Consider the following 111,396-nt stretch of genomic DNA (forward strand, 5'->3'; position numbering starts at 1 on the left):
CATGTTCGCCGGCACGGGCCGCCTCGACCGCTGCGTTCAGCGCCAGCAGGTCGGTCTGCCGGGCGATTTCCTGTACGATGCCGATCTTCTCGGCGATGGTGCGCATCGCGCCCACTGCACGGTCGACGGCGACACCGCTGGCTTCGGCATCCTTCGACGACTGGCGCGCGATCTTCTCGGTCTGGGCGGCGTTGTCGGCATTTTGTTTGATGTTGGCGGCCATCTGCTCCATCGAAGCGGATGCTTCCTCGGCGGCGGCGGCCTGTTCGGTCGCACCCTGGCTCACCTGTTCCGACGACGCGGAAAGCTGCTGGCTGCCGGCGGCGACATTGTCGGCGGCACTCGACGCATCGCCCACAACGTTGCGGAGGCGTTCGACCATCGACACCAGCGCATGGCCCAGCTTGTCCTTGTCCGACAGCGGGGTGTGGTCAACGGTCAGGTCGCCCTGCGCGATCTGGTCCGCCAGCGTCGCCGACTTGCGCAGCGCGCCGGTCATGCGGTTGACGGTATCGACCAGGTCCTTGATCTCGTCATTGGTCGTTACGGTGACTTCCTGATCGAGGTCGCCGATCGCCACGGCGTCCAGCGCGACGCTGACCCGCTTCAGGCCACGCGATACGGTCATCGAGATCCAGATGGCCCCCAGCACGGCTATGACGAAGGCGATGACACCGGCAGCGATCATCGTCGTGCGGCTGGTGGCATAGAGCGCGTCGGTTTCGTCGTTCGCTTCCGTCATGCGCTGACGCTGAAAGTCGCCGAGCTTCTTGATGCTGGTCGTGAGGCGCTCCATCATCGGTGCCTGCACCTCGTTCGACATCTTGATCGCGGCATCGGTCTGGTTGGCGTTGCCCAGGTCACGGACGCGATCGAATACCGGCTTCAGGTCGGTCCAGCTCTTGCCGACTTCCTCCCAATAGGGCTTGCCCTTTTCCGATGCCCGGCTCTTTCCGTCGGCGACCAGCTTGTCGATTTCGTTCTCGCCATCGACGACGCTCTTGTAGAAGCCGCGCATCGCTTCAGGATCGGTGTTGAGGATCAGCGACTGCTGATCGGCCAGCGCCTGGCTCTGCCGCGTATCGATTTCCTGCGCGATCGACAGGCGGCGGGCCGGACCGTCGATGAGGTCGGTGATGGCGGTGTTGAGCGTGCTCATCTTCGTCACGCCGACGCCGATGACGACGGCCAGCAGGATGACGAGCACGGCAAAGGTAGCGGCCAGTTTGGCCTTGATCGTTGCACGCATGGTCGATGCCCCCCCTTGGGGTGATTAGTTGATGGATGCCGCCGCGATGTCGCGGTGCGCGATGCCCTGGAAAATGGCGGTGAGGTCCGGCAGCACGATGATGTCGCCTTCGTGCCGGACGAGCGTTCGGACATAGTCCCGCCGCCAGCGCAGCCCGACGACGGGCGCCCCCTCGCTGGTTGCGGCGTCCAGGGTGGCGACCTCATGCACCTTGTCGGTGCGCAGGCCGATCATCATTGCCTCGCCGTCCAGATCGATCTCGATCACGACGATGCGGCTGTCGGGCGTGGTTTCCGCGACCGGCATCCCGAAGGCGAGGTGCAGGTTGGCGAGCGGAATGATCCGCCCCCGGAAGTTCACGACATGGCTGACCAGCGGCGGCGCACCGGGCACCCGCGTTTCGGCCATCATGTCGAGGATTTCGCGGACCAGCACCGCTTCGAGCGCGAAGCTCTGCCCGCCGAGGTCGAACACCAGCACTTCGAGCTGGTCGTCCTGGTTCCACGGAACGGTGGTCGATTGCACGTTATCCGGCTGCACGCAGCGTCTCCTCATGCGGTTGGCCCAGCGCGATCAGCTGGGCGATGTCGAGGATCAGCGCGACCTCGCCATCGCCGAGGATCGTTGCGCCGGCAAAGGTGGCGGCGTCGCGGTGCAGCGCCGACATCGGCTTGATGACCGTCTGGTGGTTGCCGATGATCTGATCGACCACCAGCCCGACGCGCCCCTGCGGGGTCGATACGACGACGATCTTCTGGAACGGATCGGGGCGGGTGTCGGTCGCGAACAGTTCGCGCAGGCGCAGGAACGGCACCAGCTTTTCGCGCAGCGTGATGAGGCTGCGTCCGCGATGGCGCAAATCCTCTTCCAGCGACAGCTCGATGCATTCCTCGACCGCGGTCAGCGGAATGACATAGCGGCCGGTGCCGACCCGCACGAGCAGACCATCGATGATCGCCAGCGTCAGCGGAATGCGCAGCGCGATCAGCGATCCTTCGCCTTCGGTCGACTGGACGTCGATCGAACCGCGCAGGCCCTCGATCGTCCGCTTCACCACGTCCATGCCGACGCCGCGGCCCGACAGGTTGGTGACGGCGGCGGCGGTCGAGAAACCGGGCGCGAAGATCATCTGCAGCAGTTCGTGGTCGCTCAGCGGCTGGTCCGGCTGGATCAGGCCGTTCGCCTCCGCCTTGGCACGGACGCGGGCGCGGTTGATGCCCCGGCCGTCGTCGCGGATCGTGATGACGACCTCGCCCCCGGCCTGATGCGCGGCGAGACGGACGGTGCCGGCGGCGGGCTTGCCGGCGGCAGCCCGGTCCTCGGGCGTTTCGAGGCCGTGGTCGCAGCTGTTGCGGATCAGGTGGACCATCGGGTCGAACAGGCGCTCGATCACGGTCTTGTCGACCTCGGTCGCCTCGCCTTCGGTTTCGAACTCGATCGTCTTGCCGGTGTCGCGGGACAGGTCGTGGATCAGGCGGCGGAAGCGCGAGAACAGCGATCCGACCGGGACCATGCGCAAGACCATCATGGTTTCGCGCAGTTCGCCGGCGAGCCGTTCGATCTCTTCCGATACCGAACGCAGCACCAGGTCCTGACCGCGATCGGCCAGCTGCGACAGGCGGCTTTGCGCGATCACCAGTTCGCCGACCCGGTCCATCAGCGCGTCCAGCCGGCCGGCGGGCACGCGGACGCTTTCCTCGGTCTTGGCGGTCGAGCGGGCGGCGGGATTGTCACCCGCAGCCGCGGCGGCAGCGGGTGTTGCTGCGACGACCGGCTCGTCCATGACGACGGGCGCCTCGACGGTGGCTTCCGCTTCCGCGTCGGCCTCGACCTCCAGCGGTTCGATGGCGAGTTCCATGTCGTCCATCACGAAGATGAACACGTCCTCGATATCGTCGCGCTTGATGTCGCCGATCAGCGTCACGTCCCAACCGACATGGCATTCGGTCGGTACCAGCTGCGACAGTGGCGGGATGGCGTCGGTCCGCGCGACGACGGTGGCGTCACCCAGCTCGCGCAGCTCGTCGAGCAGCATCAGCGGGTTGGTGCCGTTGGCCATGGCGTCGACCGGCAGCTTGAACGCGACCTGCCATCCCTTGCGAACGGCGGCGGCGGGCGTGGCCGGGGCGGTGCCGGACGCTTCGTCGATCGCGGCCTGCAAGCGCGTGAGGATCGCGTCGCCTTCTGCCTTCGGCGCATCGCCGTCGACCAGCGCGCGCATATGGTCCTGCGCCGACAGGATGACCGCAACCAGCCCGGCGGTGGCCGGAACCTGACCCTTGCGGACCCGGTCGAACGCGGTTTCGCAGTGGTGGGTGAAGCCGGCGAGCGCATCGAAGCCGAACATCGCGCCCGACCCCTTCAGCGTGTGCAGGCCGCGAAACACCGCGTTGACCAGATCGGCATTGCCGAGGTCGTGGCCGAGGTCGAGCAGGCCCTGTTCGACCTGGTCGAGCACCTCGCCCGCCTCCACGCGGAAGGCGGCGATGGGATCGTCGGCGCTCACCGGCCCAGCACCTTGCGCGCGACCTTCACCAGCTGATCCGGCACGAACGGCTTCACCAGCCAGCCGGTGGCACCGGCGGCCTTGGCCTGGTTCTTCATTTCCGGGTCGGATTCGGTCGTCAGGAAGATGATCGGCACACCGGCCTGTGCGGGCTGCTTGCGCAGTTCGCGGATCATCGACAGCCCGTCCATATTCGGCATGTTCAGGTCGGTGACGATCATGTCGAACTTGGTCGACGTGGCCTTGGACAGGCCCTCGACTCCGTCGCCGGCCTCGGTGACGGTATAGCCGGCACCGGTCAGCGCGATACGGATCGCCATGCGCAGGCTGGCGGAATCATCAACGGCGAGAATGGAAGCGGTCATTGCAGCGGGACTCCGTGGAACCAGAAGGCGTTGTCTTCGGGGGTCATCGCGTCGATAAAGCCGGCGCGGTGAAGAAGGGCGGTCAGCGCTTCGCCGGCCGGCGCGGACAGGCGGACATTGCCGCCCTGCATTGCGGCTTCGGTACGAAGGCTGTGGATGAGTTGCACGACGCTGAGATCGGGCGCGGCGACGGCCGTGGCGTCGAGGACGAAATCGCCGTCGAGCGGCAGCGCACGCAGGTCGTCTGCCGCGGCGGCAACCGTCGTCATGCTCAGCGTATCGGGAATGGAGAAGGTAGACGTCATACGATTTCAACCCCAAGGAACTTGGGCCTTCGTCGCAGACTTCGCTTAATATCGATTTAAGCGAACTGTTCGCAGGTGAACAAAGGGTTCCCGGCGGGCGTCCGCAGGTTATGCAAAATAGCGAGCATTAACCATGCGTTGCGCGACGCCTCACCGGGGGAAGGGGCGCGGCAGAGGCAATTCCGCCTGGAACTGCACAAATTTTTATCGTGGAAAATTGCGCATTTCGCGGGCGTGCCGGGCAGGTCGCCGCGTGCGCGCATGGCCGAGTCGGCGCGCTATCGCGGGCGTGTCCATCAGCGGCGCGGCAGGCGGCGTGCGATGAGGACCAGCAGCAGCCCGAGGGCGCCGACCACCGATCCGGTGACGACCCACAGATATTGGTCGATCATGAACGAACTGGCGGGCCAGCGGATGACACCCATCCCCTGACCCAGCCAGAACAGCCCGACGAATGCGAGGATCGCGCCTACGATCATCAACGTGCGTCGGACGATACGCATCTCAGCGCTGACCCACCGGCACGTAATCGCGCTGTGCGGGACCGGTATAGAGCTGACGCGGACGGCCGATCTTCTGCTCGGGGTCCGAAATCATCTCGTTCCACTGCGCGACCCAGCCGACGGTGCGGGCCAGGGCGAACAGCGCGGTGAACATCGTCGTCGGGAAACCGATCGCCGACAGGATGACGCCCGAATAGAAATCGACGTTCGGGAACAGCTTCTTTTCGCGGAAATAATCGTCGTTGAGCGCGATTTCCTCCAGCTGCAGCGCGGTTTCGAACACGGGGTCGTTGACGCCCAGCGAATCGAACACTTCCCGCACGGTCTTCTGCATCACCGTCGCGCGCGGATCGTAGTTCTTGTAGACGCGGTGACCGAAGCCCATCAGGCGGAACGGATCGTCCTTGTTCTTGGCACGGGCGATATATTCCGGGATGCGGTCGGGCGTGCCGATCTCGCGCAGCATGTTGAGCGCGGCCTCGTTCGCGCCGCCATGCGCTGGACCCCACAGGCATGCGATGCCCGCCGCCATGCACGCAAACGGATTGGCGCCCGACGAACCGGCAAGGCGGACGGTCGAGGTCGACGCATTCTGTTCGTGATCGGCGTGGAGGATGAAGATGCGATCCAGCGCCTTTTCGACGACCGGGTTCACTTCATACTTCTCGGCCGGCACGCCGAAGGTCATCTTCAGGAAGTTGCCGGTGTAGCTGAGCGAGTTGTCGGGATACTGGAACGGCTGCCCGACGCTGTACTTGTACGCCATCGCCGCGATCGTCGGCATCTTGGCGATCAGGCGATGCGACGCGATGGTGCGCTGCGTCGGATCGGTGATGTCGGTCGAATCGTGATAGAATGCCGACAGCGCGCCGACGACGCCGCACATGATCGCCATGGGGTGCGCGTCGCGACGGAAGCCGCGATAGAAGGTCGCGAGCTGTTCGTGCAGCATCGTGTGGCGGCTGATCGTGTTGGTGAAGCCGTTCAGCTCTTCGCCCGAGGGCAGTTCGCCGTTCAGCAGGAGATAGGCGACCTCCATGAAGCTCGACTCTTCGGCCAGCTGCCCGATCGGATAGCCGCGGTGCAGCAGCACGCCTTCGTCACCGTCGATATAGGTCAGCGCCGAATCGCAGCTGGCGGTCGAGGTGAAGCCCGGATCGTAGGTGAAGGTGCCGGTCTGTGCGTACAGCTTGCGGATGTCGATCACGTCGGGACCGATGGTGCCCGACCGTACCGGAAATTGGACGTCCTTGCCCGCAACTTGCAGCTTAGCGTCTTCGGCCATTCGGCGTCTCCTGTTACGTTATGCGGCCGGTTTGGCCATCTGGTCTTCGATGCGACCCAGGCTTTCGGCGCGGCCCAGCAGGGCCAGCACGTCAAAAATCCCGGGCGAGGTGCGCGAACCCGTCAGCGCGGCGCGAAGCGGTTGCGCGGCGGCCCCCAGCTTCAACCCCGCCGCCTCCGCTACTTCGCGTACCGCAGCTTCGATCGTCTCCGTATCCCATGCTGCGAGTGCGTCAAGCTTGGCGTGCAGCTGCGTGAGGATCGCGCGGGCTTCGGGCGTCAGCAGCGCCGTTGCGCCGTCGTCCATCGCGAGCGGGCGGGAGCGGAAGAAGAAGGCGGCATTGGCCGCCAGTTCGTTGATGTCGGCGGCGCGGACCTTCAGCACCGGCATGGCGCGTTGCAGCAGATCGCGGTCGATACCCTCCGGCAAACGCTGGGCGACCAGATCGGTCAGGCGCGCATCGTCGGCCTCGCGGATGTAATGGCCGTTGAGGTTCAGCAGCTTCTTCGTATCGAAACGGGACGGGGAACGCCCGACGCCCGACAGGTCGAACACCTCGGTCGCGCGCTCACGGCTGATGATCTCTTCATCGCCATGGCCCCAGCCGAGGCGCAGCAGATAGTTGTTCAGCGCTTCGGGCAGGACGCCCAGTTCGTCGCGATACGCCTCGACGCCCAACGCGCCGTGCCGCTTCGACAGCTTCGCGCCATCGGCACCATGGATCAGCGGGACATGGGCATAGACCGGATCGGGCCAGCCGCCCTCGACCGCATCCATCGCGCGGATCAGCGCGAGCTGGCGGAAGGCGTTGTTGAGGTGATCGTCGCCGCGAATGACGTGCGTCACGCCCATGTCGTGATCGTCGACGACGACCGCGAGCATATAGGTCGGCGTCCCGTCCGAACGCAGCAGCACGAAATCGTCCAGCTCGGCATTGGCGACGGTGACGTCGCCCTGCACCTGATCCGAAATCGTGACGGCGCCTTCCTTCGGCGCCTTCAACCGGACGACAAAGGGTGCGCCTTCCGGCGCATCCTCGGGCGAACGGTCGCGCCAGCGGCCGTCATAGCGGATCGGCTTGCCGGCAGCGCGCTGTTCGTCGCGCAGGGCGGTCAGTTCCTCGGGCGTGGCATAGCAACGATAGGCATGACCGGCCTCCAGCAACTGGTGGGCGACTGCGGCGTGGCGGTCGGCACGGGCGAACTGGAACACGGCGTCGCCGTCCCAGTCGAGACCGAGCCAGCGCATCCCCTCAAGAATGGCGTCGATCGCCGGCTGGGTCGACCGCGCGCGATCGGTATCCTCGATGCGCAGCAGGAAACGGCCGCCGTGGCGGCGGGCGTAGAGCCAGTTGAACAGCGCGGTGCGCGCGCCGCCGATATGCAGAAAGCCCGTCGGGGACGGTGCGAAACGGGTGACGACAGGCGTCGCGGAATTGGTTGCGCCCAAGCGCGGATACCCCCAGACATCGGGTGAAACATATGGCCCATTCAGCCGCGACCGCCCCTAGCATGACGCCCGGCACGCTTCAAACCATGCGCCCGACGCATCGGTTCCTTGGGGCGATGGAGGCGTTGGCTGAGGCGGAACGGGGGCAATTGCCGCTATGGATGCCGGTCGCATTGGGGTCGGGAATCGCCGCCTGGTTCCTGTTGCCGGGGCGGGGGGCGTGGGTCGCGTTCCTGTTGCTGGCGCTGTCGATCGCGCTGGCGGGGATGGTGCTGCCCTGGGGCACGCGCATCGCGCGGGCGATCACGGGGGCCGGAATGCTGGCGATGCTGGGTTGTGCGCTGGTGTGGTGGCGCGCCGAGCGGGTGGCCGCGCCGGTGCTTGCCCGGCCGGTGGTGGTGGCGTTCGAAGGGTTGGTCGAGCGGGTCGAGCCGCTACCCGCGCGGGAGGCGGTTCGACTGACTCTGCGGCCCGACGCGGCCAGCGACCTGCCGCCGCGTATCCGCGTCAACCTGTCCGAAAAGGATGTGCCGCCGGGCTTGGCGTCCGGCGCACGGATCGCGTTGCGCGCGCGGTTGCTGCCGCCACCGACCGCTGCAGTGCCGGGAGCCTATGACTTTGCGCGAGCGGCATGGTTTCAGGGGCTGGGCGCGACCGGGCGCGGCTTTGCGCCGGTGACGGTCGTAACCGCGGGCGATCCGGGCAATGCGGCGCTACGCGACCGGCTGACCAGCCATATCCTGTCGCGGGTGGAGGGCAGTACCGGCGGGATCGCCGCCGCCTTCGTCACCGGCGACCGGGGCGCGATCGTCGAGGCGGATGCCGAGGCGATGCGACGGTCAGGCCTTGCGCATCTTTTGTCGATCAGCGGGCTGCACGTCACGGCGGTCGTCGTGGCGACGATGACGCTGGTGCTGAAGCTGCTCGCCCTGTTCCCGCCCTTGGCGCTGCGCCTGCGGCTGCCGGTCGTCGCGGCGGGGGCGGGGGCGTGCGCCGCGCTGTTCTATACCTGGCTGTCGGGCGCGGACGTGCCGACGGTGCGGTCGTGCATTGCGGCGCTGCTGGTGCTGGCGGCACTGTCGCTGGGGCGCGAGGCGATTACGCTACGAATGATCGCGACGGGCGCGTTGCTGGTGCTGCTGGTTCTGCCGGAGTCGCTTGCCGGGCCAAGTTTTCAGCTGAGCTTTGCCGCCGTCACCGCCATCGTCGCGCTGCACGAGCATCCCCGTATCCGAGGCTGGTTTCTGGCGCGGGACGAAGCGGTCGGGTGGAAGCTGGCGCGCAGTCTCGGCTCGCTGCTGCTGACCGGGGTAGCGGTCGAGGCGGCGTTGATGCCGATCGGGCTGTATCATTTCCACACCGCCGGGATGTACGGCGCGCTGGCGAATATCGTCGCGATCCCGCTGACGACCTTCGTGACCATGCCGCTGGAGGCGGTGGCGCTTCTGCTCGACATGGTCGGGCTGGGCGCGCCGGCATGGTGGGCGGTCGAGCGGTCGCTGGCCTTGCTGCTGTGGATCGCGCACCGCGTGGCATCCGCACCGGGATCGGTCGCGGCTTTGCCGGCAATGCCCGATGGCGCTTTCGCCCTGATGGTGATGGGAGGCCTGTGGATCGCACTGTGGCGGACCGCGTGGCGGCGCTGGGGCGTGGTGCCGCTGCTCGCCGGTGCGATCTGGGCACTGGCGACCCCTGCGCCAGACCTGCTGGTGACGGGCGACGGGCGGCATCTGGCACTGGCGACCGACAATGGCGGCATGGCGATCCTGCGCGACCGGGCGGGGGACTATGTGCGCTCGACACTGGGCGAAGGGGGCGGGGTGATCGGCGATCTGCCGCCGCTGTCCGAACAGCCGGGCGCGCGGTGCAACCCCGACTTGTGCATTGCCCGGCGATCGGCGGGGGGACGCATATGGACGATCCTCGCCACCCGCAGCGGCTATGCGGTGCCGTGGGCGGAACTCATCGCCGCCTGCGCGCGTGCCGACATCGTGGTCAGCGAACGGCGGCTGCCCGACAAATGTGCTCCCCGCTGGCTGAAGCTCGACCGTAGGATGTTGGCGCGCACCGGCGGGGTGGCCGTGACGTTATCGACCGGGCGGGTAACCATGGTGCGGAGCGGGGGACGGCATCCGTGGGAGGTTCCGCAGACGATCGCGCCGCCGCGTCCGCCCTATCGTGATCGGCGGAACGGGCGGAACGGCGGGGCCTCCGACGCCTTGCGGTGATCGTTGATCGCGATACGGGCGCAGACGAATGCGAACCAACCGATCAGCAGGCCCCCGATCACGAATGCCCAGGGTAGCGGCAGCTTCGGCGCGAACAGCGCGCGTATGGGCAGCAACGCCGCCGACCGCACGAAGACGCTGCGCCCGGTCCAGTTCGCCCCGATCATCGTCAGAGCCTTGGCAGCGTCACGCCGCGCTGGCCCATATATTTGCCCGCACGGTCGGCATAGCTGGTGCCGCAGGGCTGGTCGCCCTTCAGGAACAGGAACTGGCACGCGCCTTCGTTCGCATAGATTTTGGCGGGCAGCGGCGTGGTGTTCGAAAATTCCAGCGTAACGTGACCTTCCCATTCCGGCTCCAGCGGGGTCACGTTCACGATGATCCCGCACCGGGCATAGGTCGACTTGCCGAGGCAGATGACCAGCACGTCGCGTGGCACACGGAAATATTCGACCGTACGGGCCAGTGCGAAGCTGTTCGGCGGGATGATGCACACATCGGTCTTGCGATCGACAAAGCTGTTCTGGGCAAAGTCCTTGGGGTCCACCACCGCCGAATCGACGTTGGTGAAGATCTTGAACTCGTCCGACACCCGCGCGTCATAGCCATAGGACGACAGGCCATAGCTGATGCAGCCTTCGCGCCGCTGCGATTCGACGAATGGTTCGATCATCCCCGTCGCCAGCGCCTGTTCGCGAATCCAATGGTCCGACAGGATGCTCATGCTTTTCCCCCAATGCCCAGATCGCCCGGCCCGAAGGCGTGCGGCAACAGATCGGAGAGACGATGCGTCTCGATCTCACCGCCGCCAAGGCCGGAACAGTAAACCGCCAGATCGCGCCCGCCCATCTGCGCCGCTTCGTTCAGCACCTGCCGGCAGCGGCCGCAGGGACGGATCGGATCGGTATCGCCTTCGCCCATCCGGCCGCCGACGATGCCGACCGCGACGATCTGGTCGAGCTTGCCGGCACCGCTGGCCGTTGCGGTCGCGACCGTTTCGGCGCAGAGCGACAGGCCGTAGCTGGCATTCTCGAAGTTCGTGCCGGTGACGATCGAGCCGTCGACCAGCAACAGCGCGGCCCCGACGGCGAAGCGCGAATAGGGCGCGTGCGCATGGGCGGCGGCGGCGCGTGCCGCCTCGATCAACTGGGCAGGTTCGGTCATTGGGCGGCTACACTCCACGCGACAGGGTTGGCGACGCCGTCGATGGTGCGCGCCGGGTTCGCCTGCCACATCCGCCACGGCCGCGCCAGATAGTCGGGTTCGAAGAAGCGCCGCGTCGCCCAGAGCGGGCGGACGATCGCCTCGCTCACCCGATATTCGTCCTCGAACGCTGGCGAGATACGCAGCATCATCGGCCGCCCGTCATGATATTCGGCGGGGCCAAGGAACCCGCGAATGGCGGTCAGCACCTGTGGCCGGGTCGGCCGCGCATCGCAATCGGGGGTGAAATCGAGCGCGAGGGCGGCGGGCAGCGCGTCGGCGGCGCGCGGGACGGTGGTCAGATAGGCGGTGACCTGATCGGCGGTCGGCTCGCACAGCGACAAGACATGGAGCGCGCCGTGGCGCAGGCCGGCCGCGTGCGCCCCGTTCCAGTTCGCCTCGAACGCCGGATCGCGGGTCGTGCCGGTCGATGCGGTGATAAAGGCGAAGTCCGCGCCCCGCGCCCGCACCATGCCCCAATCGACCGCGCCGTTGCTTGCGGAGACGGTCAGGCCCTGCACCGCAAAGCGCTTCTCGTCGGGATGCCAGCCGGCGGACCAGCGCCACGCGACCAGCGCCGCGATCGCCAGCAGTGCCAGCGCGCCCAGAATTAGCCGATTACGCATCATCCCTTGATATGCAGCACGCAGATCAGGGTGAACAGGCGGCGCGCGGTGTCGAAATCAATCGCCACCTTGCCGTCCAGCCGTTCGCGCAGCGCCTCCGCCGCCTCGTTGTGAATGCCGCGACGGGCCATGTCGATCGTCTCGATCTCGTGCGGGGTCGCCTGGCGGATGGCTTTGTAATAGCTGTCGCAGATCGCGAAATAGTCGCGGATCGGGCGACGCAGCCGCGCCATGCCCAGCACCAGCGTTTCGACCAGAGTCCCGTCCTCGCGCGCAATGTCGATCGCCAGTCGTCCTTCGGGCACCGACAGCGCGATCCGATACGGTCCGGCATAATTGTCCGGCGTCGCGCGCTGCGGGGCGAAGTGATTCGCCTCTAGCAGGTCGAAGATGGCGATGCGGCGTTCCTGCTCGATATCGGCGCTGCGCCACAGGATCGTGCGCTCGTCCAGGGTGACATCGATGATCCGGGGGTCGGCCATCCGCCGCACTTAGCGAGTTGTCCGGCGTTTCCCCAGCCCCTTTCGCTTGCCGTCGAACGTCGGGAGTGGGAGAGGGGGGCATGGCTACTGTTCACAGCATCGGCGGGGGTACTCCCCCGCAACCGCCGCGCGTGCCCCACAATGTCGACGCGGAGGCCGCGCTGCTCGGCGCGATGCTCATCGACAATGGTCTTGCCGACGATATGGTCGAGCGGCTGGATCTCGAACATTTCTACGACCCCGCCCATGCGCGCATCTTCGAACGCATCCGCGACGTGCGCCGCACCGGCATGATCGCCAGCCCCGTGACGCTCCGACCGATGTTCGACGGGGACGAATTGCTCGCGGCGCGCGGCGGCACGCAGTACCTGATCGAGATCACCGGCAGCAACGCGAGCCTCATCGGCGCTCGGCAGTTCGCGCAGCAAATCTACGATCTGGCGCAGCTGCGCGCATTGATTACCGTCGGGCGTACGCTGGTCGAAAACGCCACCGACACCTCGACCGAGGTCGATCCGAAGAAGCAGATCGAGGCGGCGGAAGAAGCGCTGTTCAAGGTCGCGGCGGAGGGCACCACCGCCAATGCGGTCAAGTCGTTCGCGCAGGCGACGACCATGGCGGTGCGCATGGCCGAACGCGCGATGAATTCGGGTGGCGGCCTGTCCGGCGTCACCACCGGGCTCGATTCGGTCAACGGCCGGATCGGCGGTATGCACCACAGCGATCTCATCATCCTTGCCGGCCGTCCCGGCATGGGGAAGACGTCGCTCGCCACCAACATCGCATTCAACGCGGCGCAGCGCTACATGGACGACCAGCGCGCGGGCATGGAAAAGGGCAAGTCGGTCGGCGCGAAGGTCGCGTTCTTTTCGCTGGAAATGTCCGCCGATCAGCTGGCCACGCGTATCATGGCGGAGCAGGCGGCGATCAGCTCCGAAGCATTGCGCATGGGCAAGATTCGCAAGGAGGATTTCACCCGCCTCGCCAACGCCGCCGCCGATCTGGAGCAGTTGCCGCTCTATATCGACGATACCGCCGGCCTCTCCATCTCCGGTCTGCATACCCGGGTCCGCCGCTTGCAGCGCAAGCTGGACGGCGAATTGGGGTTGGTGGTCGTCGACTATCTCCAGCTGCTCCAGGGATCGGGCAAGGGCAGCGACAACCGCGTGCAGGAAATCTCGGAGATTTCGCGCGGGCTAAAGACGCTGGCGAAGGATATCGGCGTACCGGTGATGGCGCTGTCGCAGCTGTCGCGTGCCGTCGAGCAGCGCGAGGACAAGCGTCCGCAGCTGTCCGATCTTCGCGAATCCGGCTCGATCGAGCAGGACGCCGACATGGTCTGGTTCGTCTACCGCGAGGACTATTACGTCGCGGCAAAGGAGCCGAAGCGTCCGCGCGACGGCGACGATGCCAAGGTGTTCGAGGACCATGCGAAATGGGCGATGGACATGGAGCGGGTCTACGGCCTCGCCGAACTCATCATCGCCAAGCAGCGTCACGGTGCGACGGGCAAGGTCACGCTGAAGTTCGAACCGCAGATCACCAAGTTCAGCGACTATGCCGGTGGCGGGTTCAGCGGGCTGGACGAATAGAAGCGCACCTGCACGGGGCGTGGGATTGGCGAAAATTTCAGCGGTCGCTGGAACCATGTTCCCGGCTCGCACAAAAGAATTGGGGAGGCGCCATCAGGCACCTCCCCAGTTGTTCCGTTCCGGGGTTTATATGCGGAACAACGCGCCGATGACGATCCGACGATCGTTCAGGAAGCTGAACCGGTCGTACTTCTGGCCACCGGAGTCGATGATGCCGTAAGCCTTGCTCTTGGTATCCAGAATGTTGGCGATCGACCCGCGCAGCTGAAGGTTGCCGATGTTGAACTTCAGCGATGCGTCGAGGAACCCGGCGGTGTCGGCGTAGATCGGGTTGCCCGTCACATAGTCGCGATAGGTCAGCAGGTAGGACGAGCGCCAGTTATAGGCGAGGCGCGCCTCGACCACCTTGTCCTGATAGATGGCAACCGCATTGGCGATATGCTTCGACTGGCCGGTCAGGTCGCTGACACCCCAGCGGAACACCTGCGTCACGTCGTCCGGCACGCCGTCGCCATCGGCATCGGCACCGTTGCCCGGCGGCGTCGTCTTCGCATCGATGAAGGTGTAGTTGCCCTGGAAGCCGAGATGCTTCAGCGGTCCGGGCAGGAAGTCGAAGAACTGCTGATAGCCGATCTCGACACCCTTTACCGTCGCCTTCGCCTGATTGACCGGGCCGTTGTAGACGATGTTCAGCGTCTTCCCGTCCAGCGTCGTGGTGCCCAGCGACAAGTCGCCGTTGGTAATGATGTTCTGCAGCTTCTTGTAAAAGCCCGCGACCGACAGGTAGCCACCCTTGAAATACCATTCGTAGGACAGGTCGAAATTGTCGGCGGTCGTGGGCTTCAGGAACGGGTTGCCGCGACTGACGCGGATTTCGCTGGCCGAGATGTCCTGGGCACCACGATCGACCCCGAACAACGGGTCGTTGCGATCGGTAATCTGCGGATACCGGGTGGTCGTCGTGGTGATGACATATTCCTGCGACGCGCGCAGGTCCTGTACGTTCGGCCGGCTCAGCCCCTTGCTGTAGCCGAAGCGGAACAGCATCTCGCGGTTCAGGTTGAACTTCATGTTGAACGACGGGAGCCACCGTTCGTCGACCAGGTTGAGCGTGGTCGGAATCGCGGCCTGTTCCGCATAGGCAACCGCTTGCGGCGCGAAGTCGCGAATGTCGTCGCGGCTTTCGGCGTTGTCGGTGCGCAGGCGCTGACCCGTGGTCGGATCGAACGTATATTGGCAGTTCTGCTGACCAGCGCCGCCTGCCGGATTACAGGACGGCAGATCGGGGTTGAACGGCCGGAACGCCTGAAAGCCCGACGATTGCAGTTCGGTGCGCGAATACCGCACGCCGACATTGCCGTCGGTCGACATGTCGCCGTCGAAGTCATGCTTGAAGTCGACGCGAATATAGGCGTTCTTCGTCCGTTCGGTGATGTCGGACGTATCTTCGGGGCGATAGACGCCCCGGCCGAACCGCGTACCATCGTCGATCCCGCGCGGTACCCAGTTGCCCAGCGTGGTGAGCTGCGGTTCGCTGGCGATATATTTGCGGAATGCCGAATAGTCGTTGAGGATGTTGTGGTTCACGAACACGAAGTCCGTGTTGTTGCCCTGAACGACGCCGTCCCCACGGAAAAAGTCCTTGTAGCTGACTGCTTCAAAGCCCTTGCTCGGGTCCTGGAACGTGCCGGCGATGCCATAGCCCCCGGCCCATGCCGGCGCGATCGCGCCCCAGTTGAGCGCCATTTCGGAATTGACCTGGCTGCGTTCGGCGAAGCGCGCACCGAACTTGATGCTGTCGAACCAGCCGGCAAGGCCATCGCCGCCCGACACGTCATAGGCGGCGTCGCCGCGCAGCGCATACAGGTCGCCCTTGCCATTCTGGAACTGATCCGCCGCGAACTGGAAGTTCGCGCCGTTGAAGTCGGCCGAACTGGTCGGCGACGGGATGTAGACGCCGGGCGTGGTGACGACGCCGTTGGTGGTGATCGGATCGCGATCGCCGGTGAAGCGGGTGTTGCCCGGATTGAACCGGTGCGCGGGATCGATGAAGAATTCCACGCGCGGATGGTCGAGGTCCGGCTTTACGTAGAAGTTGAAGTAGCTGTTCATGCCACCCCAAATCTGACGCTGCCGCGCATCGGCCTTCGTATATTGCCCGTCGAGCGTCACATAGAAGCGGTCGGTCGCATTCCATTTGACGTTGAGGCTGAAGTCCTCCGTCGTGGCCTCTTCCTGCTTGCCGACGCCGAGCATGCCGATGTCGCGACCGCGCGCGCCGGTCCACGAATCGTTGTTGCTGGTGACCAGACCCGATTCCATAAGGCCGCCGCGCACCGGATACAGGGTTTCGCAATCGCCGGGCTGGACCGGCCGGCCGCCGGGGCCGCTGCATAGCGGCAGGCCGCCCGATCCCCAATTCTTGTCGAGCTGCAGGTTCTGCACGCCGACCTGAACGCCGCCATTATGGTCCGGGAACCATTCCAGCGTCTGTTCGACGCTGTTGATCTTCGATTCGACGCGAATGTATTTGAACGTCGCCTGCAGGCTGTCAGTCCGCCACTGCAATGCGCCATAGTAGCTGATCCGGTCGCGATCGAACTGGGTGTTGCGCAGCTGGAAGCCGGGGGTGATGCCGACGATGCGCGACGGATCGGCACCAATGAACTCGTTCGCCCGCGTATCGTCGTTGAAGGCGGTGGTTTCGGGAACGTTGCCGTTGGCATCGAGGACGCGCGGGATCGGCGGGCTTTGCTGCCAGCCGTTGATGCGCGAATCGAGGCGCGAACGCGAATAGGAGCCAAGGATGCCGAATTCGCCGATCCCGGTCTGGAACCGCTTGCCCGCCGTGATGCTGCCCTGTGGCGACCATTTCTTGCGCAGGTCGGAATAGGTGCCGTCGACCGCGATGACGAACAGATCCTTCTTGCTGTCGAACGGTTCCAGCGTGCGCAGGTTGATCGACCCGCCGATGCCGCCTTCGATCAGGTCGGCGCTCTGGTTCTTGTAGACGTCGACGCCGCCGACCAGTTCGGGCGGAATGCTGGAAAAATCGAGCGCGCGGCCGCCATTCGCCGAGAAGGCGTCGCGACCGTTGAATTCCGAGCGCACGAAGCCGAGGCCGCGGACGAGGTTGCCGCGCCCTTCGGGTGACGGAAAGTCGGGGCTGGCCCCGCCGGTGGGGAAGCGCGAGATGGTGACGCCTGGAATGCGACCGATCGCTTCGGCGACCGACAGGTCGGGCAGGGTCGCGATGTCCGACGCGGTGATCGAATCGACGAAGGTCGACGATTTCCGCTTGATCTCCTTGGCCGATTCCAGCGCGGCGCGGATGCCGGTGACGACGATTTCGGTATCCGACGTCGTGGCCTGCGGCCCCTGCGACGTGACGGCTGGTTCACCTTCGGGGTCGGTCGCGGCGCTCTGTGCCGATGCGAGCGACGGCGTCATCGCGAGGGTCAGCGCCGATGTCGCCATCAACAGGCACTTGGCCGAGCTGGACCGCAGGCGGAATCCCGGTGTTCTCATCACAATATCCCCTCCCTGAAGCGGCCGTTATCTCGGCCGTCCTGGTTTCCCCGTTTCACCGATCCGTCGTGTCGCGGGTCGTTTCTCTGGCCGACCCGGACCGATCAGTATCGGCTACGACCGACCGCATATCTGATCCAATATAGTCGGACAAGATAGCGGTAACATTTTTCGTGATCGCGTTGACAATTTGTCACGGAATCGTGCTTTTCATAAAGCGATAGAATAATTTCAGCTGTTACCATTGCTGCGGTGCGGCGAAGTCTGGCAAAGGACTTTAAAAGTGATCCGTATTGCTATGTTGATCCGCGAAGGACTGTTGATGCCAGGGTGCAGTTTTATCGGGGTTGACCCGGCGTGAGGGATGGCGCGATCGCATCAGTGTGTATCGTCGGCGGCGGTACCGCCGGATGGATGGCCGCCGCTGCACTAGCGAACAGACTGGCGGGTTTGAACGTGGCGGTCCGGCTGATCGAGTCGGAGGAGATCGGTACGGTCGGGGTCGGCGAGGCGACGTTGCCGCATATCCGCGCCTTCAACACCACGCTCGGGATTGCCGAACCCGAACTGATGCGGGCGACCGAGGCGACCTACAAGCTGGGCATCGAATTCTGTGACTGGGGCCGAGTCGGCGACCGGTACATCCATCCCTTCGGCAACTACGGGCCGAGCGACGACGCGATCCCATTCTACCATCAATGGCTGCGACTGCGGACGATGGGGGGCGCGGGTCGGCTGGATGACTATTCCTATCCGATCGTCGCCGCCGAGCAGAACCGCTTCCGCCATCCCGCCAGTGAACCGGGACGGGTCGAATCGAGCTTCGGCTATGCCTATCAATTCGACGCGTCGCTCTATGCGCGCTTCCTGCGTCGCTATGCCGAAGCACGCGGTATCGAACGGATCGAGGGCAAGGTCGTCGATGTCGCGCTGGACGGCACCGCTGGGTTCGTCCGCCATGTCACCATGGCGGACGGCCGGGTGGTTGGGGGCGACCTGTTCATCGACTGTTCGGGGTTTCGCGGGCTGTTGATCGAAGGCGCGCTGCGGTCGGGCTATGACGACTGGAGCCGGTGGTTGCCGTGCAACCGCGCGGTGGCGGTGCCGACCGACAGCCACGGGCCGCTCGGCCCCTATACCCGGGCGACGGCGCGGACGGCGGGGTGGCAGTGGCGCATTCCGCTGCAGCACCGGGTCGGCAACGGCCATGTCTATTGCAGCGACTTCATCTCCGACGACGATGCGCAGCAGCAGCTGGTCGACAATCTGGACGCGCCGATGCAGGCGGAGCCGCGCCGGCTGCGCTTCACGACCGGGCGGCGGCGCGACTTCTGGAAACGCAACGTCGTGGCGATCGGGCTGGCGAGCGGGTTTCTCGAACCGCTCGAATCGACGTCGATCCACCTGATCCAGGACGGGATAACCGAATTGCTGGCGCTGTTCCCCGATCAGGGCTTCGCGGCGGAGGATATCGACGAATATAACCGGCGCATGGCGCTGCATTTCGAACGGGTGCGCGACTTCCTGCTGCTGCACTACGTCGCGACGGAGCGGGACGACAGTCCGATGTGGCGGCATTTCCGTGCGCTGACCCTGCCCGACAGCATGCGGCACAAGATCGATACGTGGCTGACGCGCGGCTATGTCGTACCCTATCAGTTCGGGTTATTCCTGCCGCCCAGCTGGGTGGCGGTGATGCTGGGGCAGGGGCTGGTGCCGAAGGGGTATGACCCGCGGGTCGCGGGGATCGAGCCCGGCGCGCTGGCGAAGCGGGCGGCGGCGCTTCGGGCGGAGGTTGCCGCGGCGGTGCGAGCGACCCCGGACCATGCCGATTATATCCGGCAGTCGCCTGCCGCCGCCGGACTGGCTGCGTGATGGTCGGCGTCGAAGCGGGTGCGCCAGCCGGGCGCATCCTCGTCTGTGGCGATGGGCTGGCGGCGCGGATGACGCTGGCGGCGCTGGCGCGGCAATTGCCGCCGGCGATGGCGATCCTATGGGCGCGGGGCGGGCGGCAGGACGATAGCGACCTGTTCTATGGCAATGTCACCGGCCCTTCCGCTTATGCCTTCAACCTGTCGGCGGGGGTGGATGAGCGGCAGGTGATGCTCGACAGCGCCACCGCCTTCTCCTGGGGCACGCGCTATGCGCGCTGGGGGGGCGGCCGGGGATGGATGCAGTCGTTCGCGCTGCCCTTTCCGGTGATGGATGGGGTGCAGTTCCACCAGTATCTGTCGATGGGTGGCGCGGACGGGATCGATCCGTTCGTTGCCGGATTGCAGGCGGCGCGGCGGGGCGTCTTCGTCCATCCGCCACGCGCCACCGGCAAAGGCGCGGTGCATCCGCTGTCGCGCGCCGAATATGGCTATCAGTTCGATCCTGCCGACTATGCGCGGCTGTTCGACGTGTCTGATCGGGTCGAGCGGGTGGCCGGAACGATCGCCTCGGTCATGGTGGCGGAGGGCGGTATCGCGGGCGTGGCGATGGACGATGGCCGTGTCGTGACCGCCGACCTCTATGTTGATGTATCGGGGCCGGCGGCGCGGTTGCTTTCCGCCCTGTCAGAGGATGCGGCTGCGGGTCGCCGCATCGCCATCGCGGTCAGCAATCTGCCCGACGACGATCAGGCACCCTTGCGCACGATCCGGGCGACGCCCGACGGATGGGAAAGCGATACGCCGCTCAAGGGGCGCACGCGGCGGACCGTCGTTGGCGCGCCAGATAGCGTGGAAGGCGCGCAGGCGACCTTGGGCCGAAGGTCGCGCGCGTGGGTCGGCAACTGCGTCGCGATCGGGCAGGCGGCGGGCGTGGTCGAGCCGCTGACGCCCGCGCCGATGCTGCTGCTGGAGCGCGATATCGAACGGCTGCTGGCGCTGATCCCGGTATCGGCCGATCGCACGGTGGAGGCGGCGGAATATAATCGCCGGTGCGCCGAGGATTACGACCATGCCGCATTGTTCCAGCAGGCGTTCTTCGCCGCCGATGGGCTGCCGGACGGCCCCTATTGGCAGGCGGCACGGGCGGAAGCGGTGCCGGAGAAGCTGGCGCGCAAGCTGACCATGTTCGAACGGCGCGGCGTACTGGTCGCCTACGACCTCGAGCCCTTTCACCCGGAGGACTGGCTGATCCTGCATTTCGGATTGGGGCATCGCCCGGCGCGGCACGATCCGCTGGCCGCCCGCGCGGACAGGGGACAGGTCGCCATGTTCCTTTCCAACATGGCGCGCGAGATCGAACAGGGCGTGGCGACCCTGCCGCCGGCCCGCGTCTATCGTACGCAACTGGAGCAATATCTGCGGAAGGCCGCGTCGTGAGCGCGCCGCTGCTCCGCCGGATCGTGATCGTCGGCGGCGGATCGGCCGGCTGGATGACCGCTGCAGCGCTGTCCAGCCTGCTGGACCCGAAGGACGTCGCGATCACATTGGTCGAATCCGATGCGATCGGCACGGTGGGGGTGGGCGAGGCGACGATCCCGGACATCCTCGCCTTCAACCGGCTGCTGGGCGTGAACGAAGCCGAGTTCATGGCCGCGACGCAGGCGACGTTCAAGCTGGGGATCGAGTTCGTCGACTGGGGCGCGAAAGGGGATCGCTACATCCATCCCTTCGGCCAGCATGGCGTCGACATGCAGGGGATCGATTTCCACCAATATTGGCTGCGCGCCCGCGAGGACGGCGCGACCGACGGGATCGAGGCGTACAGCCTGTGCGCGGTCGCGGCGCAGGCCGGGCGGTTCGTGCTGCCCGATCCCAATCCGCGGTCGGTGCTGTCGCAGATTCGCTATGCCTATCATTTCGATGCGACGCTCTATGCCCGGTTCCTAAGGCGCTATGCCGAGGAACGCGGCGTGGTGCGGGTCGAAGGGATGGTGGGAGAGGTCCGGCAGGATGCGCAGGGCGATATTGCCGCGCTGATCCTGGCGGACGGGCGCGAGGTCGCGGGCGACTTCTTTTTCGACTGCACCGGGTTCCGCGCATTGCTGAGCGGCGATACGCTCGGCACCACTTTCGTCGACTGGAGCCATTGGCTGCCCTGCGATACCGCACTCGCGGTGCCGAGCGGCCATGCCGGGCCGCCGATGCCCTATACCCGATCCACTGCGCGCGACGCCGGCTGGCAATGGCGCATCCCGACCCAGCACCGGGTCGGCAACGGCCATATCTTTTCGAGCGCGTTCCAGTCGGAAGAAGCGGCGCGCGACGTGCTGCTCGCGAACCTCGACGCGCCGGCGCTGGCCGATCCGCGCAGGATCAGTTTCCGGGCGGGATGCCGCGACACGTTCTGGCGGGGCAACTGCATCGCGATCGGGTTGGCGGCCGGGTTCCTCGAACCGTTGGAATCGACCTCGATCTATCTGATCCAGGAAGGGATCAGCCGCTTCATCTCGCTGTTTCCCAGGGGCAACATTCCCGACATCCTGCGCACCGAATATAACCGCCACATGCGGACCGAGTTCGAGCAGGTGCGCGACTTCATCATCCTGCACTATGCGGCGACGACACGCGACGACACGCCGTTCTGGAACTACTGCCGAACCATGAGTCTGCCCGACACGTTGCTGCACAAGATCGAACTGTTCCGGGAGACGGGACGCGTATTCCGCTACAATGACGAATTGTTCTCGCGGCCGAGCTGGGTCGCGGTCATGCTGGGGCAAGGTATCGTGCCGAGGACGAGCGACCCGATCGTGGCGACGCTGCCGACCGGCGAAGTGGCGCACAGCCTGGCGTCGATGCGGGGCGCGATGGCGGCGGCGGTGCAACGGATGCCGACCCATGCCGAGTTCCTGTCGCGCTATTGCCCGGCGGTGGCGGCATGAAGGACGGCAATATCCGCAGCATCACCGTTGTCGGCGGCGGCACTGCCGGATGGATGGCCGCCGCCGCCTTTTCCCGCATCCTGTCGGGCAGCGATATCGCGATCCGCGTGGTCGAATCCGAAGCGATCGGCACGGTCGGCGTGGGTGAGGCGACGATACCGCACATTCAGTATTTCAATCGCCTGCTGGGCATCGACGAGGACGAATTCGTCCGGCGGACCTGCGCAACGTTCAAGCTAGGCATCGAATTCGTCGACTGGGGCAGGATCGGCGAGCGATATATCCACCCCTTCGGCACCTATGGTCAGGAGATGGAGGGGCTGCACTTTCATCATTTCTGGTACCGGCAGGCGCAGATGGGCGGGGCATTGCCGCTCGACCGTTACAGCATCGGCGTCGGCGCGGCGAAGGCGGGCAAGTTCCAGCGTCCCGACCATAGCCGGCCGGGATCGCCGCTCGGCGGTATCGCCTATGCGTTCCAGTTCGATGCCGCGCTCTACGCGCGATATTTGCGCGAACGGGCCGAAGCGGCGGGCGTCCTGCGGGTCGAGGGCCGGATCGTCGATGTCGCGCTGAACGGTGCGAACGGTCATGTCGACCATGTGGTGCTGGATGATGGCCGCAGCGTGGGCGGCGACCTGTTCATCGATTGCTCCGGCTTTCGCGGCCTGCTGATCGAAGGGGCGTTGCGCGCCGGCTATGACGACTGGAGCCAATGGCTGCCGTGTGATCGTGCCGTCGCGCGACCGTGCGCGCGGGTCGGCGATCCGACGCCCTATACCCGCGCCACCGCGACCAGTGTCGGATGGCGCTGGCGCATCCCGCTGCAATCGCGGACCGGCAACGGCCATGTCTATTGTTCGGACCATGTCGATGACGACACCGCGCTGGCGATGCTCGATGCGGCTCTGGACGGGCAGACACTGGCCGAGCCCAATTTCCTGCGGTTCACGGCGGGCGTCCGGCGCAAGGCGTGGGACCGCAACGTCGTCGCGCTGGGACTGGCATCGGGCTTTCTCGAACCGCTGGAATCGACGTCGATCCATTTGATCCAGACGGGGATCGCACGGCTGCTGACCAACTTTCCCGACCGCTCGTTCAACCAGTCCGACATCGATTATTACAACCGGCGGACCCGCGCGGAATATGAACAGATTCGCGACTTTCTGATCCTGCATTACAAGGCGACGGCGCGTGACGACAGCCCGCTCTGGCGCCGGTGTCGCGACATGGCGATCCCCGATTCGCTGGCCGAGCGGATGGCGATCTTCCGCGAGAACGCACGGCTCTATCGCCACGACAACGAACTGTTCAGCGAGACGAGCTGGCTGGCGGTACTGCACGGCCAGAATGTCGTGCCGAAGCGCTATCACCCGATCGCCGACCTGCTGAGCGATGCCGAACTGGACAACCGGATGACCCGAATCGCCGCGGCAATGGATGCGGGCGTGCGGGCGATGCCGGACCATATGGCGTTCATCGATCACCATTGCCGCAGCCCGTCGTGAGAGTGGCTGGATATCAGGACGCTACGGTAGGGCGGCCATTTCCAAGCGCGATATCTGGCAACCAAATTTTCGAAATGCGGTGAAACCGGTTACATTGCACTTTACACCGGTGCCGGACCAACCTAGCCTCGCGAGCAAATAAGCAGACAAAACCGCGGAGGGGATGGCGCATGGCCATTGCGGAGGGTGTTGGACGTCACAGTCGCGCGTCGGTCGAGGGCGGAATGACCGTCCGGCTGAGCGCATTGATGTTCATGCAGTTTTTCATCTGGGGCGCGTGGCAGGTCACGCTGGGCCTCGTGATGCAGACGGTCGGCATCGGCAATTTGATCGGCAACGCTTTTTCGATGGGGCCGATCGCGTCGATCGTCGGGTCGCTGCTGCTCGGCATGGTTGCGACACGCTATGTCGCGCCCAAGATGCTGATGGTGATCCTGCATCTGGTGGGCGGCGTTCTACTGTTCCTGATGCCGTCGCTCATCACGCCGGAGCGGGGCGGGACGTTCGTCTGGCTGCTGCTGGGCTACATGATCCTTTACATGCCAACCGTCGGCCTCGCGAACACCATCGCGCTCAAGAGCTTCGGCGAGCGGACCGACAATTTCCCGTTCGTCCGTGCGTTCGGCACGATCGGCTGGATAGCGTCGGGCCTCCTCATCGGCTGGGCCGGGCTGTCGGCCAGCCCGCAGATCTTCACCGTCGCGGCGGTCGTGTCGGTGGCGTTGGGTCTCTACAGCATCACCCTGCCGACCGTGGAGGCCGACAAGCCGCAGGGCGGCAGCGTGCTGGCGCAGGTATTCTGCGTCGAGGCGTTCGGCCTGATGCGGCAGAAATCCTTCCTGATCTTCATCCTGTGTGCGACGCTGATCTCGGTCCCGCTGGCGATGTATTACGCCTATGCCTCGCCCTATGTCGGTGCGGCGGGAATCGAGAATGTGGGTGGCACGCTCGCCATCGGGCAGATGTCCGAACTGGTCTTCATGTTCTCGATGCCATGGCTCTATCGCCGCTTCGGAGTGAAGCCGCTGCTGCTGGTCGGGATGGCCGCATGGGCATTGCGTTATGCGCTGTTCGCGATCGGTGACGGCGGATCGGGCATCTGGGCGATCTATCTGGGCGTTGCGCTGCACGGCGTCTGCTACGACTTCTTCTTTGTCGCGGGGGCCATCTACACCGGCATCATCGCCGCGCCGAAGGGCGTGAACGCGCAGGCGCAGGGAATGCTGACGCTGTTCACCTATGGCGTGGGCATGCTGCTCGGGTCGCAGATCGGCGCACTGCTCTATGCGCAGCTGCCCGCCGCCCCGACCATCGCCGACTGGCAGGGCATGTGGGTCTATCCGGCGGTCGCCGCCGCCGCGATCGCGCTGCTGTTCCAACTTACCTTCCGCGATGACCGCAAGGAGACGCTGGCATGACGGGAATGAAGGGACCGGGCATCTTTCTCGCCCAGTTCATGGGTGCGGAAGCGCCGTTCGATACGCTGGAGAACATGGCGGAATGGGCCGCCGGCCTTGGCTATGTCGGGGTGCAAATCCCGTGCGACAGCCGGCTGATCGACCTGAAGACCGCATCGGAAAGCCAGGATTATTGCGACGAACTGACCGGCAAGCTGGCGGCGCACGGCATCGAGGTGACCGAGCTGTCGACCCATTTGCAGGGGCAACTGGTCGCGGTCCACCCCGCCTATGACACGCTGTTCGACGGCTTTGCGCCCAAGGAAGTCCATGGCAAGCCTGCCGAGCGGCAGGTCTGGGCAGTCGATCAGGTCAAGATGGCGGCGAAGGCCAGCGCGAAGCTCGGTCTGAAGGCGCACGCGACCTTTTCCGGCGCGCTGGCATGGCCCTATGTCTATCCGTGGCCGCAGCGTCCCGCCGGGCTGGTCGAGGAGGCGTTCGCCGAACTGGCGCGGCGCTGGACTCCGATCCTCGACGTGTTCGAGGATAATGGCGTGCATTGCGCGTTCGAGGTTCATGCCGGCGAAGACCTGCACGACGGTGCGACCTGGGAGCGCTTCCTAGAGGCGGTGAAGGGCCACAATGCCGCGCGGCTGCTGTTCGATCCGTCGCATTATGTGCTGCAGCAGCTCGACTATCTCGACTTCATCGACCGCTATCACGACCGCATCTCGTGCTTCCACGTCAAGGACGCCGAGTTCAACCCGACGGGGCGCTCGGGCGTCTATGGCGGCTATCAGAACTGGATCGATCGCGCCGGGCGGTTCCGCTCGCTGGGCGACGGGCAGGTCGATTTCTCGGGCGTGTTCAGCCGCATGGCGCAGTACGGCTATGACGGCTGGGCGGTGCTGGAATGGGAATGTGCGCTGAAGAACTCGGCGGACGGCGCGGCCGAGGGTGCGCCGTTCATCGAAGCGCATATGATCCGCCTGACCGACCATCCGTTCGACGATTTCGCCAAGAGCGGTGTGGATCGCGCCGCGATCCGCAAGCTGATGGGACTGTCCCCGGAATGAGCGGCAAGCGACCCCTGAAGCTCGGCATGGCCGGCGGTGGCGAGGGTGCGTTCATCGGCGCGATCCATCGCCATGCCGCGGCGATGGATGGCGACTGGCAGCTGGTCGCCGGTGCATTCAGCAGCGATGCCGGCCGCAACGCGCGCAGCGGCGACGCGCTGCACCTCGATCCCGCGCGCGTCTATGGCAACATCCATGCGCTGATCGCGGGCGAACTGGCCTTGCCGGTGGGGGAGCGGATCGATGCGCTGGCGATCGTCACGCCGAACCATCTGCACGCGCCGATGGCGATCGCGGCGCTGAATGCTGGCATCCATGTCTTTTGCGAAAAGCCGATGGCGATGAATGGCGACGAGGCCCGCGCCATCGCCGCCGCCGCAGAGGCCGGTGGGGCGAAGTTCGCGTTGGCGTTCACCTATAGCGGCTATCCGCTGGTCGAAGAGGCGCGGGCCCGCGTCGCACGCGGCGATCTGGGCAAGGTCCGGGTCGTGCAGGTCGAGTATCTGCAGGGCTGGCTGAGCCTGCCGATCGATGGCGAGGGCAACAAGCAGGCCGAATGGCGCACCGATCCGGCCAAGGCGGGGCTGGGCGGGTGTCTGGGTGATATCGGTACCCATGCATTCCATCTGGCCGAGCATGTCGCGGGGATCCGCGTCGACGCGCTGTCAGCCGATCTGACCACGCATGTGCCGGGACGCCGGCTGGACGATGACGTCAGTGCGCTGCTGCGCTTCGACGGTGGTGCGCGGGGCACGCTGAAGGCCAGTCAGGTCGCGGCGGGCGAGGAAAACGGTTTGAAGCTGCGCGTGTCGGGCGAACGGGGCACGCTCGAATGGGCGCAGATGGAGCCGAACACGCTGACGCTGCGATGGCTCGACCGGCCGACCGAGGTCGTGCGGGCCGGCGGGCCGGGGCTGGGCGCTTCGACGCAGGCGCTGCTGCGTACACCTTCGGGTCATCCCGAAGGCTATATCGAGGCTTTCGCCAATCTGTATCGGGGCTTTGCCGCCCGGATACGGGGCGACGACGAACGGTTCGTGCCGGGCCTGACCGATGGCTTGCGCACCATGGCATTCATCGAGGCGATGATCGCAAACGCCGCGTCGGACGACAAATGGACCCATGTATCGGGAGAGTATCGATGAAATTCTTGATGGGGATCGCCATCGCCGGGACCGGCGCGACCGTCGCGCTGCTCGCCACCGCCACGCCGACTACCGCCCAGACACCGGCACCGGCCGCGTTCAACGCGTGCAAGGCGTGCCATACCGTCAACAAGGGCGGGCGCAACGGCATCGGCCCGAACCTGAACGGTGTGGTCGGACGTCCGGCGGCATCTGTCGCCGGCTTCAACTATTCGCCGGCGCTCAAGGGCTCGAAGCTGCGCTGGGATGCCAAGACGCTGGATGAATATCTGGCGGCCCCGGCCAAGAAGGTGCCGGGCACCCGGATGCCGATCGCGACGCCCGATGCGGCGAAGCGCGCGGCGATCATCGCCTATCTGACGTCGGCCAAATGAGCGGGGTGTCGCGCCGCACGGTGATGGCGGGCGGCGCTGCGGCGACGCTGGCGGTCGGCGTCGGCGCGGCACAGCGCCCGCCGTCCAACGCCGCGCGCTTTTCGCTGAAGTTCGCGCCGCATGAGGGCAGCTTCGCCAGCCGGGGCGGGCGGATCGAACAGATCGCCTATGCCGCCGACCAGGGCTTTACCGCCTGGGAGGACAACGAGGCGGGCTTGCGCAGCGTCGCCGAACAGACGGCGATGGCGAAGGCGCTGCAACAACGTGGCATGACCATGGGCGTGTTCGTCGCCTCCATGCCGAAATGGGCGCAGTCGCGGCCGATCCTGGGCGCGACCGACGGGGCGGAGCGAGAGGCGTTCCTCGCCGACATCCGCGCCTCGATCGACGTCGCCAAGCGCCTGTCGGCGACGCGGATGACGGTGGTCACCGGCTTCATGGACCCGCGCGTCCCGCTGGATATCCAGACCGCAAGGGTGATCGACGTGATGCGTCGCGCGGGCGAGATCGTCGCACCGCACGGCATCGCGATGGTGATGGAGCCGCTGAACACGCGGACCAACCATCCCGGCGTCTATATGCAGACCGTCGCACAGGGCTATGCGGTCGCGCGCGGCGCGAACAGTCCGGGCGTGAAGGTGCTGGCCGACCTGTATCACGAACAGATTCAGTCGGGGAATTTGATCCCGACCCTAAGTGCCTGCTGGGACGAGATCGGCTATATCCAGTTCGGCGACAATCCCGGACGGAACGAGCCGGGCACCGGCGAAATCAACTATGCGACGATCGTCCGCTGGCTGCGCGACAAACGCTATGCCGGCGTGATCGGCATGGAACATGGCAATTCGCTGAAAGGCCGACCGGGGGAGGAGGCGCTGATCGCCGCCTATCGCCGGATCGATCAGGCTTAACGGGGAGGGACGGATGACGCTCCGCACGATGGTCGCGCTCGGCGCGACGTTGATAACGCTCTCAACATCCGGCATCGCGCAGGACAAGCCGGGCTTCAAGGATACACCGATGCTGCCCGGCGGGCAGTGGCGGGTCCACGACGCCGACCGGCCGGCACCGGTGGTGGTGGCGCCGGCCAAGGCACCGGGTGGCGCGCCGTCGGATGCGGTCGTGCTGTTCGACGGGCGCTCGCTCGACGCATGGACGCCGCAGCGCATGGCATGGCCGATCAAGGACGGTGCGATGACCGTGCCGTCGCGCGCCAGCGCCGGGGGCGAGAATGCACTGGTGACCAAGCAGAGCTTCGGCGACATACAGCTCCATCTGGAGTTCCGCAGCCCCAACCCGCCGACCAAGTCGTCGCAGGATCGCGGCAATAGCGGCGTGTGGTTCATGCAGCGCTACGAGGTGCAGATCCTCGACGGGTACCGGAACCCGACCTATGCCGATGGCACGGTGGGCGCGGTCTATGGCTGGAAGCCGCCGCTGGTGAACGCGTCGCGCGCGCCGGGCGAATGGCAGAGCTACGACATCATTTTCGAACGGCCGCGTTTCGGTGCGGATGGGTCGTTGGTCCGCCCCGCCTATGTCACCGCATTCCTGAACGGGGTTCTGGTGCAGAACCATCAGGCGATGCTGGGTACGACCATATGGCGGCAGGTCGCGAAATATACGCCGCACGGCGATGCCGCGCCGATCCAGTTGCAGGACCATGATTCGCCGGTGTCGTTCCGCAACATCTGGGTCCGGCCCCTACCCGAAGCCGCCATTGCGCAGGATTTGAAGGAGACCATGAAATGATCGACCGGAGGACGGCGCTGGCCGGCGTCGCGGCGATGTTCGGCACCGCGCTCTACGCCCCGCTCGCCCGCGCGGCCGGGGCAAGCGGTCCGGTGACGACACCGGTGCCCGCCATCAGCGAGGGGCCGCCCAGCGTGGCGGTGTTCACGCCCGCACAGCGCGCGGCGATGACGGCGCTCAGCGAACGGGTGCTGCCGACGACCGATACGCCGGGTGCGATCGCCGCGGGCGTGCCGCAATATATCGAAAAGCTGCTGGCTGACTGGTCCTATCCGGCCGAGCGCGTGCCGATCATCGCCGGACTCGACGCGATCGAGGCGAAGTCGATGGCCGACTATCGCGTGTCGACTGCAAAGGCGACGCCCGCGCAGCAGGATGCGTTGCTGACCGCAGCGATGAACGACCAGGTCACGGGCGGCAAGACCTTCTTCGAAGCGTTCCGCCAGCTGGTCATCGCCGGCTATTACACGTCGGAAATCGGCATGACGCAGGAGCGCGAATATCTGCCGGTGCCCGGCGAATATGACGGCGCCTTTCCCTATTCCAAGGTCAACAAGGTCTATAGCGCATGATGATCGATCGCAGGAACCTCCTGATCGGGGCAGGCGGCGTCGCCGCGCTCGCCGCCACCCGGACCGCCTCGGCCGCACAGATCGGCAAGGTCGGCATCCAGCTCTACACCGTGCGCGACCTGTTCCAGAAGGACCCGGTGGCGACGCTGACCTCGATTGCCAAGATCGGCTATCGCGAGGTCGAATATGGCGGCGGCGGATACGACGCCATGGACCACAAGATGCTGCGGCGGACGATGGACCGGCTGGGGCTGATGTCGCCATCGGTCCATATCGGCTATGAAGCGCTGCTCGCATCGTTCGACAAGCAGGTCGCGATGGCCAAGACGCTGGGCGCGGACACGGTCATCCTGCCGTATATGACCGACCAGTATCGCACCGAAGCGGGCTGGACGCAGGCGCTGCCCAACATAACCCGCTTCGCCCGCGACCTGCGCAAGGCGGGGTTGGGTTTTGCCTATCACAACCACGATTTCGAATTCACGGTGAAGCCGGGCGGGGTCAGCCTGTACGAACGACTGCTCAAGGAAACCGACCCGTCGTTGGTGAAGGTCGAACTCGACCTCTATTGGGTCGGCCATGCCGGCGAGGATGTCGGTGGCTGGATCGATCGGCTGGGGCCGCGCCTCTATGCCTATCACGTCAAGGACATGCGCGCCGATGGCAGCATGTGCGCGGTGGGTGCGGGCAAGACCGACTTCGCCGCACTGTTCCGCCGGCCGGGAAGCCGGGGGGTCCGCCATTTCTATGTCGAGAACGATCAGGCACCGGCGCCCTATCTGCCCGACATCACGACCAGCTATCGGACGCTGCGCGCGCTTCGCTACTGAACAAGAACGATACCCTGGGAGGGGATTTATGGCTGTCACCAACAGGTTCGACGCGATCGTCATCGGATCGGGCGTCAGCGGCGGATTCGCCGCGAAGGAACTGACCGAAAAGGGCCTGCGCGTCCTGATGCTCGACCGTGGGCGCATGGTCGAGCATATCGAGGGCTATCCCTATGACGGGAAGCCGGCGTACGAGGTGCCGGCGCGCAACATGATGCCCAAGCCGCTGATGGACAGCGACTATTTCATCGCCAAGAACGGCTATGTCGCGCCGAGCAGCCGGCAGTTCTACAATGACGACCGGCTGAACCCCTATGCCTATGACGAGGGCGAGAAATTCTACTGGATCCGCCCCGGCGCGGTCGGTGGCAAGTCTCTGATCTGGGGTCGCTGGTCGTTCCGGTGGAGCGCGGACGACTTCGCGGCGAACAAGCGCGAAGGCATCGATGGCGAATGGCCGATCGGCTATGACGACGTCGCGCCGTGGTACAGCTATGTCGAGAAATATATCGGCGTCTCGGGATCGCGCGAGAACCTGCCCTATCTGCCCGACAGCGAATTCCAGCCGCCGATGCCGATGAACGTCGCGGAGAAATGGCTGAAGACGCGGTTGGAAACGCAGTTTCCGGGACGCAAGCTGATCCACACCCGGTTGTCGAACATGACCGAGGACAAGCCCGACCAGAACCGCAGCAAGTGCCAGTTCCGCAATCAGTGCGGCAATGGCTGTTCGTTCGGTGCCTATTTCTCGACCCAGGCGGTGACGCTGCCCGCCGCGCGGGCGACCGGGCGGCTGACGCTGCAGTCGGACGCGGTGGTCACGAACCTCGAATATGACGCCGCGCGCAAGAAGGTGACCGGGGTCCGCTTCATTGATGCGAAGACCGGACAGGCGCAGACGGTACAGGCCGGCATGGTGTTCCTGTGCGCGTCGGCGATGGCATCGACGCAGATCCTGATGAATTCGCGGATGGGCGGCGGCGGTCGGAGCCATTTCGATACCAGCGGGACGCTGGGCCGCTATGTAATGGACCATATCTTCCGCGTCGGTGCGGAGGGGGAAATTCCCGGCATGACCGACCTTATCGAATTCGGACGGCGGCCGGGCGGGGTGTATGTCCCGCGCTTCCGCAACCTGAATGGCGAGGAAGGCGTCGGTTTCCGCCGCGGCTATGGCTATCAGGGCAGCGCGCGGCGCGATCCGGCGGCACCGGTCGGTTTCGGCAAGGACATGAAGCATGCCATGCGCCAGTACGGCCCGTGGAAGTTCGGCATGGGCGCATTCGGCGAATGCCTGCCCTATGCCGACAATCGCGTGTCGCTCCATGCAAACAAGGTCGACCGGTTCGGCGTGCCGCTGATGAAGTTCGACGTCACCTTCCGCGACAACGAACTGAAGATGATGGCCGATGCCCGGATCGAGGGCGAGAAGATGCTGAAGGCCGCCGGACTAACGAATGTGCGCAGCTACGAAGGAGCGCATGTCCCCGGCGATGCGATCCACGAAATGGGTGGGGCGCGCATGGGTTCCGACCCGCGCAAATCGGTGCTGAACCAGTGGAGCCAGGCGCATGATGCGTCGAACCTGTACGTCACCGACGGCGCGCAGATGGCATCGGTGTCGTGCGTCAATCCGTCGCTGACCTTTATGGCGCTGACCGCACGCGCGGCGGACCATGCGGTGCGGACGAAGGCCTGGGCGTGAGTGGCAGGTAGCGACGTCCAGGACCGGATCGTCACCCCAGCCGCCGCTGGGGTGACGTTCGTGGCTGTCAGGCCGGCGAAGCGTCGCTGGCGATATCTGGTCGAAGGCCAAGCAGGATCAGCAGCATTCCCGCCACCGCTTCCGCATCGTCGGCGGGGGCCGTTCTGCTCTCGCCATCCCGCGCCTCGAACCCGTTGTTCACGCCGAGATTGTCGAACGGCGTGAGCGTGACGATCCGGTCGCGACGTTCCAGATCGACCCGCCTGGCATCGCGCATGAAGGTCTTGAAGTTCTTGACCGCGGCCGCATCCTGGAACGGGATGAACTGTCGCTTCCACTGTTCGGGCGTCGGATCGGCGACATCGATGGCCGATGCCGAGAGCGCATCGACGATCGCCTGCGCGATCACCGCTTTCTTGGCGGACTTTCCGAACCATTTCGGGTCTGTGTCGATGGTATCGCCCGATGCGGTCCGCGACACGGTCGCGACGATGATCCGGCCGTTGGTGAAATAGGCGACTGCCGATTGCTGCATCGCGCCGCTTTGCCCGCGAACGCCAACGGGAGCAAGCGCGGGTCAGAAGCTCGGCAGGTTGGGATCGCCGTCGGGCAGCGGGGTATGGATGCCGCATTCCACCTTGTCCCATCCCGCCCAGCGGCCCGAGCGCGGGTCTTCGCCCGGCTTCACGCGATTGGTGCAGGGGGCGCAGCCGATCGAGGGGAAGCCCTGTTCGACGAGCGGATGTCGCGGCAGGTCGTGCGCGGCGAAATAGGCGTCGATGTCCGCCGGCGTCCAGGTGATCAGCGGATTGACCTTCAACCGACCCACCGCGTCCGACGTATCGAGTTCGAAGCGGGGCAGGGCGGTGCGGGTCGCCGACTGGAACGCCTTGCGCCCGGTGAAGCTGGCGTCGAAGCCGATCAGCCCGCGCGCCAGTGGCTCGACCTTGCGCAGGTCGCAGCAGCCGTCCGGGTCGTAGGACCAGCGCAGGCCTGTCGCGTCCTTCGCTGCGAGCAGGTCGGCGTCCGGCGTCAGGTTGCGGAAATCGGTCAGGCCGAGCCGTTCCACCAGCAGGTCGCGATAGGCGAGCGTTTCGGGAAAGTGCTTGCCCGTTTCGAGGAACAGCACCGGCACCGACCGGTCGACAGAGGCGATCAGGTGCAGCAGCACCGCCGACTCCGCGCCGAACGACGACACGGCGGCAATCCGGCCGAGCAGCCCTTCGCCCAGCGCCGTCGCCAGCATGTCCTGTGTCGATACGCCGTCGAAGCGGGCGTTGAGCGCCTCGGCATCGGCGACGGTGAAGCGCGGCGCGACGGCAATCCGATCGCGGATACGCAGATCGGGGTCGGCCTCAGCCATGACGCAGTTTCCAGACCGGAACGGCCGGATCGGCGGCGGCCTGATAGACATGGTCGTAGCGTTCGAGCGCACGGGCAAGTGCAGCCGGATCGACCGGGGCGGCGGGTGCGAAACTGTCGAAGCCGCAGCGGCGCATCAGCGGTATCTGATCGACCAGCACATCGCCCTCCGCGCGCAATTCGCCGACGTAGCCGGCCTCGCGCAGGATACGTCCGGCGGAATAGCCCCGCCCGTCGCGAAACTTGGGGAAGCTGACCTCAATCAGTGCCAGCCGGCCCAGATGCGGCAGGAGCAGGCGGGCATCGTCACCCGCCTCGATCCGAACGGCGGTCGCGTTCGACTGGCCGAGAAATGCATCGAGCGTCACGGCAGGTTCGTCATGCGCGGCATCGTCGCGCAGGCGCAGCGGTTGGTTCATGCCGTTTCTCCATTGTCGGGCAGGCGCGCGACGACCTTCAGTTCGAAGCGGAAACCGGCGAGCCAGGTCACGCCGGTTGCGGTCAGTGCGGGCAAGGGCGCGTCGCCCCAATATGCCGGGTGGTGCTCGAACAGCAGTGGCAGGACCGCCTCGGGATCGGTCGTGAAGATCTGCACGTCGACGACATCCGCCGGGGTGCAGCCCGCGCCGGCCAGCACCGCCGTCAGGTTGGCGAAGGCGAGCGCGACCTCGTCGGCAAGGTCGGGTTCGGGCGTCCCGTCGCTGCGGGCGCCGACCTGTCCCGATACGAACAGCAGGCCGTTGGCGCGGATCGCAGGCGAATAACCATGTTCGGCGTATAGTGCGTGTGGTGCGGCCGGGAAAACGGCGGAACGCTTACCCATAGATCGCCTCCTTGAACGGTTCCATGCCGACTCGGCGATAGGTATCGACGAAGCGCTCGCCATCGGTCCGTTCGGCAAGATAGCGGTCGGTCACGCGCTCGATCGCATCGACGACGCCGTCTTCCGAAAAGCCGGGGCCGGTGATCTTGCCGAGCGATACGTCCTCCGCTCCCGATCCGCCGAGCAGCAGCTGGAAATTCTCGGTGCCTTTCCGGTCGACGCCGAGGATGCCGATATGCCCGGCATGATGGTGGCCGCAGGCGTTGATGCAACCGCTGATCTTCAGCTTCAGTTCGCCCAGATCACGCTGCCGCGCCGGATCGGCGAAGCGGGTCGCGATCTTCTGCGCGAGCGGGATCGAGCGCGCATTGGCGAGGCTGCAATAATCGAGCCCGGGGCAGGCGATGATGTCGGTGATGAGATCGAGATTGGCCTCGGCCAGCCCGATGGCGACCAGCCGGTCGTAGACCGCGCGGAGGTCGGCCGAGCGGACATGCGGAAGGACGATGTTCTGCGCATGGGTGACCCGCAGTTCGGCGAAGCTGTACGCCTCCGCCAGATCGGCCATCGCGTCGATCTGATCGGCCGACGCGTCGCCGGGGATGCCGCCGGTCGGCTTCAGGCTGATGGTGACGATGGTGTAGCCGGCGCGCTTGTGGGCGTGGGTGTTCTGGTCGAGCCAGGCCGCGAATCCTGCGTCGCTGCGATCTATGGCTGCATCGGCAGATGTATCGGCGAAGGCGGGATCGGCGAAGAAGGCGGCGATGCGGTCGAATTCCGCCTGGGGCGGGTCGATGCCCAGCGTCTTGATATGCTCGAATTCCTCCGCGACCTCCGCACGGTACTTTTCGACGCCGATCTCGTGGATCAGGATCTTGATGCGCGCCTTGTACATGTTGTCGCGCCGGCCATAGCGATTGTAGACGCGCAGGCACGCCTCCAGATAGCTCATCAGGTCGCCGAGCGGCACGAAGTCGTTGACCAACGGCGCGATCATCGGCGTGCGGCCCATGCCGCCGCCGACATAGACCTGCGCGCCCGCCACCCCGTCACGCTGGGTGATGCGCAGGCCGATATCGTGCAGGCGCATCGCCGCGCGGTCCTCATCGGCGGCGATCACCGCGATCTTGAACTTGCGTGGCAGGTAGCTGAATTCGGGGTGGAAGGTCGACCATTGCCGCAGCAGTTCGGCCCAGGGGCGCGGGTCGGTCAGCTCGTCGGCGGCGGCGCCGGCGAACTGGTCCGAACTGATGTTACGGATGCAGTTGCCGCTGGTCTGGATGGCGTGCATCTCGACCTTGGCCAGCTTTTCCAGAATGTCGGGCGTGTCGGCCAGCTTGATCCAGTTGAACTGGAGGTTCTGGCGCGTGGTGAAATGGCCATAGCCGCGATCATAGGTGCGGGCGATATCGGCCAGCACCCGCATCTGCGTCGCGGACAGCGTGCCATAGGGGATGGCGACGCGCAGCATGTACGCGTGCAGCTGGAGATAAAGACCGTTCATCAGCCGCAGCGGCTTGAACTGATCCTCGGTCAGATGGCCCGACAGGCGGCGTTCGACCTGGTCGCGGAACTCCGCGACGCGGGCGTCGACGATCGACTGGTCGTAGGTGTCGTATTGGTACATTGCTTCTTCCTAAATCCTCCCCGCCACGCGGGGAGGGGGACCGGCCGAAGGCTGGTGGAGGGGGAGTGCCGCGCAACGCAACCGTGGTGGAGCCGGGCAGCCCCCTCCACCATGCTGCGCATGGTCCCCCTCCCCGTGCCGGGGAGGATCTATATCACCCATGCCCCTGCATCGGGGTCGGCGGGTTTCAGCGTCAGGTCGGACCGCACCGTGGGGCCGAGCGCGCGGATACGGTCCTTGATATGTGCGGGGCGGGGGCCATCGGGCGTCGCAACCGCGTCGATCACATAGGGCACGTTGACCCGCCGTGCGGCTTCCTCGATCAGCGCGATGCGTTCGCCATCCTCGCCGACATCGGCGGCGTCCTCGACATGGCGCGACCAGTCGCTGCCGGTCCACCAGGTCACGTCGCCGCTGGCGAGGTCGTTTCCGGTCAGCAATTTCATGCCAATGCCTCCGCTGCCTTCGCCCAAGAACCAAGCTTGTCCTCGGCATCGGCCAGTTGCACGACTTCGCCGACGACAATCACCGCGGGGCTTTTCACATCCTCGCGCGCGACCATCGGGCCGAGATCGGCGAGCAGGGTGCGCAGCGCGCGGGCGTCGGCATAGGTGCCGCGCTCCAGCACCGCGACGGGCATGTCGGGCGCGACGCCATCGGCCATCAGCTTGTCGGCAATGGCTTCGGCGGTGGCGACACCCATGTAGATCACCAGCGTACGGCCCTGTCCGGCAAGGCCTGACCAGTCCTGTTCGCTCAACCCCTTGCATTGGCCGGCGACGAAGCTGACCGCCGACGACCAGTCGCGGTGCGTCAGCGGCAGCATCGCGCCCGCGGCACAGCCCAGTGCGGCGGAAACGCCGGGAATGACCTCGACCGGCAGGCCGGCGGCACGCACCGCCTCGACCTCTTCGCCGCCGCGACCGAAGATGAACGGGTCGCCGCCCTTCAGCCGCACGACGATCGCACCGGTCTTCACATGGGCCACGATCAGCGCGTTGATCGATTCCTGCGGCAGGGTGTGGCGCGCCCGCTGCTTGGCGACGGAGATGCGCTGCGCGCCGGCGGGGGCGAGGTCGAGGACGCGCGGATCGATCAGCCCGTCATGGACGACGACATCGGCGCTCTTCAGCGCCTCGACGGCGCGAACGGTCAGCAGCCCCGGATCGCCCGGACCTGCGCCGACAAGGATGACGCGCCCGCGCGCGTTCGGATCGAGTAAGCTAGCCATGCCGGCGTAGATGCGACCGCGCCCCCGTTCAGGCAACCGACGCTTGCTTGGGGGCGGGGTAGGGATTGTTTAGCGGATGCGCGACCTATTCGTTCCGCAGCCCGATGCCGATCGACGCGCGGGCCTGTTCCGCTTCGGCCGACACCACTGGATAGGCGCAGTAATCGGCGGCGTAATAGGCGGACGGGCGGTGGTTGCCCGACAGGCCGATCCCGCCGAACGGCGCGCCGGACGAAGCGCCGTTGGTCGGGCGGTTCCAGTTGACGATGCCGGCCCGGATATTGGCCCAGAACCGGTCGTAGAGCTGGGGATCGTGCGAGATGAGCGATGCCGACAGGCCGTAGCGGGTGTTGTTCGCCTCTGCGATGGCATCGTCGAAACTGTCGACACGGAACACCTGCAACAACGGGCCGAACAGTTCGATATCAGCCCGTTCGCTGGTGTCCGACATGTCGATGATACCGGGGGTCAGGAACGGTCGCCCCTCGACGAGCCGCTGCATGAAACGCAGCGGGCGACCGCCCCGTGCCGACAGCGACAGAAAGCTCTCGGTCAGCTGGTCTGCAGCTTCGTTGTCGATCACCGGGCCCATGAATGGGGCCGGATCGGCATGGGGTTCGCCGATGATGAGCCGTTCGGTCAACCGGTTGATTTCCGCCAGCAGCGGTTCCGCAAGGCGTCGCTCGACGATCAGCCGCCGCGCGGCGGTGCAGCGCTGTCCGGCGGAGGTGAAGGCCGACTGCACCACCAGCACGGCGGCGGCATAAAGGTCGGGCGTGTTCCACACGATGATCGGATTGTTGCCGCCCATCTCCAGCGCGAGAATCTTCTCGGGCGTCTCGGCGAACTGGCGGTTGAGCGCGATGCCGGTGCGCGACGATCCGGTGAACAGCAGGCCGTCGATATCGGGATGCGCGGACAGCGCGCGCCCTTCGTCCGGGCCGCCGATCAGCAGGCGGACGCAATCCTCCGGCACGCCGCTCGCCCGGTAACAGTCGACGAGGAAATCGCCGCTGGCCGGCGTCTTTTCGGACGGCTTGAACACCACTGCGTTCCCGGCGATCAGTGCCGGGACGATATGGCCATTGGGCAGGTGCGCCGGGAAGTTGTACGGCCCGAGCACCGCCAGCACGCCATGCGGCTTGTGCCGAAGCGCGGTTCGCGCGTTCATCGGCGACTCCAGCCGCCGCTGGCTGCTGCGTTCGGCATAGGCGCTGATCGAGATGTCGACCTTGCTGACGACGGTTTCGACTTCGGTCCGCGCTTCCCAGAGCGGCTTGCCAGTCTCACGGGCGATGACGTCGGCAAAGGGTTCGGAACGACTGCGCACGACGTTGGCAAAGCGCCGTAGTGCCTCGACACGATAGGCGAGCGGTCGCGACGCCCATCCCGCCCATCCGGCACGGGCGGCGGCGACTTCGGTATCGACATTGCCGATCGTCCCGCGCCACAGCGTCGCGCCGGTCGCGGGTTCGGTCGAAACGAGTTCGGGCATCTTCTGGTCGTCCGGTTCCTGATTTGCCGCATCCTTGAACCAGAATGCGGCACGACGCCAGTTTGCGGACGATATGGTTGATATCAGGTAAGTGCGTCGCCCATCCGGCGGATCGCGGCAACTTTTGCATCGAACGGCGACCAGTCGTCGGCCTCGGCGATACGGGACCATATCGCCTCCACTTCGTCGATCAGCATCGAACAGGGGGCCGGATCGCTCCAATAGCCATGGGTCCGCCCGGTGCGGGGGCGATAGTCGGACAGGCGGGCGCGGACCTCCTCGAACGCCGACCATTGCTGGCCCTCGGGCAGCCAGCCGCCGAATGCCTGATGATAGAAGCTGTCGAGCGGCATCTGCGACTGCGCCAGTGCCCGCGTAACGGCATCGGCGAGCGCGCGATCCTCCGCGTCGCCGCGCGGGGTCACGCCTAGCCGCCACAGCACCGCCTCCGCCGCCGCCCGTGCGTAGCGTTCGGGATAGGTTTCGAGGATCGCGATCAGCTGTGGCGCATCGACCACGGTGCGCAGCGCGACCGCCAGTTGCATCGCGTTCCAGTGCATCGCATCGGGCTGCCGGCCATAGGCGTAGAGGCCGTGATGGTCGAAATAGGCAGCGGTGAACCCCGCGTCCCAGGTCGGCGCGAACCGCCAGGGGCCGTAGTCGAAGCTTTCGCCGGTCAGGTTGATGTTGTCGGTATTGAGGACGCCGTGGACGAACCCGGCCGCCATGAACCGTGCGGCGAGCGTGGCGATGCGCCCGACCGCTTCGTCGAACAGTTCGATCGCCGGTTCGCTGCCCGGCGTGCGATGGTAGAGGGGGGTCAGGACATAGTCGACCAGCCGGCGCATCGCGTCCGCATCGCGTTCATAGGCGAGCCGCTGGAACGTGCCGATGCGGACATGGCTGTGGTTCAGCCGAACCAGCACCGCCGACCGGGTGGGCGAGGGTTCGTCGCCGCGCGTCAACGCCTCGCCCGTCTCGATCAGTGAGAAACTGCGTGAGGTCGGGACGTTCAGCGCCTCCAGCATCTCGGTAGCCAGCACCTCGCGCACGCCGCCCTTCAACGTCAGGCGCCCGTCGCCGAAACGGCTGTAGGGCGTCTGGCCCGATCCCTTGGTGCCGAGGTCGAGCAGGCGGTCGCGATGATCGGTCGCCTGCGCGAACAAAAACCCGCGCCCGTCGCCGATGTCGGGGTTGTACGCCTGGAACTGGTGGCCGTGATAGCGCAGCGCGAGGGGGGCGGGGAGGCTGCCGGGGAGGGGGGTGAAGCGGCCGAAATGGTCGATCCATTGGGGATCGGACAGGGCCAGCGTATCCTCGCGAGGGCGGGGATCTGGGGTTTCGATCGCTGTATGTGATTCTGCCTGACTCTGGACCCCCGCCTGCGCGGGGGTACGGTCATGGGGCACGATCCCGATCTCCGCTGCCGCCCGGTCGTTCCGGAACCGCAGCACATGCTGGGGAAACGTCGCCGCGGGTACGGCGTCGTAGAAGGCGCCTCCCAAATTGAGAATATCGGTACGGGGGCGATAGCGAGCGGGTTGCGGGTTTTCGGCCATGCGGCGATATGGGGTGCGATGGCGCTTTTGGACAAGCAACGCTTCACCGATGGCTATTGGTGGTCGAACGACGGCCTCCGACTGCATTATCGCGACTATGGCGGACGAGACGACCGTCCGGCGATCCTGTGTCTCCACGGCTTGACCCGCAACGCCCGCGACTGGGAGGATGTCGCCGACCGATTGGCGGGCGAGTGGCGGCTGATCGTGCCGGAAATGCGCGGGCGCGGGGAGAGCGGCTATGCGCGCGATCCGATGACCTATGTGCCCTTGGTCTATCTGCAGGATGTCGAGGCGCTGCTGAACCAGCTGGAGCTGCCCCGTGTCGTCGCGTTCGGGACGTCGCTGGGCGGTATCCTGACCATGTTGCTGGCGGCGACCGACCGCGATCGGATCGCTGCCGCGCTGCTCAACGATGTCGGGCCGGAACTGGACCCGGCAGGGCTGGGGCGGATTCGCGGCTATGTCGGCAAACAGGTCAGCCACCCGACCTGGATGCATGCGGCGCGGGCGCTGGCGGAGGGGAATGGCGATGCCTATCCCGCCTATGCGGTGCAGGACTGGCTGCACATGGCCAAGCGGCTGCACCGGCTGAACTCGGCGGGACGGATCATCCTCGATTACGACATGAAGATCGCCGAGCCGTTCCGGGTGCCGGGCAACGAGGCGGGGCCGGACATGTGGCGGGCATATGAGGCGCTTGCCGGAAAGCCGGTCGCGATCCTGCGCGGCGGCCTGTCCGACATTCTGCCCGCGCAGGTGGCCGAGGCGATGGTCGAGCGGGTCGCGGGAGCGGAACTGACGACGGTCGCCGATGTCGGCCATGCGCCGATCCTGACCGAACCGGCGTCCGCCGCGGCGATCGACCGGCTGCTGGCGCGGGTGGCTGCTGCGTGAGCGCGCCGGTCCGCATCCTGCACCTGCATTCGTCGTTCGCCTATGGCGGCAAGGAAGCGCGCGCGATCCGGCTGATGCACGCTTGGGGCGACCGCGCGGTCCACACCATCGTATCGGGCGTGCCGGAGCGGACCGAGGCGCGCGCCGCCATCGCCGATTACATATGGTACGAGATCGCGCAGAACCCGCCGCCGCTGACCGGCAAGCCGTCGGTCGCACGCTATGAGGCGATCGCGAAATATATGCGCCGGTTCGATCTGGTGCTTACCTATAATTGGGGCGCGATCGACGGGGTGATGGCGAAGCGCGTGTTCGCCAACGGCACGCCGCCGGTGGTCCATCACGAGGACGGCTTCAACGAGGACGAGGCGACCCGGCTGAACCCCGTGCGCAACCTGTATCGCCGCTTCGCACTCGGCGCGGCGGAGGCGCTGGTGGTGCCGTCGCAGCGGTTGATGCAGGTGGCGCGCGGGCCGTGGAAGCAGCCTGAGCATCGCCTGCACCTGATCGGCAACGGCATTCCGGTCGAACGCTATGCCGAACCGGTCGCGGCGGATGCCATACCGGGGCTGAAGCGCAAGCCGGGTGAGATTGTGATCGGCACGGTCGCGGGTCTGCGCGAGGTGAAGGACCTGCCGCTGCTGGTCCGCGCGGTCGGCGGGATTGCCGTCAAGGTGCGGCTGGTCATCGTCGGCGAAGGGCCGGAGCGGCAGGCGATCCTCGACGCGGCCGAGGCGATGGGTATCGACGACCGGGTCGTGCTGCCCGGCTTTCTGCCCGAACCCTATCGCTACATGGGCCTGTTCGACATCTTCGCGCTGTCGTCGCGCAGCGAGCAGCAGCCGATTTCAGTGATGGAGGCGATGGCGACCGGCCTGCCGGTGGTCGCCCCGCCGGTCGGCGACATCATGGCGATGGTGGCGGACGAGAACCGCCCGTACATGGGCATCGACCGGCACGAGGTGCATCTGCGTGACCGCCTGCAGACGCTGGCGGTGGACGCCAACGCCCGGCGGTGGGTCGGCGAGGCGAACCAGGCCAAGGCGCGTGCCGAGTTCGATGAGGCGAAGATGATCGCGGCGTACAAGGCGCTGTACGAGCGCGCGATCGGCCGGCCGGGGGCGTTGGGATAGGAGCGGCTGGAGTAGATGGACGCCGCACGAAACCGCACGCGCTGTTGCTACCCACGCAATTTGCTCGCGTTCGGGCGCGGCTGGCAGTAATGACGGCCGGATGCGGTGGCGCGGTGCGCCTGTCCGGCTGCGAAGTTCCCGTTGGAGGTCATGTTGTTCAAAGGTCTGTCGCCCATCGTCTATAACGGCCGCGAAGTCTGGCCGCTGATCGAAGGGGGCAAGGGCGTTGCCGCAACCAACCACGCCTCGGCCGGAGCCTGGGCGGCGGCGGGCGGCATCGGCACCGTGTCGGCGGTCAATGCCGACAGCTATGATGCCGAAGGCAAGATCATCCCGCAGGTCTACAAGGCGCTGACCCGCCGCGAACGTCACGAAGAACTGATCGACTATGCGATCGAGGGCGCGGTGCAGCAGGTGCGGCGCGCATGGGAGATTGCCGGCGGCAAGGGCGCGATCAACATCAACGTGCTGTGGGAAATGGGCGGTGCCCAGCGCATCCTGCATGGCGTGCTGGAGCGGACCCGTGGTCTGGTGTCGGGCGTCACCTGCGGCGCGGGGATGCCGTACAAGCTGTCGGAGATCACCGCCTCCTACGGCGTCAGCTATCTGCCGATCGTGTCGTCGGGACGCGCCTTCCGCGCGCTGTGGAAGCGTGCCTATTCGAAGGCGGCGGAATGGCTCGCGGCGGTCGTGTACGAGGACCCGTGGCTGGCGGGCGGGCATAACGGGCTGTCCAATGCCGAGGACCCGCTGATCCCGCAGGACCCCTATCCCCGCGTTCGCGACCTGCGCGCGACGATGCGCGAGGGCGGGATTTCGGACGATGTGCCGATCGTGATGGCCGGCGGCGTATGGTATCTGCGCGACTGGAACGACTGGATCGACAATCCAGAGCTCGGCAAGATCGCGTTCCAGTTCGGTACCCGTCCGCTGCTGACCCAGGAAAGCCCGATCCCCGAGGAGTGGAAGGCCAAGCTGATGGAGATCGAGGAGGGCGAGGTGCTGCTGCACCGGTTCAGCCCGACCGGTTTCTATTCATCGGCCGTCCGCAACCCGTTCCTGCGCAATCTGGAAGCGCGGTCGGAACGGCAGATCGCCTTTTCGACACAGGAAGCGGGCGACCATGTCTTCCAGCTGGACGTCGGCGTGAAGGGGAAGAATTTCTGGGTGACGCAGGGCGACCTGCTGCGCGCGCGTGAATGGTTCGGCGCCGGCTTTACCGATGCCCTCAAGACCCCGGACAATACGTTGGTGTTCGTGACGCCTGAGGAAAAGGGCATCATCCGCAAGGATCAGGCGGACTGCATGGGCTGCCTGTCGCAGTGCAGCTTTTCCAGCTGGGCCGATAGCGAGACGAACTCGACCGGGCGGCTGGCCGATCCGCGCAGCTTCTGCATCCAGAAGACGTTGCAGGACATAGCCCATGGCGGGCCGACCGACCAGAATTTGATGTTCGCGGGGCATGCCGCGTACAACTTCAAGCGCGACCCCTTCTATTCGAACGGGTTCGTGCCGAACGTGAAGCAGCTGGTCGATCGCATCCTGACTGGGGATTGATCGGCGATCCCTGCCGGTATGACGCGAAGGTAACGGGCCGGGGTAGCATAGGCGCTGCCCCGGCCTTTCCGTATCAGTCGTCGGCGACGGTGCCGACCACCGCGCCGCCGACGCCGCCCACTGCCGCGCCCTTTTCGACGCTGCCGCCGGTCGCCGCCGCGATACCCGCGCCGCCCGCTGCACCGATGGCACCGCCGCGCAGGGTCGAACAGGCGGCGAGCGAGCTGCTGGCGGCGAGGGCGAGGGCGATGGTTGCGAGCTTCTTCATGGGGTTACTCCTGTTTTACGCTACGGCAGGGGCAATGAATTTCGGTCGCCCGGAGTTCCCAAAGCAGCGCCACTGCAACACAAAGAAACATTGCAGGTGCCATTCAGCTTGTCCGCGATAGACTGTCCGCATGAAGTCCGCGCTGATCGTCCGCCACGTCCCCTATGAAGGCTGCGCCGGGTATCGCGCGCCGGTCGAGGCGGCGGGATATGTCATCGACCGGATCGACGTGACCGACCCGGCCTTCGCCAATGCCGACCTGACCCGGCCCGACCTGTTGATCGTGATGGGCGGGCCGATGGGGGTGTACGACGTCGCCGACCATCCATGGATTCCGGGCGAGATCGCCGCGCTGTCCCGCCGGCTGGACGCGGATCGGCCGACGCTGGGCATCTGTCTGGGCGCGCAGATGGTCGCGGCGGCGCTTGGATCGGCGGTGTATAAGGGCACCGGATGCGAGATCGGGTTCGGACCGGTCGACCTGACGCCGGGTGTCGACTCGCCGCTGGCGCATGTGGCGGGGGTGCCGGTGCTGCACTGGCATGGCGACACATTCGACCTGCCCGAGGGCACCGAACTGCTGGCCACCACATCGCGCTATCGGCAGGGCTTCCGGCGGGGCAGGAACCTGCTGGCGCTGCAATTCCATGCCGAGATGGGCGAGGATGCGCGGTTCGAGGCGTGGCTGGATTATCTCGATTGCCCCCGGCATCGGGATACGTTGACCGAGGAATATCGCACGCTTGGCCCGGCAGCAGTGCGCGCGGGGCAGGCGATGATCGGTGAATGGCTAAGTGGCTTGGATAGCTGAGGTTTTCGGCCAAAGTTCACTAAGTTCACACTCGTGCGCTGTTTGCGTGGCGTTTGGAGCGGTGATGTCAAAGAGCCGGGTCCTGGCGGAAACCGTCGGCGATTCTGGCAGTCATGGACTGTGTAGGAAAGTCCGCAACGACGCGTTTTGATCGATCAGCAGGGCTTGGCCTTTTCCGTACGCGCGAGCGAGTGGATTGCGTAGAAGTCCCGCCTGCCCGTTTGCTGCAACAGGCGGCCTTCAACGTGGCCGAGCTTCAATAACCGTCGATGCCTATTGATCGCTCGTGCGATCTGTCGTGCGCGATTGTCCGGAAGATCATGAGGGATCTGAACGTGATATCGTGCCAATCCAAATCGCAGATACATTGCTGCCTTGGGCTGTACGGCCAAGCCTGCCCGCTTGCAGAAGGTAAGGCGCAACCAGAGGCTATCCTTGCGACCAGTCAGGGCAAGTAGCGGCTTGCTCGATGACACCTTCGCCTACCGCAACCCGTCCAGCACCTGATCCGGTGGCCGATGGCCGTCGGCCCAGACGCGGATGTTGGTGATGACTTTTTCCCCCATCGCGACGCGCCCCTCCAGCGTGGCCGATCCCATATGCGGGGTCATCACGACGTTCGGCAGCGCGAGCAGCCGGGGGTCGATGGCGGGTTCGTGCGCCCAGACGTCGAGGCCGGCACCCGCCAGGCGGCCGCGTTCGAGCGCGTCGACCAATGCTTCTTCGTCGACGATGCCGCCGCGCGACGCGTTGATGAGATAGACGTGGCGGCGCATCCGGTCGATGCGGCGGGCGTCGATCAGGTTTTCGCTGTCGGCGTTGCGGGGCGTGTGAATCGTCAGCAGGTCGATGACGCCCAGCATTTCGTCGAGGTCGTCGTGCCACGTCGCGCCGAGTTCGGCTTCGACCGCTTCGGGCAGTCGGTGGCGGTTGTGATAATGGATCGACAGGCCGAAGGCGCGGGCGCGGCGGGCGACGGCTTGGCCGATGCGCCCCATGCCGACGATTCCCAGCGCCTTGCCGCCGATGCGGTGGCCGAGCATCCCGCTGGGGCTCCACCCCTTCCATTCGCCCGAGCGGACCAGCTTTTCCCCCTCGGCCAGCCGGCGGGGCACGGCGAGGATGAGCGCCATCACCATGTCGGCGGTGTCTTCGGTCAGGACGCCCGGCGTATTGGTGACGATGATGCGGCGGGCGTGCGCGGCCTTCAGGTCGATATGGTTCACCCCCGCGCCGTAATTGGCGATCAGGCGAAGCCGGTCGGGCGCAGCGGTGATCAGGTCGGCATCGATCACGTCGGTGACGGCGGGAACCAACACGTCGCAATCCGCCATCGCGGCGGCCAGTTCGTCGCGGGAAAAGGCATGGTCGTCGGGGCTGAACACCGTGTCGAACAGCGTCGCCATCCGCCCCTCGGTCGCTGCCGGCAACCGCCGCGTCGCCTGAACTCGGGGGGTACGGGGCGGGGGGGATGCTGCGGCCATATCATACGGATTGGCGAACGGGGCAGGCGGCGTCAACGGCTTGCGGCGGGGTGGTGCTTGCCGATACAGGCAAGGGACAGACATTCGGGGACAATATCATGCGCTTGGGGCGATCGATCGCGGTGGCGGCGGTGCTGACGATGGTTGCGGCAGGGGCGGCCGATGCACAGCGCCGCAAGACGCCCTATTATGCGTCGATCGCGGCGGGCGAGGCGCGGATGCGCAGCGGTCCGGGCAAGAATTACCCGACGCAATGGGTCTATCGCCGGGCCGACATGCCGATCAAGGTGCTGGACATCTATCAGGACTGGCGACGGGTCGAGGACCCCGACGGCACGCGCGGCTGGTTGCAGGTCGGGTTGCTGAGCGACCGGCGGACCGGTTTCGTCGGGCGCGAGGTGATCGAACTGCGCGCGTCGCCGCAGGCGGGCGCGGCGGTGGTGTGGCGTGCGGCGCCGGGAGTCGTCGGCCGGCTGTCGCGGTGTAACGGCGCGTGGTGCTTCTTCGACGTGAAGGGGCGTGGCGGCTATGTCGAGCAGTCACGGCTATGGGGCGTCGATCCCGGTGAGACCATGTAGGTCGGTTCGTCATTCCCGCGCAGGCGGGAATCCATAGACGCTGACGTGTCGGCAGGAAGCGCAGCGTCAGCGTCTATAGGCTCCCGCCTGCGCAGGAGCGACGATGACGACCTCAACTCAACCATTTACCTCCGCCGTCCCCCAAGCGATAACAATGGATACTACCGGTGCGAAGTGGCCGGGCGAGGATACGGGGCAATATGGTAAAATGGTTGATGGGTGCGGCGTTGCTGGCAATGGGAACGGCCGGGATGGCGAGTGAACCGGCCCAGCCGGCGGGAGCCGGTACACCGGCAAAGCCCGGCGACCTCACGCTGGAGCGGGTGTTCGCCAGCCCCGACCTGAACGGCAGCCAGCCGCAGAGCCTCAAGCTGTCGCCCGACGGCAAATACGTCACGCTGCTGCGTAATCGCGCCGACGAGCGCGAGCGGTTCGACCTGTGGGCGATGGACACGACCACCCGCGAATGGCGGATGCTGGTCGATTCGAAGAAGGTCGGCACCGGCGCCGCGCTGTCCGAAGCGGAAAAGATGCAGCGCGAGCGCGACCGGTCGCTGACCGGCAAGCGCGGCATTCTCGCCTATGACTGGGCACCCGACGGGAAATCGATCCTCGTGCCGCTGGACGGTGACCTGTATCTCGCCTCGATCGACGGCGACGTGCGTCGCCTGACCAACAGCACCAGCGGCGAGTTGAACCCGGTGGTCAGCCCCGAGGGAACCTATGTCAGCTTCGTGCGCGACCAGAACCTCGTCGCGCTGGACCTGAAGTCCGGCAAGGAGATCGCGCTCACCACCGAGGGGAAGGACACGGTCCATTTCGGCGAGGCGGAGTTCGTCGCGCAGGAAGAGATGAGCCGCCGCACCGGTTACTGGTGGTCGCCGAACGACAGGCTGGTCGCGGTCGAGCGGTTCGACGAGGCGCCGGTCGGCATCGTCACCCGTTCGGCGATCGGTGCCGAGGGGACGAGCATCTATCAGCAGCGTTATCCGAAGGCGGGGACGCCGAACGTGCTGGTCGAGCTGTACGTGATGAAGCCGGACGGGTCGGGCAAGGTGAAGGTCGACCTCGGCCCCGATCCCGACATCTATCTGGCGCGGGTCGACTGGACCCCCGATGGCAAGGCACTGCTGGTGCAGCGGCAGGACCGGGCGCAGACCAGGCTCGACATGCTCAAGGTCGACCCGGCGACGGGCCGGTCGAGCGTGCTGTTCACCGAGGAATCGGGGCCGAAAAGCTGGGTCAATCTGTCCGACGCCTATCACCTGATGAAGGACGGCAGCCTGATCTGGTGGTCGGAGCGTGACGGATACGGCCATCTGTACCGCTGGCAGGCGGGCAAGTGGACGCAGCTGACGAGCGGCAAGTGGATGGTCGCCGATCTGGCGGGCGTCGACGAGGCGAAGGGCCGCGTCTATTTCCTGGCGAACAAGGACGACGCGCTGGAGCGGCAGCTGTACCGTGTCGACCTGAACAAGCCGGGCAATGTCACGCGGATGACCGAGGCGGGCTGGTCGTACGGCGCGTCGATGGATGTCAAGGCGTCGCGGCTGATCGTCACCCGCTCCAACCCCGACCAGCCGGCGCAGACCTATCTGGCGGATACCAGCGCCAAGCGGATCGCGTGGATCAACGAGAATGCGCTGACCGGCGACCACCCCTATGCGCCCTATGTCGCCAGCCATCGTCCGACCCAGTTTGGCGAGATCAAGGCGGCCGATGGATCGGTGCTGCACTGGAACATGATTACGCCGAAGCTGGAGCCGGGGAAGCGCTATCCGGTGTTCTTCTCGCATTATGGCGGGCCGGGCAGCCAGGTCGTGCGCCGGGCATGGGGCGGGGCGCTCCGGCAGTATCTGGTCGACCAAGGATGGATCTGGTTCGAGATCGACAATCGCGGGTCGCCCGAACGCGGCAAGGCGTTCGAGAACCAGATCTATCGCGCGATGGGATCGGTCGAAGTCGAGGACCAGATCGCCGGCGCGAACTATCTGAAGACGCTTCCGTTCGTCGCGCCCGACAAGATCGCGACCTATGGCTGGTCCTATGGCGGCTATATGACGCTGAAGATGCTCGAAAAGGCACCGGGCGTGTTCGCCGCGGGCGTGTCGGGCGCGCCGGTGTCGCGTTGGGAGCTGTACGACACCCATTATACCGAACGGTACATGGGCGATCCGCGCACGGTGCCCGAAGCCTATGCGACGTCGGCGGCGGTCGCGGATGCGGCGAAGATCACCGATCCGTTGCTGCTGATCCACGGCATGGCGGATGATAACGTCGTGCTGGAACACTCCACCGCGATGATGGCGGCGATGCAGAAGTCGGCGACGCCGTTCGAGCTGATGCTCTATCCCGGACAGACCCACCGCGTCGGCGGGCCGGGGGTCAGCGAACATCTGTGGAAGACGATCCTGAACTTCCTCGACCGGCAGGTGAAGGACAAGCAGTGACGTTCCTCCGCCGCCCGGCTCACCTGCCGGGCGGCGGTGCGACTTTACAAAAGCTGCAAAAGGGCTATTCCGCGCGCAAGATTTGATCGCGGAGTAAGCAAGTGGGTTATCGGGTAGTGGTCGCTGGCGCCACCGGCAATGTCGGTCGCGAAATGCTGAACATCCTGGCGGAGCGCGAGTTTCCGATCGACGATCTGGCGGTGCTGGCGTCGTCGCGCTCGGCCGGCGACATGGCCGACTTCGGCGAGACCGGTAAGCAGTACAAGATCCAGAATATCGAGCATTTCGATCCGACCGGCTGGGACATGGCGCTGTTCGCCATCGGCAGCGAGGCGACCAAGGTCTATGCGCCGAAGTTCGCCGCCGCCGGGTGCACGGTGATCGACAATTCGTCGCTATACCGCATGGACCCCGACGTGCCGCTGATCGTGCCGGAAGTGAACCCGGAGGCGATCGACGGGTACAAGGCGCGTAACATCATCGCCAACCCCAATTGCTCCACTGCGCAGATGGTCGTGGCATTGAAGCCGCTGCACGATGCCGCGACGATCAAGCGTGTCGTCGTCGCGACCTACCAGTCGGTGTCCGGCGCGGGCAAGGCGGGGATGGACGAGCTGTTCGAGCAGAGCCGCAACATCTTCGTCGGCGACAGCGCGGACCCCAAGAAGTTCACCAAGCAGATCGCGTTCAACGTGATCCCGCACATCGACAGCTTCCTCGACGACGGGTCGACCAAGGAAGAGTGGAAGATGGTGGTCGAGACGAAGAAGATCCTCGATCCCAAGATCAAGGTGACCGCGACCTGCGTCCGCGTGCCGGTGTTCGTCGGCCATTCCGAAGCGATCAATATCGAGCTGGAAAACGAACTGTCGGCGGAAGATGCCCAGAAGATCCTGCGCGAGGCGCCCGGCATCATGCTGGTCGACAAGCGCGAGGACGGCGGATACGCGACCCCGATCGAATGCGTCGGCGACTTCGCGACCTATGTCAGCCGCGTGCGCGAAGATTCGACCGTCGAGAACGGCCTGGCGCTGTGGTGCGTCAGCGACAATCTGCGCAAGGGCGCGGCGCTGAACGCGGTCCAGATCGCCGAACTGCTCGGCCGCCGGCATCTGAAGAAGGACTGACCGGCGGACGTGCCCGTCACCCTGGGCTGGCTCCGGGGGTGACGGGCAGGCCGTTAGGCGCGCGATCGTCCATTGGGTACGACATCGTACCCTCGATCCGGCGAATTCCCTAAGTCCCTCTTAACTGTCCGTCCCGCAATATGCGCATATGGACATGCAGGGCATCCGGGATGGCGCGCTGTACGGCGGGACGTGGGAAGCGATCTGCCGGTCGCAGGCTGTCGTCGAATTCGCCATCGACGGCACGGTGCTGTGGGCGAACGAGCCGTTCCTCGGCATCATGGGATATGCCCTGACGGAGGTGCGCGGGCATCATCACCGCATCTTCTGCCGACTGCAGGACAGCGTTTCTGCGGAATATGCGCAATTCTGGCGCAAGCTGGGCGGCGGCGCGTTCGACAGCGGGCTGTATCGTCGGATCGACCGGGCGGGCCAAGATGTCTGGTTGCAGGCGAGCTACAACCCGGTCCTCGACGCCGACGGTCGCCCCTCATCGATCGTCAAGATCGCGACCGACATGACTCGACAGGTGCTGCTGGAACGCGAAGTGCAGGCCCGTTTCGACGAGGGGCAGCGGTTTCAGGCACGGCTGGAGGGGCAGGCGGAGGCGCTGCGGTCGGTCATGACGCAGCTGGCGGCGATCGTGACGACGATCGGCGACATTGCCGCACAGACCCGGCTGGTCGCGCTGAACGCCGCGATCGAGGCGGCGCGGGCGGGTGAGGCCGGCAGTGGCTTTGCCGTCGTCGCCCGCGAAGTCCGGTCGCTGGCCGAGGATATCCGCTATGCGACCGAACGCGCATCGGTGATGCTGCGCGACCATGAACAGGTCGCCGCCATCGCCGCCTGAGCGATCAATAGCCGGTATAGCGTCCCGGCCGGTGCCACGCGATCAGGATGCCGCTGATCGCCGCTGCGCTCAGCGCCGACCAGGCGACCTTCGTCGGTGCGACGACCGCGAACGACGCGGCTAGAATGAGGAGGTCGATGGCGATCTGAGTCCGCCCGGCATTCCAGCCCCGCGTGCGTTGCAGCCACAGCGTGACGACGCCGGTACCGCCGACCCCGGCATCGTGCCGCGCCAGTGCCAGAATGCCCATGCCGATCACCGTGCCGCCGGCAATGGCGGCAAAGGCGGGATGCACCTCGACGATGCGGAAGCCATAGCGTGCCACGGTCGAGAACAGCGCGATGCCGGCATTGACCGCGATGGTCCGCCACATGAAACGTGACCCCATCGCCGCCTTCGCAAACAGGAAGAAGGGGATGTTGATGAGCGTGAACAGTACGCCGGTCGGCAGCGGGACCAGATAGGATACCAGCAGCGCGACCCCGGCGATGCCGCCGGTCACCAGCCCGGCCGCGTGGAGCATCGCGAGGCCCAGCGCGATCATCACGCATCCGACGATGATCGCATAGACATCTTCGGATCGGCTGTGCGGCACGCCGCTATGGGGCAGGGCGGGGGTGATGGCGTCGGTCTCCGGTCTGGCCGGCATCCTCCCTGCATGTTCTTTTGTTGCTTCGGATACTAACTTGCTTTCGCGCGCAGGTGAAGCGGCAAAAGGGGACGGACGGGTCGACACAACGGATCGGTCCGCCCATATCCCGCGACGACAACCCGCGTTCAAGGACCCCAGGATCGTGCAGCAGCCCCCCGTCACTACCCACCGCTTCGCCAGCTTCGACGGGGTCGAGATCGCCTGGCACGAAATGGGTGAGGGGCGGCCGGTCGTGCTGATCCATGGCTATTTCAGCGACGCGGCGACCAACTGGATCAAATATGGCCATGCGGAGAAGGTCGCAGCGCTCGGCCGGCGGGTCATCATGCCCGACCTGCGCGCCCATGGCGACAGCGCCCGACCGCACGACGCGGCGGCCTATCCGCCCGATGCGCTGGCACGCGACGGCATGGCGCTGATCGAACATCTGGGGCTGGGCGACTATGATCTGGGTGGTTATTCGCTCGGCGCGAGGACGGCGGTGCGGATGGTGACGATGGGCGCGACACCGGGCAAGGTCGTGCTGAGCGGCATGGGGCTGGAAGGGTTGCTCGACACCGGGCGGCGGGCAGCGCATTTCCGCCGCATCCTGACGAACCTTGGCAGCTTCGAGCGTGGGTCGCCGGAGTGGATGGCGGAGGCGTTCCTGAAGACGACCGGCGGCGATCCGGTGGCGTTGCTCGGCATTCTCGACACGTTCGTCGATACGTCGCGCGAGGAGCTTGGCCGTATCGCGCAGCCGGTGCTGGTGCTGGCCGGCGAGGAGGATGACGATAACGGCAGTCACGTCGCGCTGGCGGAGCTGCTGCCCGATGCGCGGCTGGTCGAGACGCCGGGCAACCATATGAGCGCGGTGGTGAAGCGCGAACTGGGCGACGCGATCGCGGCGTTTCTGGCGTAGGCTCCTCCCCGGCACGGGGGGGCGGCGGCCGAAGGCTGGTGGAGGGGGCTGTCCCCGCAACGCGACCGGAGTGGATGCCGACACCCCCCTCCACCAGCTGCGCTGGTCCCCCTCCCCGCAAAGCGGGGAGAAGCTTAGGCTACCGGCTGCTCATATTGTTCCAGCACCCATTCCTCTTCCTGCGCACTGGCGATCCAGTCCTGCATCCACGGGTGCTGTAACAGCGTGATGATGTACCCCATCGCGAAACGCGGGCACGGCAGCGAATAGGTGACGATGCGCGTCGCGACCGGCGCGAACATGATGTCCGCCGCGCCGAATTCGCCGAACAGATAGTCGCCGCCCTGGCCGAAGCGGGCGCGGGCCTGCGCCCATAGCTCGTAGATGCGGGACAGGTCGGCGGCGACGTCCGCGTCGGGCTGCATCGGGTCATAGACCTGGCGGACGTTCATGCTGTGTTTGCGGCGGAGCGCCGCGAAGCCCGAATGCATTTCCGCCGCCATCGACCGGGCCATCGCCCGCGCCGCCGGATCGGCGGGCCAGAATTTGTCGCCGCCGGACTTCTCGTTCAGATATTCGACGATCGCGAGGCTATCCCACACGACGATATCGTCGCCGTCCCACAGGATCGGCACCTTGCCCGACGACGGCGCGAATTCGTCGCCCTCGCGGCGCTTGTCCCAGTCGGCGTCGTACAGCGGCACGACGACCTCTTCGAACGGCAGGCCCGACAGCTTGGCCGCCAGCCAGCCGCGCAACGACCAGGAGGAATAGGCCTTGTTCCCGATGATGAGCTTCAGCATGGGCGCGGTCGTGCCACGCACCGGCCGCCATGTCGAGCGATTGGAACCGTGGGCGGAACGATCCGTTGGCAGGCGCATGGCGGAAAACGACAAAGGCGGCGATCCGCACAGCGTGGGCGAAGTGCTCGACCGGTTGCACGAATTGGGCGAAAAGGCCGGCGACGACAAGGTGAAGCTGGGCGATACGCTGGAGGCGCTGGGCCAGCGGGCCTATGGGCCGTTCTTCATCATCTTCCCATTGATCGACATCTCCCCCGTCGGCGGGATACCGGGGCTGCCGACGGCGATGGCGGTGGTGATGATCCTGCTGGCGGTGCAACTGGTGCTGGGACGCAAGCATCTGTGGTTGCCGGGGTTCCTCGCCAGTCGCGGGCTGAAGGGCGAAAAGCTGGTCAAGGTGGCCGACAAGACGCGACCGATCGCCAGACGGATGGACAAGTGGTTTCACGGCCGGCTGCCCGCGCTGACCAAGGGGCCGATGGTCAAGGTCGCGGGGGTGGCGGTGATCCTGCTGTGTCTGACCGTCCCGCCGCTCGAACTGCTGCCCTTTGCCAGCACCGCGCCAATGGCGGCGATCATGGCGTTCGGTATCGCGCTGCTGGTGCGCGACGGGGCGTTGATGATCGTGGCGTGCGCGCTGTCGGTCGGGGCGGCGGTGCTGGGGGCGGGGCTGTTTGCGTCGAAGCAGGGCTAGGAGCAGCGCGATCGTCCGGCTGGTTGGACGCGGCGCTCCCTTTCGTCACTCCCGCGAAGGCGGGAGTCCATATACGCCGACGTCGCGTCTCGATCGAAACGCCAGTGGGTATGGATTCCCGCCTTCGCGGGAATGACGAACATATGATGGGAGGCGGCGGGCGTAGGTCGTCATTCCGGCCGTTGCCGGAATGACGGAGGATCAGCCGATCGACTCGATCACCGCCGCGCGCAGTTCGGCGATGCCCATGCCCTTTTCGCTCGACGTCGAGATGACGTCGGGATGCGCGGCGGGGCGCTTGCGGACTTCCTCGCCGACCGCCGCGTAGACGTCTTCCAGCTCCGTCGCCTTGATCTTGTCGGTCTTGGTCAGGACGATGCGATAGCTGGTCGCGGCCTTGTCCAGCATCTCGAACACCTCGCGGTCGACATCCTTGATGCCGTGGCGCGAGTCGATCAGGACGAGCGTGCGCTTCAGCACCTGCCGCCCGCGCAGATAGTCGTTCACCAGATAGCGCCACTTGCGGACCATGTCCTTGGGTGCCTTGGCGAACCCATATCCGGGCATGTCGACGAGACGCAGCCGGAGGGGCGTGCCGATGTCGAAGAAGTTCAGCTCCTGCGTCCGCCCCGGCGTGACCGAGGTGCGCGCGAGCGAGGTGCGGCCGGTCAGGGCGTTGAGCAGCGACGACTTGCCGACGTTCGAGCGTCCGGCGAACGCAATCTCCGGCACGTCCGGGTTCGGCAGGTAATCGAGCGACGGCGCGGATTTCAGGAACTGGATCGGTCCCGCGAAGATCTTGCGCGCCGCTTCGATCTGGTCGGGATCGAAGCGGTCGTCGCCGGGCGGGGGAGGCGGCAGGTCGTTCACTTGGCCGGTGCCTGCTTGAGTGCCGGATGCCGCGAGTAGAGCAGCTGCTGCTGCGCAATGGTCAGCAGGTTCGATGTGATCCAGTAGACCTGCAGGCCGACCGCGAACGGGGCCATGATGAACATCAGCACCCACGGCATCAGCCCGAAGACCTGCTTCTGCATGTCGTCCATCGGTGCCGGGTTCAGCTTGAACTGGAAATACATCGAGATGCCGAGCAGCACCGGCACGATGCCGATCGCAAGGAAATGCGGCGGGGTGAAGTCGAGATAGCCGAACAGGTTCAGGATCGTCGCCGGATCGGGCGCGGACAGATCCTTGATCCAGCCGACGAACGGCTGGTGACGCATCTCGATGGTCAGCAACAGCACCTTGTACAGCGCGTAGAAGATCGGAATCTGGATCAGCGTCGGCAGACAGCCGGCGACCGGGTTGACCTTCTCCGTCTTGTACAGCGCCATCATCTCCTGCTGGAGGCGCGGCTTGTCGTCCTTGTAGCGTTCCTGCAGTACCTTCAGCTTGGGCTGGATCGCACGCATGGCGGCCATCGAGGCGAACTGGCGCTGGGCGATCGGGAACATCAGGCCGCGGATGGTCAGCGTCAGCAGGATGATCGCGACGCCGAAATTGCCGACCATGCGGAACAGCCAGTCGAGATAGACGAAGATCGGTTCCTCGACGACGCGGAACCAGCCCCAGTCGATCGAGCGCGAGAAATAGGGCACGCCCTGTTCCTCATAGGCGTTGAGGACCTTGTTTTCCTTGGCACCAGCGAAGAAGCGGGCGCTCTGCGTCATCGCCTGCCCCGGGTTCAGCGTGGCGAGGGTGGGCGAGCGGTAATCCGCCTGATGCCGCTGGTCCGCGCCCTTCAGCGACAGGCCGTGCTGCGCGTTCTGGTCGGGGATCAGGGCGGTCATCCAGTAATGGTCGGTGAAGCCGAGCCAGCCGCCCTTTGCGCTGAAGGTCGTGGGCGTGGCGTCGATATCCTTGTAGTCGACGTCGAACTTCACGCCGTTGCCGGCTTCGTAGATCGGGCCGACCTGGATGGTCATCGTGTCCTTGTCGACCGGCGCGCCACGGCGGCTGAGCAGGCCATAGGTCGCGACCTGCACCGGCTGCGTGCCGGTGTTCACGATGCTCTGGCGCACGGTGAACATGTAGTTCGCGTCGACCGAAATCTGCATCAGGTAACGCTGGCTGCCCGCCTGCGTCGTGAGCGTGACCGGGGTTGTCGGGGTCAGCTTAGTGCCGCTGGCGGTCCACAGCGCATCGGCGGGCGGCGGCGTGATGCCGGTGCCGCTCCAGCCGAACTGCGCGAAATAGGCATCGACCGTGCCCGACGGCGACAGCAGCCGGACCGGCGGCGAATCCTTGGCGATGGTTTCCTTGTGGCGCAGCAGCACCAGGTCGTCGATCCGCCCGCCGCGCAGGTTGATCGACCCGCGCACCGCCGGCGTCTCGATCGCCACGCGCGGGGTTTCGCGCAGCACGATCGCCCGGTCGCGAATCGCGTCCGCGGTATCGGCGGCCGGGTCGGTCGCCGGATTGGCGACGGGCTTGCTCTTGCCATCCTCCAGCTTCGTCACCGGCGGATTGGCGGCCGGGAAGAAATGGTTGGCGATATACGGCCAGCCGAACAGCACCAGCGCAGCCAGTACCGCGAACAGCAGGAAATTCTTCTGGTCGTTCTTCACGTAGAATCCTTACGGCGCAGACTCAGGGCACCGGATCGTGGCCGTGCCCGCCCCATGGGTGACAGCGCGCGATCCGTTTGGCGGCCAGCCACGCCCCCTTGATCGCGCCATAGCGGGCAAGGGCAGTGATTGCATAGGCCGAACAGGAGGGTTGATAGCGACACGACGGCGGCAGGATCAGCGAGGGACCCAATTGCCATGCACGGGCGACCAGCATCAGCGCACGGGCGGCGATACCCGGACGAACGGGGCCGCCGGTGTCGGTCACCGGCGAACCTTGCGCAATGCCTTGGAAAGGTCGGCTTTCAGCTCGTCGAACGGGCGTTCGATACCGCTCGCCCGGCCGATCAGGACATGATCGGCGCCGGATATACCCTGTTCGGGCAGCAGCTCCGCGGCAAGCGCGCGAAAACGCCGCTTCATCCGGTTGCGGACGACGGCGTTTCCGACCTTCTTCGATACGGTAATGCCGATTCGCATCGCCTGGGGCGGCGTATCGGCCAGTTCGTCCGGCTTGCGGTTTCTCACCAGCAGGACGAAGCCGGGCATGGGGGCCCGGCGTCCGCCATTCGCCGCCAGATAATCCCGGCGGCGAAGCATTTTGATTAGGCCGACAGCTTCTTGCGGCCGCGCGAGCGACGCGCGCGGATCACATTGCGGCCGCCCGGCGTCGCCATGCGCGAGCGGAAGCCGTGACGACGGGCCCGTACCAGGTTGCTCGGCTGAAAAGTCCGCTTCATCACTCATTCCCCGGGTATTCAAAACTGCCAGAACGTAAAAAGCCGCCAGTGACGGCGGCCGCGTGGGGGGTCCATTAGCTGCGACGGGCGCTCAAGTCAACGGCGCGGATCAGGTGCCCGCGCGCATCCGCCGCCGTTTGGCGCTGGCGCGGCGCAACGCCCGGTCGGACAGCGCGCGAAGCCGGGGATGCCGCCGCAGTCGCCGGGCGAAACGGTGCCGCGCCCAGCGGGAATTGCGCAGGATCAGGGCAGTGCCGGCTGCGAAGGTGAAGATGCCGGCGGGACCCGGCAGCACCGCGACCAGCGGCGTCACCAGGATCAGCAAGACACCGAGGAACACCAGCGCGATGTGCATCGACGCCCTCCATGCCAGCCGTGTGTTGCGCTGACAAGACGGTCGCGACGGACCGTTCCCTGCGCGCGGAAAGCCGCTATGGGACGCCATAGGGAAACGGGGACAGGGGCAGCATGGTCGCGATCGTATCGACGGCGGCGTATCTCGGGCTGGAGGCGCGGCGGGTCGAGGTGCAGGTGCAGCTGGCCAGCGGCGTGCCGGCGTTTGTCGTCGTCGGGCTGGCCGACAAGGCGGTGGGCGAGAGTCGCGAGCGGGTGCGCGCCGCGATCGCTGCCATCGGCCTGTCGCTGCCGCCCAAGCGGATCACCGTCAACCTGTCGCCCGCCGACCTGCCCAAGGAAGGGTCGCATTACGACCTGCCGATCGCGCTCGGGCTGCTGGCGGCGATGGGGGTGGTCGATGCGGAGGCGCTGTCCGACTATCTGATCGTCGGCGAACTGAGCCTCGACGGGCGAATCGCCGGGTCGCCGGGCGTGCTGCTGGCGGCGATGCTGGCGAGTGGCGAGGGGCGGGCGCTGATCTGTCCGGCGGTACAGGGCGCGGAAGCCGCCTGGGCCGGAACGCCGGTGGTGGCCGCGCCCGACCTGCTGTCGCTGCTCAACCATCTGAAGGGCGAACAACTGCTGTCGATGCCGCAGCCGGGCGGCGCGGAGGAGGGGTGGAGCGGCACCGACCTGAAGCAGGTGAAGGGTCAGGAAACTGCCAAGCGCGCGCTGGAGATCGCGGCGGCGGGGAACCACAATCTGCTGATGGTCGGGCCGCCCGGCGGGGGCAAGTCGCTGCTCGCGTCTTGCCTGCCCGGCATCTTGCCGCCGCTCGATGCTGCCGAGGCGCTGGAGGTATCGATGGTGCAGTCGGTCGCCGGTACGCTGACCGGCGGGCGGATGACGCGGGTGCGACCGTTCCGCCATCCGCACCATTCGGCGTCGATGGCGGCGCTGACCGGCGGCGGCCTGCGCGTGAAGCCCGGTGAGATCAGCATGGCGCATCTGGGGGTGCTGTTCCTCGACGAACTACCCGAATTCCAGCGCGCGGTCCTCGATTCGCTCCGGCAGCCGCTGGAAACCGGCGAGGTGAGCGTGGCGCGGGCCAATGCGCATGTGACCTTTCCGGCGCGGGTGCAGCTGATCGCGGCGATGAACCCTTGCCGCTGCGGGCATCTCGGCGATCCGGCGCTGGCGTGCGCCCGTGCGCCGCGCTGCGCCGCCGATTATCAGGCGAAGATTTCGGGGCCGCTGCTCGATCGAATCGACCTGTCGGTCGAGATGGCGGCGGTCAGCGCCGCCGACCTCGTCCTTCCGCCACCCGCCGAGGGATCGGCCGAGGTTGCGGCGCGAGTGGCGGCGGCGCGCGATGTGCAGCGGGCGCGCTACGCCGCCGATGGCATCCGCACCAATGCCGAGGCGGACGGCGCGGTGCTGGAACGCGCCGCCGCGCTCGACGCGGCGGCCCGCGCGCTGCTGGCACAGGCGGCCGAGGCGATGCGGTTGTCGGCGCGCGGCTTCCACCGGGTGCTGCGGGTCAGCCGGACGATCGCCGATCTGGCCGGCACCGGGACGATCGGGCGGGCGCAGGTGGCCGAGGCGCTGAGCTATCGCCGCCGCGCGCCGACGAACTGAGGGAGCGAACATGGCGGACTATTGTTGCGATCAGATGCAGGAAGATCTGGAGCGGCGTTGCGCCGTGCATGAAGATCGCTCCGACTGTCCCGATGCGTTCATCGGGCGGGCGAGCGGCGGTTACGGGCTGCTGATCCATGACGGCGGGTCGTCGATGATCGCCATATCCTTTTGCCCATGGTGCGGCACGCGGCTGCCCGAACGGGACTGATCGGGAGGACGCCAATACCGACCATTGGCTGATTGCCTCCGTCGAACGGGCTGGCAGGATGTTGCGCATCGGCAACAAGGAGCGAGTCCGAAGATGGAGTGGATGATCCTACCGCTGCGGCGATATTTCGAGATCGGCGGCCGGTCGCGTCGTCAGGAATATTGGATGTTCACCCTGTTCAGCTTTCTGGTCGGCGTGGTGACGACCGTGGTCGACAGGGGGCTGGGCTTCGACTGGGGAAGCACCGGACCGGTGAACGCCCTGGTCAACCTTGCCCTGTTCGTACCCGGTATCACGGTCGCCATTCGCCGCCTGCACGATACGGATCGGTCGGCCTGGTGGCTGCTGCTCGTCTTCCTGCCCATCATCGGCTGGATTTGGCTGTTCGTCCTGTATGTGACGGAGGGGACGCGCGGCCCGAACCGGTTCGGGCCGGATCCGAAGGACCCGCATGGCACCCTCGATATCGATCGCGTCTTTTCGTAACGGTTGCGGGGGCGCGTCGCTTCGGCTAACGCGCCCGTCGTGCCCCTGTGGTGAAATTGGTAGACGCGTCCGACTCAAAATCGGATTCCGCAAGGAGTGCTGGTTCGAGCCCGGCCAGGGGCACCAATTTCCGCGTCCGAGTCGCGGTTCAACCGCGCGTCACTCACCGATCCGATAGCAATATTGCCATGATCGATTCGTCAGACGGTTCGTTCCCCTCGCGTGCACGCCGGGCAAGCGTATTCCTGACCGCGCGCGTGGAGGCGAGCGACCGCGTCGCCGAATGCCGCGTGCGCAACCTGTCCGAATCCGGCGTCTGCATCGACGATCCGGGTAACCTGACCGCCGGTGGTCGGGTGCTGGTGACGATGGGGACGCTTCACCATCTCGAAGGCTCGGTTCGCTGGGTGCGGGATGGCCGGGCGGGGCTGGTATTCGAAAACGGCCATATCGATGTCGCGGCGGCACGGCGTCCGCGCGGTACGGTCGGACCGGCATCGCAGCATCTCGCCGGATGGCTGAGCCAGATGCACGATCCCTATCGGCGGCACGGCGACTGACACGCTGATACCGGGCCGTCGCGATGTCATGCGTGGGCGTGGCGGCGACGAATCGTCGCCTTCCCCGGCGACTCCGCCAACCGATCGACATTTAGCGCCTATCGCAAATTCTCGTACTTCCCGTGCAGGCGGGAATCCGTAGCCGCTGACGTTTTGGTCGGAGCGTTGACGCTGGCGCTTGTCGACTTCCGCCTGCGCGGCAGAGAAGATGGCGATGGAGCGGTCGTCCATGGAGCCGAAGGCGATCGGCCCCGGCGCAATGTCCTGCGCCGCCGGCTCCGACGGGCCGTGCCGATCCGAGCACGACAACGTCCCGCAAAAGCGGTCGAAAACGCCGTTAACCAGAAATTATACGAACGGGCTTAGGCATGCACGATAGCGAGCATGGGCAGTCCGGGGGGACATCGCTGACGATCGTTTTTGGAGCAGATGAATGACGCCGTGGTTCCGTAAACATGCCCCGATTCGCCGGAAATTCGCGATCATGGGCGTCGCCTATGCCGCGTTGGCGGCGATACCGGTCGCGACGACGGCGGCGGCGCTCTCTGGTGTCGGGTCGGCTGGCGTGCTGCTGGGCCTTGCCGGTGTCGCGCTGCTGCTGACGATCGTGGCCACGTTCGGCTTCCGCTCCGCGGTTTGCGACCCCTATGTCGCTTCGGTCGTGCGGATGGAGGGGATTGCCGCGGGCGACCTGACCACCCCGATCGACTATACCGACTTTCAGGACTGTGTCGGCCGGATGGCCCGCGCGATGGAAGTGTTTCGTGCCAATGCGCAGGTGGTGAAGGACGCGACCAAGGCGCAGGAGCTGCTGGTCGGTCATCTGGGGCAGGGGCTGTCGCGCCTTGCCGCCAGCGATGTCAGCTACCGCATCACCGATGCGTTCCCCGCCGATTACGAACGGCTGCGCGCCGATTTCAACGCGGCCATGGAGGCCGTGTCGGAAGTGCTGTCGGCCGTACGTCAGGCGACCAACGGAATCACCAGCGGCGCGCACGACATTCGCCAGGCATCGGACGACCTGTCGCAGCGTACCGAGCAACAGGCCGCGAGCCTGGAGGAAACCGCCGCGGCGATGGACCAGATCACCGGTACGGTCCGCGAAACCGCCGCCGGGGCCACCCGCGCCCATGCCGTCGTCAGCGAAACCCGTGACGAAGCCGAACAGTCGGGCGACGTCGTGCGCCGCGCGGTGGACGCGATGCACGGCATCGAGCGTGCGTCGGGTGAGATCGGCGACATCATCACCGTCATCGACGGCATCGCTTTCCAGACGAACCTGCTGGCGCTGAACGCCGGCGTGGAGGCGGCACGTGCGGGCGACGCCGGCAAGGGCTTTGCGGTCGTCGCGTCCGAAGTGCGCGCACTGGCACAGCGCTCGGCCGATGCGGCAAAGGACGTCAAGGCCAAGATCAACGCATCGTCCGAACAGGTCGCGACCGGTGTCGAACTGGTCAGCGAAACCGGCAAGGCGCTGCAACGGATCATCGGCCGCATCGGCGAGATCAGTACGTTGGTCGGCACCATCGCCACCTCGGCCGATCAGCAGGCGACCGGGCTGCAGCAGGTCAATACCGCCGTCAACGAGATGGACGGCGTGACGCAGCAAAATGCCGCCATGGTCGAACAGGCCACCGCGGCCGCCCGCAGCCTGGCCGAAGAGGCGCAGGAATTGCAGCGGCAGGTCGACCGCTTCACGCTGTCGGCCGGCGGGTCTGCGCGCACGGCATCGTTCGCCCCGCGCCACGCCCCCACGCAAAGTGCCGTGCACCGGCTGCAGGCGCGGGTCGCGCAGGTCAGCCGCGAAATGGCCCCGCCGCCAGCCCCGCGCCGCAAGGTCGCCGCGACCGCCAGCGCCGCTGCCGCAGCGCCCGTCGTCAGCGATGACGACTGGAGCGAATTCTGAACCGAACCGCCGACCGCGACATCCTCTCTCGGGACATGCCAATGACCATCGCCCTTCCTGCCGTGCTAGATACCCCCGCCGCCGCAGCGCTGCGCCAGACGCTGCGCGACGCGATCGGCAGCGGCCAGCCGATCCAGCTCGATGCATCGGGCGTGGAGCGGATCGGCCAGGCCTGTCTTCAGGTCCTCGCCGCCGCCGAAGCCGCGGCCGAGGAGTCCGGCCAGGAATTCCGCATCGTCGGAGCCAGCCCCGTATTCGCCGACATGGCGACGCTGGCGGCCCTCGACACCCTTATCGCCGCCTGAATCGGGAGCGAAGCCCATGGACCTCGACGCAATCCAGCAGATCTTCTTTCAGGAGTGCGAGGAAGGCCTCGCCGCGATGGAAGGCAATTTCGCGGCGCTGCGCGACGGCGACCGCGATTCGGAAACGATCAACGCCGTGTTCCGCTGCGTGCATTCGATCAAGGGTGGGGCCGGGGCGTTCGGCCATGAGCGGCTGCAGGCCTATACCCATCAATATGAGACGCTGCTCGACCTGATCCGCAACGGCACGCTGGAACTGACGCCCGCACTGCTCGACGTGGTGGTCGGCGCGTTCGACATGCTGGCCGACCATGTGGCGGCGGCGCGCGACAACGATACCCCGCCTGCCGACGCGGCGATGCTGGAGCGGTTGCAGGCAGCGGCCGGCGGCGACACCGCGCCCAAGGCGGCGACCGCCCCGGTGGCCGAAGTAGCACCGGTGGTCGAGATGTCGGACGACCTCGACGACCTGATGTCGCTGCTGGGCGATGTCGCCCAGTCGGAGGACGGTGCCGATGCCGCCAATGGCTGGCGCCTGCGCTATACGCCGGGCGCCAAGGCGTTCGAACATGGTTCCGAACCGCTGCTGTTGCTGCGCGAACTGACGATGCTTGGCGGCAAGGTCACTGCTTGCGACCGCGCCGCGTTGCCGTCGATCGACACGATGGACCCCGAATGCGGCTATCTGGCGTGGGACGTCGCGCTGCCGGCCAGCGTTGCCGAGGACGATATTCGTGCGGTGTTCGAATTCGGCGATCCGACCGCGATCACGCTGGCGCGCGGCGATGCCCAGCCGGCGATGGCCGAGGACAGTGTCGATGCGCTGTTCGACTTGCTCGATTCGTTCGAACCGGCCCCCGTAGCAGCGGTCGAAACGCCGGAGCCTGTCGCCCCGCCGCCTCCGCCTCCGCCTCCGCCGCCCCCTGCACCGGCTCCCGCCCCGGCCCCTGTCGCTGCCGAACCGGCCGCGCCGCGCGCTGCGACGCCGAGCGCGCCTGCGGCACCGGCGGCGCAGACGATCCGCGTCGACCTCGACAAGCTCGACCGGCTGGTCAACCTGGTCGGCGAGCTGGTGATTACCCAGGCGATGCTGGCCCAGCGTCTGGCCGAAAACCAGATGGGCGGCATTTCGGAGCTGAGCGACCTCGAGCATCTGACGCGCGAGTTGCAGGAATCGACGATGGCGATCCGCGCGCAGCCGATGAAGACGGTGTTCAGCCGCGTGCCGCGCATCGTCCGCGAACTGGAGGGCGAAACCGGCAAGCGCGTCCGCCTCGAAGTCGATGGCGAGATGACCGAGGTCGACAAGACCGTGGTCGAACGGATCGGCGAACCGCTGACCCACCTGATCCGCAACGCCGTCGACCATGGGCTGGAAATGCCCGATGCCCGTGTCGCGGCGGGCAAGCCGGCCGAGGGTGTCGTGCGCCTTGCCGCCGCGCACCAGTCGGGCCGGATCGTCATCACCGTGTCGGACGACGGTCAGGGGATCAATCGCGCTCGGGTGAAGGCCAAGGCCATCGAAAAGGGCATCATCCTGCCCGACGCGGTGCTGAGCGACGAAGAGATCGACAATCTGATCTTCGCGCCCGGTTTCTCGACCGCGGCGGCCATCACCAACGTATCCGGGCGCGGCGTCGGTATGGACGTGGTGCGCAAGAATATCCAGGCGCTGGGCGGCCGCATCGGCATCCAGTCGCGCGAAGGCTTCGGATCGAGCTTTTCGCTCAGTCTGCCGCTGACGCTGGCGGTGCTGGACGGCATGATCGTGACCGTCGGCGCACAGACCTTCGTCATCCCGCTCGGCCATATCGTCGAAAGCCTGCGCCCCGATGCGGATACGCTCAGCCGGCTGGGGCCGGACGGCACCGTCCTCGACGTGCGGGGTTCCTATGTGCCCGTGCTGCGCATCGCCGATTATCTGGGCATCGATGGCGCGCAGCGTAATCCGACCGACGCCGTGCTGATCGTGGTCGATGGCGACCATGGCCAGGCCGCGTTACTGGTCGATACGATCCAGGACCAGCGGCAGGTCGTCGTGAAGAGCCTGGAGGCCAATTATCACGCGATCGACGGCGTGGCCGGGGCGACGATCCTGGGTGACGGGCGCGTCGCGCTGATCGCCGATGTCGATGCGCTGACCACGCGTGGTCGCTTCGCCAACCGTCCGACCGCAGCGCTGGCCGCATGACCCGGGCCGCCGCCCTCGACAACAACCGCGCGCGTGAATTCGAATTCCACCCGCGCGACCACCACGCCATCGCGGCGCTGGTGTATGACGAGGTCGGCATCCTGCTGCCCGACGGCAAGGCGCAGCTGGTCTACGGCCGGATCGCGCCGCGCGTGCGGGCGTGCGGGCTGACCAGCTTTGCCGACTATGTCGCGCATATCGGCCGTGATGCCGAGGAACGCGGCCGCGCGATCGACGCGCTGACCACGAACCACACCAGCTTCTTTCGCGAAAACCATCATTTCGAGGATTTCGTCGAGCGGATCTGGCCGGAGCTGGCCGACCGGCTTGCCAAGGGGGGCCGCGTGCGGCTGTGGTCGGCGGCCTGTTCGAGCGGCGAAGAACCCTATTCGTGGCTGATGGCGATGTTCGGGACCGATCGCGCCGCGGCCCAGCGACTTTTGAAGGCCGATCTGCGCCTGCTGGCGACCGACGTGTCGCCCAGCGTGCTGAACACCGCACGCGCGGGCCGGTATTCGAAGGAAACGATGCGGACTGTACCCGCGTCGCTGCGTTCCGTCTGGACCCGGGGGGAGGGCGACCAGTTGGTCGTCGACCCGGTCCTGCGCGACGGAATCGCGTTCAAGCCGCTAAACCTGCTCGGCGAATGGCCGTTCAAGGGACGGTTCGACACGATCTTCTGTCGCAATGTCATGATCTATTTCGACGAGCCCACAAAGGAGCGCCTGCTGGCGCGGTTCGCCGAGCGATTGGAGGTTGGGGGGATGCTCTACATCGGTCATTCGGAGCGGTTGATCGGCGCGGTACAGGACAAGTTCCGCTGCATCGGCCGTACCGCCTATCAGAAGATCGCGGCATGAGCGTCCGCACCCTCATCGTCGACGATTCGATGGCGATGCAGGCGATCATTCGCCGCCGGCTGCTCGCCGATCCGCGAATCGAGGTCGTCGGCACCGCCGCCAGCGCCGACGAGGCGCGCTCGCAGATCAAGGCGCTCGATCCCGACGTGGTGACGCTGGACATCGAGATGCCGGGCATGAGCGGCCTCGATTTCCTCGAACGGCTGATGCGGCTGCGCCCGACGCCGGTGGTGATGCTGTCGACGCTGACCGCGCAAGGGGCGGAGGCCAGCCTGACCGCGCTGGAACGCGGGGCGTTCGACTGTTTCGACAAGACGCGGCTGATGGCGGGCACCGATGCCGCCTGCACGTCGGAGCTGACCGAACTGGTCCGCGCCGCCGCGACCGCGCGTCCTGCTGCCCGGCCGACGGCGGTGCGCGCCGCCCCCGCCCCGGTGGCGGTGCAGGACCGGGCGAGCTATGTCCCGCGTCCCGGTGCGATGATCGCGATCGGCGCGTCGACCGGCGGGGTCGAGGCGCTGATCGAACTGCTCTCGGGCTTTCCCGCCAACTGCCCGCCGACCGTCATCGTGCAGCATATGCCGGCGACCTTCACCCCCAGCTTCGCCGCACGGCTCAACCGGCTGTGCGCGCCGACCGTGGAGGAAGCGCGTCCCGGCGCACCGCTGATGGTGGGCAAGGTCTATCTGGCCCCCGGCGGCGAACGGCATATGGAGATCGGCGGGTCGGGCGACCGGCGGCATTGCCGGCTGGTCGAGGGTGACAAGGTCAACGGCCATCGCCCGTCGGTCGACCGCCTGTTCCATTCGGTCGCGCGACTGGCAGGGCGCGACGCGACCGCCGCGATCCTGACCGGCATGGGCTGCGACGGAGCCGAGGGGATGAAGGCGATGCGCGCCTGCGGATCGCTGACCCTGGGCCAGGACAAGGCGACCAGCGTGGTGTACGGAATGCCGGCCATCGCCCACCAGATCGGCGCGGTCGCCGAACAGCTGCCGCTGCGGCGGATCGCCGCGCGACTATTGGCGGAATGTGCCGCATGAGCGCACTGACCAACCGGGACGGGTTGCGCCGGATCACCGTCGCGCAGGGCGAGACGAAGGTCAGCGACGAACGCGATGTCGTGCTGACCACCGTGTTGGGCAGCTGCGTCGCGGCCTGCTTCTACGATCCGATCGCCCAGATCGGCGGGATCAATCATTATCTGCTGGCGGACGGCAATGCGTCCGACACGGCGTCGATGCAGCGCTACGGCGTCTATGCGATGGAGGTCCTCATCAACGCGATGCTGGCGCGGGGTGCCGTGCGGTCGCGGATGCGGGCGCGCATCTTCGGCGGCGCCACCATGCGCGCCGGGTTCCGCGACATCGGCGGCGCGAACATCGCCTTCGCCCGCGAATTCCTGCGGGACGAACGCATCGCGCTGGTCGGCGAGGATGTGGGCGGCACCCAGGCCCGCCGGGTCGAATTCCGGGCGGCGGTCGGGCTGGCGCGATGCCGGTCGGTCGTCGACGCCGTGGCACCGCCCATCGTCGTGCGGGCACCCCCGCCGCCGCCCGCCGCCGTCGGCGATGTGGAGTTTTTCTGATGACCGAATTTGCACCGAGGGAGCCTCATACCGTGGCCAAGACGATCATGACCGTGGACGATTCGCCCAGTATGCGGATGCTGCTGCGCGTCGCGCTGACCGATCTGGGATATAGCGTCGTGGAGGCCGAGGACGGCGTTCACGCACTGGAGAAGCTGGACGGGTTCCAGCCCGACCTGCTGATCACCGACATCAACATGCCACGTATGGACGGGTTCGGCCTGATCGCCGAAGTCCGCGGGCAGGGCCGCCGCAGCCTGCCAATTCTCGTGCTGACGACCGAGAGTTCGGATGAAAAGAAGCAGCGTGCGCGCGATGCCGGTGCTACCGGCTGGATCGTCAAGCCGTTCCATCCCGAAAAGCTGGCCGCCGCGATCCGGCGTGTGATGCACTGACCCTCTTGCGCGATAAGGAAATCCCCATGTCCCGCCAACTCATCACCTTCCAGTTGGGCGACCAGATACTGGGCGTCGACATCATGGCGATCCGCGAGATTCGCGCCTGGTCGCCGGCCACGCCGCTGCCCAACGTCCCGCCCTATGTCCGCGGGGTCGTGAACCTGCGCGGCGTCGTGCTGCCGGTGTTCGACCTGCGCCACCGGCTGAACTGGGGCGTGACCGACCCGTCGGCCCGCCACGTCATCATCGTCGTGCGGATCGGCGAACAGCTGCAGGGCATCATCGTCGATGCGGTGAACGACATCGTGTCGATCCACCCCGACGCGATGCAGCCGGTGCCCGACATGGGCGATACCGAAGCGTCGCGATTCCTCGAAGGGCTGGCGACGATCGACAATCGCATGATCCTGGTGCTGGCGCTCGACCGACTGGTCGACCAGCCGGTGGCCGAAGCCGCCTGACGTACCGCGTAATCTTTTTGGGACAATCACATCATGGCTGCTAGCACGAAGGTCCTCGTCGTCGACGACTCCCTGACCATGCGGGCGCTCATCTCGGGCGCGCTCGAACGGATTCCGGGTGTGGAGGTCGTCGGCCTGGCCGATGGCGCCGCCGAAGCGCGTTCGATGGTCGCCTCGCTCAAGCCGCATGTCATGACGCTCGACGTCGAGATGCCGGGGATGAGCGGGATCGAATATCTCGCCGAGATCATGGATACGAAGCCGATGCCGGTCATCATGTTCTCGACCCGCACCACGGACGGGGCGGGCGAGACGATCGAGGCGCTGCGCCTGGGGGCGATCGACTGCCTGCCCAAGCCGCGCGTGGCGGCCCCGGCCGAGTTGAATGCCATCATCGCAAAGCTGGGCAAGCGCATCAAATCGGCCCGCAACGCTCCGGTAAAGGTGCAGAAGGTCGCCAGCGCCGCGCGGCCGATCGACTGGAACGGCCGCCTACTCGTGTTCGGCGGCGATGCATCCAGCACGGCCACAATGTTCGGTCTGTTCGGTCAGTTTCCGGCCAACTGCCCGCCGACGATCGTCGTGCAGCATCTGGGCCCGGGCCTAGTCGACGGCATGGTCGAAAAGCTCGGCTCGCAGGTCGCGCCGAAGGTCGTCGTCGCGCAGGACGGCATGGCGATCGAGCAGGGCACGATCTATTTCGCGCCGCAGGGCGACCATCACGTCGTGGTCGATGCCTGGCCGTCGGGCAGGATCCGCCTGCTGGCGCGTGATCCGGTGGCGGGCGAACGCCCGTCGATCTCGCTGTTGTTCGCCGCTGCCGCCAAGGCCGCCGGGTCGAACGCGGCCGGCGTGCTGCTGATCGATGGCAGCGAAGATGGCGGCGGCGGGTTGAAGGCGATGCTGGGTGCGGGCGGCTATATCTTTTCGCCTGCGGAATCCGGCGGCGGCCACACGCTGGCCCGCGGCATGGTGACCCAACCCGTCGCAGCCGATGCGCTGGCCGCCAGCGTGTTGAAACTGTGCTCGAAATGAGCCGGGTCGGCATCCCCGCCGCCGCGCCCGCGCTGGGCGAAGCATTGGCCGGCGAGTTGGAGCGGGCGTCGCGCCTGCTCGGCGAACTCGCCTTCGAACTCGGCAGCGACGAAACGACGCTGCGCCGCCACCTGACCGGGCTGCAGTCGATCGACCATGTGACGCAGATCATGCTGAACATCGCGACGGTGCTGCGCGCGGGCGAAGGGGCGGACCAGCTGGCCGGGGTGACGCTGGAGGATGTTGCCGGAAGGCTGCGTGCGAGCCTGAATTAAGCGGGTGGTTCCGTTCGGGCGTCCGAATTGGGCGCTCGGATCATTGCGAAGTTTTGATCAGGTGCGGCCGGTGATGAACCGGTCGCGGGCTGGCAGCATCCGGTCCGTTTCTCGTAGAAGCAGGAATCGCAATGCCGGCGGCTGACCATCGGAACGATACGGCGCTGCCGTTGCGACGCTTCCTGCGAGCATTGCGCTCCGTCGAGCGCGGCACGTTGGCGGATAGCATCGATCTACCGGACGCCCCTTCATAGGCCGGTGCCGACAATCGCTGCCACACCGCCACCGATACCGGTGATCGACGCCTCGTTCCTCGATCGCCCCGATTTGGCAATCGTCAGACGGTACGGCACCTGTTCCGCCTCGACTATGCGGAGGGGCAGGTGCCGCGCCCGATAGCGAAGCGTTGGCTTGCGCTGGATCGCGCGTATCAGGAACGTAAAGATTTGACCTATCGGCGTCTCGTTCCGGCGGCGGCTGGCTTCGTGGCGTGGTACGCGGCATGCTTCACAGCGAATGCCTTGGAAGGCGGGTCTTGTCGGGCTTCTTCGCCAGCACGGATCGAGCGTCAGAAAACGGTCGCCGTATGAATCCCTGTCGATCCAGTCCGCGCGAAAGCCGCTCTAGCCCCGGCTCTCGGCGCGTGCGGTCAGCATGTCCCACAGTCCGCGATGCTGGGCGAGCAATTGCTGCAGGCCGAACGTCATCGCCCGCTCGATCGGGGATTCGTCGGTGACCGACACGATCAGACGCAGCGTCTGCGCGGGCGAGGGCAGGGTGGCCGGAATCGTCTCCAGCCCCAGTCGAAGCGCTGCAGCATCCAGCGGGCGGCGTATCACCGGCCAGTCGAGCGTGACCGCAATCGCTGCACCCAGCGCACAGCCGGGCCGCGCGGAGCGGGCGAGCAGATCGATCGCGTTACGTTGCGCCGCCAGCGCGGCTTCGGCGGCGGCCTGTCCCGGTGTGCCCGGAGGCGGACCGGCGGCGGCAGACACACGGATCAGATAGGCTCGCTCTTCGGCGAACGCTGCAGCCGCCTGTGCCAGCCACGGCGCGGCGGAAGGGTGCAGGTCGGACGCGGCGACATGGTCGACCACACCGGGATGGCGCCCGTGCAGCGAACATAGCTGGTGCAGGGCGTCGGCAACGTCGCGCACCGCGACATCGCTTCGCGACAGCCGGTCCGGCGCGCGATGGCTCGCGCTACCGTCGGCCGCGACGATCCGCGACAGACGTTCCGCGGTACCGCATCCATCCCTGTTCGCAATCGCCACAATCAACCGTCGGCTCCCTGATTTCGTGGAGCCGGTATGACGACAATAGATAACCCAAGCGCGTAGGAACAGGGTTGCCGGATTCTTAACCGTTGTGACGACCGCGTGGCGCGGGTCGGAACCATCCCGAAACGAACTGCCCCGATGCTTTGGCAAGCATCGGGGCGACGGATTTACTGGTCGAGGAAGGAGCGCATCTTGCGGCTGCGGCTCGGATGCTTGAGCTTGCGCAGGGCCTTGGCCTCGATCTGGCGAATGCGTTCGCGGGTCACGCTGAACTGCTGACCGACTTCCTCCAGCGTGTGGTCGGTGTTCATGCCGATGCCGAAGCGCATCCGCAGCACGCGTTCCTCGCGGGGCGTGAGGCTGGCCAAGACGCGGGTAACCGTTTCCTTCAGGTTCGCCTGGATCGCGGCATCGACCGGAATGATCGCGTTCTTGTCCTCGATGAAGTCGCCCAGATGCGAATCCTCCTCGTCGCCGATCGGCGTTTCGAGGGAGATCGGCTCCTTGGCGATCTTCATCACCTTGCGAACCTTTTCCAGCGGCATGGAAAGGCGCTCGGCCATTTCCTCCGGCGTCGGTTCGCGGCCCTGTTCGTGCAGGAACTGGCGGCTGGTGCGGACCAGCTTGTTGATCGTTTCGATCATGTGGACCGGGATGCGGATCGTCCGCGCCTGATCCGCGATCGAGCGAGTGATCGCCTGACGAATCCACCACGTCGCATAGGTGCTGAACTTGTAGCCGCGGCGATATTCGAACTTATCGACCGCCTTCATCAGTCCGATATTCCCCTCCTGAATCAGGTCGAGGAACTGCAGACCACGGTTGGTGTACTTCTTGGCGATGGAAATAACGAGGCGCAGGTTCGCCTCGACCATTTCCTTCTTGGCGATCCGCGCCTCGCGCTCGCCCTTCTGCACCATGTTGACGATGCGGCGGAATTCGCTCAGCGCCATGCCGGTCTGCTGTGCGATCTCGGCGATTTCCGTGCGGATGCGATCGACGGCGGCGCCTTCGTTCTCCGCGAACGCCTTCCACTTCTTGTCGATCGACGCGACCGAAACCAGCCACTGTTCGTCCAACTCATGGTCGACATAGCTGTCGAGAAAGGCCTTGCGCGGCACCTTGTGACGCTCAGCCAAGCGGAGCATCTGCCCGCCCAGCGCCGTCAGGCGACGGTTATAGGCATAGAGCTGATCGACCAGATATTCGATCTTCGCCTGGTGGAACTGAACGCTCTCGACCTCGGCGGTCAGCTCTTCGCGGAGCTTCTGGTACTTGCGCTCCTCGGCAGTACTCAGGCCATCGCCAGCCGCCATCGCGTCGAGGCGCTGCGACTGCATCTTCGAAAATTTCTTGAAGATCGCGGTGATGTTGGCGAACTTCTCCAAAGCCTGTGGCTTCAGCTGTTCTTCCATCTGCGCGAGGCTGAGCGTGTTGTCCTCGTCGTCATCGTCGCTCGGGCGCGGGGCGCGGCGCTCGCCGTCCTCGTCCTCATCCGCCGATGCTTCCTCCGGCTCTTCCTCTTCCTTGAAGCTGGGGCCGGCGTTCTTGGACGAGATTTCGCCATTATCGTCGGCGTCCTCATCGTCCGACAGCGATTCCGGTGCCGGGTCCTTCGACAGCATCGCGTCGAGATCGAGGATCTCGCGCAGCTGCATCGTGCCCTCGTTGAGCGCGGTCGACCAGCCGATGATGGCGTTGAAGGTGATCGGCGATTCGCACAGGCCGAAGATCATCGTGTCGCGACCGGCCTCGATCCGCTTGGCGATGGCGATTTCGCCCTCGCGGCTCAGCAGTTCGACCGCACCCATTTCGCGCAGGTACATGCGGACCGGATCGTCGGTCCGATCGACGGTTTCCTTCTTCTTGACCGGTTCGAACGCGGCGGACGCATCGTCCTGTTCGGTCGACGCTTCGTCGTCGCCGTCCTCGTCCTGCTTGGCGCGTTCGTCGCCTTCGCCGTCCTCGCCCGCGTCCTCATTCTCGACGACGTTGACGCCCATGTCGTTCAGCGCCGACATGATGTCCTCGATCTGCTCCGAGGTCATCTGATCCTGCGGCAGCATTTCGTTCAGCTGGTCGACGGTGATGTAGCCGCGCTTCTTCGCACGGGCGACCAGCTTCTTGATCGACCCTTCGTTCAGGTCGATCAGCGGCGCGTCGCCGGTATCGATCGTGTCGTCGCCGCCACCATTCGCCTTGGCCATCAATAACCCTCAAGAAATGTCACGCAGCGCGTGGGTCCGCGCGATTTTACCCGTCGTCTTTGTCCGAGCCAGCGCGATTTGCAAGCAATCAGCGTGCAATTCGGCGGTTCCGGCGTCGATTCAGGGCGTTTGTACTGGGCTGATATGGGAGGGCGGGGCGAGGGGATCAAGCCGCCTCGTCCAGTTCCTCCATCCAGTCGCGAATCCGGGCCTGTACTGCCGCATGGTCCGACCGTGCCTGCTGGTAGTCGGCGAAGGTGCGTTCGGTCGTGTCCTGGCGACAGCGTTCGGCAGCGGCATTCTCCGCCCGGCGGCACGCCTGTTCGTCGACTAGGATCTGGATCACGCGCAGCAGGTCGGTCTTGGCCACGGTCGCATCGGTATCGCGTTGCCAGAAGCTGAAGGCGAGGTCGGTTTCTTTGTTCCGCCGCGCAATGTCCACCAGCTGCCGATCGGCGGCGATGGTGTCGGTCAGCAGGCTTTCGCTCAGGTCGTTGCGATAGATGGCAAGGTCAATCAGGTGGTTGCGCCACCGCTGCAACTGCTGGTTCTTGATCGGCAGCTGCGCGATCAGTTCGCAGTGGCGGGTCAGCACATCGACATGCTGCATCAGCCCCATCAGCACGGCGCGCTGGAACGCGAAGACGAGGTCGACGTCCTTGACCTCGGCAGCGGCCGCCATGTCGTTGGCGACGATGCGCAGGCGGCGGTCCTTCGCCCCGAACAGCGCGAAGAACTGGTCCTTGAAGGTGCGGAAATATTCGCGGCGAATACCCTCATGGGCGATCGTGCCGGCGAGGCGCGCCAGTTCATGCTCGAACGCCGCACGCTCGTCCGGGCCTGCACCGGGCGGCAAAGTCGCCAGTTCGAGCCGCCACAGGAAATCGGACAGTGATTCACGGCGGGCAAGCAAATCCTCGAACGCCTGCGGCCCCTCTGCGCGGACCAGATCGTCAGGGTCCATGCCATCGGGGATGGTGACGATCGAAATGCTCTTGCCCGGCTGCAACAAGGGCAGGGCGCGCTCGGCCGCGCGCCGCGCCGCCTTGATCCCGGCAGCGTCACCGTCGAAACACAGGATCGGGCAATCGGCCATCCGCCACAGCCGCTCCAGCTGATGCTCGGTCAGCGCGGTGCCGAGTGGCGCCACGACCTCATCGAAGCCGGCCTGCGCCAGCGCGATGACGTCCATATAGCCCTCGACCGCGATCACCCGCTTCGCCTTGCGCGCGGCGGCCTGTGCCCGGTCGATATTGTAGAGGGTGCGCCCCTTGTCGAACAGCGGCGTTTCGGGCGAGTTAAGATATTTAGGCTCGCCATCCCCCAGGATGCGCCCGCCGAACGCGATCGTCCGGCCGCGCGCATCGCGGATCGGGATCATCAGCCGGCCGCGGAACCGGTCATACGGTTCCTTGCCTTCGACCGAGATCAGCATCCCCGATTCGACCAGCATCGGGTCGCCATAGGATGCCAGCGCTGCCCTCAGCCGGCCGCGCGCGTCGGGCGCGAAGCCCATGCCGAACGCGCGCGCCGTCTCCGGCTTGATCCCGCGCTTCGTCAGCGCCTCGCGGGCGATGCCGCCCTCGTCGCCGAGCCGATCCACAAACCAGCTCTGCGCATCGGCCATCAGCTCATGCAGGCCCTTGGCCCGTTCCGCCTGACGCGCCGATCGCGCATCCTGCGCCGGCATCTCCATGCCCGCCGCCGCGACCAGTTCCTTCACCGCGTCGATGAAGGGCAGGCCGCGCTGGTCGGTCATCCAGCGGATCGCATCGCCATGCGCACCGCAGCCGAAACAATGGTAGAAACCCTTGTCGTCATTGACCCAGAAGCTCGGCGTCTTCTCGGTATGGAACGGGCAGCACGCCTTATACTCGTTACCCGAGCGTTGGAGCTTTACCGACTTGCCGACCAGCGCCGACAGGGTCGTGCGGGTGCGCAACTCGTCCAGGAACTGGGGCGAAAGAGTCATGCGTCCATATGCCCCGAACGGAACGGGTACGGCAACCGCTTAACTCAGCGCCGCCTTCACCGCGGCGCTGGCCTTGCTCATGTCCAGTTCGCTGCCGTGACGCGACTTCAGTTCGGCCATGACGCGGCCCATGTCCTTCATGCCGGTCGCGCCCAGATCGGCCTTGATCGCCTCGATCGCCGCAGCGGTCTGTGCATCGTCCATCTGCGCGGGCAGGAAGCGTTCGATGACGGTCACTTCGCGCGCTTCGCTGGCGGCGAGTTCCGGGCGGTTGCCCTTTTCGTACATCTCGATCGATTCGCGGCGCTGCTTGACCATTTTCTGCAGCACCTCGACCACAAGCGCGTCGTCGCTCTCGGGCGCCTTGCCGGTGCGCGCCTCGATGTCGCGGTTCTTGATCGCCGACTGGATCAGGCGGATGGTAGCGGTCGTTTCCCTGTCCCCGCCCTTCATGGCGGTGACGAGCGCGTCCTTGATGGTGTCGCGAATCATGGCGGTTCCGATGTCGTTCGTTTGGATAAGCGATCAGCCTTAGCCGCATTCGTCATACGATCACAGGATTGACGCGACGCGGGGTTGGGACTAGCCGCCACCGCTTAGCGACATCATCAGCTTTACCCAGGAGTGCCCGCCCATCATGGCCGACGCCAAGCCATTCGCCATGCCTGAAGGAGCCACCGGGGTCCTCGTCCTTGCCAATGGCGACGTGCTTTGGGGCCGTGGCTTCGGGGCAGAGGGCGCCGCGGTCGGGGAGGTGTGCTTCCACACCGCGATGACCGGTTATCAGGAGATCATGACCGATCCGTCCTTCGCCGGGCAGATCATCACCTTCACCTTCCCGCACATCGGCAATGTCGGCGCCAACGTCGACGACGTCGAGGCGAACGACCCGCACGCGCTGGGCATGATCGTCCGCGAGGACGTGACCGCGCCGTCGAACTTCCGCTCGAACGAGCATCTTGATGCCTGGATGGCACGGCACAACCGGATCGGGTTGGCCGGGATCGACACGCGTGCGCTGACCCGCCGCATCCGGCAGGGCGGCGCGCCGAACGGCGTCATCGCCCATTCGGCGAGCGGCGAGTTCGACATTCCGGCGCTGCTGGCACAGGCGCAGGCATGGCCGGGGCTGGAGGGCATGGACCTCGCCAAGACCGTGTCGTGCGCGACCCATTATGGCTGGGCCGGCGGGGCTTGGCATCTGGGCAAGGGCTATGACGACAGCACGCAGCCGGAAGGCGGCGAAGGTGTCGCGCAGAGCACGTCGCGTCCGCACGTCGTGGCGATCGATTATGGCAGCAAGCGCAATATCTTCCGCAACCTTGTTCACGCGGGTGCGGAAGTAACCGTGCTACCGGCCACCGCGACCTACGAAGAGGTGATGGCGGCGAACCCGGACGGCATCTTCCTGTCGAACGGGCCGGGCGATCCTGCCGCGACCGGTGAATATGCCGTGCCGGTGATCCGCCAGCTGCTCGACACCGGCAAGCCGCTGTTCGGCATCTGTCTGGGCCACCAGCTCCTAGGCCTCGCGCTGGGCGCGAAGACGACCAAGATGCACCAGGGCCATCGCGGCGCGAACCATCCGGTCAAGCGCCTGTCCGATGGCGCGGTCGAGATCACCAGCATGAATCACGGTTTCGCGGTCGAACGCGGCAGCCTGCCGGCGGGGGTGCGCGAAACGCATGTGTCGCTGTTCGATGGCTCGAACGCGGGCATCGAAGTTGACGGCGGTCGTGCGTTTTCCGTCCAGTACCACCCCGAGGCATCGCCCGGACCTCAGGACAGCTTCTATCTGTTCGAGCGGTTTGTGGAGATGATGCGGAAATGACCGCAGGGTATATTTACTGCTTCGTCCATGAAAATGCGCCTGATCGGGTGAAGGTAGGATTTTCCGGTCGCGATCCGAATGTTTGCCAAGCGAAGAACCGGGAATGTAGAGCCGCGAAATTGAACTCGGGCCTTCAGGTTTTCGGATTTGCTCCGTTGCAGAATGGCTTCGAGCCGCTTCAACACGAACATGCGAAGGAAATAGACAAGGTTCTTCGTAGGCTTCTGAAGCCTTTTGCCTTGCCAGCTGAGGAGCGTGGTAAATTGACCGAGGTTTATCGACTGCAGCCAAGTGAGGTTTTGAAATATCTCGAGCAGGCGCGGATGAAGGTAGAAGAAGAGAAATAATGCCCAAACGCACCGACATTTCGTCCATCCTCGTCATCGGCGCGGGGCCGATCGTCATCGGCCAGGCTTGCGAGTTCGATTATTCGGGCGTGCAGGCGATCAAGGCGTTGAAGGAGGAAGGCTATCGCATCGTCCTCGTCAACTCCAACCCCGCCACGATCATGACCGACCCGGAGCTGGCCGACGCGACCTATGTCGAGCCGATCACGCCTGCGGTCGTCGCCAAGATCATCGAGAAGGAGCGCCCCGATGCGGTCCTGCCGACGATGGGCGGGCAGACCGCGCTGAACACCGCGCTGGCGCTCGCCAATGACGGTACGCTGGAAAAGTTCGGCGTGCAGATGATCGGCGCCGATGCCGAGGCGATCGACAAGGCCGAGGACCGTCAGAAGTTCAAGGTCGCGATGGAGAAGATCGGCCTCGAATCCGCGCGCAGCCACATCGCCCATACCGAGGCGGAGGCGCTGGCGGGGCTGGAGCATGTCGGACTGCCGGCAATCATCCGCCCGTCCTTCACGCTGGGCGGCACCGGCGGCGGCGTCGCGTACAACAAGGACGAATTCCTGCGCATCGTCCGCGAAGGGCTGGACGCGTCGCCGACCACCGAGGTGCTGATCGAGGAATCGCTGCTCGGGTGGAAGGAATATGAGATGGAGGTGGTCCGCGACCGTGCGGACAATGCCATCATCGTCTGTTCGATCGAGAATATCGACCCGATGGGCGTCCATACCGGGGATTCGATCACCGTCGCCCCGGCGCTGACGCTGACCGACAAGGAATACCAGATCATGCGCAATGCATCGATCGCGGTCCTGCGGGAAATCGGTGTCGAAACAGGGGGTTCTAACGTACAGTTCGCGGTCAATCCCAAGGACGGCCGCCTGATCGTCATCGAGATGAACCCGCGCGTGTCGCGGTCGTCGGCGCTGGCATCGAAAGCGACCGGCTTCCCGATCGCGAAGGTCGCGGCGAAGTTGGCGGTCGGCTATACGCTGGACGAAATCACCAACGACATCACCGGCGCGACGCCGGCATCGTTCGAGCCGACGATCGACTATGTCGTCACCAAGATTCCGCGCTTCGCCTTCGAAAAGTTCAAGGGGTCGCAGGCGGTACTGTCGACCGCGATGAAGTCGGTCGGCGAAGTGATGGCGATCGGCCGCAACATCCATGAATCGATGCAGAAGGCGCTGCGCGGCCTCGAAACCGGGCTGTCGGGCTTCAACACCGTCGAACGCCTCGCCGGTGCGCCGCGCGCGGAGATCGAGGCGGCGCTGGCCGTCGCGACCCCGGACCGGCTGCTGGTCGCGGCGCAGGCGCTGCGCGAAGGCTTCACCGTCGCCGAAGTGCACGCCATCGCCAAGTACGATCCGTGGTTCCTCGAACGCATGGCGGAGATCGTCGCGGCGGAAACCGAAGTTTGCACCAACGGCCTGCCGCAGGATGCGGCGGGGATGCGCCGGCTGAAGGCGATGGGCTTTTCGGACAAGCGGCTGGCATGGCTGGCGCTGCAATCCGCCAATCTGCGCGGCATGGAGCGCGGTATCCAGCGTGGATCGGGGCTGATCCACGAAGTCGTCAAGATGATGACCGGCGGCGTGACCGAGGACGAGGTGCGCCAACATCGGCACAAGCTGGGCGTGCGGCCCGTCTTCAAGCGGATCGACACCTGCGCCGCCGAGTTCGAGGCGAAGACGCCGTACATGTATTCGACCTACGAAGCGCCGACTTTCGGCGAGCCGGAGGACGAGAGCCAGCCGTCGGACCGCAAGAAGATCGTCATTCTGGGCGGTGGTCCCAATCGGATCGGGCAGGGGATCGAGTTCGACTATTGCTGCTGCCATGCCTGCTTCGCGCTGAGCGATGCGGGTTATGAGACCATCATGGTCAACTGCAACCCGGAGACGGTCAGCACCGATTACGACACGTCGGACCGGCTGTATTTCGAACCGCTGACTGCCGAGGACGTGCTGGAAATCCTGCATGTCGAGGCGTCGAAGGGCGAGCTGGTCGGGGTGATCGTGCAGTTCGGCGGGCAGACGCCGCTGAACCTCGCGCGCGCGCTGGAAGCGGCCGGCATCCCGATCCTGGGCACGACGCCGGATTCGATCGACCTGGCCGAGGATCGCGAACGCTTCGCCGATCTGGTCACCTCGCTCGGCCTGCTCCAGCCGGCCAATGGCCTGGCGCGCAGCCGTGACGAGGCGGCGGTGATCGCGGAGCGGATCGGCTATCCGGTGCTGATGCGCCCCAGCTATGTGCTGGGCGGGCGGGCGATGGAGATCGTCGACTCGCTCCAGCAGCTCGACGATTATATCCAGACCGCGGTGCAGGTGTCGGGCGACAGCCCGGTGCTGATCGACCAGTATCTGCGCGATGCGATCGAGGTCGATGTCGATGCGATCGCCGATGGCGACGAGGTGGTCGTGGCCGGTGTCCTGCAGCATATCGAGGAGGCCGGCGTCCATTCGGGCGACAGCGCCTGTTCGATGCCGCCCTATTCGCTGTCGGCCGAGGTGATCGCCGAGATCGAACGGCAGACGGTCGCGCTGGCCAAGGCGTTGAACGTCAAGGGGCTGATGAACATCCAGTTCGCGGTCAAGGACGGCAAGGTCTATCTGATCGAGGTCAATCCGCGCGCCAGCCGCACGGTGCCGTTCGTCGCCAAGGCGATCGGCACGCCGGTTGCCAAGATCGCGGCGCGGGTGATGGCGGGCGAGAAGCTGGCCACGCTGCCCGTGATCGACCGCAACATCGATCATGTCGCGGTAAAGGAAGCGGTATTCCCCTGGGGGCGCTTCCCCGGCGTCGATCCGGTGTTGTCGCCGGAAATGAAGTCGACCGGCGAAGTGATGGGAATCGATAGCGATTTCGCCACCGCCTTCGCCAAGGCGCAGATGGGTGCCAGCATCGTCCTGCCCAAGGGCGGCACGGTGTTCGTGTCGGTCAAGTCGGGGGACAAGCCGGTCATCCTGCCCGGCGTGAAGCTGCTGGTCGAATTGGGGTTCAAGATCGTCGCGACCAGCGGGACCGCGGATTACCTGGCCGAGAACGGCGTGCCGGTCGAACGGGTGAACAAGGTGGCGCAGGGGCGTCCGCATATCGTCGACAAGATTTTCGACGGCGATATCGCGATGATCTTCAACACCACCGAAGGCTGGCAGTCGCTGAAGGATTCGGAATCGATCCGCGCCTCGGCCCAGTCGCAGAAGGTGCCGTATTTCACCACGGCCCCGGCGAGCGTCGCGGTGGCGCAGGCCATCCAGGCGCTGGGCGCCCGGTCCCTTGAAGTGCGCCCGCTCCAGTCCTATTATTCGCAATCGCACAACTGATCCCCATCAGCGAAAAGTTGCGCGCGGACGGTCCTTGACGGGGCCGTCCGTGTGGCGGGGGCAATGATAGAAAAAGGGACGCGCGCGCGATGGCGACGGTCGAAAAGATGCCGATGTTGCAGGAGGGCTATGATCGCCTGACGGCGCACCTCAAGCAGCTGAAGGTGGAACGACCGCAGATCATCGACGCGATCGAGGAAGCCCGCGCGCATGGCGACCTGTCCGAAAACGCCGAATATCATGCGGCGAAGGAGCGGCAGGGCCAGATCGAGGCGTCGATCGCCGATATCGAGGACAAGCTGAGCCGCGCGCAGGTGATCGACCCGAAGGACCTGTCGGGCGACAAGGTGGTGTTCGGTGCGACCGTCACGCTGCTGGACGAGGACGACAAGGAAATCACCTATCAGATCGTCGGCCAGACCGAGGCCGACGCGAAGTCGGGTCGCATCTCGTACAATTCGCCGATGGGCCGCGCGCTGATCGGGCGGAAGGTCGAGGACGATGTCGAGGTGACGGTGCCGTCGGGCGACCGTTACTATCAGATCGCGAAGATCGAGTTCATCTGAACCGATATGGACGACCGGCGGCCGTCACCGGCGATCCTGACGATCGGCGGGCTGATCGCCGCCGTCAGCGCGTGGCTGATCCTCACGGGTGGCGTATGGAGCGCGGCCATCGCGGCGGGCTTCGTACCGCTGCGGATGACCAGCAATATCGCATCGATCGAAGGGTTCGCGCCATTCGTGCCGGTATGGCTGACGCCGGTCACTGCCGCGTTCATCCATGACGGGTGGCTGCATCTCGGCGTCAACCTCATCAGCCTCGCGATCGTCGGTACGCCGATCCAGCGCGCCGTCGGGGTGCGGGGCGTGGTGGTGTTACTGTTAGTCGGTGCTTATGCGTCTATCGCGGCGCAGTGGCTGGCCGGGCCGACCTCTCCTGCGCCGATGATCGGGGCGAGCGGCGCGATCTCCGCGCTGATCGGGGCCTATGGGCTGTTGTTCGGTGGGGCGAGGGCCAAGCCGATCGGTCCGATCCCCGCGCATGTCGTTCATGCGATCTGGCTGGGTGTGTTCTGGACCGCCATGAATCTGTTCATCGGCTGGTCGACGGCCGGCAGCGAGATGCCGATTGCCGGTGCCGCGCATGTCGGCGGGTTTATTGCCGGCATGGTGCTGTTGCGGCCGTTGTTGCGGTGGCGCTGGGGCGGGCGGGCGAACCGGGCGCAGGACTAGGTCCGCGTAGTTTCCGCTCCTTGAACCCAGATCACCCCGTTTGGTTCGAGCGTAGGTTCGAGCCTGTCGAGAAGCGAAGTCGAGAAGGGGTTCCTCAACCAGCGCGTTCTCGACGGACGCTTCTCGACTTCGCTCGAAGCTGCTCGAACTGAACGGGAGGGGTAACGTCGGCGACTTATGCCGCCGGCAGTTCCGGTTCTAGCAGGCGGTGCAGATGCACCACTACATATTTCATCTCGGCATCGTCGACGGTACGCTGGGCGGCGGCGCGCCATGCCTTTTCGGCGCTGGCATAGTCGCCGAAGATGCCGACGACGTCGATTGCGTTGAGGTCGGCGAAGTCGAGCGTGCGCGGATCGGTCACGCGGCCGCCGAAGACGAGGTGGAGTTTGCTCATGGTCGTTCCCGCAGTGCAAAAAAGAATACGCCCCGTCGCATAGCGGACGGAGCGTACCCTTCAACCCATAAGTTGGCAGCGCGCGGGCGGATCAGCCCTTGATCGCGCTTTTCCCGCTGTCGGTCGCGGCCTGTACCACGTTCGAGAAGACCGAACGGAGCTGTTCCTTCGCGCCGTCCTTGCTGGGGAGCGCAGCGGCGAGCTGTTCCTTGCCGACGTCGCGGGCGGTGGCGGCCGCCGCGGTGGCAGCGGCCGACAGCTTCTTGCCGAGCGGCGACAGCGCCTTGGTCTCCTGCGCGGTGCGCGGCAGCAGCGCGCCGACGACGGCACCCAGCGCCAGACCGCCGGCGAGGACGGCGAGCGGGTTGGCCTCGATCGTGTCCGACGCGCGCTTGGCGGCGTCGTGCGCGACTTCCGAAGCACGCTGCGCCGCATCATGCGCGGCGTCGCTGGTCGCGTGGGCGGTGGCGGCGGCCTTATCCTTGATCGTGTCGATCGTGCCGGTGCTGGTCGCGGTCGGGGCGGTCTTGAGTTCGCTCATGATGCTATTCCTTGTTCGGGGCAGTCGGGGGCAGGGGCGGCGGCGGAGGTGGCGGGGACTTGCGGAACAGGCGGGCGATCCGCTTTCGCGCAAGGAACGCGACGATGCCGGTCGCGACGCCGGCGGCGACGCCGGGCCGCTCGCGGATCACGGCAACGCCATCCTCCGCCTTGTCACGCAGGTCGTCGGCGACGCCCGACGCGATCGTGGCAGGGGACAGGCGATGCTTCGCTTCGGCCAGGCTGGCCTTCAGCCGGGCGCGTTTGATGAGGACATCGGCCTGTGCGGCGGCGAGCGAGGGCGGGATCAATGTCGATCTCCCAACGGAGCGGTGACCCGCTTGAAGCCGGTCAGCGCCATCTTGCCAAGCAAGCCGGCAATGGCGAACGCGACGACCACGACCAGCAAGGTGGCCCAGGCAGGCCCCATGATCGGCCGCAGCGACAGGATTGCGCCGACGAGCAGCGCGGTTACCGCCGACAGGGCGATGACCACCGCGCCTACCGCGAGACCGGCGGCGATGCCGGCCTGCGACCCGCGCGTGCTCGCCACCGTCTTCCACAACGTCACTTCCGCCTGGGCATAGGCCTTGGCATCGTCGACGACGCGCGAGACGACCGTTCCCAGTCCCTCATCCCCCATGATCGGGCTCAGCCCTTGGTCGACGGGGTAGTGTCGGTATCGACCCCGGCCTTGACGATGCGCGCCAGCACGAAGCCGAGCGCCGCAGCGGTGCCGATGGCGATCGCCGGGCTCTTGCGCACGAAGTCGCTGGCGTCGGCGAGCAGGTCCTCGACCTCCTTGCCCCGAAGGCCGTCCGAGAAGCCCGAAATCGCCTTCGCCGCCGAACGGGCGTATTGGCCGTACTGTTCGCCGAGCTTTTCATCGACGGTGCCGGCCGCGTCTTCCATCAGCTTCGAGAACTCGTCGAGCGCGCCGGTGGCGCGTGCCTTGCCCTCATCGGCGAGGCCGCGTGCCTTTTCGGTGGCCTTCGCCGACAGCTTCGACGCTTCGTCCTTCAGCGTCTGCTTCGCACCGCCAGCCGTCCCGGCCGTCGGGCTGGTGCCGGTTTCGGGCGGGAAGTCGGTGTCGAGGACGACGTTGCCGCCGGTGGTGGTCGGCGAGGTACCGGTCCGATTGAAGTCGGTCATAACGAATCCTTTCGTCGTTTCGGTAGGAAAACCATGTGGCGGTGCGGCGGTTCCGTGTCGCGTAGAGGATTTGCGGGCGGCGGAACGAATGGATAGAGGGGCCGCGACCAAGCCGTTTCGCGCGACAATAGAAGGAGTCATTACGTGACCGCAATCATCCAGGTGCATGGCCGCCAGATCCTCGACAGCCGCGGCAACCCGACCGTCGAGGTCGATGTGCTGCTGGAGGACGGCAGCTTCGGCCGCGCCGCGGTCCCGTCGGGTGCGTCGACCGGCGCGCACGAAGCCGTCGAAAAGCGCGATGGCGACAAGAGCGTCTATCTGGGCAAGGGCGTGCTGGCCGCAGTCGACGCGGTGAATGGCGACATCGCCGAAGCGGTGCTGGGCATGGATGCCGAGGACCAGAGCGACATCGACGAAGCGATGATCCAGCTGGATGGCACCGACAACAAGGGCCGCCTGGGGGCGAACGCGATCCTCGGCGTCAGCCTGGCGGTGGCGAAGGCGGCGGCGGATGCGCGCGGCCTGCCGCTGTATCGCTATGTCGGCGGTGTGTCGGCGCATCTGTTGCCGGTGCCGATGATGAACATCATCAATGGCGGCGAACATGCCGACAACCCGATCGATTTCCAGGAATTCATGGTGATGCCGGTCGGTGCCGACAGCATCGCCGAAGCGGTCCGTTGCGGTTCGGAAATCTTCCACACGCTGAAGAAGGGTCTGTCGGAGAAGGGCCTGTCGACCTCGGTCGGTGACGAGGGCGGCTTTGCACCAGCGCTCAACAGCACGATCGATGCGCTCGACTTCATCATGCAGAGCATCGAGCGGGCCGGGTACAAGCCGGGCGAGGACGTGATGCTCGCGCTCGATTGCGCGGCGACCGAATTCTTCAAGGGCGGCCGGTACGAAATGGTCGGCGAAGGCAAGTCGCTTAGCCCGCACGAAATGGCCGACTATCTGGCGGACCTCGCGGCGCGCTATCCGATCCTGTCGATCGAGGACGGCATGTCGGAAGATGATTTCGAAGGCTGGAAGGCGCTGACCGACAAGATCGGCGACAAGGTCCAGCTGGTCGGCGACGATCTGTTCGTCACCAACCCGAAGCGTCTGGCGATGGGCCTCGAACAGGGCCTCGCCAACTCGCTGCTGGTCAAGGTCAACCAGATCGGCACGCTGAGCGAGACGCTGGAGGCGGTGAACCTCGCGCATCGCAACCGCTATACCGCCGTCATGTCGCACCGTTCGGGCGAAACCGAGGATTCGACGATCGCCGACCTCGCGGTCGCGACCAACTGCGGCCAGATCAAGACCGGCTCGCTGGCGCGGTCGGACCGGCTTGCCAAGTACAACCAGCTGATCCGTATCGAGGAAGAGCTGGCCGGTGCGGCGCGCTATGCGGGGCGTTCGATCCTGCGCTGATCGGGTCCGTCGATCTGGCGGAAGGGCGGGGGCCGGTTCGAGGGAACCTGTCCCCGCCTTTCGTTCCGGCTCAGTCGGTGTCGCCGGGGTCCCAGAACAGGCCGAGCGTCACCATCGCCGCAAGCGCGGCCCGGCGCTGTGCAGGGTCGCGGGGGACGACCAGCCGGCGGGTGCCGGTACCATTGGTTTCGATCGCGCCGACGACCCGGCCGTCCTGTGCGGTCAGGACATAGCCGATCGGGTCGGCGAGAGCGGCGCGACCGCCGGTCATGCGATGGCGCGACTCCAGCGACAGGGTGGCGTCGCCGAGCGTGACGTCGCCCAGACGCGGTTCGGCTGCGGTCGGCCGCAGCGGGTCGATCGCCGCGAGGTCCATGCCGCCCGCATCGCGCCCGTCGAAGCGATAGGCACAGGCGAGACGCAGCGGGCGTAGCGGCGTGCTGATGCTGAGAACGCCGCTGCGTTGCTGTCCCTCGACCCGGCCATAGCGGCAACGGCCCTCGATCCGGCCGCCGACCTCCGCCCCGGCAAGATCGAAGGCGAGCGTGCCGGTACGCTCGAGCGCCGCTTCGGTGACGACGCCCCACGGGTCGTCGCTCCATTCACGCGTCGCTCCTTTGGCCCGGCGCCGTACATGGCCCTGCGCGCTGCCCAGGCGAAAGCTGCCGTCCTGCCAGCCGGGAATGCCGGTCAGGTCGATTCGTTCGCCCGTCGGCGCGATGGTTTCGAACCCGTCCATCGTCGCCAGCGTGCATCCGCCAAGCAGCAACGTCATGGCGATCATCCTGATTTTCACGGCGGCCTTCCCCTTGTTTCTCAAACGCAATGATCGGTGTGTCGACTTGGCTACAGGCTGAACGACGGATGGTTAACCGGTTCGTAGCGATGGCAGCGATAATCGGGCCGGGTGATGCTTGATCCCGCCAGTCCATTCCGCCCGGCCGTGTCGATGCGTGGATATGGCCGCGCGGCGGCAGAAGCGGCGGCAATCGGGATCGCGGCCGCGCTCGCGGTCTTCGCGCTGTTTTACTGGCTCGCCGCCGCGAGCCTGCACATCGACCGCGCCGCGCTGGCGCGGCCGGTAACAGCCGCCTTCGCCAACGGCGCGCTGGACCCCGCAGCCAGCTGGCAGCACGGCAATACCGAGATCGGGTCGCATCAGTATAATGACTGCCTGATCCTGTTTCAGGCGATGGACGACCGCGCACCCGCCCGGCTCCGCGCGGTCAGCCCGCTGTCGGTGCCGATCGAAACGGACAATAGCTGCGCGGCACTGCAAGCATTCGCGGCCGGACAGGTGGCGCCGCCGACGCGCTTCTATCACCAGTATCTCCACGGCCACACGACTCTGGCGCGCTGGCTGGTGCCACAGCTCGGCGTGGCGGGGCTGCGCGGGCTGTACAAGCTGCTGGCCAGCCTGCTGCTGCTGGCGGGGATCGGCTACGCCCTGCTGGGGCTTGCCCGCGGGCCGCGCGTTGGCGAGGCCGGGGCGTGGCTGGCGATCTTCGTGGTGTTCGCCCGCTGGTACGGGCTGGAGTCGTTCGGGCAATCGCTGGGGCACGGGCCGGCGGACCTGATAATCCTGACCTTCCCGCTGTTTCTGGCACGAGGTTCGGCAAGCCGGCCGCTCGGGGCAGGCGCAGTGATGATCGGAGCCGCGTTGTTCGGCGCACTGACCATGGCGTTCGAATTCCTGACCGGCGGGCTGCCGCTCGGTCTGGCGTTAATATTGGGCGCGGTCCCACTCGCCTTGTCGGGTGGTGGAGGGCAGGGCCGGGCATTGCTGGGCGCCGTGGTGGCGTTCGTCGTCGCGGCCGGGGCAACGATGGCGGCAAAGCTCCTGATGGTAGTCGCCCTGTTTCCCGCAGGCGCGTTGGCGGCGATCGAGCATCAGTTGCTGTTCCGGGTCGGGCTGGAACAGGCGGCGCGGCGGGAGACGGCCGTCGGCGGGCGGGAGTTCGTCACCCATTTATGGGCCGGGCTGGAGGGGCTGGCGTCCGGGATGCACCTGCTGGTGCTCGGGTCGCTGCTGATCGCGCTGGTCGCGGGCGGATGGGGCTATCGCCGGTTGCGGGCGGCGGGGCCGGCTGAACGGTTCCGGGCGAGCGCCCTTGCCGGATCGCTGCTGGTCCCGCCGCTGTGGCTGGTGCTGTTCTGGCAGCATAGCGCCGAACATGCGTGGTTCATGGACCGTATCCTGACCTGGGATATTGCGGGCGGCATGGCACTGTTCGCGCTCGCGCTGCGGCAACCGGCGTCAGAATAGCCGCCCGCCATCGGGCACGCGATGGTCCGGCGCGAACAGCACGACCGCGCCGGCCTCGTCCGGGAAGCCGAGCGTCAGCACCTCGGACACGAACTTGCCGATCTGACGCGGCGGGAAATTGACGACGGCCGCGACCTGTCGCCCGACCAGGGTGGCGATGTCGTAATGCTCGGTGATCTGGGCGCTTGATCGCTTGTGACCGAGGACCGGCCCGAAATCGATCAGCAGCTTGATCGCGGGCTTGCGCGCTTCCGGATAGGGTTCGGCCGACAGGATCGTGCCGACGCGGATGTCGACCTTAAGGAACGTGTCGAAATCGGTCGGGTCGGTCAGCTGCGTCGGATCGTGGAGAAGGTGCATATCGGCTCCGATCGGCGTTACATACGGCTTGCGTGGCAATCGGCTATACACGACATACGCGCGATGCCGCGATCCTCTCCCCTTCGCCAGATGCTCAAGCGTGCCGGCTGGCCGGCGCTGGTGATTCTCGTGATGGGGTTCTTCGCCTATCACGCGGTGCTGGGGCCGAACGGGGTGCTGGCGTACCGCGATTACCAGCGCAAGCTGACCGTGCGAAAGGCGCAATATGCGTGCCTGGAAAAGGTGCGTGCCGACCTGCGTAACCGGGTCGAACTGCTCGACCCGCGCCACGCCGATCCCGACATGGTCGACGAACTGGTCCGGCGAAAGCTGAACGTCGCGCACCCCGACGAATTCATCGTGCCGATCGCGGGCGAGGCGGCGGCGCGCACCCGGTGCGGAATCCGGCTGGACGACTGATTCCGCAGCGGAAGCTGTCCCGGCTCGGTTGCGCGGGCCGGGAAATCACGCCATAGGCGGCGCTCCTAAACCATCCTTTCAGGAACGAGGCATCCGAACCGTGGCAAAAGCACCGGCGCAAGGCCGCACCAGCGAACCCGTCATTCCCAATCGCGAACGGCCGGGGGAGCCAAAGCGGTACGAAGCGTCGAAAGAAGAGCTGCTTTCCTTCTACAAGGAAATGCTGCTGATCCGCCGTTTCGAAGAGAAGGCGGGGCAGTTGTATGGCCTCGGCCTGATCGGTGGCTTCTGCCACCTGTATATCGGCCAGGAAGCGGTCGCGGTCGGCCTGCAGTCGGCGCTCGAATCCGGCAAGGATTCGGTCATCACCGGCTATCGCGACCATGGCCACATGCTGGCCTATGGCATCGATCCCAAGGTCATCATGGCCGAGCTGACCGGACGCGAGGCCGGCATCAGCCGCGGCAAGGGCGGGTCGATGCACATGTTCTCGACCGAGCATAAATTCTATGGCGGCCACGGCATCGTCGGTGCGCAGGTGTCGCTGGGCGCGGGCCTCGCGTTCGGGCACAAGTACAGCAACGATGGCGGCGTCTGCATGGCCTATTTCGGCGATGGCGCCGCGAACCAGGGCCAGGTGTACGAATCGTTCAACATGGCCGAGCTGTGGAAGCTCCCGATCATCTTCGTGATCGAGAACAACCAGTACGCCATGGGCACCAGCGTCAATCGCGCTTCGGCCGAAGACCAGCTGTACAAGCGCGGCGAAAGCTTCCGCATCCCGGGCATCCAGGTCGACGGCATGGACGTGCTGGCGTGCCGTGGGGCGGCCGAGGAAGCGCTGGCATGGGTGCGCGCGGGCAAGGGGCCGATCATCCTCGAGATGAAGACCTATCGCTATCGCGGCCATTCGATGTCCGATCCGGCCAAGTATCGCAGCCGCGACGAAGTGCAGGCGATGCGCGACAATTCGGACCCGATCGAGGGGCTGAAGCGCGAACTGAACGCCGCCGGCGTGCAGGAAGACGAGCTGAAGGCGATCGAGGCCGAAATCCGCAAGGTGGTGAATGCCGCCGCCGACTTCGCCGAGAGCGCGCCGGAACCGGACGCCAAGGAACTGTACACCGACGTACTGGTGGAGACCTACTGAGATGCCGATCGAACTGAAGATGCCGGCGCTGTCGCCCACGATGGAAGAAGGCACGCTGGCCAAGTGGCTCGTCAAGGAAGGCGACACGGTCAAGTCGGGCGACATCATGGCCGAGATCGAGACCGACAAGGCGACGATGGAATTCGAAGCCGTGGACGAGGGCACGATCGCCCAGATCCTGGTCGCCGAGGGTACCGATAACGTGAAGGTCGGCGCGGTCATCGCGATCCTCGCCGCCGAGGGCGAAGACGTCGATGCCGCCAAGTCGGCGCAGCCGACCGAGGCGCGCGCCGGCGATGCCGCCGCCGCGACGCCGAAGGCCGACGCGAAGAACGACGACAAGGCCCCGCCGGCCCCGGAAGGCACGTCGCAGCAGCACGCCGAAACCGGCGCGCGCCAGCTGTTCGATGCCGCCGACCAGGAAGGCGATGCCGATCCGGAAATCCCGGCCGGCACCGAAATGGTCAAGACCACGGTCCGCGACGCACTGCGCGATGCGATGGCCGAGGAAATGCGCGCCGACGACCGCGTGTTCGTGATGGGCGAGGAAGTCGCCGAATATCAGGGCGCGTACAAGGTCACGCAGGGGCTGCTGGCCGAGTTCGGCGACCGCCGCGTCATCGACACGCCGATCACCGAATATGGCTTTGCCGGCATCGGCACCGGGGCCGCGATGGGCGGTCTGCGTCCGGTCATCGAATTCATGACGTTCAACTTCGCCATGCAGGCGATCGACCACATCATCAATTCGGCGGCCAAGACCAACTACATGTCCGGCGGCCAGATGCGCTGCCCGATCGTGTTCCGCGGTCCCAACGGGGCGGCGAGCCGCGTCGGTGCGCAGCATTCGCAGAACTACGGCCCGTGGTATGCCAGCGTTCCCGGCCTGATCGTGATCGCGCCCTATGACGCGGCCGATGCGAAGGGCTTGCTGAAGGCGGCGATCCGCTCGACCGATCCGGTCGTCTTCCTCGAAAACGAACTGATGTACGGTCGCTCGTTCGACGTGCCGAAGCTCGACGATTTCGTCCTGCCGATTGGCAAGGCGCGGATCATGAAGCCGGGCAAGGACGTGACGATCGTCAGCTATTCGATCGGCGTGGGCCTCGCGCTAGAAGCCGCCGAGAAGCTGGCCGAAGAGGGCATCGACGCGGAAGTGATCGACCTGCGCACGCTGCGCCCGCTCGACACCAAGACCGTGCTGAAGTCGCTGAAGAAGACCAACCGCCTGGTCGTGGTCGAGGAAGGTTGGCCGACCTGTTCGATCGCGTCGGAAATTGCCGCGGTGGTGATGGAAGAGGGCTTCGACGATCTCGACGCGCCGGTGTTGCGCGTCACCAACGAAGACGTGCCGCTGCCCTATGCCGCCAATCTCGAAAAGCTGGCGCTCATCACCAGCGACAAGGTGGTCGCAGCGGTGAAGAAGGTGACCTACAAGTAAGCGGGAGCCGCCGCGGACCGGATTGTCCGGTTCGCGGCGGCGCCATTACAGGCTGTAGCGATCGCAGGTCAGCGGCTGGCCCACGCTCGGCGACGGATTGGTGATACCGGTCGCCAATTCCCGATTGTCGCGCACCACGAACGACGCGGTCTGGTGCAGCCGCCGCTCTCCCATGAAATAGCGCGAGATCAGCGGCTGATAGTCGTAGTTGATCTCGACGAAGATCACCGCCGCATTGGGTGGCGCGATGACCTTGGTCCCGCCGATGCCCATGCCGGTGAAGCTGCTGCCGCTCGTTCCACCGTCACCGGCGCGGCCATAGCTTGAATCATAGCCCACGCCTGATTTCATCCCGACGCAACGTTGCCAGTGAATCCACTGGGAACCGTTCTTGGTCTCAAGGCTGGAAATGGTGATGCGGCCGTTGGTGGTAAGCGACAGGTTCTTGGCCTGCTGTCGCAAGCCTTCGATGACCTCACCGATATCGGCTTCGCGCAATTGCTGCGTCGCGATGGTGGTGTCGACGCCGACACGCGAGATATTGTCGGCCAGCGCGAGCGTCGTCTGGCTGAGCCGCAACTGGGTGATGCCGAAGTTGCACAGTTCGACCGCATACAGGCCGATCGGCAGCACGACCGGCAGCGCCAGAGCGAATTCGAGCATCGCCACGCCGCGCCGTTCGCGCAGGAGACGGCCGAGGCGGGACCGGGTCGGAGCGGGGGAGGTCAGTCGCATATCGTCTCCGGCGCATCGACGCCTTGCAGGCCATAGGGCTGGTTCTTGAGCGCGGTGGTTGACGAGATTTCCTGCGTCGGCGGCAGGCCCAGCAGGCCCGATAGCGGAAACAGCCGGGGATAGGTGATCCGCATGGTGTAGACGGTGACGTCGTTCGCGCCGCCCTGTCCGTCATTGCCGGGGTCGGTGTCCCAGCGCTTGTTGCCGTTGATGTCGGAAAAGCATTCGCCGGGATCATAGCGGTTGTTGTGGTTCGCATCGTCGAACGTTTCGGGCGCAATGCTGGCAAATCCGCGATAGAATTTGCGGCTGCTCTCCCACGTCAGGTTATTCGCCACCGGGCGCATCTGGGCAACGACGGTCGCGTCCATCTTGGCCAGGGTATCGGCCTTGCTGTTTCCCTCCAGCGTGCCGCGCCGCGCCGCCTGTTGCACCGCACCGGTCAGGATCGCCTGAACATAGGAGCGGTAGCACAGGTCGAACAGGCCCATCAGCAGCAGCAGCAGGACAGGCGCGATCAGGGCGAATTCGACCAACGTCGCCCCGCGCCGGTCGCCAAGGACGCGCCGGATCATTTCGATACCCGCAGCTTGGCGATCTGTGCTGCGATGTTGCTGAACGCGGTGTTGAGCTGCGCGGTATTGGCCGCCTGGAACGCACGTCCGTTGGCCGCGCATTGTTCGAGCATCGGCGTTAGCGTCGTGCCGAAGGCGATGACCCAGACGGTGATGTTCTTGCGGCGCGCGACATCGCACAATGCAGTTAATCGATTTGCGACGATCGTGTTCTGCTGTGCATCGGTGGGCATTCCGTTGGTGCGACGCTGATCGAGTGCGGACAGGCCGTACGCGTCATAGATTTGGCGCCCGGTATCCGTCTGACCGTCGGTCATGAAGATCAGGTGACGCGAAATCTGGCTGCCGTTCGGCGCAGAGGCATTCTCACTGGCGAAGAGGCCGGTCGGCGACAACAAGCGCAGACCCCAGAGGAAACCGATGTCGTGATACGTACCGCCACCGACCGTCAGCGTGTTCACATAGGTCTCCAGCTGGCTGCGGGTGGGCATCTGCAACTTCTGGGCGGGGCTGGGGCAATAGGCGAGACGGTTACCGTTGACGTTATAGTCGGCAATATTTTGGTAGTTCGACGTCGTCCTGACCGATTGGGTCTGCCAATTGTCGATGTTATAGCGGGCGTACACGACGGCGGGTAGCCACGGCTTCCACTGCGTTGCCGGATCGGACGTCGGGATCATGTCGACATCAAGATCATAGGCTGCGGTGGGAATGGTGGGATAGGTGTCCTGTTTGACGGTCTGGCGTTCCTCTATGCACGCGGATGATGCATTCCACGAAACATTACGAAACGTATGGTTGTTTCCGACCTGTACGCTGATCGTGCCCCCGCTTACCGTCGACCCACTGCCCTTCAGTGCCCGGACGTCATACCTGACTGGCTGATAGCTCCAGAAATAGTTGGTAGTGGTTGTGGTGGTCGTCTTGCCCTTGTTCGGGTTCGGCTTGCGGTAATCGGTTCGCGTCTGAGTCGTGTTGCTGAACCAGTCCTCGGTAATCGTACAAATCCCGTTCGCCAGTGAGGCGTAGAACTTGCTGCCGGTAATCCTCCATCGACTGAACTGTGACTGACGACCGTCCGCCGGTCCGGTCCAGTTGCTATATTCGATCGGCGTCTCTTGATAGGTGTTATTGGGCGCGGCACACGTTTCGGCCGGGGCGCTCGATTTGCGGCGACCGGTGTCTCCACTTTCCTTGGTCCAGCCGGACCAGCCATCCCACACATACGGGTTGTTGTCGGTCGACGTCCAACTGGAAGTGGTAGTCCCGTCCGGAATCCGCGACTGGTACGTCCATTCATCAGCCACCCATTCGGGCTTGAGCAACATGCCGACATTGACGTTGGACGAATAGGGCACGGCGCCATAGCGGACCTCCGTACCCGGCTTCTTCGCGGCTTCCACCGTGTCGTAGAAATTGACGACCGCGTTGCGCAGGCCGGTGATCTTGTTCGCGCTGTCGCCCGGATTGGTGTCGGCCATCGACCCGGTGGTGTCGAGGACGAACATGATGTCGAGGTTCGGGATTTCCAGCTTCGCCTCGCACGTCACCGCGATGTTGACCGGCGCGAAGCCGGCCATCTTCATCAGCGTCATAGGCACGGTCGCGCTCGCGGTGCCCGCGACCTGATTTTCGGGCGTCCGGACCGGCACGAAGGACGGGGATTGCGATCCCATCATCCCGGCCTTGAAGTTGTTTGCGAAGAAGGCCCGTGCCTGTTGCTGCGCATTGGCGTTGAAATCGGTGCCGTTCATGAACTTGCGGCCGGCCAGCACGCCGGCGTCGCATGCCTGTTGCAGGCGGACCTTCACATAATAGACGCGCGCCGTGTCGATCGCCGATCCGGCGATGCCGACCAGCGGCACCAGCGCGATCGCCATCATCGCCAGCGTATTGCCGCGGCGATCGCGTGCCAGCCGGCCGAGGATGCCCCCGGTCCGTACCTTTTCCTGCTCGCCTGCCGATCCGCTCATGCCCCGCCCAGTCCAATCACCAAGGCGCAGGAGTCGCACCCTGCGCATATCACAGGGTTTCATGCCCGATCGGGGTTGACGGAAGTTTAAGACGCGGGCTGAACGCCGCAATGCACCATGATCCCGAACGCGATCTCGCCCTGGCCTATGCCCCCGATGACGGCCGCCGTGCCGCCTTGTCCGCGTTGCTGGCACTCGACGCGGCGCTGGGCGATGTCGTGCGGTCGACGACGCAGCCGGCGCTGGGGCAGATTCGGCTGGCATGGTGGCGCGAACAGCTGGCGAAGCTGGACGATGCGCCACCGCCGGCGATGCCGGTGCTGGAGGCACTTGCCGCGCACGTTCTGCCGCGGGGCGTGGGCGGTGTGGCATTGTCGGGGATCGTCGATGGTTGGGACGTGCTGATCGAGGAAGAGACCTTGAAGGATGGCGCGCTCGACCGTTTTGCGAGCCTGCGGGGCGGGCGGCTGTTCGCACTGGCGGCTGGGGTGCTGGGCGGTGATGTGGCGAAGACGACCCGGCTGGGGCAGGGATGGGCGCTGTTCGACCTTGCCCGACACCAGAGCGACCCGCAGATTGCCGCCCGCGCGGATACGCTGGCGGCGAAGGCGCTGTCCGGCCCGTTGGCCGGGGTGGCGCGGTCCCTGGGAATGTTGGCGCTGTCCGCCCGGCTGGAACTGGCCGGGGTGCCGCAGGGCGGGCCGAAGCGCGCGGCGCGACTGATGTGGTTCGGGCTTGCCGGTCGGTAAGCGCTGCAGTGTAACGGCACCAAGCAAGGGGGGAGCGGGCGATGTGGCGATTCTTGGCAGGAGTGGGTTCGGCACTGGCGCTGGTCGCGGCGGGACTGTTCCTGTTTCGCAGCGATGCGGCAACCGAGAAGCTGCCGCCCGCGCCGCGCATGGCGGCGGCGGGATCTCTCGAATCGGAACCTGCCTTGCCCGACGATCCGCCCGCAGCGACCCCGCGGACGCGCGAGCAGAAGCGCTTTGACCGCTATGACAAGGATCGCGACGGTCGCATCACGCGCGACGAATATCTCGCGTCACGGCGGAAAGCCTATGCGAAGCTCGACGCCAATGGCGACGGACGGCTGAGCTTCGATGAATGGGCGTCCAAGACCACGACCAAGTTCGCGACCGCCGACAAGGGGCGGGATGGCGCATTGGACGCTGCCGAGTTCGCGACGACGGCGGTAAAGCGCAAGGCGGCGCGGCGGGTGAACTGCCCGCCACCGGCAGCCGCTGCCGAAGAAGGTTGACGTTCACGTCAACGTAAATTAGCGTCAGGGCATGGAAGCATCCCATGCCCTGCGTGTCGAGTCGACCGAAGCGGACCGCTTTTCGATCACCGACCTGTGCAACGAATTCGGCGTCACCGCGCGGGCGCTGCGCTTCTATGAGGATGAAGGGCTGATCGCGCCCGAGCGGCGGGGGCTTGCCCGTATCTATTCGCAGCGCGATCGTGCGCGGCTGGCGTGGATCCTGCGCGGCAAGCGCGTCGGGTTCAGCCTCGCCGAAATTCGCGAGATGATCGACCTGTACGATATCGGCGACGGCCGCGTCGTGCAGCGACAGGTGACGGTCCAGAAATGCCGCGACCGGATCGCCCTGCTGGAAAACCAGCGGCGCGATATCGACGCCGCCATCGCCGAACTCAGCGACTTCGTGACCACCATCAAAGCGCTCCCCCTACAGGCCGCCCCGTCAGAGGGCGCATCCCCGGAGAAGGATTGATCCCATGCCCAGCTATGTTCCGCCGGTTCGCGACACCCGCTTCATCCTCGACCATGTCCTGAAGATCGGCGACCATGCCGCGCTGCCCGGTTTCGCCAATGCGACGCCGGACACCGTAGAGGCGGTGCTGGAGGAGGGCGGTCGCTTCGTCGCCGAAGTGCTGTTCCCGCTCAACGCCTCGGGCGATCAGCAGGGCTGCACCCGCCATGCCGATGGCAGCGTGACGACCCCGGACGGGTTCAAGGACGCCTATCGCCAGTTCGTCGAATCGGGCTGGGGCACGCTGTCGGCACCGGAAGCGTTCGGCGGGCAGGCGATGCCGCATGTCGTGGCGACCGCGTTCGAGGAATATCTGATCTCCGCCAACATGGCGTTCGCGATGTATCCGGGGCTGACGCATGGCGCGATCGCCGCGCTGCTGGTCAAGGGCAGTCCGGAACAGCAGGCGATGTATGTGCCCAAGATGGTGTCGGGCGAATGGGGCGGCACCATGAACCTGACCGAACCGCAATGCGGCACCGATCTGGGCCTCATCAAGACGCGCGCCGTGCCGAACGACGACGGGTCGTGGGCGATCACCGGCACGAAGATCTTCATCTCGTCGGGCGAGCATGACCTGACCGACAACATCATCCACCTCGTCCTTGCCAAGACGCCGGGCGCGCCGGAAAGCTCGAAGGGGATTTCGCTGTTCGTGGTGCCCAAGTTCCTGGTGAACGAGGACGGATCGCTGGGCGAACGCAATCCGGTGACCTGCGGATCGATCGAACACAAGATGGGCATTCATGCCAATTCGACCTGCGTCATGAACTATGACGGGGCGAAGGGCTGGCTGGTCGGCGAGGAGATGAAGGGCCTTGCCGCGATGTTCATCATGATGAACGCAGCGCGGCTGGGCGTGGGCCTGCAGGGGCTGGGCGTGGCCGAGACGGCGTACCAGAACGCCGTCATCTATGCCGGCGACCGGCGGCAGGGGCGGGCGCTGACCGGCCCGAACGAGCCGGGCGAAAAGGCCGATACGCTGTTCGTCCATCCCGATGTCCGGCGGATGCTGATGGAGGGCAAGGCGCTGACAGAGGGCCTGCGTGCGCTGTGCCTGTGGGGCGCGTTGCAGGTCGACCTGGCGCATATGAGCGAGGATGCCGCGACGCGCGAACTGGCCGACGACCTCGTGTCGCTGCTGACCCCGGTCATCAAGGGCTATGGCACCGACAAGGGTTATGACGTCGCGACCAATGCGCAGCAGGTTTATGGCGGTCATGGCTACATCGCCGAATGGGGCATGGAGCAATATGTCCGCGATGCCCGGATCGCGATGATCTATGAAGGCACCAACGGCGTGCAGGCGATGGATCTGGTCGGGCGCAAGCTGGCGCAGAATGGTGGCCGCGCGATCCAGCATTTCTTCCGTATCGTCGGCGAGGAGATCGCGGTCGCCAAGGGTGCCGAGGCGACCCGCGACTTCGCCGAGCGGCTGGAGCGGGGGCTGAAGGACCTGCAGGCGGCGACGATGTGGTTCATGGCCAACGGGATGCAGAACCCCAACCATGTCGGCGCGGGTGCGCATTCCTACATGCACATCATGGGCATCGTCGCGACGGGCCTGATGTGGCTGCGGATGCTGACCGCGGCGGAAGCACTGGCGGCGTCGGGCGAGGGCGATCCGGCGTTCATCGAGGGCAAGCGGGTGACCGCGCGCTTCTATGCCGAGCGGATCATTCCGGACGCGAGCGCGCTGCGGCGCAAGATCGAGGGCGGGGCGGATGCCGTGATGGCGCTCGACCCGGCATTGTTCGCGCGGGGGTAATTCACCCCGGGGGCGTTCGAAAACGCGTCACCCCAGCCTGCGCTGGGGTGACGGTTATTACTGAGGTGTCGAGTCTTACTTCTCGCGCTTCTTGCGATGCGTTTCGAGGTCGAGCACCGCCGAATCGGCTCCTTCGGGCAACAGGCCCAGCCGCCGTGCGACCTCCTGATAGGCCTCGACTTCGCCACCCAGGTCGCGACGGAAGCGATCTTTGTCGAGCTTTTCGTTAGTGGTCATGTCCCACAGGCGGCAACCATCCGGGCTGATCTCGTCCGCCAGGATGATCCGGCTGAAATCATTGTCCCAGATGCGGCCGAATTCGAGCTTGAAATCGACCAGGCGGATGTTGATCGCCGCGAACATGCCCGACAGGAAGTCGTTCACGCGGATCGCCATGTCGGCCATCTCGTGCAGTTCGTCCTGCGCGGCCCAGCCGAAGCACAGGATATGTTCGTCCGAGACCATCGGATCGCCGAGCGCGTCGTCCTTGTAATAATATTCGATGATCGTGCGGGGGAGCTGCTGGCCCTCTTCGATGCCCAGCCGCTTGCTGATCGAACCGGCGGCGACGTTGCGTACGACGACCTCGATCGGGACGATCTCGACCTGACGGATCAGCTGCTCGCGCATGTTCAGGCGGCGGATGAAGTGCGTCGGCACGCCGATATTGCCGAGCAGCGTGAAGACATGCTCGGAAATCCGGTTGTTCAGCACGCCCTTGCCGTTGATCGTACCCTTTTTCTGGGCATTGAAGGCGGTGGCGTCGTCCTTGAAATACTGGATCAGCGTACCCGGTTCCGGACCCTCATAGAGGATCTTTGCCTTGCCTTCGTAGATCTGGCGGCGGCGAGCCATGCGATTCCCTTCAACGAAACGGCATGGGCCAGAGCTTTGTGTCCGGCCCCCTGCGGAAAGCCGCCGCATAGCCGATGGGCGTCGCCCGCGCAATCAGCCCGCGTGGGTGGCCTGCATCGGCAGCAGCGGACGAACGCGCCGCCACAGTAACAACGCGAAAAGTGCCAGTGCCAATGGCGGCAGCGCGAGGCCGATCAGCGCAAGCGCGGCGCCGAACGTCCAGCGCGCGACGCCCAACCGTTCGCAGGCGGCGGCGTGTGCTTCCGGCATTGATGCGATCCGCGCGGCGGTTAGGCGGAAGCCGTAGCCATGGCCGAAAGCGACACCCGGTGCGGCAGTGACGTCGCCTTCCGGCGTGGCGGGTTCGGATCAGTCGCCGGGTGCGTTGCCGCAACCGGCACGGATCAGAAGGGCCACGGCCGCCTCCCAAGCCGGTGTCCCGGGGGCAATCAGTTCGACATGGCCGGTGTTGTCCACCTCGTGCAGCGTTACGTCGTCGCCCCGTTCCCGTGCCATTCGCGCGAAGTCCGGGGCCATGCGCGCCGGCACGATCCGATCGTCGCGGCCGTTCAGCAGGTCGATCGGTACGCCGATCGGCAGCAGGTCGGGCACCGACGTATCGGCGAAGCGGTCCGCCCGCTCACCGACCAGCCTGACGATAACATCGGTGCCGCAGCCATTGTCGGGGCTCGATTCGACCGCCGCCAGGTCGGGCAGGCCGCCCAGGCTGATGACATGCGCGATCCGAAGCGGATCGCCACCGGCGAGTATGCTTTCCGGCGGCAGGCGGTGACGCGCCGCAAGCCATAGGGCGAGATGGCCGCCCGCCGAGTGGCCAAGTGCAACGACGTGCGACAGGTCGAGGCCGAAAGCATCGGCGTGGCACCGCAGCAGGTCGGCGGCGGCAGCGGCATCGTCAAACGTGCCGGGATAGCCCCCACCGTCCCGGTCGACGCCGCGATAGTCGATGTTCCACACCGCGTATCCGCGGGTCCGCAGATCGGCTGCCGCCCAGTCCATCAACCGCCGGTCGGCGATGGCGCTCTGCCAGCAGCCGCCATGCACCATCAGGACAGTCGGCCAGCGTCCGGCCGGTTGCCCCTTCGGTAGCCACAGGTCGACGACCTGCAGACTGTCCTCGCCATAGCGGAGGCGATGATCGGGATCGGGACGGGGGCACTCGGTCAGGTCGGGCCACGTCATCGGTACCCAGCGTACATCGGGCATTTTTGGCGACGTCATCGTTCAAAACTGCAACAAATGCCGGACAACGACAATGCAGGTCGTAATATCGTATAATAAATTTGTGCTGGCCGAGGCTGTTGGTTAAGAACGTGTTGGGGAAGGTATTGCTATCCGTGGGATAGCCGCAGGGGGCGTGACGTGGGTAGAATTCGTACGATCGAGCGTGACAAGCTGTTGGACGCCGCCGAGGCAGTAACGATGGACAAGGGGCCGGCCGGCCTGACCATCGCTGCAGTCGCCGAACGGATGGGCATCACCAATGGTGGCGTGCAGTACAGCTTCCGCAGCAAGGAATCGCTTATCGCCGCGATGTTCGAGCGGTGGCAGCAGGAATATGCCGACCATATGATGGAGCTTGGCGCATCGCCGGACGACGGAGCATCGCGCATCCGGGCGCATCTTTCCTACAGCACGAGCTATGAGGAACGGTCGAAGCGCGGCGCGCCGACGCTGCTGGTGTCGCTGCTCAATTCGCCGCAGCACATGGTGCAGGTGCGGCGCTGGTATCGCAATCGGCTGGACGCGATCGATACCTCGATCCCGGAGGGCCGCTGGCTGCGTCTCGCTTTCCTGTCGTTGGAAGGGGCGTTCCTGATGCGGCTGTTCGGGTTGATCGACATGGAGAGCGACGAGTGGCGTTCGATCGTCGACGATGTCTGGGCGCTGTGCGACGGGACGCTGGTGCGGGCGCAGGACGATGCGGGGCGGCAGGCGGCCTGATCCCCATTCGTTCCATTTCGCCCCTCGCGGAGGTCGCATTCCCCTGCTATCGGGGGGACGATGGCAAGTGAACTGACCGACCCCTCGACGCCGATCGGCGTATTCGACGCACCGTTCGACAGCGCGCTGTCCGAACGATATCTCGTCTATGCGCTGTCGACGATCACCGCGCGGTCGCTGCCCGATGTGCGTGACGGGTTGAAGCCGGTGCATCGCCGACTATTGTGGGCGATGCGGCTGCTGAAGCTGGATCCGGCGTCGGGCTACAAGAAATGCGCGCGCGTCGTCGGCGACGTGATCGGCAAATATCATCCGCATGGCGACCAGTCGGTCTATGACGCGATGGTCCGCCTCGCGCAGGACTTCGCGCTGCGCTATCCGCTGGTCGACGGTCAGGGTAATTTCGGCAATATCGACGGCGATAACGCCGCCGCCTATCGCTATACCGAAGCGCGGCTGACCCAGGTCGCGATCGACCTGATGGCGGGCCTCGACGAGGACGCCACCGATTTCCGCCCGACCTATAATGGCGAGGAGCAGGAGCCGGAGCTGTTCCCCGGCATGTTCCCGAACCTGCTGGCCAATGGCGCCAGCGGTATCGCGGTCGGCATGGCGACCAGCGTGCCGCCGCATAACGCCGCCGAATTGTTCGACGCCGCGATCGTGCTGGTCGATCAGCCGGAGGCGGACGATGCGGCGGTGCTGGCGCATGTCCGCGGCCCCGATTTCCCGACCGGCGGCATCGTCGTCGATTCGCCTGCCGCGATCCGCGAATCCTACGCCACCGGGCGGGGTGGTTTCCGCGTGCGCGCCCGGCACGAAATCGAACGCGAAAAGGGCGGCGGCTGGCAGATCGTCGTCACGCAGATTCCGTATGGCGTGCAGAAGGGCAAGCTGATCGAACAGATCGCCGCGCTCATCAACGACAAGAAGCTGCCGATCCTGACCGACGTCCGCGACGAATCGGACGCGGAGATCCGCATCGTCCTCGAACCGCGCAGCCGGACCGTCGATCCGCAGGTCCTGATGGACGGGCTGTTCCGCCTGACGGACCTCGAATCGCGCGTGCCCCTCAACCTCAACGTGCTGGACAAGGATCGCACGCCCCGCGTCATGCCGTTGCGCGAGGCGTTGAAGGCGTGGGTCGACCATCAGTTCGTCGTGTTGCGCCGGCGCAGCGAACACCGATTGGCCAAGATCGCCGACCGGATCGAACTGCTTGACGGCTATCTTGCGGCCTATCTGAACCTCGACCGGGTAATCGCGATCATCCGTACCGAGGACGAACCGAAGCCGGTGCTGATCGCCGAATTTGCGCTGACCGATCGGCAGGCGGAGGCGATCCTTAACATGCGGCTGCGTTCGTTGCGCAAGCTGGAGGAGATGGAAATCCGGGGCGAACGCGCGAAGCTGGAGAAGGAGCAGGCCGAACTCACTCTGCTGCTGTCGAGCGAGGCGCGGCAGCGGACGCGGATGAAGCGCGACCTGACGAAGATGCGCGACCGTTATGGTCACGACACTGCACTGGGCGCGCGGCGCACGACTGTCGAGGAAGCGGCCCCGGCCCGCGAAATCCCGGCCGAGGCGATGATCGAGCGCGAACCGCTGACCGTCATCCTGTCGCAGCGCGGCTGGGTGCGGGCGCTGAAGGGGCATGTCGATCTGGCGTCGGCAGATACCGCGCGGTTCAAGGAAGGGGACGGCCCGGCGTTCGCATTCCATGCGCACACGACCGACAAGTTGCTGCTCACCACCGATGGCGGGCGATTCTATACGCTGGGCGCGGACAAGCTGCCCGGCGGGCGTGGTTTCGGCGAACCGGTCCGGGCCATGATCGACCTCGATGGCGAGGCGCGGATCGTCGGCCTGTCGCGGGCGGCGGCGTCGGATCGGTTGCTGCTGGCCGCGACCGATGGGCGGGGCTTCATGGTGCGCGTGGCGGATGTGCTGGCGGAAACGCGCAAGGGCAAGCAGGTAATGTCGCCGCGCCCCGGCGCCCGGCTGAAAGTCGTCCGGCCGGTTGCGCCGGAGGATGATTATGTCGCGTCGATCGGCGACAATCGCAAGCTGGTGCTGTTTCCCTTGAGCGAACTGGCGGAGATGGCGCGGGGGCAGGGGGTGCAGCTGCAACGCTTCCGCGACGGAGGGCTATCCGATGCGCGCACGCTGCGTTTCGCCGATGGCCTCCACTGGACGATGGGTGGGGAAACCGGGCGGATGCGGACCGAAAGCGACCTGTCGCCGTGGCGCGCGGCACGCGGTGCGGCCGGACGGATGCCGCCCAACGGCTTCCCGCGCGACAACCGTTTCTAGAGCGCAGACGTCATACCTTCGTACCGGTTTCAGAAGCTTTTAACCTCCGGTCGCCATAGTGATCGGGATGGCGTTCGGCAGGCATATATTTTCGGCGTTCAGGTCGCAGGCGTTCCCGCTTCCCGGTCCCGGGGCGGTCGCGATGCCAAGCGATCTCGGGCTACCAGAGCCGTCGGAAAACGATCCGCGGGAACCGATCCTCGACCTGTTGCCGGTGCCCACGGCGATCATCGTGGCGAATGCCGGGGGGGTGGTGTTCGAGGCGGTGAACCTCGCCTTTCGCGCGGCGGGCTTCGCCGATAGCGATGGGCGCGCGGCGTTGCTGCACGAGATCGGCGACCAGCTGCTGTCGTTCCTGATGTCCGGCGACACGCGGCGTCGCATGGCGTTGCGGCTGGGCGATGCGGTCGACAGCCGGCATTATGATGTCACGCTCGCGCGGCGGCCGGAATCGGTCGGCATCCCGCGCTGCATGATGTCGATGGTCGATCAGACGCCGGAACAGCGCACCGAAACCAGTCTGCGTCGCGAAATGAGCACCGATTCGCTGACCGGCCTGCCCAATCGCATCGGGTTCGGCGATCTGGTCGAGGAACGCGTGGTGGATGGCGACCGGGATGGGTTCGCGGTTCTGGCGGTCAACCTCGACCGGTTCAGCCGGGTAAACGCATGCATGGGGTCGCTGTCGGGCGACGAATTGCTGATTTCGGTCGCGCGTCGGCTGAAGGGGGTTTTGCGCAGCAACGACGTGCTGGCGCGAACCGGCGGCGACGAATTTGCCGTGCTGCTCAGCCTGCGCGACGGGACCGAGGACGCGCTGCAGGCCGCGGGGCGGTTGCAACAGGCGTTGGTCCAGCCGTTCCAGCTGACGGATTTCAGCATCCGGGTCGAATGCTCGATCGGCATTGCGCTGGGCGAGGATGCCGATGCGGAGGCGGAGGATATGATCCGCCACGCCCAGTTCGCGGTGAAGCGGTCCAAGCGAACCGGCCAGACCGAAGTCTATCGCCCGCATCTGTTCGATATCGTGCGCAGCCAGTTTTCGATCGAAACCCGGCTGCGGCATGCGCTGGAGGACGGGCAGCTCCATCTCGCGTTTCAGCCGATCTGCGACCTCTCGACCGGCCGGATCAACAGCTTCGAAGCACTGGCGCGGTGGACGACGCCCGAGGGGGAGAATATCTCACCGGTCGATTTCATTCCGGTGGCCGAGGAATCGGGGCTGATCGTACCGCTTGGACGCTGGGCAATGGCGGAAGCGGGGCGGACGCTGGCCGAATGGGATCGGCGTGCCGGTACCGATTGCGGCGCACGCATGGCGGTGAACCTGTCGGCGGTGCAGTTGCAGCGCGACAATGTCGAGGCGATGTTCGCCGCCATACTGGCGCAGTACGGCCTGACCGGGGACCGCTTCACCATCGAGCTGACCGAAAGCGCGTTCATCGTCGATCCCGACCGGACGCTGTGTACGATGCTGGCGCTGAAGGAGATGGGTGCGGCGATCGCGATGGACGATTTCGGCACCGGCTATTCCAACCTGGCCTATCTGCAGAAGCTGCCGATCGACAAGCTGAAGATCGACCGCAGCTTCATCACCGGAATGCTGGCCGACCGTGACAAGGTGGCGATCGTCCGTGCGATCCTGAGCCTCGCCCAGGCGCTGGGACTGCGCACGACCGCGGAGGGGATCGAGACGCAGGAGCTGGAACACACGCTGGTCGCGCTCGGCTGCGCCTTTGGCCAGGGCTATTTCTATTCGCGACCGATCGATGCGGACGCGGCCTATGCGTTGCTGGTCGCGCGCAACGCCTGAGCCACGACCTCGTCCGCAATCGCCGCCGTCCGAGCCGCGTCGGGAAAGCCCTCCGCAATCCAGCGATCCTCGACCTGCCGCAGCGCACGCGCCACATCCGGTCCGCGTGCCAGCCCGCGCTCGACCAGCGCGCCACCCGACAGGGGCAGTGTCGGCCGCGCCCAGCCGGCGACCATCGCCGCGCCATTCGGGTCGTCCGTGCGCAACAGCCGGTCGACCGCACCCTCGATCCCGAGCCGGTAGCCCATTGCCAGCGGATGGTCGTTCGCGTCGCCCAACGCGACGGCGACCCGCTTGCGCTGGACGTTGGACAGTTTCAGCCGCGCGGTGACGCCCTCGGCATTGTCGATGTCGAGCAGGCTGGCGAGCCGCCGGATCGGATCGGGAGCGATGCCCGCCGCCGCCTCTGCCGCGACCAGCGCCGCCAGCCGGTCGACCGCGGCCGCATCGACTTCGGGCAAAACCGGCTGCCAGATGCCGTGATCGACCATCAGCCGCAGCACGCCCACGGCGTCGCGGGCCACCAGCAGCTTGAGAAGTTCGTCGGCGATCCGTTCGCGCGAAAGCGCCATCAGGTCGTTGGCCCGCACCACGCACGCCGCGAGCGCCTCGGCATCCGGCACATCGCCGAACCGCGCGAGGAAGCGGAAGAAGCGCAGGATGCGCAGGTGATCTTCCGCAATCCGGCGCAACGGATCGCCGATGAAGCGGACCCGGCCGGCATGGAGATCGGCGATACCACTGAAATAATCGTGCAGCCGATAATCCGACATATCGGCATAGAGCGCGTTCATCGTGAAATCGCGCCGTGCGGCATCGGCCTGCCAATCATCGGTAAACGCGACCTCGGCATGACGGCCATCGGTCGTCACGTCATGGCGCAGCGTCGTCACCTCGACCACCGTGCCGTCTGAGACCGCAGTGATCGTCCCGTGCGCGATGCCGGTCGGTATCGCCTTGATCCCTGCCGCCTGCAGCCGCCGGACGACTTCCTCCGGCGGATGGATCGTCGCCACGTCGATATCGGCGACCGGCAGGCCCAGCAGCGTGTCGCGCACCGCCCCCCCGACATAGCGCGCCGCGCCTTCGCCCAGTGCCGCCGCCAGTCGGTCCAGCCCGGGCCGCTGCATCCATTCGGCGGGGGGCAGGGTGGTGAAGGTTGTCACGGCCATGTCAGTCTTTGCGCCAAGTTGACGATCATAGCAGCCGTCGCACCCCAGATGCGCCGTTCGCCATGGATCAGTTCGTAATAATGTCGCTCGCGTCCCTCATGCCAGCGGCTGCCGCGCCGAAGGTTGGCGGGGTCGAGGAGGAAGGCGAGCGGGACCTCGAAGATCGCATCGACCTCCCGCGGATGGGGCAGGAGCGGCAGGTCGGCGGGCACGACGGCCAGTACCGGCGTCACCTCAAACCCCGTCACCGTATGATAGCGGTCGAGCGTCGCGACGACCTGCGCCGCGTCCGCCGGCAGCGCGATCTCCTCACCGGCCTCGCGTAGCGCTGCGCCGACCGCATCGGAATCACCCGGATCGATACTGCCGCCGGGAAAGGCGACCTGTCCCGCATGGGTGCGCAGGTCGCCGGTCCGCTGGGTCAGCAACACGCCCGGTTCCGCCCGGTCGGTCACCGCGATCAGCACCGCCGCCGCGCGCCAGCCATTGTCGGGCATCGGTGCGTCGCCGTTCAAATCCCCTGTCAGCAGCGGTCCGGCGGGCGCTGCGAGCCGCGCCCGCAGCTGCTCCGCCAATGTCATGCCGGCTCGAACGGAAAGAATGCGCCTTCGCTCCACAATCCGCGCCGCCCGTCAGGCCCAGCTACCATTTGTTCGACCAGTTCATAGAACACTGACCGGGAGATCAGCGCGTCCATGCCGCCGCGAACGCGCAGATAGGGCCGGGGGGCGTCGTGGGTCCCTTCGATCCGAATCGGATGCTCGGCATCGGCCACCGCGACTTCTTCCGTATTCAGCCGGAACGCGATGCGCCCCTGTTCGCCATCGCCGGACAGCTTTGCCTCCACGGCGACGAACGGGGCATCGTCGACGGCGATCGAAAGCTTCTCGACCGGCGTCACCAGCACATGGGAACCATCGGATTCGCGCCGCAGGATCGTAGCGAACAACCGTACCAGCTCGGCGCGCGTGATCGGGCTGCCTTGATGGAACCAGCTGCCATCGGCCGCGATCCGCATCTCGCTGTCGCCGCAATGCGTCGGATTCCAGCGATCGACGGGCGGCAGCTTGGCCTCGGCGGCGAGGCGCGCAACCTCGGCGAGCGACAGGGAAGCGAAATCGGCGGGGGGCTGCATCGGCATGGATTTCCGTTAGCTCGCTCTACCCGGCCGCGACAAGAGGGTCAGGCCGCCAGTGCGACCCGCGGCGCCAGAATGCCCGACCGCAGTGGTACGTCGCCGCGCGCCAGCAATCGCGCCTGCTCATAGGGGCCGGGCATCCGCCAGCCGCCGGTACGCTCGGCGGTGAAGCCGAACCGTTGATAATAGGGCGCGTCGCCGACCAGCATCAGGGGTGCGCCGTCGCCGGCGGCCGCGATCGCGCGCTGCATCAGCTGATGCCCGATGCCGGTCCCCTGCCGCTCCGGCGTCACCGCCACGGGCCCGACCATCACCAGTGGCAGCGTACCACCGTCGTCGCAGTTCAGCTGCACCGGCCAGCATTGAATGCATCCGACCAGTTGCCGGTCCTCGACCCGGGCAAAGCTCAGGCCGTCGATCGGCGACAGCCCGGCCCGCACGCGATAGGCCGTTCGCCCATGCCGATCGCTACCGAACGCCACGTCGAGCAGCCCTTCGACATCGGCGACGGGAATGGTGGTCAGGGGCTGCAGGTCGGGCAATAGAGGGTCCAGTCGGCAATCGGATCGTGGAGGCGCCTGTACCGTCGCATCGGCGGGGCACAAGTGAAGATTCGGGCAACGGCTTACGTGTCCGCCGCCTTCTGCTATCGCGCGCATATTCCCAGAAGATGACAGGTGCCGCTTGCGCGATTCGCTTCAGCTTGAAGTCCATGATGTCGAAGTGAATGTCCTGACCGGCATTTATTCCGAGGAAACCCACCTGCCACAGCCGTTGCGCATCTCGATGACGGTGGATCTCGACTGTCCCGAACGTTTCACGCCCGATACGCCGCTGTCGGCGTCGAAAAGCTATATGGACCTCAAGGAAGCGGCCACCACGTCGCTGCCGCAGGGGGTACATTTCACCCTGATCGAGGGGGTGGCGGATCATATCGTCGACACGCTGTTCCTGTCCGATCCGCGCGTGCAGCGGGTGAAGATCCGTATCGTCAAGCTCGCCATCGCCGAAGCCGGCGAATCGATCGGCGTCACCATGGTCCGGCATCGGCGGTGACCCGCCCGCTGGCGCTGATTACCGGCAGCTTCCGCCGGCTGGGCGGGCATATCGCCGCGCGGCTGGCGCAGGCCGGCTACGACGTCGCACTTCACGCATCGCATCCCGGCGAGCCGGATGGCGAAGTCGTCGCGGCGATCGCTGCGGCGGGGGCGGCGCATCGCATCTTTGCCGCCGACCTGAGCGATGACGATGCTGCCGCGGGCTTGATCCGTGCGGTGGGGGCGGGCTTCGGCAGGCGGGTCGACCTGCTGGTCAACAACGCCTCCTGCTTTCGCACGGACGATGCGGGCTATCCGACGTCGGAATCGCTGGCGGCGCATTTCGCGGTCAACGCCGCCGCGCCGTTCGTCCTCGCGACGGAACTGGCTGAGCAGGGCGGGCGGTCGGTCATCAACATCCTCGACCAGCGCATCGCCCATCCCCATCGCGACCAGCTGGCCTATACCCTGTCGAAACAGGCGCTGGCCGAGGCGACCCGGACGCTCGCGCTTGCACTCGCGCCACGGGTGCGTGTCAATGGTGTCGCGCCGGGCCTGACGCTTGCGACCGAGGATTACAGCTCCGACCAGGTCGAGCGACTGGCGGCGATGATGCCGCTCGAACGGCTGCCGGATGTCGATCAGGTCGCCGACGCGATATTGTTCCTCGCTCACGCCGAAGCATCGACCGGGCAGGTGGTGTTCGTCGATGGTGGCGCGGGTCTGGTGTCGTTCGACCGCGACTTCGTGCATCTTGCCCGCTGAGGCGGCTTCAGTCGCTTCGCCCGTCATTGCAGCGGCCGAGCGATTCCCGAACGAACGCGAAGTCTTCCCGCGCGATCGCCGCATTGTCGGCGTCCTGCGACTGCAGGCTCGTTTCGGGCAATGCCTCGGGCAGGCCGCAGGCTAGCCGGTACCATGCCAGCGTGTCCGGCTTCGGCGCGCCGCCGGCCTCGTCGATGATATCGCCCAGTGACAATGCCCAGCGCCGCTGTTCCCCCGGACGGCGCAGGATCAGAAGCGACACCGGCGCACCGGTCGTCGTCTGCAGGAAAATCTGCGTCTCGCCTTCGCCGGGCAGGGTTCCTGGGACGTGGAAGGCGTTGCCGATCCCGGTGATCGCCGGCGGAGCGTCGGGCGCGATAACCTCCCGCACGACGTCGCGTACCCGCTGGTCCAATGCGGGCGCCCAAGCGAACTGTGCGTCGGGCGTGACCAGCTGCACCTGATCGGGGCGGCCGGCGACGGCCCGGGCGAAGGCGATGACGCGCTGCCGCTTCAGGTTGGGCGCACGCCCCCGCGGATCGAACGGTACATCGACGAGATAGCCGATCCGCGCGGGCAGGGGGCCGTTCGCACGGATCAATGCGCCGACATCGGCGGTCACGTAGAAACGGACATGACCGGGGGCGAGGCCGGGGGATTCGGCGGGTGCGATGCGCGCGACCGAGCGAATCGTCGCGTCGAGCACGATGTCGCTGTCGAGTGCCAGCCGCGCCAGTCGCGCATAGGCGACCGGTGCCGAATCGCCGATAACGTTAACAGGAACCGGGGTGCCCTGCTGTGCCGAAACGGGCGAACAGGCGGCCAGAAAAGCGAAAAAGGTTGCGGAACCGATCGGATTGCGTTTCATGCAACCGCTCTTACCCGCCGGAAAACCGTGGTTACAGACTTATTTCGGTAATCCGGCGATTGTACGAATGTTTCGTCCGACAAAGCGTTTGCGTCGTTTAAAAGGCCGCGATAGACAATCGCGGTCCGGAATGCCGCGTAGCCCCGGACACGCGGTCGTTGCGTGCCGGTTTCCGCCGGACGGACCGACCCAATGTACCGGGCTAGAGGAGTTTGGTTGCTGAATGGCTTACGCTGACCAAAAAGCAGGTAGTGGCCGGATCGTCGCGCTGATCATCGTGGGTATCCTCCACGTCGTGATCGGGTACGCGTTCATCTCCGGCCTTGCCTATAAATATGTGAAGAAGGTGACAGAGGATACCGAGACGTTCGACGTCGAGGAGCCGCCACCCCCGCCCGAGGAGATTCCTCCTCCCCCGCCGCCGCCTGAACAGCCGCAGCCGCAGTCGCCGCCGCCGGTCGTGACGCCGCCGCCGCTGGTCCGTGTGCCCGCGCCGACGCCGAACGTGATTCAGACGGTGAACACGCCGCCGCCGACCTATGCGCCGATCCCGACGGCCGGTCCGCCCGCGCCGCCGGCTCCGGTCGCGCCGCCGGCGCCGCCCGCTCCCGTGGTCAGCAAGGCTGCCGGTGCGAAGGGCGATCCTGCACAGTGGATCACCAACGACGACTATCCGCCCAGCGCGCTCAACAGCGGCGATGAAGGCGTGACGGCGATCGCGTGGGACATCAACACGCAGGGCCGTGTCGAAAACTGCCGCGTGACGTCTTCGTCCGGCTCGGCCGCGCTCGATCGCGCTGCCTGCTCGGCGATCAGCCGTCGCGGTCGGTACAGCCCGGCGCTCGATCAGTCCGGTAACCCGATCCGTTCGAGTTCGTCGCGTCGCGTCCGCTGGCAGCTGCCGGCCGATCGGTAAGACCGGGAGTCCCGCGACCATCGTGTCGCG

General features: G+C 66.0%; 114 protein-coding genes and 1 tRNA gene. 60 read left to right on the plus strand and 55 right to left on the minus strand.

Annotated elements, in window-relative coordinates; all coding sequences use genetic code 11:
- The 8 genes from MF609_RS17110 to gltX all read right to left on the minus strand — a co-directional run.
- Positions 1-1,249: methyl-accepting chemotaxis protein (locus MF609_RS17110; protein WP_242417360.1), on the minus strand; the 1,249-nt coding region annotated here is incomplete at its 3' end.
- Positions 1,250-1,273: 24 nt separating this feature from the next.
- On the minus strand, positions 1,274-1,789 hold the full coding sequence (locus MF609_RS17115) for a chemotaxis protein CheW (protein ID WP_242417361.1): 516 nt from the start codon (positions 1,787-1,789) through the stop codon (positions 1,274-1,276).
- Positions 1,776-3,755, minus strand: a complete 1,980-nt coding sequence (locus MF609_RS17120) for a chemotaxis protein CheA (RefSeq protein ID WP_242417362.1) — start codon at positions 3,753-3,755, stop codon at positions 1,776-1,778. The genes MF609_RS17115 and MF609_RS17120 overlap by 14 nt, the downstream gene beginning before the upstream one ends.
- Positions 3,752-4,120: a response regulator gene (locus tag MF609_RS17125; RefSeq protein WP_242417363.1), complete on the minus strand. Its 369-nt coding sequence runs from the start codon at positions 4,118-4,120 to the stop codon at positions 3,752-3,754. Before MF609_RS17125 ends, MF609_RS17120 begins: the two co-directional genes overlap by 4 nt.
- A complete protein-coding gene (locus MF609_RS17130; RefSeq protein ID WP_277991322.1) occupies positions 4,117-4,425 on the minus strand; it encodes an STAS domain-containing protein in 309 nt (102 codons plus the stop codon). The genes MF609_RS17125 and MF609_RS17130 overlap by 4 nt, the downstream gene beginning before the upstream one ends.
- A gap of 296 nt (positions 4,426-4,721) precedes the next feature.
- Positions 4,722-4,928 (minus strand): hypothetical protein, encoded by a 207-nt coding sequence (locus MF609_RS17135; protein ID WP_055760532.1) that lies wholly within the window; start codon positions 4,926-4,928, stop codon positions 4,722-4,724.
- 1 nt (position 4,929) lies between these two features.
- Entirely contained in the window at positions 4,930-6,213 is a 1,284-nt protein-coding gene (locus MF609_RS17140) for a citrate synthase (protein WP_242417365.1), read from the minus strand.
- Positions 6,214-6,231: 18 nt separating this feature from the next.
- Positions 6,232-7,662: a glutamate--tRNA ligase gene (gene gltX / locus MF609_RS17145; RefSeq protein ID WP_242417366.1), complete on the minus strand. Its 1,431-nt coding sequence runs from the start codon at positions 7,660-7,662 to the stop codon at positions 6,232-6,234.
- A gap of 86 nt (positions 7,663-7,748) precedes the next feature.
- On the opposite strand from gltX, the gene MF609_RS17150 reads away from it, so the two are divergent.
- Entirely contained in the window at positions 7,749-9,890 is a 2,142-nt protein-coding gene (locus MF609_RS17150) for a ComEC/Rec2 family competence protein (RefSeq protein ID WP_242417367.1), read from the plus strand.
- Here the strand turns inward: MF609_RS17150 and MF609_RS17155 are convergent.
- From MF609_RS17155 to MF609_RS17175, 5 genes are read right to left on the minus strand one after another with little or no spacing between them, the layout of a single operon-like run.
- Entirely contained in the window at positions 9,836-10,057 is a 222-nt protein-coding gene (locus MF609_RS17155) for a hypothetical protein (protein ID WP_242417368.1), read from the minus strand. The two genes, MF609_RS17150 and MF609_RS17155, sit on opposite strands and share 55 nt — an antisense overlap.
- A 2-nt stretch (positions 10,058-10,059) precedes the next feature.
- The gene (dcd, locus tag MF609_RS17160; RefSeq protein ID WP_110149249.1) at positions 10,060-10,614 is read right to left on the minus strand and encodes a dCTP deaminase; all 555 of its coding nucleotides are present in this window, start codon (positions 10,612-10,614) and stop codon (positions 10,060-10,062) included.
- On the minus strand, positions 10,611-11,054 hold the full coding sequence (locus MF609_RS17165; RefSeq protein WP_242417369.1) for a cytidine deaminase: 444 nt from the start codon (positions 11,052-11,054) through the stop codon (positions 10,611-10,613). The genes dcd and MF609_RS17165 overlap by 4 nt, the downstream gene beginning before the upstream one ends.
- Positions 11,051-11,719: a GH25 family lysozyme gene (locus MF609_RS17170; RefSeq protein WP_242417370.1), complete on the minus strand. Its 669-nt coding sequence runs from the start codon at positions 11,717-11,719 to the stop codon at positions 11,051-11,053. Before MF609_RS17170 ends, MF609_RS17165 begins: the two co-directional genes overlap by 4 nt.
- The gene (locus MF609_RS17175) at positions 11,719-12,201 is read right to left on the minus strand and encodes a UPF0262 family protein (RefSeq protein WP_242417371.1); all 483 of its coding nucleotides are present in this window, start codon (positions 12,199-12,201) and stop codon (positions 11,719-11,721) included. Before MF609_RS17175 ends, MF609_RS17170 begins: the two co-directional genes overlap by 1 nt.
- Positions 12,202-12,281: 80 nt before the next feature.
- On the opposite strand from MF609_RS17175, the gene MF609_RS17180 reads away from it, so the two are divergent.
- Complete coding sequence (locus MF609_RS17180) at positions 12,282-13,793, plus strand: replicative DNA helicase (protein WP_242417372.1); 1,512 nt, start codon at positions 12,282-12,284, stop codon at positions 13,791-13,793.
- A 126-nt stretch (positions 13,794-13,919) separates the two neighbouring features.
- Here the strand turns inward: MF609_RS17180 and MF609_RS17185 are convergent, their stop codons facing one another.
- Entirely contained in the window at positions 13,920-17,321 is a 3,402-nt protein-coding gene (locus tag MF609_RS17185) for a TonB-dependent receptor (RefSeq protein WP_242417373.1), read from the minus strand.
- Between the two features lie 357 nt (positions 17,322-17,678).
- Here MF609_RS17185 and MF609_RS17190 point away from each other — a divergent pair, with 357 nt between their 5' ends.
- From MF609_RS17190 to MF609_RS17250, 13 genes are all read left to right on the plus strand, one after another.
- Positions 17,679-19,196, plus strand: coding sequence for a tryptophan halogenase family protein (locus MF609_RS17190; RefSeq protein WP_242417374.1), 1,518 nt, complete (start codon positions 17,679-17,681; stop codon positions 19,194-19,196).
- On the plus strand, positions 19,196-20,632 hold the full coding sequence (locus MF609_RS17195; protein ID WP_242417464.1) for a tryptophan 7-halogenase: 1,437 nt from the start codon (positions 19,196-19,198) through the stop codon (positions 20,630-20,632). The genes MF609_RS17190 and MF609_RS17195 overlap by 1 nt, the downstream gene beginning before the upstream one ends.
- Entirely contained in the window at positions 20,629-22,137 is a 1,509-nt protein-coding gene (locus MF609_RS17200) for a tryptophan halogenase family protein (RefSeq protein ID WP_242417375.1), read from the plus strand. The genes MF609_RS17195 and MF609_RS17200 overlap by 4 nt, the downstream gene beginning before the upstream one ends.
- A complete protein-coding gene (locus tag MF609_RS17205; protein ID WP_242417376.1) occupies positions 22,134-23,645 on the plus strand; it encodes a tryptophan halogenase family protein in 1,512 nt (503 codons plus the stop codon). Before MF609_RS17200 ends, MF609_RS17205 begins: the two co-directional genes overlap by 4 nt.
- A gap of 224 nt (positions 23,646-23,869) precedes the next feature.
- The gene (locus tag MF609_RS17210; RefSeq protein ID WP_242417377.1) at positions 23,870-25,063 is read left to right on the plus strand and encodes an MFS transporter; all 1,194 of its coding nucleotides are present in this window, start codon (positions 23,870-23,872) and stop codon (positions 25,061-25,063) included.
- Positions 25,060-26,118, plus strand: a complete 1,059-nt coding sequence (locus tag MF609_RS17215; protein WP_242417378.1) for a sugar phosphate isomerase/epimerase family protein — start codon at positions 25,060-25,062, stop codon at positions 26,116-26,118. The genes MF609_RS17210 and MF609_RS17215 overlap by 4 nt, the downstream gene beginning before the upstream one ends.
- Positions 26,115-27,263 carry a Gfo/Idh/MocA family protein gene (locus MF609_RS17220; protein ID WP_242417379.1) on the plus strand — a complete coding sequence of 383 codons (1,149 nt, stop codon included), beginning with the start codon at positions 26,115-26,117 and terminating at the stop codon, positions 27,261-27,263. The genes MF609_RS17215 and MF609_RS17220 overlap by 4 nt, the downstream gene beginning before the upstream one ends.
- A complete protein-coding gene (locus MF609_RS17225; protein ID WP_242417380.1) occupies positions 27,260-27,637 on the plus strand; it encodes a c-type cytochrome in 378 nt (125 codons plus the stop codon). Before MF609_RS17220 ends, MF609_RS17225 begins: the two co-directional genes overlap by 4 nt.
- Positions 27,634-28,548 carry a hydroxypyruvate isomerase family protein gene (locus MF609_RS17230; RefSeq protein WP_242417381.1) on the plus strand — a complete coding sequence of 305 codons (915 nt, stop codon included), beginning with the start codon at positions 27,634-27,636 and terminating at the stop codon, positions 28,546-28,548. The genes MF609_RS17225 and MF609_RS17230 overlap by 4 nt, the downstream gene beginning before the upstream one ends.
- A gap of 13 nt (positions 28,549-28,561) precedes the next feature.
- Complete coding sequence (locus MF609_RS17235) at positions 28,562-29,389, plus strand: 3-keto-disaccharide hydrolase (RefSeq protein WP_242417382.1); 828 nt, start codon at positions 28,562-28,564, stop codon at positions 29,387-29,389.
- On the plus strand, positions 29,386-29,961 hold the full coding sequence (locus MF609_RS17240; RefSeq protein WP_242417383.1) for a gluconate 2-dehydrogenase subunit 3 family protein: 576 nt from the start codon (positions 29,386-29,388) through the stop codon (positions 29,959-29,961). Before MF609_RS17235 ends, MF609_RS17240 begins: the two co-directional genes overlap by 4 nt.
- Positions 29,958-30,791, plus strand: coding sequence for a sugar phosphate isomerase/epimerase family protein (locus MF609_RS17245; protein ID WP_242417384.1), 834 nt, complete (start codon positions 29,958-29,960; stop codon positions 30,789-30,791). The genes MF609_RS17240 and MF609_RS17245 overlap by 4 nt, the downstream gene beginning before the upstream one ends.
- Before the next feature lie 28 nt (positions 30,792-30,819).
- Positions 30,820-32,496 (plus strand): GMC family oxidoreductase, encoded by a 1,677-nt coding sequence (locus MF609_RS17250; protein WP_242417385.1) that lies wholly within the window; start codon positions 30,820-30,822, stop codon positions 32,494-32,496.
- A gap of 67 nt (positions 32,497-32,563) precedes the next feature.
- Here MF609_RS17250 and MF609_RS17255 read toward each other — a convergent pair whose 3' ends face one another.
- The 9 genes from MF609_RS17255 to MF609_RS17295 all read right to left on the minus strand — a co-directional run bounded on the left by MF609_RS17255 (position 32,564) and on the right by MF609_RS17295 (position 40,593).
- Positions 32,564-33,031, minus strand: a complete 468-nt coding sequence (locus MF609_RS17255; RefSeq protein WP_242417386.1) for a hypothetical protein — start codon at positions 33,029-33,031, stop codon at positions 32,564-32,566.
- Positions 33,032-33,073: 42 nt separating this feature from the next.
- On the minus strand, positions 33,074-33,859 hold the full coding sequence (locus MF609_RS17260) for a phosphoadenylyl-sulfate reductase (protein WP_242417387.1): 786 nt from the start codon (positions 33,857-33,859) through the stop codon (positions 33,074-33,076).
- Positions 33,852-34,277: a DUF934 domain-containing protein gene (locus tag MF609_RS17265; protein ID WP_242417388.1), complete on the minus strand. Its 426-nt coding sequence runs from the start codon at positions 34,275-34,277 to the stop codon at positions 33,852-33,854. The genes MF609_RS17260 and MF609_RS17265 overlap by 8 nt, the downstream gene beginning before the upstream one ends.
- Positions 34,274-34,681 carry a Rid family hydrolase gene (locus MF609_RS17270; protein ID WP_242417389.1) on the minus strand — a complete coding sequence of 136 codons (408 nt, stop codon included), beginning with the start codon at positions 34,679-34,681 and terminating at the stop codon, positions 34,274-34,276. Before MF609_RS17270 ends, MF609_RS17265 begins: the two co-directional genes overlap by 4 nt.
- Entirely contained in the window at positions 34,674-36,308 is a 1,635-nt protein-coding gene (locus tag MF609_RS17275) for a nitrite/sulfite reductase (RefSeq protein WP_242417390.1), read from the minus strand. The genes MF609_RS17270 and MF609_RS17275 overlap by 8 nt, the downstream gene beginning before the upstream one ends.
- A gap of 149 nt (positions 36,309-36,457) precedes the next feature.
- Positions 36,458-36,754 (minus strand): DUF2849 domain-containing protein, encoded by a 297-nt coding sequence (locus tag MF609_RS17280; RefSeq protein ID WP_242417391.1) that lies wholly within the window; start codon positions 36,752-36,754, stop codon positions 36,458-36,460.
- Entirely contained in the window at positions 36,751-37,539 is a 789-nt protein-coding gene (cobA, locus tag MF609_RS17285) for a uroporphyrinogen-III C-methyltransferase (RefSeq protein WP_242417392.1), read from the minus strand. The genes MF609_RS17280 and cobA overlap by 4 nt, the downstream gene beginning before the upstream one ends.
- A gap of 85 nt (positions 37,540-37,624) precedes the next feature.
- Entirely contained in the window at positions 37,625-39,034 is a 1,410-nt protein-coding gene (gene astD, locus MF609_RS17290; protein WP_242417393.1) for a succinylglutamate-semialdehyde dehydrogenase, read from the minus strand.
- A gap of 83 nt (positions 39,035-39,117) precedes the next feature.
- Complete coding sequence (locus MF609_RS17295; RefSeq protein WP_242417394.1) at positions 39,118-40,593, minus strand: protein adenylyltransferase SelO family protein; 1,476 nt, start codon at positions 40,591-40,593, stop codon at positions 39,118-39,120.
- Positions 40,594-40,611: 18 nt separating this feature from the next.
- Here MF609_RS17295 and MF609_RS17300 point away from each other — a divergent pair, with 18 nt between their 5' ends.
- The 3 genes from MF609_RS17300 to MF609_RS17310 all read left to right on the plus strand — a co-directional run bounded on the left by MF609_RS17300 (position 40,612) and on the right by MF609_RS17310 (position 44,180).
- On the plus strand, positions 40,612-41,490 hold the full coding sequence (locus tag MF609_RS17300; protein ID WP_242417395.1) for an alpha/beta fold hydrolase: 879 nt from the start codon (positions 40,612-40,614) through the stop codon (positions 41,488-41,490).
- Positions 41,487-42,623 carry a glycosyltransferase gene (locus MF609_RS17305; RefSeq protein WP_242417396.1) on the plus strand — a complete coding sequence of 379 codons (1,137 nt, stop codon included), beginning with the start codon at positions 41,487-41,489 and terminating at the stop codon, positions 42,621-42,623. Before MF609_RS17300 ends, MF609_RS17305 begins: the two co-directional genes overlap by 4 nt.
- Before the next feature lie 153 nt (positions 42,624-42,776).
- On the plus strand, positions 42,777-44,180 hold the full coding sequence (locus MF609_RS17310) for an NAD(P)H-dependent flavin oxidoreductase (protein ID WP_242417465.1): 1,404 nt from the start codon (positions 42,777-42,779) through the stop codon (positions 44,178-44,180).
- A 73-nt stretch (positions 44,181-44,253) separates the two neighbouring features.
- On the opposite strand, the gene MF609_RS17315 is transcribed toward MF609_RS17310, so the two are convergent.
- Complete coding sequence (locus tag MF609_RS17315; RefSeq protein ID WP_242417397.1) at positions 44,254-44,448, minus strand: hypothetical protein; 195 nt, start codon at positions 44,446-44,448, stop codon at positions 44,254-44,256.
- Positions 44,449-44,578: 130 nt separating this feature from the next.
- Between MF609_RS17315 and MF609_RS17320 the strand changes: the two genes are divergently transcribed.
- Positions 44,579-45,259 carry a glutamine amidotransferase-related protein gene (locus MF609_RS17320; RefSeq protein ID WP_242417398.1) on the plus strand — a complete coding sequence of 227 codons (681 nt, stop codon included), beginning with the start codon at positions 44,579-44,581 and terminating at the stop codon, positions 45,257-45,259.
- Positions 45,260-45,741: 482 nt separating this feature from the next.
- Here the strand turns inward: MF609_RS17320 and MF609_RS17325 are convergent, their stop codons facing one another.
- Complete coding sequence (locus MF609_RS17325; RefSeq protein ID WP_242417399.1) at positions 45,742-46,743, minus strand: 2-hydroxyacid dehydrogenase; 1,002 nt, start codon at positions 46,741-46,743, stop codon at positions 45,742-45,744.
- A gap of 98 nt (positions 46,744-46,841) precedes the next feature.
- Between MF609_RS17325 and MF609_RS17330 the strand changes: the two genes are divergently transcribed.
- The 4 genes from MF609_RS17330 (at position 46,842) to MF609_RS17345 (ending at position 51,748) form a co-directional block, all read left to right on the plus strand.
- Positions 46,842-47,321: an SH3 domain-containing protein gene (locus tag MF609_RS17330; RefSeq protein WP_242417400.1), complete on the plus strand. Its 480-nt coding sequence runs from the start codon at positions 46,842-46,844 to the stop codon at positions 47,319-47,321.
- A 200-nt stretch (positions 47,322-47,521) separates the two neighbouring features.
- Complete coding sequence (locus tag MF609_RS17335; RefSeq protein WP_419723116.1) at positions 47,522-49,771, plus strand: S9 family peptidase; 2,250 nt, start codon at positions 47,522-47,524, stop codon at positions 49,769-49,771.
- A gap of 101 nt (positions 49,772-49,872) precedes the next feature.
- Entirely contained in the window at positions 49,873-50,898 is a 1,026-nt protein-coding gene (locus MF609_RS17340; protein WP_242417401.1) for an aspartate-semialdehyde dehydrogenase, read from the plus strand.
- Between the two features lie 154 nt (positions 50,899-51,052).
- Entirely contained in the window at positions 51,053-51,748 is a 696-nt protein-coding gene (locus MF609_RS17345) for a methyl-accepting chemotaxis protein (RefSeq protein WP_242417402.1), read from the plus strand.
- A 4-nt stretch (positions 51,749-51,752) separates the two neighbouring features.
- Here MF609_RS17345 and MF609_RS17350 read toward each other — a convergent pair whose 3' ends face one another.
- Positions 51,753-52,397 (minus strand): DUF6198 family protein, encoded by a 645-nt coding sequence (locus tag MF609_RS17350; RefSeq protein ID WP_242417403.1) that lies wholly within the window; start codon positions 52,395-52,397, stop codon positions 51,753-51,755.
- A gap of 145 nt (positions 52,398-52,542) precedes the next feature.
- Here MF609_RS17350 and MF609_RS17355 point away from each other — a divergent pair, with 145 nt between their 5' ends.
- Positions 52,543-53,301, plus strand: a complete 759-nt coding sequence (locus MF609_RS17355) for an alpha/beta fold hydrolase (protein WP_419723117.1) — start codon at positions 52,543-52,545, stop codon at positions 53,299-53,301.
- Positions 53,302-53,435: 134 nt separating this feature from the next.
- Here MF609_RS17355 and MF609_RS17360 read toward each other — a convergent pair whose 3' ends face one another.
- Positions 53,436-54,101, minus strand: coding sequence for a glutathione S-transferase family protein (locus MF609_RS17360; protein ID WP_242417468.1), 666 nt, complete (start codon positions 54,099-54,101; stop codon positions 53,436-53,438).
- 79 nt (positions 54,102-54,180) lie between these two features.
- Here MF609_RS17360 and MF609_RS17365 point away from each other — a divergent pair, with 79 nt between their 5' ends.
- A complete protein-coding gene (locus MF609_RS17365; protein WP_242417404.1) occupies positions 54,181-54,798 on the plus strand; it encodes an exopolysaccharide biosynthesis protein in 618 nt (205 codons plus the stop codon).
- Positions 54,799-54,999: 201 nt separating this feature from the next.
- On the opposite strand, the gene yihA is transcribed toward MF609_RS17365, so the two are convergent.
- From yihA to MF609_RS17395, 6 genes are all read right to left on the minus strand, one after another.
- Complete coding sequence (gene yihA / locus MF609_RS17370; protein ID WP_242417405.1) at positions 55,000-55,668, minus strand: ribosome biogenesis GTP-binding protein YihA/YsxC; 669 nt, start codon at positions 55,666-55,668, stop codon at positions 55,000-55,002.
- Positions 55,665-57,362, minus strand: coding sequence for a membrane protein insertase YidC (gene yidC / locus MF609_RS17375; protein WP_242417406.1), 1,698 nt, complete (start codon positions 57,360-57,362; stop codon positions 55,665-55,667). The genes yihA and yidC overlap by 4 nt, the downstream gene beginning before the upstream one ends.
- Positions 57,363-57,384: 22 nt before the next feature.
- Positions 57,385-57,597 carry a membrane protein insertion efficiency factor YidD gene (gene yidD / locus MF609_RS17380; protein WP_055818097.1) on the minus strand — a complete coding sequence of 71 codons (213 nt, stop codon included), beginning with the start codon at positions 57,595-57,597 and terminating at the stop codon, positions 57,385-57,387.
- Positions 57,598-57,626: 29 nt separating this feature from the next.
- On the minus strand, positions 57,627-57,962 hold the full coding sequence (gene rnpA, locus MF609_RS17385) for a ribonuclease P protein component (RefSeq protein ID WP_277991323.1): 336 nt from the start codon (positions 57,960-57,962) through the stop codon (positions 57,627-57,629).
- A 5-nt stretch (positions 57,963-57,967) separates the two neighbouring features.
- Positions 57,968-58,102 (minus strand): 50S ribosomal protein L34, encoded by a 135-nt coding sequence (gene rpmH / locus MF609_RS17390; protein WP_055760361.1) that lies wholly within the window; start codon positions 58,100-58,102, stop codon positions 57,968-57,970.
- Between the two features lie 109 nt (positions 58,103-58,211).
- Positions 58,212-58,457 (minus strand): hypothetical protein, encoded by a 246-nt coding sequence (locus MF609_RS17395; protein WP_242417408.1) that lies wholly within the window; start codon positions 58,455-58,457, stop codon positions 58,212-58,214.
- A 113-nt stretch (positions 58,458-58,570) separates the two neighbouring features.
- Between MF609_RS17395 and MF609_RS17400 the strand changes: the two genes are divergently transcribed.
- From MF609_RS17400 to MF609_RS17470, 15 genes are all read left to right on the plus strand, one after another.
- On the plus strand, positions 58,571-60,076 hold the full coding sequence (locus MF609_RS17400; RefSeq protein ID WP_242417409.1) for a YifB family Mg chelatase-like AAA ATPase: 1,506 nt from the start codon (positions 58,571-58,573) through the stop codon (positions 60,074-60,076).
- A gap of 10 nt (positions 60,077-60,086) precedes the next feature.
- Positions 60,087-60,287, plus strand: a complete 201-nt coding sequence (locus MF609_RS17405; RefSeq protein WP_242417410.1) for a DUF6980 family protein — start codon at positions 60,087-60,089, stop codon at positions 60,285-60,287.
- 102 nt (positions 60,288-60,389) lie between these two features.
- Positions 60,390-60,773: a DUF805 domain-containing protein gene (locus tag MF609_RS17410; RefSeq protein ID WP_242417411.1), complete on the plus strand. Its 384-nt coding sequence runs from the start codon at positions 60,390-60,392 to the stop codon at positions 60,771-60,773.
- A 41-nt stretch (positions 60,774-60,814) separates the two neighbouring features.
- Positions 60,815-60,899 (plus strand) — tRNA-Leu (locus tag MF609_RS17415).
- Between the two features lie 62 nt (positions 60,900-60,961).
- The gene (locus tag MF609_RS17420) at positions 60,962-61,333 is read left to right on the plus strand and encodes a PilZ domain-containing protein (RefSeq protein ID WP_242417412.1); all 372 of its coding nucleotides are present in this window, start codon (positions 60,962-60,964) and stop codon (positions 61,331-61,333) included.
- A 433-nt stretch (positions 61,334-61,766) separates the two neighbouring features.
- On the plus strand, positions 61,767-63,239 hold the full coding sequence (locus tag MF609_RS17425; RefSeq protein ID WP_242417413.1) for a methyl-accepting chemotaxis protein: 1,473 nt from the start codon (positions 61,767-61,769) through the stop codon (positions 63,237-63,239).
- 41 nt (positions 63,240-63,280) lie between these two features.
- A complete protein-coding gene (locus MF609_RS17430) occupies positions 63,281-63,544 on the plus strand; it encodes an STAS domain-containing protein (protein ID WP_242417414.1) in 264 nt (87 codons plus the stop codon).
- Positions 63,545-63,560: 16 nt separating this feature from the next.
- Complete coding sequence (locus MF609_RS17435) at positions 63,561-65,735, plus strand: chemotaxis protein CheA (RefSeq protein WP_242417415.1); 2,175 nt, start codon at positions 63,561-63,563, stop codon at positions 65,733-65,735.
- On the plus strand, positions 65,732-66,595 hold the full coding sequence (locus MF609_RS17440) for a CheR family methyltransferase (protein WP_242417416.1): 864 nt from the start codon (positions 65,732-65,734) through the stop codon (positions 66,593-66,595). The genes MF609_RS17435 and MF609_RS17440 overlap by 4 nt, the downstream gene beginning before the upstream one ends.
- Positions 66,592-67,638 carry a protein-glutamate methylesterase/protein-glutamine glutaminase gene (locus MF609_RS17445; RefSeq protein ID WP_242417417.1) on the plus strand — a complete coding sequence of 349 codons (1,047 nt, stop codon included), beginning with the start codon at positions 66,592-66,594 and terminating at the stop codon, positions 67,636-67,638. The genes MF609_RS17440 and MF609_RS17445 overlap by 4 nt, the downstream gene beginning before the upstream one ends.
- Positions 67,626-68,183: a chemotaxis protein CheD gene (locus MF609_RS17450; protein ID WP_419723118.1), complete on the plus strand. Its 558-nt coding sequence runs from the start codon at positions 67,626-67,628 to the stop codon at positions 68,181-68,183. The genes MF609_RS17445 and MF609_RS17450 overlap by 13 nt, the downstream gene beginning before the upstream one ends.
- Before the next feature lie 32 nt (positions 68,184-68,215).
- Positions 68,216-68,578, plus strand: coding sequence for a response regulator (locus MF609_RS17455; protein ID WP_066694146.1), 363 nt, complete (start codon positions 68,216-68,218; stop codon positions 68,576-68,578).
- 26 nt (positions 68,579-68,604) lie between these two features.
- Positions 68,605-69,042: a chemotaxis protein CheW gene (locus tag MF609_RS17460; RefSeq protein ID WP_066694144.1), complete on the plus strand. Its 438-nt coding sequence runs from the start codon at positions 68,605-68,607 to the stop codon at positions 69,040-69,042.
- A 33-nt stretch (positions 69,043-69,075) separates the two neighbouring features.
- Complete coding sequence (locus MF609_RS17465; protein WP_242417419.1) at positions 69,076-70,077, plus strand: chemotaxis protein CheB; 1,002 nt, start codon at positions 69,076-69,078, stop codon at positions 70,075-70,077.
- Positions 70,074-70,352 (plus strand): hypothetical protein, encoded by a 279-nt coding sequence (locus tag MF609_RS17470; protein WP_242417420.1) that lies wholly within the window; start codon positions 70,074-70,076, stop codon positions 70,350-70,352. The genes MF609_RS17465 and MF609_RS17470 overlap by 4 nt, the downstream gene beginning before the upstream one ends.
- Before the next feature lie 623 nt (positions 70,353-70,975).
- Here the strand turns inward: MF609_RS17470 and MF609_RS17475 are convergent.
- The 4 genes from MF609_RS17475 to MF609_RS17490 form a co-directional block, all read right to left on the minus strand.
- Entirely contained in the window at positions 70,976-71,626 is a 651-nt protein-coding gene (locus MF609_RS17475; RefSeq protein ID WP_336945075.1) for a DUF6975 family protein, read from the minus strand.
- A 173-nt stretch (positions 71,627-71,799) separates the two neighbouring features.
- On the minus strand, positions 71,800-73,839 hold the full coding sequence (gene rpoD / locus MF609_RS17480; RefSeq protein ID WP_242417422.1) for an RNA polymerase sigma factor RpoD: 2,040 nt from the start codon (positions 73,837-73,839) through the stop codon (positions 71,800-71,802).
- Between the two features lie 166 nt (positions 73,840-74,005).
- A complete protein-coding gene (gene dnaG / locus MF609_RS17485; RefSeq protein ID WP_242417423.1) occupies positions 74,006-75,811 on the minus strand; it encodes a DNA primase in 1,806 nt (601 codons plus the stop codon).
- Positions 75,812-75,850: 39 nt separating this feature from the next.
- Positions 75,851-76,303 carry a GatB/YqeY domain-containing protein gene (locus MF609_RS17490; protein WP_242417424.1) on the minus strand — a complete coding sequence of 151 codons (453 nt, stop codon included), beginning with the start codon at positions 76,301-76,303 and terminating at the stop codon, positions 75,851-75,853.
- A gap of 145 nt (positions 76,304-76,448) precedes the next feature.
- Between MF609_RS17490 and carA the strand changes: the two genes are divergently transcribed.
- The 5 genes from carA to MF609_RS17515 all read left to right on the plus strand — a co-directional run bounded on the left by carA (position 76,449) and on the right by MF609_RS17515 (position 82,556).
- Positions 76,449-77,642 (plus strand): glutamine-hydrolyzing carbamoyl-phosphate synthase small subunit, encoded by a 1,194-nt coding sequence (gene carA, locus MF609_RS17495; RefSeq protein WP_242417425.1) that lies wholly within the window; start codon positions 76,449-76,451, stop codon positions 77,640-77,642.
- Positions 77,639-77,989, plus strand: a complete 351-nt coding sequence (locus tag MF609_RS17500) for a hypothetical protein (RefSeq protein WP_242417426.1) — start codon at positions 77,639-77,641, stop codon at positions 77,987-77,989. The genes carA and MF609_RS17500 overlap by 4 nt, the downstream gene beginning before the upstream one ends.
- Entirely contained in the window at positions 77,989-81,321 is a 3,333-nt protein-coding gene (carB, locus tag MF609_RS17505) for a carbamoyl-phosphate synthase large subunit (protein WP_242417427.1), read from the plus strand. Before MF609_RS17500 ends, carB begins: the two co-directional genes overlap by 1 nt.
- Positions 81,322-81,410: 89 nt before the next feature.
- Positions 81,411-81,887, plus strand: coding sequence for a transcription elongation factor GreA (gene greA, locus MF609_RS17510; RefSeq protein WP_242417428.1), 477 nt, complete (start codon positions 81,411-81,413; stop codon positions 81,885-81,887).
- 6 nt (positions 81,888-81,893) lie between these two features.
- Positions 81,894-82,556, plus strand: coding sequence for a rhomboid family intramembrane serine protease (locus MF609_RS17515; RefSeq protein WP_242417429.1), 663 nt, complete (start codon positions 81,894-81,896; stop codon positions 82,554-82,556).
- A gap of 175 nt (positions 82,557-82,731) precedes the next feature.
- Here MF609_RS17515 and MF609_RS17520 read toward each other — a convergent pair whose 3' ends face one another.
- The 5 genes from MF609_RS17520 to MF609_RS17540 all read right to left on the minus strand — a co-directional run bounded on the left by MF609_RS17520 (position 82,732) and on the right by MF609_RS17540 (position 84,645).
- Positions 82,732-82,953, minus strand: a complete 222-nt coding sequence (locus tag MF609_RS17520) for a DUF4170 domain-containing protein (RefSeq protein WP_242417430.1) — start codon at positions 82,951-82,953, stop codon at positions 82,732-82,734.
- Between the two features lie 91 nt (positions 82,954-83,044).
- Positions 83,045-83,494 (minus strand): hypothetical protein, encoded by a 450-nt coding sequence (locus tag MF609_RS17525; RefSeq protein WP_242417431.1) that lies wholly within the window; start codon positions 83,492-83,494, stop codon positions 83,045-83,047.
- Between the two features lie 4 nt (positions 83,495-83,498).
- Positions 83,499-83,804, minus strand: a complete 306-nt coding sequence (locus MF609_RS17530; protein ID WP_242417432.1) for a hypothetical protein — start codon at positions 83,802-83,804, stop codon at positions 83,499-83,501.
- Entirely contained in the window at positions 83,801-84,136 is a 336-nt protein-coding gene (locus MF609_RS17535) for a phage holin family protein (protein ID WP_242417433.1), read from the minus strand. The genes MF609_RS17530 and MF609_RS17535 overlap by 4 nt, the downstream gene beginning before the upstream one ends.
- A gap of 8 nt (positions 84,137-84,144) precedes the next feature.
- The gene (locus MF609_RS17540) at positions 84,145-84,645 is read right to left on the minus strand and encodes a hypothetical protein (RefSeq protein ID WP_242417434.1); all 501 of its coding nucleotides are present in this window, start codon (positions 84,643-84,645) and stop codon (positions 84,145-84,147) included.
- Between the two features lie 144 nt (positions 84,646-84,789).
- Between MF609_RS17540 and eno the strand changes: the two genes are divergently transcribed.
- Positions 84,790-86,064, plus strand: coding sequence for a phosphopyruvate hydratase (eno, locus tag MF609_RS17545; protein ID WP_242417435.1), 1,275 nt, complete (start codon positions 84,790-84,792; stop codon positions 86,062-86,064).
- A gap of 70 nt (positions 86,065-86,134) precedes the next feature.
- Here eno and MF609_RS17550 read toward each other — a convergent pair whose 3' ends face one another.
- Positions 86,135-86,839 carry a hypothetical protein gene (locus MF609_RS17550; RefSeq protein WP_242417436.1) on the minus strand — a complete coding sequence of 235 codons (705 nt, stop codon included), beginning with the start codon at positions 86,837-86,839 and terminating at the stop codon, positions 86,135-86,137.
- A 174-nt stretch (positions 86,840-87,013) separates the two neighbouring features.
- Here MF609_RS17550 and MF609_RS17555 point away from each other — a divergent pair, with 174 nt between their 5' ends.
- Positions 87,014-88,330 carry a hypothetical protein gene (locus MF609_RS17555; RefSeq protein WP_242417437.1) on the plus strand — a complete coding sequence of 439 codons (1,317 nt, stop codon included), beginning with the start codon at positions 87,014-87,016 and terminating at the stop codon, positions 88,328-88,330.
- Here MF609_RS17555 and MF609_RS17560 read toward each other — a convergent pair.
- A complete protein-coding gene (locus tag MF609_RS17560; protein ID WP_242417438.1) occupies positions 88,322-88,690 on the minus strand; it encodes a tRNA-binding protein in 369 nt (122 codons plus the stop codon). The two genes, MF609_RS17555 and MF609_RS17560, sit on opposite strands and share 9 nt — an antisense overlap.
- Before the next feature lie 90 nt (positions 88,691-88,780).
- Between MF609_RS17560 and MF609_RS17565 the strand changes: the two genes are divergently transcribed.
- The 3 genes from MF609_RS17565 to MF609_RS17575 all read left to right on the plus strand — a co-directional run bounded on the left by MF609_RS17565 (position 88,781) and on the right by MF609_RS17575 (position 91,701).
- Positions 88,781-89,110 (plus strand): FtsB family cell division protein, encoded by a 330-nt coding sequence (locus MF609_RS17565; protein WP_336945056.1) that lies wholly within the window; start codon positions 88,781-88,783, stop codon positions 89,108-89,110.
- A 100-nt stretch (positions 89,111-89,210) separates the two neighbouring features.
- A complete protein-coding gene (gene pdhA, locus MF609_RS17570; RefSeq protein WP_419723119.1) occupies positions 89,211-90,260 on the plus strand; it encodes a pyruvate dehydrogenase (acetyl-transferring) E1 component subunit alpha in 1,050 nt (349 codons plus the stop codon).
- Between the two features lies 1 nt (position 90,261).
- Positions 90,262-91,701 (plus strand): pyruvate dehydrogenase complex E1 component subunit beta, encoded by a 1,440-nt coding sequence (locus tag MF609_RS17575; protein WP_242417440.1) that lies wholly within the window; start codon positions 90,262-90,264, stop codon positions 91,699-91,701.
- Positions 91,702-91,746: 45 nt separating this feature from the next.
- Here the strand turns inward: MF609_RS17575 and MF609_RS17580 are convergent, their stop codons facing one another.
- The 3 genes from MF609_RS17580 to MF609_RS17590 are packed head-to-tail and all read right to left on the minus strand — an operon-like array spanning position 91,747 to position 94,984.
- Positions 91,747-92,436, minus strand: coding sequence for a TadE/TadG family type IV pilus assembly protein (locus MF609_RS17580; protein WP_242417441.1), 690 nt, complete (start codon positions 92,434-92,436; stop codon positions 91,747-91,749).
- Positions 92,427-93,011 carry a TadE/TadG family type IV pilus assembly protein gene (locus MF609_RS17585; RefSeq protein WP_242417442.1) on the minus strand — a complete coding sequence of 195 codons (585 nt, stop codon included), beginning with the start codon at positions 93,009-93,011 and terminating at the stop codon, positions 92,427-92,429. The genes MF609_RS17580 and MF609_RS17585 overlap by 10 nt, the downstream gene beginning before the upstream one ends.
- Complete coding sequence (locus MF609_RS17590) at positions 93,008-94,984, minus strand: pilus assembly protein (RefSeq protein ID WP_242417443.1); 1,977 nt, start codon at positions 94,982-94,984, stop codon at positions 93,008-93,010. The genes MF609_RS17585 and MF609_RS17590 overlap by 4 nt, the downstream gene beginning before the upstream one ends.
- A 110-nt stretch (positions 94,985-95,094) precedes the next feature.
- On the opposite strand from MF609_RS17590, the gene MF609_RS17595 reads away from it, so the two are divergent.
- The 4 genes from MF609_RS17595 to MF609_RS17610 are packed head-to-tail and all read left to right on the plus strand — an operon-like array spanning position 95,095 to position 98,524.
- Positions 95,095-95,733 (plus strand): squalene/phytoene synthase family protein, encoded by a 639-nt coding sequence (locus MF609_RS17595; RefSeq protein ID WP_242417444.1) that lies wholly within the window; start codon positions 95,095-95,097, stop codon positions 95,731-95,733.
- A 41-nt stretch (positions 95,734-95,774) separates the two neighbouring features.
- Positions 95,775-96,242 carry an EF-hand domain-containing protein gene (locus MF609_RS17600; protein ID WP_242417445.1) on the plus strand — a complete coding sequence of 156 codons (468 nt, stop codon included), beginning with the start codon at positions 95,775-95,777 and terminating at the stop codon, positions 96,240-96,242.
- A gap of 31 nt (positions 96,243-96,273) precedes the next feature.
- On the plus strand, positions 96,274-96,717 hold the full coding sequence (locus MF609_RS17605; protein WP_242417446.1) for a MerR family transcriptional regulator: 444 nt from the start codon (positions 96,274-96,276) through the stop codon (positions 96,715-96,717).
- A 4-nt stretch (positions 96,718-96,721) separates the two neighbouring features.
- Positions 96,722-98,524 (plus strand): acyl-CoA dehydrogenase C-terminal domain-containing protein, encoded by a 1,803-nt coding sequence (locus MF609_RS17610; protein WP_242417447.1) that lies wholly within the window; start codon positions 96,722-96,724, stop codon positions 98,522-98,524.
- Between the two features lie 75 nt (positions 98,525-98,599).
- Here MF609_RS17610 and purC read toward each other — a convergent pair whose 3' ends face one another.
- The 3 genes from purC to MF609_RS17625 form a co-directional block, all read right to left on the minus strand.
- Entirely contained in the window at positions 98,600-99,379 is a 780-nt protein-coding gene (gene purC / locus MF609_RS17615) for a phosphoribosylaminoimidazolesuccinocarboxamide synthase (protein ID WP_055755990.1), read from the minus strand.
- A gap of 93 nt (positions 99,380-99,472) precedes the next feature.
- Positions 99,473-99,649: a hypothetical protein gene (locus MF609_RS17620; RefSeq protein ID WP_242417448.1), complete on the minus strand. Its 177-nt coding sequence runs from the start codon at positions 99,647-99,649 to the stop codon at positions 99,473-99,475.
- 99 nt (positions 99,650-99,748) lie between these two features.
- The gene (locus MF609_RS17625) at positions 99,749-100,621 is read right to left on the minus strand and encodes an alpha/beta hydrolase (protein WP_242417449.1); all 873 of its coding nucleotides are present in this window, start codon (positions 100,619-100,621) and stop codon (positions 99,749-99,751) included.
- Between the two features lie 141 nt (positions 100,622-100,762).
- On the opposite strand from MF609_RS17625, the gene MF609_RS17630 reads away from it, so the two are divergent.
- From MF609_RS17630 to MF609_RS17640, 3 genes are all read left to right on the plus strand, one after another.
- Positions 100,763-101,344, plus strand: coding sequence for a TetR/AcrR family transcriptional regulator (locus tag MF609_RS17630; RefSeq protein WP_242417450.1), 582 nt, complete (start codon positions 100,763-100,765; stop codon positions 101,342-101,344).
- A gap of 60 nt (positions 101,345-101,404) precedes the next feature.
- The gene (gene parC / locus MF609_RS17635; RefSeq protein ID WP_242417451.1) at positions 101,405-103,657 is read left to right on the plus strand and encodes a DNA topoisomerase IV subunit A; all 2,253 of its coding nucleotides are present in this window, start codon (positions 101,405-101,407) and stop codon (positions 103,655-103,657) included.
- A 142-nt stretch (positions 103,658-103,799) separates the two neighbouring features.
- The gene (locus MF609_RS17640) at positions 103,800-105,470 is read left to right on the plus strand and encodes a putative bifunctional diguanylate cyclase/phosphodiesterase (RefSeq protein ID WP_242417452.1); all 1,671 of its coding nucleotides are present in this window, start codon (positions 103,800-103,802) and stop codon (positions 105,468-105,470) included.
- On the opposite strand, the gene MF609_RS17645 is transcribed toward MF609_RS17640, so the two are convergent.
- From MF609_RS17645 to MF609_RS17660, 4 genes are read right to left on the minus strand one after another with little or no spacing between them, the layout of a single operon-like run.
- Positions 105,440-106,642, minus strand: a complete 1,203-nt coding sequence (locus MF609_RS17645; RefSeq protein WP_242417453.1) for a CCA tRNA nucleotidyltransferase — start codon at positions 106,640-106,642, stop codon at positions 105,440-105,442. The two genes, MF609_RS17640 and MF609_RS17645, sit on opposite strands and share 31 nt — an antisense overlap.
- A complete protein-coding gene (locus MF609_RS17650; protein WP_242417454.1) occupies positions 106,633-107,223 on the minus strand; it encodes a CoA pyrophosphatase in 591 nt (196 codons plus the stop codon). The genes MF609_RS17645 and MF609_RS17650 overlap by 10 nt, the downstream gene beginning before the upstream one ends.
- A complete protein-coding gene (locus tag MF609_RS17655) occupies positions 107,220-107,783 on the minus strand; it encodes a DUF1285 domain-containing protein (protein ID WP_242417455.1) in 564 nt (187 codons plus the stop codon). Before MF609_RS17655 ends, MF609_RS17650 begins: the two co-directional genes overlap by 4 nt.
- A 41-nt stretch (positions 107,784-107,824) precedes the next feature.
- Positions 107,825-108,322 (minus strand): GNAT family N-acetyltransferase, encoded by a 498-nt coding sequence (locus MF609_RS17660; RefSeq protein ID WP_242417456.1) that lies wholly within the window; start codon positions 108,320-108,322, stop codon positions 107,825-107,827.
- Between the two features lie 142 nt (positions 108,323-108,464).
- Here MF609_RS17660 and MF609_RS17665 point away from each other — a divergent pair, with 142 nt between their 5' ends.
- Entirely contained in the window at positions 108,465-108,836 is a 372-nt protein-coding gene (locus MF609_RS17665) for a dihydroneopterin aldolase (protein WP_055784047.1), read from the plus strand.
- Positions 108,833-109,582, plus strand: a complete 750-nt coding sequence (locus tag MF609_RS17670) for an SDR family oxidoreductase (RefSeq protein WP_242417457.1) — start codon at positions 108,833-108,835, stop codon at positions 109,580-109,582. Before MF609_RS17665 ends, MF609_RS17670 begins: the two co-directional genes overlap by 4 nt.
- Positions 109,583-109,589: 7 nt before the next feature.
- Here the strand turns inward: MF609_RS17670 and MF609_RS17675 are convergent, their stop codons facing one another.
- Complete coding sequence (locus MF609_RS17675; RefSeq protein WP_242417458.1) at positions 109,590-110,450, minus strand: hypothetical protein; 861 nt, start codon at positions 110,448-110,450, stop codon at positions 109,590-109,592.
- A gap of 223 nt (positions 110,451-110,673) precedes the next feature.
- Here MF609_RS17675 and MF609_RS17680 point away from each other — a divergent pair, with 223 nt between their 5' ends.
- Complete coding sequence (locus MF609_RS17680) at positions 110,674-111,366, plus strand: energy transducer TonB (protein ID WP_242417459.1); 693 nt, start codon at positions 110,674-110,676, stop codon at positions 111,364-111,366.
- Positions 111,367-111,396: the final 30 nt, after the last annotated feature.

The sequence above is a fragment of the Sphingomonas panni genome, assembly GCF_022664435.1.
Lineage (GTDB): Bacteria > Pseudomonadota > Alphaproteobacteria > Sphingomonadales > Sphingomonadaceae > Sphingomonas > Sphingomonas panni.

What these genes read in the sequence shown, in the direction of transcription:
- MF609_RS17125 (WP_242417363.1), bottom strand. Translation starts at nt 4,120, where the DNA reads ATGACCGCTTCCATTCTCGCCGTTGATGATTCCGCCAGCCTGCGCATG.
- MF609_RS17130 (WP_277991322.1), bottom strand. Translation starts at nt 4,425, where the DNA reads ATGACGTCTACCTTCTCCATTCCCGATACGCTGAGCATGACGACGGTT.
- MF609_RS17135 (WP_055760532.1), bottom strand. Translation starts at nt 4,928, where the DNA reads ATGCGTATCGTCCGACGCACGTTGATGATCGTAGGCGCGATCCTCGCA.
- MF609_RS17140 (WP_242417365.1), bottom strand. Translation starts at nt 6,213, where the DNA reads ATGGCCGAAGACGCTAAGCTGCAAGTTGCGGGCAAGGACGTCCAATTT.
- MF609_RS17150 (WP_242417367.1), top strand. Translation starts at nt 7,749, where the DNA reads ATGCGCCCGACGCATCGGTTCCTTGGGGCGATGGAGGCGTTGGCTGAG.
- MF609_RS17155 (WP_242417368.1), bottom strand. Translation starts at nt 10,057, where the DNA reads ATGATCGGGGCGAACTGGACCGGGCGCAGCGTCTTCGTGCGGTCGGCG.
- dcd (WP_110149249.1), bottom strand. Translation starts at nt 10,614, where the DNA reads ATGAGCATCCTGTCGGACCATTGGATTCGCGAACAGGCGCTGGCGACG.
- MF609_RS17165 (WP_242417369.1), bottom strand. Translation starts at nt 11,054, where the DNA reads ATGACCGAACCTGCCCAGTTGATCGAGGCGGCACGCGCCGCCGCCGCC.
- MF609_RS17170 (WP_242417370.1), bottom strand. Translation starts at nt 11,719, where the DNA reads ATGCGTAATCGGCTAATTCTGGGCGCGCTGGCACTGCTGGCGATCGCG.
- MF609_RS17175 (WP_242417371.1), bottom strand. Translation starts at nt 12,201, where the DNA reads ATGGCCGACCCCCGGATCATCGATGTCACCCTGGACGAGCGCACGATC.
- MF609_RS17180 (WP_242417372.1), top strand. Translation starts at nt 12,282, where the DNA reads ATGGCTACTGTTCACAGCATCGGCGGGGGTACTCCCCCGCAACCGCCG.
- MF609_RS17185 (WP_242417373.1), bottom strand. Translation starts at nt 17,321, where the DNA reads ATGAGAACACCGGGATTCCGCCTGCGGTCCAGCTCGGCCAAGTGCCTG.
- MF609_RS17195 (WP_242417464.1), top strand. Translation starts at nt 19,196, where the DNA reads ATGGTCGGCGTCGAAGCGGGTGCGCCAGCCGGGCGCATCCTCGTCTGT.
- MF609_RS17205 (WP_242417376.1), top strand. Translation starts at nt 22,134, where the DNA reads ATGAAGGACGGCAATATCCGCAGCATCACCGTTGTCGGCGGCGGCACT.
- MF609_RS17210 (WP_242417377.1), top strand. Translation starts at nt 23,870, where the DNA reads ATGACCGTCCGGCTGAGCGCATTGATGTTCATGCAGTTTTTCATCTGG.
- MF609_RS17215 (WP_242417378.1), top strand. Translation starts at nt 25,060, where the DNA reads ATGACGGGAATGAAGGGACCGGGCATCTTTCTCGCCCAGTTCATGGGT.
- MF609_RS17220 (WP_242417379.1), top strand. Translation starts at nt 26,115, where the DNA reads ATGAGCGGCAAGCGACCCCTGAAGCTCGGCATGGCCGGCGGTGGCGAG.
- MF609_RS17225 (WP_242417380.1), top strand. Translation starts at nt 27,260, where the DNA reads ATGAAATTCTTGATGGGGATCGCCATCGCCGGGACCGGCGCGACCGTC.
- MF609_RS17230 (WP_242417381.1), top strand. Translation starts at nt 27,634, where the DNA reads ATGAGCGGGGTGTCGCGCCGCACGGTGATGGCGGGCGGCGCTGCGGCG.
- MF609_RS17235 (WP_242417382.1), top strand. Translation starts at nt 28,562, where the DNA reads ATGACGCTCCGCACGATGGTCGCGCTCGGCGCGACGTTGATAACGCTC.
- MF609_RS17240 (WP_242417383.1), top strand. Translation starts at nt 29,386, where the DNA reads ATGATCGACCGGAGGACGGCGCTGGCCGGCGTCGCGGCGATGTTCGGC.
- MF609_RS17245 (WP_242417384.1), top strand. Translation starts at nt 29,958, where the DNA reads ATGATGATCGATCGCAGGAACCTCCTGATCGGGGCAGGCGGCGTCGCC.
- MF609_RS17250 (WP_242417385.1), top strand. Translation starts at nt 30,820, where the DNA reads ATGGCTGTCACCAACAGGTTCGACGCGATCGTCATCGGATCGGGCGTC.
- MF609_RS17255 (WP_242417386.1), bottom strand. Translation starts at nt 33,031, where the DNA reads ATGCAGCAATCGGCAGTCGCCTATTTCACCAACGGCCGGATCATCGTC.
- MF609_RS17260 (WP_242417387.1), bottom strand. Translation starts at nt 33,859, where the DNA reads ATGGCTGAGGCCGACCCCGATCTGCGTATCCGCGATCGGATTGCCGTC.
- MF609_RS17265 (WP_242417388.1), bottom strand. Translation starts at nt 34,277, where the DNA reads ATGAACCAACCGCTGCGCCTGCGCGACGATGCCGCGCATGACGAACCT.
- MF609_RS17270 (WP_242417389.1), bottom strand. Translation starts at nt 34,681, where the DNA reads ATGGGTAAGCGTTCCGCCGTTTTCCCGGCCGCACCACACGCACTATAC.
- MF609_RS17275 (WP_242417390.1), bottom strand. Translation starts at nt 36,308, where the DNA reads ATGTACCAATACGACACCTACGACCAGTCGATCGTCGACGCCCGCGTC.
- MF609_RS17280 (WP_242417391.1), bottom strand. Translation starts at nt 36,754, where the DNA reads ATGAAATTGCTGACCGGAAACGACCTCGCCAGCGGCGACGTGACCTGG.
- cobA (WP_242417392.1), bottom strand. Translation starts at nt 37,539, where the DNA reads ATGGCTAGCTTACTCGATCCGAACGCGCGCGGGCGCGTCATCCTTGTC.
- astD (WP_242417393.1), bottom strand. Translation starts at nt 39,034, where the DNA reads ATGCCCGAACTCGTTTCGACCGAACCCGCGACCGGCGCGACGCTGTGG.
- MF609_RS17295 (WP_242417394.1), bottom strand. Translation starts at nt 40,593, where the DNA reads ATGGCCGAAAACCCGCAACCCGCTCGCTATCGCCCCCGTACCGATATT.
- MF609_RS17300 (WP_242417395.1), top strand. Translation starts at nt 40,612, where the DNA reads ATGGCGCTTTTGGACAAGCAACGCTTCACCGATGGCTATTGGTGGTCG.
- MF609_RS17315 (WP_242417397.1), bottom strand. Translation starts at nt 44,448, where the DNA reads ATGAAGAAGCTCGCAACCATCGCCCTCGCCCTCGCCGCCAGCAGCTCG.
- MF609_RS17320 (WP_242417398.1), top strand. Translation starts at nt 44,579, where the DNA reads ATGAAGTCCGCGCTGATCGTCCGCCACGTCCCCTATGAAGGCTGCGCC.
- MF609_RS17325 (WP_242417399.1), bottom strand. Translation starts at nt 46,743, where the DNA reads ATGGCCGCAGCATCCCCCCCGCCCCGTACCCCCCGAGTTCAGGCGACG.
- MF609_RS17330 (WP_242417400.1), top strand. Translation starts at nt 46,842, where the DNA reads ATGCGCTTGGGGCGATCGATCGCGGTGGCGGCGGTGCTGACGATGGTT.
- MF609_RS17335 (WP_419723116.1), top strand. Translation starts at nt 47,522, where the DNA reads ATGGTAAAATGGTTGATGGGTGCGGCGTTGCTGGCAATGGGAACGGCC.
- MF609_RS17345 (WP_242417402.1), top strand. Translation starts at nt 51,053, where the DNA reads ATGCAGGGCATCCGGGATGGCGCGCTGTACGGCGGGACGTGGGAAGCG.
- MF609_RS17350 (WP_242417403.1), bottom strand. Translation starts at nt 52,397, where the DNA reads ATGCCGGCCAGACCGGAGACCGACGCCATCACCCCCGCCCTGCCCCAT.
- MF609_RS17365 (WP_242417404.1), top strand. Translation starts at nt 54,181, where the DNA reads ATGGCGGAAAACGACAAAGGCGGCGATCCGCACAGCGTGGGCGAAGTG.
- rnpA (WP_277991323.1), bottom strand. Translation starts at nt 57,962, where the DNA reads ATGCTTCGCCGCCGGGATTATCTGGCGGCGAATGGCGGACGCCGGGCC.
- rpmH (WP_055760361.1), bottom strand. Translation starts at nt 58,102, where the DNA reads ATGAAGCGGACTTTTCAGCCGAGCAACCTGGTACGGGCCCGTCGTCAC.
- MF609_RS17395 (WP_242417408.1), bottom strand. Translation starts at nt 58,457, where the DNA reads ATGCACATCGCGCTGGTGTTCCTCGGTGTCTTGCTGATCCTGGTGACG.
- MF609_RS17400 (WP_242417409.1), top strand. Translation starts at nt 58,571, where the DNA reads ATGGTCGCGATCGTATCGACGGCGGCGTATCTCGGGCTGGAGGCGCGG.
- MF609_RS17405 (WP_242417410.1), top strand. Translation starts at nt 60,087, where the DNA reads ATGGCGGACTATTGTTGCGATCAGATGCAGGAAGATCTGGAGCGGCGT.
- MF609_RS17410 (WP_242417411.1), top strand. Translation starts at nt 60,390, where the DNA reads ATGATCCTACCGCTGCGGCGATATTTCGAGATCGGCGGCCGGTCGCGT.
- MF609_RS17420 (WP_242417412.1), top strand. Translation starts at nt 60,962, where the DNA reads ATGATCGATTCGTCAGACGGTTCGTTCCCCTCGCGTGCACGCCGGGCA.
- MF609_RS17425 (WP_242417413.1), top strand. Translation starts at nt 61,767, where the DNA reads ATGACGCCGTGGTTCCGTAAACATGCCCCGATTCGCCGGAAATTCGCG.
- MF609_RS17430 (WP_242417414.1), top strand. Translation starts at nt 63,281, where the DNA reads ATGACCATCGCCCTTCCTGCCGTGCTAGATACCCCCGCCGCCGCAGCG.
- MF609_RS17435 (WP_242417415.1), top strand. Translation starts at nt 63,561, where the DNA reads ATGGACCTCGACGCAATCCAGCAGATCTTCTTTCAGGAGTGCGAGGAA.
- MF609_RS17440 (WP_242417416.1), top strand. Translation starts at nt 65,732, where the DNA reads ATGACCCGGGCCGCCGCCCTCGACAACAACCGCGCGCGTGAATTCGAA.
- MF609_RS17445 (WP_242417417.1), top strand. Translation starts at nt 66,592, where the DNA reads ATGAGCGTCCGCACCCTCATCGTCGACGATTCGATGGCGATGCAGGCG.
- MF609_RS17450 (WP_419723118.1), top strand. Translation starts at nt 67,626, where the DNA reads ATGTGCCGCATGAGCGCACTGACCAACCGGGACGGGTTGCGCCGGATC.
- MF609_RS17460 (WP_066694144.1), top strand. Translation starts at nt 68,605, where the DNA reads ATGTCCCGCCAACTCATCACCTTCCAGTTGGGCGACCAGATACTGGGC.
- MF609_RS17465 (WP_242417419.1), top strand. Translation starts at nt 69,076, where the DNA reads ATGGCTGCTAGCACGAAGGTCCTCGTCGTCGACGACTCCCTGACCATG.
- MF609_RS17470 (WP_242417420.1), top strand. Translation starts at nt 70,074, where the DNA reads ATGAGCCGGGTCGGCATCCCCGCCGCCGCGCCCGCGCTGGGCGAAGCA.
- rpoD (WP_242417422.1), bottom strand. Translation starts at nt 73,839, where the DNA reads ATGGCCAAGGCGAATGGTGGCGGCGACGACACGATCGATACCGGCGAC.
- dnaG (WP_242417423.1), bottom strand. Translation starts at nt 75,811, where the DNA reads ATGACTCTTTCGCCCCAGTTCCTGGACGAGTTGCGCACCCGCACGACC.
- MF609_RS17490 (WP_242417424.1), bottom strand. Translation starts at nt 76,303, where the DNA reads ATGATTCGCGACACCATCAAGGACGCGCTCGTCACCGCCATGAAGGGC.
- carA (WP_242417425.1), top strand. Translation starts at nt 76,449, where the DNA reads ATGGCCGACGCCAAGCCATTCGCCATGCCTGAAGGAGCCACCGGGGTC.
- MF609_RS17500 (WP_242417426.1), top strand. Translation starts at nt 77,639, where the DNA reads ATGACCGCAGGGTATATTTACTGCTTCGTCCATGAAAATGCGCCTGAT.
- carB (WP_242417427.1), top strand. Translation starts at nt 77,989, where the DNA reads ATGCCCAAACGCACCGACATTTCGTCCATCCTCGTCATCGGCGCGGGG.
- greA (WP_242417428.1), top strand. Translation starts at nt 81,411, where the DNA reads ATGGCGACGGTCGAAAAGATGCCGATGTTGCAGGAGGGCTATGATCGC.
- MF609_RS17515 (WP_242417429.1), top strand. Translation starts at nt 81,894, where the DNA reads ATGGACGACCGGCGGCCGTCACCGGCGATCCTGACGATCGGCGGGCTG.
- MF609_RS17520 (WP_242417430.1), bottom strand. Translation starts at nt 82,953, where the DNA reads ATGAGCAAACTCCACCTCGTCTTCGGCGGCCGCGTGACCGATCCGCGC.
- MF609_RS17525 (WP_242417431.1), bottom strand. Translation starts at nt 83,494, where the DNA reads ATGAGCGAACTCAAGACCGCCCCGACCGCGACCAGCACCGGCACGATC.
- MF609_RS17535 (WP_242417433.1), bottom strand. Translation starts at nt 84,136, where the DNA reads ATGGGGGATGAGGGACTGGGAACGGTCGTCTCGCGCGTCGTCGACGAT.
- MF609_RS17540 (WP_242417434.1), bottom strand. Translation starts at nt 84,645, where the DNA reads ATGACCGACTTCAATCGGACCGGTACCTCGCCGACCACCACCGGCGGC.
- MF609_RS17550 (WP_242417436.1), bottom strand. Translation starts at nt 86,839, where the DNA reads ATGACGTTGCTGCTTGGCGGATGCACGCTGGCGACGATGGACGGGTTC.
- MF609_RS17555 (WP_242417437.1), top strand. Translation starts at nt 87,014, where the DNA reads ATGCGTGGATATGGCCGCGCGGCGGCAGAAGCGGCGGCAATCGGGATC.
- MF609_RS17560 (WP_242417438.1), bottom strand. Translation starts at nt 88,690, where the DNA reads ATGCACCTTCTCCACGATCCGACGCAGCTGACCGACCCGACCGATTTC.
- MF609_RS17565 (WP_336945056.1), top strand. Translation starts at nt 88,781, where the DNA reads ATGCTCAAGCGTGCCGGCTGGCCGGCGCTGGTGATTCTCGTGATGGGG.
- MF609_RS17575 (WP_242417440.1), top strand. Translation starts at nt 90,262, where the DNA reads ATGCCGATCGAACTGAAGATGCCGGCGCTGTCGCCCACGATGGAAGAA.
- MF609_RS17580 (WP_242417441.1), bottom strand. Translation starts at nt 92,436, where the DNA reads ATGCGACTGACCTCCCCCGCTCCGACCCGGTCCCGCCTCGGCCGTCTC.
- MF609_RS17585 (WP_242417442.1), bottom strand. Translation starts at nt 93,011, where the DNA reads ATGATCCGGCGCGTCCTTGGCGACCGGCGCGGGGCGACGTTGGTCGAA.
- MF609_RS17590 (WP_242417443.1), bottom strand. Translation starts at nt 94,984, where the DNA reads ATGAGCGGATCGGCAGGCGAGCAGGAAAAGGTACGGACCGGGGGCATC.
- MF609_RS17595 (WP_242417444.1), top strand. Translation starts at nt 95,095, where the DNA reads ATGCACCATGATCCCGAACGCGATCTCGCCCTGGCCTATGCCCCCGAT.
- MF609_RS17600 (WP_242417445.1), top strand. Translation starts at nt 95,775, where the DNA reads ATGTGGCGATTCTTGGCAGGAGTGGGTTCGGCACTGGCGCTGGTCGCG.
- MF609_RS17605 (WP_242417446.1), top strand. Translation starts at nt 96,274, where the DNA reads ATGGAAGCATCCCATGCCCTGCGTGTCGAGTCGACCGAAGCGGACCGC.
- MF609_RS17610 (WP_242417447.1), top strand. Translation starts at nt 96,722, where the DNA reads ATGCCCAGCTATGTTCCGCCGGTTCGCGACACCCGCTTCATCCTCGAC.
- purC (WP_055755990.1), bottom strand. Translation starts at nt 99,379, where the DNA reads ATGGCTCGCCGCCGCCAGATCTACGAAGGCAAGGCAAAGATCCTCTAT.
- MF609_RS17620 (WP_242417448.1), bottom strand. Translation starts at nt 99,649, where the DNA reads ATGCCGGAAGCACACGCCGCCGCCTGCGAACGGTTGGGCGTCGCGCGC.
- MF609_RS17625 (WP_242417449.1), bottom strand. Translation starts at nt 100,621, where the DNA reads ATGACGTCGCCAAAAATGCCCGATGTACGCTGGGTACCGATGACGTGG.
- parC (WP_242417451.1), top strand. Translation starts at nt 101,405, where the DNA reads ATGGCAAGTGAACTGACCGACCCCTCGACGCCGATCGGCGTATTCGAC.
- MF609_RS17640 (WP_242417452.1), top strand. Translation starts at nt 103,800, where the DNA reads ATGCCAAGCGATCTCGGGCTACCAGAGCCGTCGGAAAACGATCCGCGG.
- MF609_RS17645 (WP_242417453.1), bottom strand. Translation starts at nt 106,642, where the DNA reads ATGGCCGTGACAACCTTCACCACCCTGCCCCCCGCCGAATGGATGCAG.
- MF609_RS17650 (WP_242417454.1), bottom strand. Translation starts at nt 107,223, where the DNA reads ATGACATTGGCGGAGCAGCTGCGGGCGCGGCTCGCAGCGCCCGCCGGA.
- MF609_RS17655 (WP_242417455.1), bottom strand. Translation starts at nt 107,783, where the DNA reads ATGCCGATGCAGCCCCCCGCCGATTTCGCTTCCCTGTCGCTCGCCGAG.
- MF609_RS17675 (WP_242417458.1), bottom strand. Translation starts at nt 110,450, where the DNA reads ATGAAACGCAATCCGATCGGTTCCGCAACCTTTTTCGCTTTTCTGGCC.
- MF609_RS17680 (WP_242417459.1), top strand. Translation starts at nt 110,674, where the DNA reads ATGGCTTACGCTGACCAAAAAGCAGGTAGTGGCCGGATCGTCGCGCTG.